Here is a 115,343-nt window from a genome sequence, read left to right as displayed (position 1 = left end):
CTGCAATACCGAAGCCAGCATATGGCTGGTAGAGCCCTTACCATTAGTACCTGCAACATGAATGGTTTGATACGCCGTATGGGGATGACCCAGGTGCTCATCAAGGAGAATGGTGTTTACAAGATCTTTTCTAAAGGCGGAAGCTCCCTGACGTTGATACATAGGAAGACGATTAAACATCCACTGTACCGTTTGCTCGTAGGTCATTACTCTGAAAGGCTAAACTTATAAATTATTTTACCGATTTGTCGTGAAGGAGCATCGGTATCGCTGTTGAATTTTGTTGCCAAAGCGGCAGCTTTTGCAGGATCAAGCAGGCATCGGCTGTTGTTTGTGGTACCTCGCACGCCGGGCACGGCTTTAATCACATTTCCGTTACGGTCAACCTCTATGCTTACCACCACAATACCGGCCTCATTACATTCCTGCACGCGCTTGGGCTTGCTTAAGGCTTTACGCCCGCCCAGCTGGTAATTGCCATCGCCATCTAAACCTTTACCGGTGCCGTAATAGCTTGAAGCGTTGGGATCGCCATTTGGATCGCCCTTATCTCCCGCCTGATTGGTATTTCCTTCACCACCCGAAGCAGTACCCGAACTTTTGGGTCCGTTGAGGATGCTTGACAGGGCATCGGTAGTTGATTTATCGGGTTTGGGGTCCGGCTTTTTAGCCTCAACCGGTTTGGTTGTGGTTTGTTTAGGCTGCTCTGCAACCTGCTTTTTAATGTCTTTTTTGGGTTCGTTTTTAATAACCGGTGCTTCTTCAGCATCCTGAGTTACTACTTCTTCTTTGATTTCGGAAGATTTCTGAACCTGAGGTTCTGGAGTTGTATTTCGGGGAGCAGATTGTATGGCTGCTTTAGGCTGAATGTTACCGGAGCCTACATCTGAGGTTCCAAAGTTTATGGCGATACCACTTTCCGGAGGGGGATCGAGATATTTTAGGCCTGCAAAAAACAGCACAACGAGTAAAAGCGCATAAATCACCGTAGTTAGGGTGAATGATTTTCGCTTATGTTTGGTATCTAAAAAACTCAAGGCCTGTAGTATTTAGTTATCTGACTGTTACAAAATCCGGTCCATTCTTGAAATGCGTTAAGGATTGAAGCGGCATCCTCCTAATTGCCATCAGGATATTCTGCTCCTGATGGCAATTAGGAGATACAGCTGAAAGCCTGACGGCGATAGCCGGAACGCCCAACACTTAATTAGGCCTCACCGCTAAAACGATCTTATACCGGTTGCGGTTTGCGATATCCATCACGGCAACGGCTTCTTCAATAGGAACTCCTTCTTCAGCCCGAAGAATGATTACCGGCTCCTCTACGCCCTGGAGTTCGCTTTGAATAAAGGCTTCCAGGTTATTTTCGGTCACACGCTCTTTATTGACGTAAAAGTCTAAATCTTTGGTAATGCTCACCGAAAGATTTTGCTGATTGCTGGTCTTTCCTTTTGCTTTTGGCAAAATAAGATCAAGCGCATCGGGCGTAATGGCCGGAGAGGTAAGCAGAAAGAACACCAGTAACAGAAACACGATGTCTGTCATAGAGCTCATACTAAACTCGGGGCTTACTTTATTTCTTCCGCGTAGGTTCATCTTAGGCGGGTTCGTTTAAAAGGTCTAAAAAGTCAACTGCGGTTGCCTCCATCTGGTGCACCACTTTATCGGTGCGCACTACGAGGTGGTTGTAACCGATATAGGCCACAATACCCACGATCAAACCGGCAACGGTAGTAGTCATCGCAGTATAGATACCTTCTGCAAGGTTACCCATCTCTGCCTGACCGCTGCTGGTAGCCAGTTGATGAAAGGCTAAAACCATCCCGATTACCGTACCCAGGAAACCAATCATAGGCCCTGCACCGGCAATAGTTGCCAGAACACTTACATTTTTCTCCAGACGGTACACTTCTAAACGGCCCGAATTTTCTATAGCAGTGTTGATGTCTTCAAGCGGACTACCAATACGGCTGATGCCTTTTGCGGTTAATCGCGATACGGGACTGTTTTGCTGCGCGCACAAAATTTTTGCGGCTTCAATATTACCGTTTGCCACGTGATCTTTAATCTGGTTCATAAAGTTGCTGTCAATACCGCTCGCGGCTTTGATTGCAAACAAACGCTCAAAATAGATGTAAATGGCCACAAACAGAAGTACAAAAAGCACGATAATGATAATCTGCCCGGAAATACCACCGCTCATCAATAAATCAAACAACGAAAGGGTTTTTTCTACTGGTTCTTCTTCCGCGGCTAACGAAGGCAAATTTTCTGCACCTTCCTGCAACAAGGTTGTCAACATAGTGTTCTTAGATTAGATATGAGGTTAACGCATAAAGCAGCATAAAAGTATATGCTGCCTGTTTGATTTGGTTTGTTAAATTATAAGACCATATAGACCCCAAGCAATCCTACACCACCCAATACGATGGTATAAGGTAATGCCATTTTTACCATTTTACCATAGGATAAATTGATAAGCGGGGCCAGTGAAGAAGTTAGCAAAAATAAGAATGCTGCCTGCCCGTTAGGCGTCGCAACACTAGGCAGGTTTGTACCGGTGTTGATCGCTACCGCAAGATGATTAAACTGCTCGCGGGTAATATTACCGGCATCGTAAGCCACCTGTACCTCGTTAATGTATACAGTTGCCACAAATACGTTATCACTAATCATCGAGAGAACGCCATTAGCCAAATAGAACATTGAAGGCTGTGTCTCTACCGGAAGAGTTAATACATAATCGATAATAGGTGTAAATAAATGCTGATCGTGAATCATCGCAACGATCACAAAGAAGACCACCAAAAGACCGGTAAACGGAAGCGCTTCTTCAAAGGCTTTACCCAGGCTGTGCTCATCGGTAATACCCATAAATGCAGTTTGAACTACAATCAGGAAGAGACCAATAAATCCTACCGGAGCCAGGTGAAGTGCCAAGCTTAAAATAAGCAGAATAGCAGAAATACCCTGAACCCAAAGTCCGTAAGTTTCTTTTTTAGTACGTTTTTCATCCACTTCTTTGGTGTAATTCTCGATAATACCTCTGGCTACATCGGGAAGCTTAGCTCCAAAGCCGAAGATTTTGGTTTTCTCAAGAATAAAAGTGGTTAACAGACCGGAAATCAAAACCGGAATAGTAATTGGCGCCATACGCTGGAAAAATTGTATAAAATCCCAGCCCATTTTTTCACCAATCAACAGGTTTTGAGGCTCTCCTACCAGAGTACAAACCCCGCCAAGAGCGGTACCCACCACACCGTGCATAATCAAACTACGCAAAAAGCTTCTAAACTGCTCTAAAGTTTTACCGCCCAGGGCCTCGCGATCTGGCACCTCATCCTTATCATAGTCGGCGTTTTCCATCGAAAGTATCTTATGGTAAACACCATAAAATCCTACGGCTACGCTTATTAATACCGCTGTTACGGTAAGCGCATCCAGGAAAGCCGAAAGTACAGCTGCCAGAAACACAAAGAGCATCGAGAGCGCTACTTTAGATTTTATCTTGGTAAATACTTTAGAGAAGATATACATCAGCATAGGCTTCATAAAGTAAATACCGGCAACCATAAATACCAGAAGCAATACTACTTCCAGGTTTTGGGCTACCTCTCCATAGGCTGCTTCAGGACTGGTTAATCCTAAAATCAAAGCTTCCAGAGCCAGTATACCACCTGATTGCAGGGGATAACACTTAAGCGCCATGGCCAGTGTGAAAATAAATTCCCCTATAAATAACCACGCGGTTATCGTAGGACCTAAAATATAATAGGAAAAGATATTGAATACCAGAAAAGCGATCATCGCTAACTTAAACCACCTGGGGCTGCTGCCTAAAAAGTATTTTAACATGTGTCTTAGTTGTTGTTGGTTAATGTTCTCTTTATAATCACACCAGTTGTTGCAGGGCCAGTTCAAAAGCCGTACGGCTTATGTTCTTACTGCTGCTGTTGTGATTGTATGTTTTTTCTATTGCATTTTTAATTGTAAGCGAGGTATCGTTAAAGATAGCCTCATCAGTCATTTGAACGCGTCGCTCCATAAAATAAGCAAAAACACGTGCCATCCCGCAATTGGATATAAAATCAGGAATTACAGATACCCGCTCATCGGTATGTTCCATAATGGGACCGAAGAAAATTTCCTTATCTGCAAAAGGCACATTTGCGCCACAGGAAATCACTTCCAATCCGTTAGCGATCATTGAGTCTATTTGCTCCTGAGTCACCAGACGTGATGCCGCACAAGGTAAAAATAATTCTGTTTTTAGTTCCCAGATGCGCGAATTGGCTTCTTCAAAAGAAATCAAATTTGCTGCCGCGAGCTTATTGCCCTGCTTTGCCAAAAATAAACTCTTGATCTCTTCAAAGCTAAAACCGGCTTCATTAATGAGCCCTCCGGCTGCATCGATAATACCTACGATTTTGGCACCCTGCCGCGATAAATAATAAGCCGCTGCAGAACCTACATTACCGAAGCCCTGGATTACGGCACGTTTACCGGTAAGATCACCGCCATAAATATCATAAAAATGATGTGCGGCCTCTGCCACTCCGTAACCGGTTATCATATCGGCAACGGTGTACTTTCGGGTAACATCAGGGGAATATGCCGGGTTTTCAAGCACTTTAATAACACCCTGTCGCAACTGACCAATCCGGTTGATCTTATCTGCTTCGGTGGGTTTAAAATGCCCGTTAAAGACGCCTTCCTGAGGATGCCATACCCCGCTTTCTTCGGTGATTGGGATTACTTCGTGTATTTCATCTACATTAAGATCACCTCCGGTGCCGTAGTAACTTTTCAGCAAGGGCGATACCGCTGCATACCAGCGCTCGAGCACCCCTTTTTTACGGGGGTCTGCCGGGTCAAAATTAATACCGCTCTTGGCGCCGCCAATAGCAGGCCCCGAAACGGTGAACTTCACCTCCATCGTCTTGGCAAGAGATAACACTTCATTACGGTCAAGACCTTTACGCATTCGGGTACCCCCTCCTGCTGCTCCACCGCGAAGTGAATTGATCACCGTCCAGCCTTCTGCTTCAGTCTCGGGATCATTCCAGTGAAATACAATTTCGGGTTCCTTGTTTTCGTAACGTTGTAGTAAATCTTTCATTAAATAATTTAGAGGGTTCACAAATATAACGACTTCGCTTGTTTTCCCTATGTTTTTGATATTAATTTAAGGGGAATATACCAGTCCTGCACAATGATCCTGCGGGGCTCCTGTTACACAGCCAAGTACGTTTGGAGTGTTTCGCAGGCGCAAAACCCCCATAAATGCAAAAATGAGCGCTTCTTTAAATTCGATGGTCTGCGCATCAGGAATTATCAAGGCCAGATTAGAAAGCGCTGCTATACGCTCAATAAGAAAACTGTTATAAGCTCCTCCACCGGTTATCAGGATAGTTTTGCGCGCAGCACCCGCCACGCTAAATCTTAGATTCTGTGCAATTTGTGCAGCCATATGCTCGGTATAGGTGGCGATGCAATCCGGTACAGAAAGCTGCGAATCTTTAAGAATTGGGAATATCGTTTCGGTCACCCACTCCAGGCCGAGGGATTTTGGAGCCGGTTTTTGGTAATACGCCAGGGTATTAAGCTGTTCTAAAGTTGGGGAATGCACACTGCCAGACCTCGCAATCGCCCCGTCCCTGTCAAAATCCAATCCCAGTTTACGGGCGTAGGTATTGAGAACGATATTAGTAGGACAGATATCATAAGCCACACGGCGCCCTGCTTCCTCAAAGGAAACGTTGGCAAAACCTCCTATATTAAGACAGGCTGCATAGTCCGCAAAAAGCAGGCGATCTCCTATAGGCACCAATGGCGCACCCTGACCTCCCAAAGCCACATCCTGCACCCTAAAATCACAAATCACCAGTTTACCGGTATAATCTGCCAGCTCGGGCAGATTTCCTATTTGATAGGTAAGACCCGCTTCGGGACGGTGCAAAATGGTATGCCCGTGCGAGGCAATTGCATCAAAATGCCTGATGGGATGCTTTTTTACAAACGCATTAATTAGCGAACTCAAGTAACGCGTATAGTCTTCATCGAGCAGCTGCAGCGCATCGGCAGAAAGGGAAACAGCATGCTCCAATCGCCCTACCCAGTCTTTAGTGTACGGAATGGTCTCACTTTGCAAAACTTCATAGCGCCAATTTTCAGACTTCTGAAAGCGTACATAGGCCAAATCAACGCCATCAAGCGAAGTACCACTCATCACGCCCAGAAGCACATAAGATGTTGCATGCATAGTTTTTGAAATTAAATAAATTCTTAGTATTTTTCGCTTATGTTATCAATAATTTAATTTAATAGTATAATATCTACTATTTTTGAATTTTTGTTAAAATATTTAGAGTGGTCGCATTTTTATTATGCAAGCATAGTAAATTTTCAGACATTTGAAAAAACCTTACGCAAAGGTTTGAGTTGGATCTTTTATGTCGGCTCTAAAATCTTTTAAGGGTCTTTGCGTGCCGCCGAAGTTATTAAGAAAAGAATAGAATTTTAATTTAATACCAAATATTGACCATGAATTTCAGTTTGAGTGAAGAACACGAAATGATACGTGATGCTGCCCGTGAATTTGCGCAAAGCGAATTGCTTCCGGGAGTTATTGAGCGGGATGAGAAACAACAGTTCCCTAAAGAACTCATTAAAAAAATGGGCGAAATGGGATTTTTGGGTATGATGGCTCCTACTGAATTTGGCGGAGGTGGCATGGACACCATTTCTTATGTTTTGGTGATGGAAGAATTATCGAAAATTGATGCTTCGGCCTCTGTGATCGTATCGGTAAATAACAGCCTGGTCAATTATGGTCTGGCAGAATACGGAAGCCAGGAACAAAAAGAAAAATACCTGTCTAAACTAACCACCGGCGAGAAACTGGGTGCATTTTGTCTTAGTGAACCCGAAGCCGGAAGCGACGCCACCTCACAGCGTACCACAGCGATTGACAAAGGCGATCATTATATCCTTAACGGAACAAAAAACTGGATTACAAACGGCGGATCTGCAGATTATTATCTGGTCATTGCTCAAACCGACAAAGAGAAAAAACACCGGGGTATCAATGCATTTATCGTTGAGAAAGACTGGGAAGGTTTTGAGATTGGGCCCAAAGAGCAAAAACTGGGTATTCGCGGCAGTGACACCCATTCTCTTATATTTAATGATGTAAAGGTTCCTAAAGAAAACCGTATTGGTGAAGATGGTTTTGGATTTAAGTTTGCGATGAAAACGCTAAGCGGCGGTCGCATTGGTATCGCAGCTCAGGCTTTGGGTATCGCTTCAGGAGCTTATGAACTTGCTCTTGATTATTCCAAACAGCGCAAGGCTTTTGGTACCGAGATTTGCAACCACCAGGCCATCGCCTTTAAACTGGCCGATATGTACACCGAAATTGAAGCCGCACGTCATTTGGTTATGAAAGCCGCCTGGCTAAAAGACCAGAAGCAAAATTATGACCTGGCCAGCTCGATGGCTAAACTATATGCTTCCAAGGTAGCTATGGACACCACTATTGAAGCCGTACAGGTTCACGGTGGTAATGGTTTTGTAAAGGAATACCACGTAGAACGCCTGATGCGCGATGCTAAAATCACCCAGATCTATGAAGGAACTTCTGAGATTCAAAAAATTGTGATCTCCAGATCGATTATAGATAACTAGAATAAAACTCTGGTTAAATAAAAAAGCTGTCCATCAAGACAGCTTTTTTAATTTTTGTGGAGATCCTGATTTTGCTAAAAATTATAGCCTAATCTGAAAAAGATTTCTGGAAAAAAATAAACCGAATTTCCATATGTTTCTTCCAAATCTGCCGCAAAGCCCGCACCCAATCCCAGTTCAAAACTAAAATGGTCCCAATATACGCGACGCATACCTCCATTGAACGTCATTCCCAATGTGCTATTGATGCGTACATCATCGTTAGAAATCAAAAACAAATCGGGCACAAAAAAGGACCTCAGGCTTAGAAAGTCTGCCGAATTATTTGCTGTGTTTTTTCCTTTTCGAGACCGGCGATCCAGATTGCGGTACCATCTGGGTTCTACATGCAGAATGGGAGCGAGAATATAATTAAATTTATTATTGCTTCCGTAAAAAGCCGCATCAAAACCCAATTCGGTCCTTAAGGCAATGGTTCGGGTTAATTTTGATTCATTATGTGCCCAAAAGCCTAGAAGCCCCGTTTGCACTCCCCAAATGGAAGTTTCAACTGATACGCTGTCTTTGGTTTGGGCACCGGCATTTGTAACGTTTAAAAGGAGCACTACTAGTACTAAAAATGTTCTGAACATGATCGTTTTTTGAATGATTGAGCTACAATACTAGAACATTAAATCCTAAAATACGCTTGAGCCATAAAAAAACCCGGTCTGTTTTAGACCGGGCTTTAAATAGTTTTGTTACAGGAGTTTTATTTTGCGAAATACACGTAAATCGCAACAACTATAACACAAATAAGACCTCCTACGGGTTTTACATATTTATAAGGCTCAATAGAAACTTTCTTGGTGTATTCAAGTTCAAATGGAGTTGCTCTGGGGTATAACTTACCAATAATGAGCATAATGATGATGTTAGTAACAAATAAGATTGCCATAACGTGCAGATAGTGCGGGTACGCATCTACACTGATCATTCGTAAAGTTTCTGCGTCTGTTATTCCACTTGTTTCTGCTGCTTCCACAGCATTCCCGCGAATCATAGGATCAAGCCAAAACTGGCTGATGATGTATAACAGTGAACCACTGAAAATACCGATTTTTGCTGCAATAGCAGGTACGCGTTTCGTAGCGTAACCAATTACAATTACAGTAAAAATAGGAATGCTATAAATCCCGTTTATCTCTTGCAGGTACTGAAACAAACTGCCGGCATTTGAGATCAACGGCGCGATAAACATCGCTGCCAGAGCCAGACAAACCCCAAAGATTTTACCGTATTTAACCACGGTTGACTCAGAAGCGTCCTTATTAATGTGTTGTTTGTAAATATCAATACCAAATAAGGTAACCGAACTGTTCAATACACTATTAAATGAACTCAGGATTGCACCAAATAAAACGGCTGCAAAAAACCCTACTAAAGGTTTTGGCAATACCGCACGCACCAGTTCAGGGTAAGCCAGGTCGCTACTGTCAAGACCTCCTTCAAAGTAATAGAAAGCGATCATTCCCGGAAGCACCAAAATTATTGGACCTAAAATCTTTAAAAATGCGGCCAGCAACAGTCCTTTTTGTCCTTCCGCGAGACTTTTAGCCCCTAAAGCCCGCTGAATAATTTGCTGATTGGTACCCCAGTAAAATAACTGCACCAGCATCATTCCCGTAAAAATGGTCGAGAATGGCACTTCCTGCCCCGGCTCTCCCGTAGAGTCAAAACGCTCCGGATTAGAATCAATAAGTACATTAAGACCGTCTATAATTCCACCATCACCAATAGCCATAAGACCAAAAACAGGGATCAACAAACCTCCAATGATTAGCCCCACTGCATTTATACTGTCTGAAACAGCAACCGCCTTTAGGCCACCAAATACAGCGTATATCGAACCGATGATTCCTATACCCCAGATACAAATCACCAGGGCCGTCATATCAGATACTCCAAGCCTTTCGGGGATATTAAACATCCCGCTTACCGCTACAGAACCAGAGTACAAAATCACCGGAAGCAAGACAACAACATAACCCGTTAAAAAGAACGCAGAAGTTATCGTTTTAGTTGAAGTATCAAAACGCTCGGCGAGAAACTGCGGCACCGTGGTAAGCCCCCCTTTTAGATAACGAGGCAATAGGAAAATGGCAGTTACCACGATTGCGAGAGCCGCCAGAGTTTCCCAGGCCATAACCGAAAGTCCGTCTTTGTAAGCGCTTCCGTTAAGACCTACAATTTGCTCGGTCGAGAGGTTAGTAAGTAACAGGGATCCGGCAATTACGCCGGCAGTAAGACTTCGTCCTCCCAAAAAATAGCCGTCAGAGGTCGATTCATCAGAATTTCGTACGGCCCACCATGAGATGACGGCTACAAGAATTGTAAATGCTAAAAAGGAAATTATTGCCATAAGCTAAGGAGTTAAGGTTTTTCGCGAGAGCTGATTTAACAAATTTTTAAACGCCACTAAAGTAATACAATAAACATTTTAAGACGAAGTATTGAGGTTTAAAATCTGTCAGAAAGCCACAAATGAGTATCATTTTTTGATAAATCGTTTAAAATCATAAGACTTTTTTATCGCTATTACGTTATAGTATCATCTACACTATGTTAGCCCGAAACATACTTTTTTTAAATGTAAAAAATACGTTTAATGAAACTTTTAGTATATTTGTTCTCAAAATTGAAGTATTAATTAGCACGGAAAGGTTTTGCAAAACAACAACATCATCTCACACTCGCCAGAGCAACTTGCCCAAATTGGGAACTTTAAGGCCGAAGTAACCCTTAACTCGCCCGGAAGGGTAAATCTTATAGGGGAACATACCGATTACAACAATGGCTTTGTAATGCCTACAGCTATTGACAAATCGATTATTTTTTACCTCAAGAAAAACAAGTCTCAAACGCAATGCAGCGTTACCAGCCTCAACTTTCAAAGCACCTACGAATTTGATTTGAGCAAGCCCGATGAGACGGGTGAAGAATGGACGCGTTATATTACCGGCGTGACTGAAGAAATCAAAAAAAGAGGGCGCAGCCTTTCTGGTTTTGACTGTCTGATGTTTAGCAATTTGCCCATGGGCGCAGGCATCAGTTCGTCTGCAGCGCTGGAGTGCGGCCTGGCAGCCGGACTCAACGAACTTTTTGATTTAAAGCTTACCCCGCTTGAAATAGTGGAGCTTTCTCAAAAAGCCGAACACAATTATGTAGGCACTATGTGCGGGATTATGGACCAGTTTGCTTCGGTGATGAGCAAAGAAAACCACGTGATCCAACTCGATTGCGAGAGTCTGGACTACAAGCTGGTTCCTTTCAATATTGAGCCTTATGCGCTACTGCTGCTAAACACCAATGTATCACACAGCCTTTCTACCAGTGAATACAATGTACGTCGCAGCGAATGTGAGCAGGGCGTAAAACTGCTTCAAAACTGGTATCCTGAAGTTAAAGCCTTGCGGGATGTAAAACCGGAACAACTCGAAGCGCATAAAAACGATTTTGACCCGGTGATTTACAATCGCTGTTCGTATGTAATTGAAGAAAATCAACGCGTAAATGAAGCCGCAAAGGCCTTAGAACGCAATGACCTGGAGACTTTTGGAAAGCTTATGTACGGCTCGCACGAAGGACTTCAACATAAATATGAAGTAAGTTGTAAAGAACTTGATTTTCTTACCGATTTTTCACGAAATTATGATGCGATTTTAGGCTGCCGGATGATGGGTGGAGGTTTTGGAGGCTGTACCATAAACCTGATTCATCAGGATTTTGTAGAAGCCTATATTGCTTTGGCCAAAAAAGCATACTATGAAGCGTTTAATATCAATCTAACTGCCTTCAAAGCTATGCCGGCAGATGGCGGAAAAGTAATCTGATCCCCTTTCACTTAATGTAACTTTTGAAACAAAAAACGGAATACCATGCTTGACTTTAATGATAATTCACACAGAAGGCACAACATTCTCACAGGAGATTGGGTACTTGTTTCTCCGCACCGTACCAAGCGTCCCTGGCAGGGAAAGGAAGAAGAGGTAATTATTGAAGAACGCCCTTCTTACGACCCTTCCTGTTACTTATGCCCCGGAAACGAGCGTGCAGGCGGACATAAAAATGAAGAATATAAAGAACCATGGTCTTTCACAAACGATTTTGCCGCACTTAAAAGGGATGTTCCCGAAGAAAAATTTAAGTCGGGATTACTGAAAGCGGAGGCTGAAAGCGGAACCTGTAAGGTCGTCTGCTTTTCTCCCGATCATTCCCTCACGCTTCCGGTGATGGACGTTGCCGAAATTGACAAGGTTATTGCCCTATGGCAGCGTGAGTTTAGAGAACTCGGTGCCAAGAAAGATATCAATCACGTTCAGATTTTTGAAAATAAAGGTGCTATTATGGGCTGCAGCAACCCGCACCCGCACGGCCAAATCTGGGCGCAGCGCACCATCCCCCTTGAGGTCACCAAAAAATGCAAACAGTTAACCGAATACTGGAATAACAATAAGGTGAGTCTGCTTAGCGATTATCTCAAGCAGGAACTTCAGGCCAAAGAGCGTATTATTGTTGAAACTGAGTATTTTGTAGCTCTGGTGCCCTACTGGGCAGTATGGCCTTATGAAGTGATGATTATTCCCCGCAATCAACACCGCACTATTTTAAGCCTCACTGAAGAAGAGCGAAAAGATTATGCAAAAATCATCAAGGCAGTGACTATCAAATATGATAACCTGTTTAAGATTTCATTTCCCTACAGCTCCGGTATACACCAGGCGCCTACAGACGGGAGAGATTGGGACAGCTGGCATTTTCATATGTTGTTCTACCCGCCGTTGCTACGATCTGCAACGGTTAAAAAGTTTATGGTAGGCTATGAAATGTTTGCAACTCCGCAGCGCGATATCACTGCAGAGATGGCTGCCGAAACTTTACGTAACTTACCGGACGTACATTATAGCAAAACCTAAATATGGCACACAAAACCACCTTAAAAGCAATTGCAGAACATCTTAATCTTTCGATCTCCACGGTCTCTAAAGCTTTAGCAGACAGTCCTGAGATTAGTGATGCCACAAAGCTGGTGGTTAAAACCGCTGCACGACAACTCAAATACAGGCCAAACGCAATGGCCCGGGGCCTCAAAAGCAGCCGCACCAAAACCATTGGAGTTGTGATTCCCAACATCATGCATAACTTTTTTGCTAAAGTGATTATGGGAATGGAAGATGAAGCCACTAAAAACGGGTATTCGCTGGTAACCTGTATTTCAAACGAATCGCTTCAGAAAGAAAAGCAGAGCATCCATATGCTTAGTGATGTTTCGGTAGATGCGATTATCATAAGCCTCAGTTCAGAGACTCAGCAAACTGAAGAATTAGAACACCTTAATGACATTCTTTACTTTGACATTCCGCTGGTGCAGTTTGATCGTGTAAATGAGAAGCTGCTTTCGCACAGCGTGGTGATCAACGACTTTAAAGGTGCTTACGACTCTACTATGCATTTGCACAAAACGGGATGCAGGCATATCGCACTGCTGTCTATCCTAACCAACACTTCTGTGGGTAAAAAACGGGCTGAAGGCTATGAAGCTGCTGTACGTGAACTGGGCTACGAACCTAAAGTAATAAATACCAAACTCGAAAATCTGGAGGCTGACCTCAGCGCTTTTTTAAAGGATAACGCTCTGGACGGAATTGTCACCACAGACGAATCGAGCGCTATTTACGCGATGAATGCCCTGCGCATAAATAACCGTATTGTACCGGATGATGTAGGCGTAATCGGCTTTACCGACGGTGCTTTAGCCCGCAATTATTTCCCCCCACTTACTACAATAAAACAACAGGCTGAAATAATTGGTAAGCGCACCATACAAATCGCGATAGAAAGTCTTGAAGCTAAAACCAAAAAAGACCCTATTCAAGAAACTATTGAGACCGAACTGGTTATACGCAAAAGCACACGTACGATCTAAAATGAAAAGCTGTGCGCGTTATTGAATACCGCGCACCTTTTTTTCCCATTTCCAGGCAGAATCTAACGCATCTGCTAGGCTAAGTTCTGATTTCCAGCCAAGCTCGTTGTTGGCTTTTTCGGTATCGGCATAGGCTGCAACCACATCTCCTTCGCGGCGGTCTACAATTTTATATGGGAGTTTTACCCCGGAAACTTTTTCAAAAGTCTCGATTACTTCTAAAACCGTACTTCCGGTACCGGTACCTAAGTTAAATACCTCGTAGTTGGATTTATTTTTCCCTTCAATCAAGCGGGTTAAAGCCATCACGTGAGCCTGAGCAAGGTCAACCACGTGTATATAATCACGCACGCAGGTGCCATCGCGGGTAGGGTAATCATTACCAAAGACTGAAAGTTCTTGACGCAAGCCGGCTGCTGTCTGGGTGATAAAAGGCACCAGGTTTTGTGGTACTCCCAGAGGCAACTCGCCTATTTCAACACTCTCGTGTGCCCCGATAGGATTAAAGTAACGCAGGGCAATCGCTTTAAAGTTTTGGTATTTATGAGCCGTATCCCTTATGATCTCCTCGCCTATTTGCTTGGTGTTTCCGTAAGGAGATTCGGCCGGTTTTACCGGGGCACTTTCGGTTATGGGCAATTCATCAGCCTGCCCGTAAACGGTACAGGACGAACTAAAGATAAAGCTGGCTTCGTTTTTCTCTACGAGTTCCTGTAACAGGTAGACCAGAGAATTCAGGTTGTTTTCGTAATACAATAAAGGCTTGTGAACGCTTTCGCCCACGGCTTTTGAGGCTGCAAAATGAATTACGCCTTCAACATCTGCGTGCTTCTTAAAGAAGGCAGACACAGCATTACGGTCGCGAAGGTCTAGTTTTTCATACTCGGGTCGGGTCGAAGTAATAGCTTCAATACCATCTAAAACAGATTCTGAAGCATTAGAAAGATCATCAATAATGACCACTTCATAGCCTGCGTTTTGTAATTCAACCACGGTATGAGAACCTATAAAACCAAGTCCTCCGGTAACCAATATTTTCATGTATTCGTTTTTATATTTTTAGTCTTATCGCATTAAAGTAATAAAGTCCTAAAATTCTAAATAATTATTTTCAACAGAAAGCTTTTCTAACGCTGCATCGATATCAAAACCTTTTAAAGATTCGATAATCATATCTGGGCCATACGCATAGGCGGCAAGATCTTTCTGTTTAGATACTCCCGAAAGGGTTAAAATGGTTTTATAACCCATTTGAATGGAGCCCAGAATATCGGTATCCATCGTATCTCCTATCACTATGGTCTGATCTGTGGTCAATCCTAATTTTTTGCGTGCGGCACGCATCATCACCGGACTTGGTTTTCCAACAGAAAAAGCTTTACGGCCACTGGCCTCTTCAATCATTTTTACAATGGCTTTAATACCCAGATTGGCCCAGCCCTTTTTCATAGGCGAAGGGTCAAGGTTGGTTGCGATAAGTTTTGCACCACCTAAAATCATATCTACGGCATTATTTGCCATCTCAAGCGTAAAGTTTCGGCCTTCGCCTACCACTACATAATCAGGATCCTGAGTCACGAGACTATAGCCATGCTGATGCAGGCTGCTCAACAGACCTCCCTCTCCCAAAACATAAGCAGTACCGTTAGGCTTGGTAAAACCTAAAAACCACGCGGTAGCCATGGCACTGGTGTACACATTGTCTTCGGTGATTTTTATCCCCATAGGCTTAAGCTTATTCACAACATCAATAGGACTGCGCTGACTGTTGTTAGTCATAAACAAAAAGGGAATACCGCGGTCCTGTAATGTCTTGATAAATGTATCTGCACCCGGAATTAAATCGTTACCGCTGTAGATAACTCCGTCCATGTCAATTAAAAAGCCTTTGTCCATAATGGTTTTGTTTTAAGCGTAAAATTAACGTTTAAATTCTAAAATTGCTCCTGTAGCCTGTACTTTTTAGGCAGGAAACTCCTGATCGTAAAAATGGGTTGCGTCGTAGATGAGTTCATCTAATTTCTCGTTTTCTTCCTGCACGCGCCGCTCATCCCAATCTAAATAATTTACAAAATCTTCAATAGCCAGATCCCGATATGCATTTACCGTTTTGATATCAAAATACAGACGACCGGTACGACGTACAAAGAAATCGGCCAGGCTGTTTGTCATCTCAAAGTTTACCGAATACCAAAGTTCGGCACGAACCAGACGCTCATTAACATCCTGATTTCTAAAATAATTGATTTTATTTTTTATAATGTCGGCCTGCTTACCATAAGTTGAAGTGAGATACCAGGCCTTATACTCGGGTTTATCAATTTTCAGATAATCAAGAGCGGCTTCCAGTTCTTTACGGTAGGTCTCTACTTCTTTGGTATTGCGCATAGCATGCGAGGTAAGTGCAATATGCTCAGTACGCGATTCTTCAAACTGCTCGGCATAGTCACCTTTTAGACGCTTCAGCACCGCTTCATTTACCCGTTGCGCCATTTTGCGATAACCGGTAAGTTTTCCGCCGGCGATAGAAATCAAACCACTTTCACTCTCAAAAATTTCATCTTTTCGCGAAAGCTCAGAAGGGTCTTTTTCATCCTCGTGAATTAAAGGCCGAAGTCCTGCCCAACTCGATTCAATATCTTCTTCGGTCAGGTGGATATCAGGGAAAGTTGCATTTACTGCATAGAGTAAATAATGAATATCGTCTTTAGTCGCCACTACCCGATCGAGATCACCGGAATAATTAGTGTCTGTGGTGCCCACGTAGGTCACTCTCCCGCGGGGGATGGCAAAAATCATTCGGCCATCGGGTACATCGAAATACAGGGATTGATGCACCGGTAATTTTTTGCGCTCAAAAACCAGGTGCACCCCTTTAGTAAGGTGCAGGTGCTTGTTATTCATCGACTCGTCTTTCGCCCGAAGCTTATCAACCCAGGGACCCGCAGCCGAAACAAAGGTGCGCGACTCGATCTCAAAAAGGCTTCCGGAATTGTGATCCCGGCATTTTACGGCTGTGATTCGGCCTTTATAATCGTAAACGAAATCGCTCATCTCACAATAGTTGAGGCAAATGGCCCCAAAACCGGCGGCTTTCTTCAACAATTCAATTGTAAGCCGGGCGTCATCGGTTCTGTATTCCGCATAAAACCCGCCACCCAAAACTTTGGTTTCGTCCAGAATAGGTTCGCGCTTTAAGGTTTCTTCCTTAGAAAGCATTTGGCGTTTGTCATCACCTTCTACATTGGCCAAAAGATCGTAAACCTTTAAGCCTACTGAAGTTAAAAATTTACCGTACTGCCCGCCTTCGATTAAAGGCAAGAGCATTTTTTCGGGCACTACAAGGTGTGGTGCCAGTTTGTGCACAATCGCGCGCTCGGTCCCGGTCTCTTTAACCAGACCTATTTCCATCTGTTTGAGATAGCGCAGACCGCCGTGAACCAGCTTGGTGCTTTTATTGCTCGTGCCGCTGGCGAAATCATTTTTCTCCACCAGACACACACTCATCCCGCGGGTAATTGCGTCGAGGGCGATACCCGCTCCGGTAACTCCGCCACCAATGACCACGAGATCAAATTTTTTCTTTTTAGCTTTCTTGATATAGCGCTTACGGTCAACAATACTGAAACGCAACGGCTTCTTCTCTTTCACCAGACTTTCGGCATACCCCGAACGGGTGCGTAAAACGGCAAGTTCCCAGCCTTCTTTTTTATGATTGCGCTCTCGGGTGCCCATTTCGGGTTTAAAGATGTGATCAATTTTTCTGAGCGAAGCGATGTCATTTTGGGACCAGACTCCGGCTTTTATACCTGCGAGCAGTGCTGCGCCCAGCGCAGTCACTTCGAGCATTTGAGGCCGGTCAACCTCAGCATCCAGAATATCTGCCTGAAACTGCATCAGGTAATCGTTAGCGCAGGCACCACCATCTACTTTGAGGCTTTTGATCTGATTGCCGCTGTCTTCAGTCATGGCCGTAATCAAATCATCTACCTGATACGCCAAAGCTTCAATCGTAGCCTTAACGAGTTCTTTTCTGCCGGTACTAAAAGTTAATCCCTGAATGCTTCCTTTGGCGTTTCCATCCCAATACGGCGCGCCCAGACCGTTAAAAGCAGGCACCATATACAAATCATTTAACGGCGGAATACTTTTACAGATGTTACTGGTTTCGTTAGCATCATCAATGAGCTTTAGCGAATCGCGAAGCCATTGTACCGAAGCTCCGCCTACAAAAACACTACCCTCAAGGGCGTACTTTGGCTTTTTATTTTCAAGGGTACAGCATAGGGTAGTGATGAGTCCGTTTTTAGAAAACGAGGGCTTTTTCCCGGTATTGAGCAGCATAAAGCAACCCGTACCGTAGGTGTTTTTGGCCATCCCAGACTTGTAACCACCCTGACCAAACAAGGCCGCCTGCTGATCGCCTGCAACCCCGTAAATCGGATAGGTATGACCCTTGTGCGTGACGTTTCCAAAATCGGAAGACGACGCCTGAACCCTGGGCAACATCGATTTCGGGATTTCCAAAATCTCGAGCAATTCGTCATCCCATTTCAGCTTTTTGATGTTGTACAACATCGTGCGGCTCGCGTTAGTATGATCGGTAAGATGCTGACCGGTAAATTTGTAAATGAGCCAGGTGTCTATGGTACCAAAGAGCAAATCGCCGTTTTCGGCCTTTTCGCGGGCGCCATCCACATTATCGAGAATCCATTTTATTTTGGTGGCCGAAAAATAACTGTCGATGACCAGTCCCGTATTTTTTGAAATATAGCGCTCCAGGTCACGCTCGCGCAAACCCTGACAGATGGGTTCGGTGCGCTTGTCTAGCCATACAATGGCGTTATAAACCGGCTCGCCGGTATGTTTATCCCAAACAACAGTGGTTTCGCGCTGATTGGTGATTCCTATAGCTTTAATCGCATTGGGATCTATCCCGGCTTCGGCAATCACCTGCTCAAAAGCGGCCTTTTGATCGGTATAAATTTCCATGGGATCGTGCTCCACCCAACCCGATTGCGGATAGTGCTGGGTGAGTTCTTTTTGGGAAACCTGTACAATAGCGCCCTGCTCGTCAAAAAGTATGGCGCGGGTACTGGTCGTTCCCTGATCAAATGCGATTATATAGGATTTACTCATAACTAAAGGTATAACGTACATCGTGCTCGTACCGCTGCGCAGGTTTTAAAACCGTGCTCGGGAAATGCTCGTGATTGGGCGTGTCGGGAAAATGCTGCGGCTCCAGACACAGACCGGGACAATTTCCTGCGATTTTACCGTGTTTGCCTTCAAAATCAACAATACCGTTTGCGCTGTAAAACTGAATTCCCGGCTGGGTGCAATACAACTCCATCTTCAATTTTCCATCCTGTGAAATCAATTGCGCGGCGGGTGCATCGCCTCTGTTTTCGTTCAAAACGAAATTGTGATCAAAACCACCGTCAATCGCGGCGATAGGGGCTTTCAAACCAACCGGCTTTTGTAAATCAAACGGACTTTCAGCAACCGGCTTTAGTTCGCCAGACGGCACATTTTGCGGAGTCTTGGGCAGATAAGCAGACGCGTTGATCTGCAATTGGTGATTGATAATTCCATTCCCTGAAGCGGCATCCATATTAAAATACTCGTGGCGAGTGAGGTTTACGATGGTTTCCTTATCGGTAGTCGCTTCATAGCGCATCGCCAGCGTATTGTCTTCTTCCAGTTTGACGTAGAATTTGGTTTCCAGATTTCCGGGAAAGCCCTCATCTCCATCGGGGCTGGTATAGGTGAAAAGTACGGCGTCACCGAGATCGGTAACAGACCAGACTTTTTTACCAAAAGATTCAAAACCGCCGTGAAGTTGATTTTTACCTTCATTTGCCGAAAGTTGTACTTTTTTACCGTCCAGGACGACTTCGGCATTGGCAATACGGTTGGCATTTCGGCCTACTAACTGGCCCATAAAATAATTATCCTCTTCATACGACCCAAGGTCTTCATAGCCCAGCACCACATCGGTTTGGGTGGAGCCTGTAGGAACTATAAGGCGCTGCAAAATGGCTCCGTAGGTTAAAAAATGGGCTTCCATGCCCGATTTATTTTTAAGTTTCACGCTATAAACGGCCTGGCCGTCCCGCGTTTTTGAGAAAGGTTGGATCGTGATCAAAAGAATTCTGTTTAAAACCCTAAATATAGAAAATACATTTGCGAAACGCTTTCATCTCAATCATCAACTTTTAAACGGATGCGCTTTTCAAGCCTTTTGTAACAGCTCTTCAGTTTAAAAACCACTAATAGCTCCTTTGCGTATCTATAAAAAAGCCCCTTCTAATTTAATTAACATGAAAGTCAAACCAACCGCCTTAACTTGGCAGCATCAAATACTGAAACGACCTGCTTCTATGCATTTAAAATGGATGATTGTCCTGCTTTTTCTTTCCTTTTCGGGCTTTGCCCAAAAAAAATCAATCGGCAAACTGCTTAGAACCTACAACAGTGGCAGTGTACCTTATATTTCTGTCGAAGAATTGAAAATGAAACAAGATGAGTATCTCATTCTTGATTCGCGCAAAGCGGAAGAATTTGAGGTGAGCCATCTCCCCAATGCCATACGCGTGGACGATCGGCTCGACGAGACTACGCTGGAGCGCATTCGCAAATCGAATAAGAAAATTGTGGTCTATTGCAGCGTGGGGGTACGCAGTGAAGATTTTGGCGAAAAATTGCAGAAGAAAACCACAAAACCCATTCTAAATCTGTACGGCGGCATTTTTGCCTGGAAAGACGCCGGGTTTCCTATTTTTAACGATGAGGGTAAACCCACAGAGCGCGTGCATACTTTTTCAAAAAATTGGCAAGATTATTTAAGCACAGGCATTGCGGTTTATTAATTTTGATAGCCATTCTTAAAACCAAACTATGGGTCTGTTAAGCAAAAAAGACACCGGGGCCGAGGCCGATTTTGAAACCGAATTTCACTTTCCCACATCAGATAAAACCCTGCTGATTTTCACCCGCAATCCCGAACTGGGCAAGGTGAAAACCCGCCTGGCGGGTGGCGTAGGTGATGAAGCAGCCCTTGAGATTTATAAATTTCTGTTGAAACACACCGTGAGCATCACGCAAAACCTGCGGATAGACAAACAGGTTTTTTATTCCGAAAAAATACGGTCTGAAGATCTTTGGGATACCGAAAAATACATCAAAAAACTGCAGCACGGCGAAGACCTGGGCGCCCGTATGCAACAGGGCTTTTCGCGTGCATTTAGCGATGGCTATCGCAAGGCGATCATTATAGGCAGCGATATGTACGACCTGTCACAAAGCGATCTTGAAGAAGCCTTCGCTGCTCTGGACCATCACGACTTTGTCGTAGGCCCGGCAGAAGATGGCGGATATTATTTATTGGGAATGAAATTCCTCAAACCAGAGATTTTTCATCATAAAAACTGGGGAACCGAAACGGTTCTCGAAGACACACTGCAAGATCTAAAAAACGAATCGGTAAAATTGCTTGAGGTCCGTAATGACGTAGATTATTACGAAGACATCAAAGATATTGATGCCTTTAAACCCTTTTTGCCCGATCATTTAAAATAAGATGCCGAAGTTTATCCTATCTTTTTGGCAAAATACCTTTTAAACTAAATTGATGAACTGCACCTTACAATTAGACTACTTCAAAGTGCTACTTGTCGTGCATACATCTCACCAATTAAAAACACTTAAAATCTTAAACAGATGAAACGATTTATTGAAGAGTCTGCGCATTTCCTTAAAGAGCGTGGCTTTGAAGCTCCCGAAATTGGTATTATTCTAGGTACCGGCCTGGGGCAATTTGTAGATAAAGTAGAAATCATCAGCTCGGTGAGCTATAATCATATCCCCAATTTTCCTACAGCTACTGTAGAATTCCATACCGGCAAACTCATCTACGGAAGCCTGGGTGGTAAAAAAGTGGTGGTTATGCAGGGGCGCTTTCATATTTATGAAGGCTATACCCTACAGGATGTGAGCTACCCGGTGCGGGTGATGCGCGAGCTGGGCATTTCAAAATTACTCATCAGCAACGCCGCAGGTGCCATAAACCTCAACTTCAAAAAAGGCGAGATTATGCTTATTGAAGATCATATCAATTTGCAGGGCGGTTCGCCCCTGGCCTTTAAAGGTGTAGGTCTTTTAGGAAGCCGTTTTACCGATATGAGCGCGCCTTATGATGCCGAAATGGGCAAAATTCTAAAGGAAATCGCAAACGAAAACAACATTACCCTGCACGAGGGCGTGTATACCTCAGTAGTAGGACCTCAGCTTGAGACCCGTGCCGAATACCGATACCTGAAAATCATTGGTACAGACACGGTGGGAATGAGTACGGTTCCCGAAGTGATCGTCGCCAACCATCTGGATCTGCCGGTCGCCGCAGTATCGGTGATTACCGATGAATGCGATCCCGAAAATCTGGCTCCGGTAGATATTCAGGATATTATGGATGCTGCCGCCAAAGCAGAACCCGATATGGTGCTTCTGTTCACCAAACTCATCGAGAAACTGTAGATTTTCAGGCTGAAAAATGCTTGTAGAATAGTCTCAAAATGCAGAACCCCGGTTTTATCCCGGGGTTTTTGCCTATTTTTCTTCAGTTTTAAAACCAAAGACCGACAAATACCGTAACTGTAATGTCGGTTTATTTCATTAAACCCAAAAAACACATTGATAAAATGGCCAGTAACAACTATTACGATCCTGCAGACCTTAGAAAATTTGGTAAAATCACCGAATGGAGCGAAGAGCTGGGAACTAAATTCTTTGATTATTACGGAAAAGTATTTGAGGAAGGTGCGCTTACCGCACGTGAGAAAGCCCTGATCGCTCTTGCCGTAGCCCATACCGAGCAATGCCCTTATTGCATTGATGCCTATACCAAAGACACCTTGCAGCGCGGCGTGACCAAAGAACAAATGATGGAAGCCATTCACGTAGGTGCGGCCATCAAAAGCGGAGCTACGCTCGTACATGGTACGATGATGATGAATAAGGTTAATAAACTGGAAATGTAAGTTTTGAACAGTATTTCTATCAACTTAATCCTATATTAGCTACCGCTGAAAAAGAAAAATTAAAACTTCTATGTCTGTTACCAAAACAAAAAAATCTTTACATAAACGTCATGATGATCTGGCCCAGGCCAATAAGCAACTCGAGATTCTCTCGGGAGGTATTTTTGCCGATGGGGAGTTGCCCACCTTTGCCAAAAAAATAAAGGAGACCGGGCAATTTCCGCTCAGACCTAAAAAGCTGGAAATCCTTCAGATCAACGTAGGTTATATGTGCAATCAGGTGTGTGAGCATTGCCACGTAGATGCCGGCCCTGACCGAAAGGAAATTATGACCTGGGAAACGATGGAGCAGTGCCTGGAAGTGATTAAAAACACCGGCGCGCATACCCTCGATCTTACCGGTGGTGCACCCGAGATGAATCCCCATTTCAGACGCTTTGTAGAAGAAGCCAGCAAAGCGGGAATCAAAGATTTTATCGTGCGCAGTAACCTCACAATCATCAGAGCCAATAAAAAATACCACGATTTACCGGAATTTTTCAAAAAACACAACGTGCACGTGGTGAGCTCTATGCCTCACTGGACGCGTGGTAAAACCGATAAACAACGTGGTGAAGGGGTTTTTGACAAGTCGATCAAAGCTTTGCAGGAACTCAACGCAGTTGGTTATGGGATGCCAGACAGCGATTTACGCCTCGACCTTGTGTACAATCCTAATGGAGCCTACCTGCCTTCAGACCAGGCGGGGATGGAAAAAGATTTCAAAAAAGCCCTGATGGAAGATTTTGGCATTCAGTTTCACAACCTGTTTGCAATTACCAATCTGCCCATCGCGCGCTTTCTCGATTACCTCATCGCTTCCGAAAATTATGAAGACTATATGTACCAGCTTGTGGAGGCATATAACCCCGCCGCTGTTGCAAACGTGATGTGTACCAATACCATTTCGATAAGCTGGGACGGATGGCTGTACGATTGTGACTTTAACCAGATGCTCGATCTTAAAGTCAACAGCAAGGTGAAGCACATTTCAGAATACAACGAAGATTTATTAAACGACCGCAACATCATCATCTCGCAACACTGCTACGGCTGTACCGCCGGTGCAGGAAGCAGTTGCCAGGGTACTGTTGCCTAGCTTACGGCTATGAATACCAAAACCGCCATACTTATTTTTGCCCGCTCCGCGCAGGCAGATGCCGGTCACAAAAGACTGTGCAATGGGGTTTCGGTATTTGAAAAACTCAATTTACAGATTGAGAACACTGTAAGGAAAACCGGTCTTCCCTATTTTATTTATACCGAAGATTTGCAACGCGGTGCAGATTTTGCCTCCAGATTTACCAATGCGCTTCAGGATATTTACAAGTTGGGTTTTGATAACGTAATCAGTGTGGGGAACGACAGCCCGCAGCTTACCAAAAATCATCTGCTCACCGCAGCTGAAAAACTCAAAACCTGTCCGCTGGTTCTGGGTCCCTCACACGACGGCGGCTTCTACCTGATGGGCTTGAATAAAACCCATTTTGACGCCCAATCCTTTTTGAATTTACCCTGGCAAACCGCCTCACTGACGCGCAGTATCCTGCGTTTGGTTCAGGCTAAAAAAATACATGCCGAATTGCTTCCGGCGCTTTGTGATCTGGATACTTCGGCAGATATCGCCCTGCTATTGAGCAGTGCCAAAAAGCTTTCGTTTCCGTTACGCAAACTTTTAGCTAAATCTGCTTTTCAGAACATTCATACCTTCAGCTTTAAGTCCCTTACCGCCTGGCTTTTTTCCCATCCGGTTTACTTCAATAAAGGTTCGCCCCTTAGTATCGCTTAAAACGCTATTTCAAGCAGGGCTTCCATACCGAAGCCTCACAAGTACTAATCCTACCTTTATTTAATGAAACACCTTTATTTTGGGCTTATGCTCTTGCTTTGTGCATTTGCAAACGGCCAGACTCTAATTTCGGGTACCGTAACCACTTCTAGCGACGGTTCTACAGTCCCTTTTGTAAACGTCGTCGCCGTAGATGCCGATGCCAACACCATCACGGATAAAAACGGTTATTACAGCTTAAGCGTTTCTGCTAAAGCGACCCAATTGCGATTTTCGGCAATTGGTTTTATCACGCAAACCGTCGCTATAAACGGGCAGCAAACCATCAATATCGTTTTGCAGGAATCTACTACAGATCTTGATGAAGTCGTAATTACGGCCTTGGGACTGGAGCGCGAAACCAAAGAGCTGGGCTATGTGGTTCAAACCATTGAAGCCGAAGAAGTATCAGCCGTAAAAGCGCCCAACTTTCTGGATAATCTTGCCGGGAAATTGGCCGGGGTTACGGTATCGCAGGGTGCAACCGGAGTGGGTTCTTCCTCTAAAATCACCATTCGCGGGGAAGCTTCGTTTTCCAATAACAATCCGCTGTTTATCGTAGACGGAACGCCCATCAACAACAACACGGTTTTCAACAACACCAATGAGGCCGCTGCCGGTTTTCAGGAGGTAGATTTTGGTAACGGTGCGATGGAAGTCAACCCCGATGATATCGCTTCGGTAAGTGTATTGAAAGGTCCCAGTGCGGCTGCCCTCTACGGAACCCGGGCGTCAAATGGTGTGATCATAATCGAAACCAAAAACGGAAGCAACAGCAAAGGTTTAGGAATCAGCGTTAATACCTCAGTGTTTGTGGATACGCCTTTTAAACTGCCTGAATTTCAAAATCAATACGGGCAGGGCAACTCGGGACAGTTTGAGTTTGTTGACGGTTTGGGTGGCGGTGTTAACGACCTCATCACCTATTCCTGGGGTCCGCGTTTAGATCAGGGCACCCTCATTGCTCAATTTGATTCTCCGGTTACCTTACCTGACGGAAGGGTGGTACGCGGTGGCGATACAGCGCTTTATGACGGACTTCCCATTACGCCTACTCCGTTTAATTCGCACCCGGACAATCTGAAAGACTTTTACCAAACCGGAGTCACCACCATCAACAACGTTGCTATTGGCAGCGGTTTTGAAAAAGGCAATTACCGCCTTTCCTTTACCGATTTGCGCAGTGAAGCCATCATTCCCGGAGTGAATCTCGACCGCCAGACGGTGGCCGCCAAACTCAATTTTAAGCCTACCGATAAGACCCGTTTCAATGCGACGGTCAATTATGTGAATTCGGGCAGTGACAACCGCCCTTCTAACGGGTATGGAAGCGAAAACGTCAATTATTCGCTGGTTGCCTGGGGTCCACGCTCGCTCGATATGAACAGCCTGCGCCGCTACTGGCAACCGGGACTTGAGGGTGTGCAACAGTTTTCATTTAACTACACCTATTTTGACAATCCGTTTTTCATTATGTATGAAAACCGAAACTCCTTCAATCGGGATCGCGTTTTTGGAAACCTGTCGCTTAAACACCAGTTTACCGAAAATCTAAGCCTCGCCGTACGCAGCGGGATGGATTACTCTTCCGAAACCCGTCAACTGCGTCGTGCCTTCAGCTCGAACCGTTTTAAAAACGGGGGTTATGCCGAGCACGATGTGTTGTACAGAGAGGTAAATACCGACTTCCTGCTGAATTACAACAAAATTTTTGGTGAGGTATCTGTTGACGTTTCGCTGGGTGGAAACCGACTCGATCAAAAAGCCTCAACCAAACAAAGTCAGACCGTAAACCTCGCACAACCCGGCATTTTTAACCTCAACAACGCGGCTTCACCCATCGATGTGTTTCAGTTTGAATCGCGCAAGCGCATCAATTCGTTTTACGGCATAGCCAAACTGGGCTACCGCGATTTTCTATTTCTCGACATCACCGGGCGCAACGACTGGTCAAGCGCGCTTGCCACGCCGTTTTCGGTAGATGGGACTTCGTTTTTCTATCCTTCGGCTTCTGCGAGTTTTATACTCTCTGAAGTCGCAAAGCTTCCGGAAACCTTCTCGTATGTGCAACTGCGTGCCAGCGTGGCTCAGGTGGGTAACGATACCCAGCCGTATCAAACCAGCGGCGCTTTCATTTCGCAGACCCCATACAACGGGCAGCCTACATTCAGCAATCAAAATTTTATCCCGAACGCAAACCTCAAACCGGAGCAAACCACTTCGTTCGAGGTAGGCGCTGATATTCGGTTTTTAAAAGACCGCATCAGGCTTGACGCGACCTATTACAACAACCTGACTCAAGATCAGATCATCTCGCTGCCTATCGCGATTTCTTCGGGATACAACCAGCAGGTAGTGAACGGTGGCGAGGTACGCACCCGTGGGGTCGAACTCATTCTTAACGCCACGCCGGTATTGAACTCAAACTTAAAATGGAACACCACTTTTAACTTCAGCACTTCCCGTTCTGAGGTTGAAAGCCTGCCGCAGGCAGACGGGCGTTTGACTTTGGCTTACAGCCGAATCTACGACAGCGCCAATCAAACCGTGTGGTTTCAGGTGGAAGAGGGCGGAAGAATAGGCGATATCTACGGTACCGGTTACCGGAAAACCGAAGACGGGCAGTTTATTCTCACACCTTCCGGAAGCTATATCGCAAACAACACCCTAAAAAAACTGGGCAATTACAACCCCGATTTTATGCTGGGCTGGAACAACGATTTCACTTACAAAAACTGGAACCTGAGTTTCCTGTTTGACTGGCGTCAGGGAGGCGAACTCGTCTCGCGAACACGTGCTTTGGGGACTGTGGGCGGTCAGCTTGCCGAGACGGCAAACCGTCCCGAAGAAGGAATTGTACCGCAAGGCGTTGTGAATACCGGCACCGCAGAAAATCCGCAGTACGTGCCCAACACCACCGCCGTTTCGGCAGAAACCTATTACCGCCAGTTTTACGACCGCAACCACGAGGAAAACAACATTTATGACGCGTCTTTCCTGAAGTTGCGCCAATTTTCAGTAGGCTACACTTTTGATCTGAAAGACGGTTTTCTGGGTCTTGCTAACGGAATGAACATCAACCTGGCACTGGTAGGCCGCAATCTGTTTGCGATTTCGGAGATTCCGCATTTTGACCCGGAACAACTTGCGGTACAGGGCAACACCTTTGTAAGCGGAGTTGAAGATATGAGTTATGCCACCAGCCGCAGCATCGGCTTAAATGCGGGCTTTAATTTTTAAGGCCTGAAGGCTCAAAAACATTTAGAAGATGAAAAAACTATACAGCATATTGATTCTGGGTCTGACGCTTATTACAGCCTGCACCACAGATTTTGAAGACCTCAACACCAATCCCAACGCGCCGGTAAACGTGCAGCCGGGCTTGCTCCTGCGGCACGTGATTTATGATTTTGGCGAACAAATGAGCTACGAGGGTTTTGCCGCCGGCGATTTACTGTCTCAGCATCGCACCGCGCTCGATTTTAACCTGTTTGACCGTCACGCACTGAAGTCGCCTCAACTAGGCGGCAATCCCTGGCCGGTTTTTTACACCAATTTGCGGGATAATGAGATTTTACTCAAGCAGGCTCAAAATGTGGAAACCTTCAGGGTTTATGAAGGTCCGGCCCTGATTTTAAAAGCCTACATGGCTCAGGGGCTTACCGATTTATTTGGCGACGTACCTTATTTTGAAGCCTTCAACGGTATTGACGGGACGGTTACTGCTGCCTACGACGCACAGGAAGACATCTATCTCGCCGAAGGCGGAATTTTGGACAATCTCGACAAAGGTATTGCTGCTCTTGAAGCCTATCAGGGAGCGGTTGCTTTAGAAGGCGACCTGTTGTTTTCGGGCAATCTGGAAAACTGGGTACAATTTGCAAATTCCCTAAAACTGAAAGCCCTGATGCGTATTTCCGGGCGTGAAGATGTGGCGGCTCAAATCGCGGCCATTTACACTGAAAGAAACTTTATCGCCAGCAATGCAGACAATGCTACGTTTGACTTTACGGCAATTGCCCCAAACAGCTTCCGCTTTGCGCAATTACGGGCAGGAGATTTCAACAACTTTGTGCTTTCAGAAACTATGGAAGACATTTTAAAAGAATTGAATGACGATCGTATCGCGGTATTCTTCCGTCCGTTTGCAAATTCGACTTCCGGAGATTTCAATGGTTTGATCAATGGCATCAATGCCTCCCAAACTTCCATTGAACCGGCAAACTTTTCGCTTGCGGGAACCCTTTTCAGAGAACATACAGCAGACCTCAACGCCAATTTTATGACGGCCTGGGAAACGCATTTTATTTTGGCCGAAGCAGCTGCAAAAGGCTATATTAACGCCGATGGAGCAAACCTGTATAACACCGGCGTGACGCAGGCTTTTGAATACTGGCTTACCGACTTGCCTGCAAATTACCTTGCGGGACCGGCGGCATACAACGCTCCAGGAACAACCCCGGTGCAGCAAATCATCACCCAAAAGTGGATCGCCAATATCATAAACGGCTACGAAGGTTGGGTTGAATGGCGCCGCACGGGCTTCCCGGCTTTTAAACCGGTTGCTGCCAGTCTTAACGATGGCAAAATCCCGGTGCGTATGCCCTACCCGGCCGAAGAAGAAGCATTGAACGCAGACCATTACCGGCAGGCGGCGCAGGCCACAAATGGTAATAGTCTGGACACCCCCGTATGGTGGGATAACTAAAAAACTAAGAATTTGAGTACACTAATGTGGCAATGGGTTTTGATTATCGGGTCAAGTTTGATCCTGTTTTTACTGTCCCCGCTTGCCAAATCGACTGATGATTTTTTCAAGGCGACCCATCGCAATAAAGCGCCTAATGTGTTTATGCTTACCGGGAGCCTTGTCATTTCGTGGATTTTTGCCAAGAGTATCACCAATGCCGCAAACCTGGGCCTTGAGTTCGGGATCGTTGGCGGAGTCGCATACGCGGGCTACTACCTCTCCTTTGCTGTTGCCGGGATACTCATCTACTTTATGCGTAAAAAAGGAGGCTTTACGAGTCTGCATCAGTTTTTAACCACCCGGTTTGGGAAAAACGCGATGCGCGTCTTTTCGATCCTCATCTCCATACGCCTGTTTAACGAGGTATGGAGCAACACTATGGTTATAGGCAGTTACTTTGGCGCGGTGGATACCGAAGCCTATTACGCCGCCATTATCGTTTTTAGTTTACTCACGCTGGCATACTCGCTAAAAGGCGGACTCAGCAGTTCGATTTTTACCGATGTGATCCAGATGGGGCTTTTCACCATTTTATTATTTGTGGTGTTATCAAACATCTACTCGGTTCCCGGTTTTACCGTGAGCCAAACCGCCAGCAGCGGAATCTGGAGTTTTGAAACGGGATTAAACCTGCTTTTTGCGGCCCTGATTCAGTCGTTTAGTTATCCCTTTCACGATCCTGTATTGACCGACCGTGCTTTTTTGAGTTCGCCGCGGGTAACCCTTAAAAGTTTTCTCTGGGCCAGCGTTTTGGGCGGTGCCTGCATCATCCTTTTCAGCATCGTGGGCGTGTACGCTCAGGCCATGGGAATGCAGGGCCAGGCAGCAGTTGAAGTAGGCAAAGCCTTTGGCACCGTTATTTTACTCATCATCAATTTTATCATGATCACTTCGGCAGCTTCTACGCTAGACTCTACCTTTTCGTCCTTCTCAAAACTGGTTGCGGTTGATTTGAATTGGGGCGAAAGCATCACGCTGGGGCGTATCGCTATGGGCGTTCTGGTCATTTTGGGAACTATTCCCATCTTTTTAGATGCCAAAATCCTGTCGGCTACCACCATCTCGGGGACTATGGTTATTGGTCTTACACCCGTATTTTTATTTTGGAAACTGCCCGCGCCTAAAATCAGTTTTTACCTGAGTGTGGGTTGCGGACTCCTGTTTGGTTTTCTCCTGCTGTTTGACCTCATCCCAAAAAACTGGATTCTTACCCAGGGGAATTATGCCGATTTGCTTTGGGTAAATATCTGGGGAATCGCCTCATGTTTAATCGTATATCTGATACCTTCATGGATAAAGCTGTGGTAAATCTGGGTTCGCTAAGCGGAAAAGTGCTGCTTTTTGGAGGTGTTTACAGCAATTTACAGGCGCTGGAAAAGCTGAAGAGCATTGCCGAAAAACAAGGCATTCCTCCCGAAAACTGCATCTGTACCGGAGACATTGTGGGCTATTGCGGCCAGCCGGAAGAAGTGGTGCAACTCTTTAAAATCTGGGGTGCCCGAAGCATTCTGGGGAATGTGGAAATTCAGCTGCGGGACGGGGCTGAAGATTGCGGTTGTGATTTTAGAAAGGGTTCGCGTTGCGACGGGTTTAGCCAGATGTGGTTTCCGTATGCACAGAGTAAACTCAGCAAATCTTCGCTTGATTTTATTTCGGAATTGCCTGATCACCTCACATTCCGCTTTGCGGAAAAAGAAGTTTTTGTGGTGCACGGCGATTACTTCAATGTTTCGGAATTTATCTATAAGTCAACTCCCTGGGAGAAAAAACAGGAAAATTTTGATGCCCTTCAAACCGATGTGATCATCGCAGGGCATTGCGGCTTGCCGTTTAATCAGGAGCACAATGATAAGCTGTGGATCAATCCGGGTGTGATTGGGATGCCGGCCAATGACGGGCAGCCGCACGTATGGTACGCCCTTTTAGAAGAACAAAACGGAAGCTTCGGCTTTACCCATCACACGATGCAGTACAATCATAAACTCGCCAATGCACACATGCAAAACGAGTTTCTGCCGCAGGAATACGCCCGAACCCTGATTACCGGAATTTGGGATAACACCGAGATCCTTCCGCCCTATGAAAGCGGGTTACAGGGTTTTGGCATTCAACTTTAAAAAAATACAAATCAAAAAAAAGAACTATGAGCTACTTAGAAACGACCAAGAATGTGTACCGTGACGCGGCATTAACGCCCGATGTAGGACTTTGCTGCACCACCAATCCCATATGGGAATTACCGGGTCTGAAAATCCCGAAAATTATGCAGGAAATGAATTACGGCTGCGGCAGCACGGTAAACGCGCGCGATCTGACTAACAATCCGCGGGTGCTGTATGTAGGCGTGGGCGGCGGCATGGAGCTGCTGCAATTTGCCTATTTCTCACGCCAGAAAAGCGGTGTGGTGGGCGTTGATGTGGTTGACGAAATGCTCGAAGCTTCGCGTAAAAATTTCCTGGAGGCCGAAGCGCAAAATCCCTGGTTTAAAAGTGAGTTTGTAGACCTTAAGAAGGGAGATGCCCTAAACCTGCCGGTGGAGGATAACAGTATCGACGTGGCGGCTCAAAACTGTCTGTTCAATATTTTTAAAGCCGAAGATTTAAAAAAGGCAATCGCCGAAATGTATCGGGTGCTGAAACCTCACGGAAGACTGGTGATGAGCGATCCTACCTGCGAGCAGGAAATGAACGAAACGCTGCGCAATGACGAGCGTTTGCGCGCGCTCTGCCTCAGTGGAAGCCTTCCGATTAGCGCGTATGTAAAAGCCCTTACCGATGCCGGTTTTGGAACTATCGAAATTCGTGCCCGCAAGCCCTATCGCATTCTAGACCCGAAAAACTATCCTACAGACCAACTCATCTATATCGAATCTATTGAGGTAGCCGCCATCAAAGATCCTATGCCCGAAGACGGCCCGTGTATTTTTACCGGAAAAGCCGCGATTTATTACGGTTCTGAAAATCATTTTGATGACAAAAAAGGCCATATATTACTGAAAAATCAGCCGCTGGCCGTTTGCGATAAAACCGCAGGAGCCTTAAAGGCTTTAGGTCGTGACGATATTTTTATCAGCGAAAGCACTTTTCACTATGATGGTGGTGGATGTTGCTAACCGCCGGCCGGCTAGCAGCCAGTGGCAACAAAAAAACTTTATAAACTAACTCGCTATAATTATTGTTAATTTGGTAAAGTAGAAAAATTGATGTCAGCAAAATGAACTCCGATTATAAATTTCAAAAATTGGATTTTCTCCCTCCATATGGGCCAATGTATATACCTGTTACAAGAGATGGGGAAGGCTATTATAGAGAGGGATTTGTAGTGAAATTTTATAGGAATAATGGTCAAAGTTGGGTTGCTAATTTTGAACCCGGTCATTCTAAGCTGAGTAAGGTTTACGATTTACCAGAAACAAACTTTGTTGTAATTATCGCTGGTGGGATTGGATATTTAATGCACATTGATCACGAAAAACCCAATGCCATTTTCGGAGATAGTATTGATGATGCATTTCAAGCACCAGACCATTCTGTAATTTGTATAGATCAAATAGGTGTAACAATTATTGATAAAAATGCTGAAATATGGACCAGTGAACGCATTTTCTGGGATGGCTATAAGGATTTAAAAGTTCAAAATGACATCATTTCCGGCTTATCTTATGACCCTACAAATGAACTAACCGAATGGACGGCGTTTTCCTTTAATATCACAACCCGAGAAATCACCGGAGGGAGTTTTAAAAATATGGTATTGAACAATCCCAATTTAGAAATGAAAAATAAAGATGAAGTCCCGGCTAAGAAGAAGCCTAAATGGAAATTCTGGAAATAAAAAAGCCCCGCACTGCGGGGCTTTTTTATTTAGGCTTAACACTTAACTGAGCCGCGTATTGAATTTAATTGCCTGTGGCGCTGCCACTATTTCCCGTTATATCCAAAGCGACGCAGCTCGCGCTCGCTGCTTCTCCAGTTTTTGTTGACCTTTACGTAAAGTTCCAGATGCACCTGCTTGCCGAAGAATATTTCGAGATCCTTTCGGGCTTCGATGCCTACACGTTTTAGAGCTGCACCTTTATGGCCGATGATGATGCCCTTCTGGCTGTCGCGCTCTACCATAATGATGCTGCGCATTCGGATGATGTTGTCCTCTTCAAAAAATTCTTCGGTATCGATCTCTACCGAATACGGAATCTCCTTTTTGTAATGCATCAAAATCTTTTCGCGAATGATTTCATTTACAAAAAAACGTTCGGGCTTATCGGTAAGGGCATCTTTAGGGTAAAAAGGTGGCGACACCGGTAAAGCCTCGAGAATGCGGTTAAATACTTCGGTTACCCCAAAATTTTCCAGTGCCGAAATCGCAAAAATCTCTGCATTAGGCACCTGCTCCTGCCAGTGCGTACGGCTGGCTTCGAGCAATTCTTCATTACCCTGATCGATCTTGTTGATCAACAGCAACACCGGAATATCGGTATTGCGTATTTTCTTAAAAAACTCCTCGTCTTTGAGTTCCTTTTCGCCCAACTCAACCATATACAGCAAGACATCAGCATCTTCAAAGGCGGACTTTACAAAGTCCATCATCGAGGCCTGCAACTCGTACGCAGGCTTGATGATACCGGGCGTATCGCTTAAAATCACCTGAAAATCATCGCCGTTTACGATACCCAAAATACGGTGTCTGGTGGTTTGCGCTTTTGAGGTAATGATAGAAAGCCGCTCACCTACCAGCGCATTCATCAGGGTTGATTTCCCCACGTTTGGGTTACCAATAATGTTGACAAAACCGGCTTTATGCGGTTTGTTTTCGGCAGATTCGGGCTGTAACGGATTGTTATGTTGAGATTCCAAGCAACTTAAGTTTTAATATAGGCTGCAAAGATACGGTTAAAAATTAGCGTTTGGGATTTCCATCTTCGCGGAATTAAGACCCCTCCGTTTTCAGCAAAGCTGAAAACACCTCCCCTTTTTAAGGGGAGGAACTATTTCCTAAGCGCTTCGCACTATTCAAAAATAAGTCGTCCGGTATAGGTCTCTTCAACCTCAACGACTGGCGGGCGGTTGCCGGAGATCAGGTCGCCGGTGCTGAGCACCCTGCCACGTAAAGCCTGAATGGGATTTACAATCACTTTGTTGGTCCCGCGGTGGAATACTTCCAGGTTTTGCACTTCAAAATCGGCGCCTTCAAAGCGGATATCGCCTTCCAGAAATTCGAGATTGGCGTTTTCGGCTTTGCCGGAAAGAAAAAAATTAGAGAGTCCGTTTGCTGTGATGTTTAGCGTGTTTACATCAAGCTCCAATCTGAAATCCCCATCTTTATGATAGAGATCTTCTTCCTCCAGATCTTCGCTGGTGAGTGTGAGCGCATTGAAGGTAAGAACACCATCACTTTGCACCTCATAACCCGAAGCATTGCGGATTTCGGTAAGATTAGGAGTAGTCACCACAACCTTGCTGATGTTGTAATCGCGCACCAGGTTACAGCCGTTGTCGTTAAACAAAGTCAGCACTCCATCAGAAACACTGATTTCGATATCGTTTACCAGGTTTTCACCGGTCTCCAAAACTACTTTTTGCTCGGCGCCCTGTTTGACGATGAGTTGCAGGCGCTCTTCGACTACAATTTTGGTAAAATTCTCAAGGGTGTATTCGATAGCAACCCGCTCTCCGGGAGCCTGAAAGCAGTTTAAGCCCTTGTCTGAATCGCAGGAAAGCAACAGGAGAAAAGCAACTAACAAGAAATGATTTTTCAAAGCCAATTTTAATAAAGGCTAAAAGTAAGCAACTGCTGCAAGTATTGTTATTGTTATTGCTATTATTATTTGAGAGATTTAAAAACATCTCGACTGCGCTCGATGTGGCAGTGTTTATTATTCCTCCTCGCCGTCTGCCATAAAAATCTCGCGATTGAGTTTGTCGCGACGTTCGCGGGCGAGGCGCAATACCGGGTCGTATTTGGCATACTCGCTATCGCTATATTTCTTTATAAAATCTTCGTAGAGTTTTAAAACCGCACGCCGGTCTTCGTAATAGTTATCTGCTACGATGACTTTGGTGTATTCGGCATTTTTATTTTTGGGGTTTTCTTCTAAAGAAAGGTTTACGTACTTCATTGCATTTTTCCAGTCTTTTTTCATCTCATAGGTACGGGAAAGGGTATAGTACTCATCATCTAATGGCTGGTCTTTAAAGAAAACAGCAAGTAGACCGTGCGACTCTGCAGCTTCCAAATCTTCAACGTGATTGTATAGCTTGGCGAGGGTCGCGTGGAGGTACTCATCTTCAGGTGAAAAATCTAAAGCTTCCAGATATTGTTCGATTGATTTCTCATACATCCGGTCTTTGTAATACGAATTCCCCAGTTTCTCGTGAATGAATTGCGTGCTTTGACCCAGTTCGATTAATCGTTCAAACCAGGTAATCGCTTCTTCATTCCAGCCTTTGTAATAATAACTCTGTGCCAGTGCACCGATGATTTCCACATTGGTGGGATAACTTTCCAGAGCTTTAAAGGCTAATTTTTCAACCATAGGATACTCCTTTAGTCTTAAATGAAATACCGCAAGTTCGCCCAAGGCTTTTTGATGGGTACTGTCTAATGCAACGGCTTTCCTATAATCTAAAACGTGAGGAAAAATGTTTTTTGCTGAAGTAGTTGTAGAATCTGTGGCATCAATTTTTATATTACGGGGTATATTTTCTTTTGCTCTTCCGCGCTGGTAATAGAAATCGGGATTGGTTTGATAGACGTTGATCAATTCGGTAAAAACCGAATCGGCTTCTTTGAATTTGCGTTTGGTGATGAGCAGTTTACCGTATTCATTCATCGCGATGACTTCATTTGTACCGGTCGCAGCCTGCGCATAGTAATTGAGAGCATCATCAAGCGTTCCTTTGGCCTGATGCGCGCGCGCGAGTTTAAGGTAGACCGAAGTGTCTTTTTTATCCAGGCTTTCATATTCGGCTATGGCCTCGCTGTAGTTACCTACGGCATACAGACTGTCTGCAACGGCCGAGGCCGAAACAGATTGTGCTTCGGCCCGGCTGGCTAGTATTAAAAAAATAAATAGATAAAGTTTATGCATCTTTAGTTTGTCTGAAAAACAATAGGCAGTGAGTACAATACATTTACCGCCTCTCCATTTTGTTTGCCCGGAGTCATATCGGGTAATTGACTTACCACACGTATAGCCTCCTCTTCTAATTTAGGATGAGGACCCCGAGAATCGACATCGGTAATTCGACCATTTTTATCAATTTTAAAACGCACATAGATTCGATTGATGCCCGTAAGGCCTAATTCTTTTCCTAAGGCTATATTGAAGTTTTCATTTACTAATGACGACACCTTTTCAGACATACATTTTTTGCGCTGGTCGTTATCTAAACCTTCACAACCCGGAAAGGTTGGCACCTCTTCTATTACGGCAAAAGGCACGTCTTCATATTTCTTTTGACTTTCGGTCTCCACGACTTCTATAATTTCAACTTCTTCACCTACAGGAGCCTCATTAAGTGGAATCGCCTCATCAAGCCCTTCTACGACCTCAATGACTTCCACTTTTTGTTTATACTGCGCTTCGAGTTCCTGTAAAGAATTTAATTCTTCGGGAGTAATGCTCTCTTTTGCATCAAGAGTTGCCCGTAAATCCTGAATCTGCTCCTCCAGGCTTAGGGTGGTCTCATTTTCGGCTAGTCCGCTATCATCGGTACAGCCCACATAGGTGAGAATACCGGCGATAAGTGGGAGCAGGAAGAGATACTTCCATTTTGCATTGCTTTTTGATTGTTTTTGTAACATAACGATTCGTTTTTTGATTAATGAATGATTGAAAAAGGTATTGATGAATGAGATTTGTTGCGTACCAAAAGCGGTATTGAGCAACTGATTGTAATAGGATTTGATTTCGGTTTTGCGCAGTGCGTGAGCATCTGCAATGTACTCGTGTAGCTCGGCTACTTTGTTTTGATAGACATACACCAGCGGATTAAACCAGAATACCACCCGCAGGACTTCAAAGAGCATCAGGTCGAGCCCGTGCCAGTGCTTCAGGTGTACTTCCTCGTGAGCCAAAATATGCCGGCGCGCTTCGGTGTTGATCTTTTCACCCAGAAAGATGGTTCCCAAAAAGGTGAAAGCTGCATCGCTATTTGGAATTTCGATAATGTTCGTTCCGCTTTCCGAAGACTTTTTAAACCGGAAATAGCGCTTGATCTCAAGGTATTTCCGGAATAACATTCCGGTGCTAAAAAACACTCCGGCTGCATAAATAAGCCAGTATATACTCCAGTCTGTTTGTGTTTCAGCAGTAACAGGACTTGCCTGCGGTGCCGCGGCATTTATCACGACTTCGGGCAAAAATGTAATGTTTTCGCGAAGCGGAATTTGATTTTGAAAGATTTCAAACTGCATAAACGGCAAGGCGAAAGCCACCAGCGCACTACCTATTAAATAGGCGCGATTGACGTTGAAAAAGGTCTCTTTGCGTAACCAAAACTGGTACACGGCCAAAAACAACGCCTGAATCACAAAAACTTCGAGTAGATACCGTACCATAATTAATCGTCTTTTTTATTGATTTCCTTTAAAATAGATTCGAGTTCGCCTGCGGTCATCTCTTTTTTCTTGACGAAAAAGGAAACCATACTTTTAAAACTCCCGTTGAAGTAATCATTGACCATTTTTGACATCGAAGCGCTGCTGTAGTCTGACTTGGCCACGAGCGGAAAGTAAATATGCCCCCTGCCCTGTTTCTTGTAGCCCACAAATTCTTTGGTCTCCAAAATGCGCACAATGGTTGATACCGTGTTGTAAGCGGGTTTAGGCTCGGGCATTTGCTCTAAAATGGTTGCCACATTTCCTTCTCCCAAATCCCATAGGATTTGCATGATTTCTTCTTCTGCTTTGGTAAGTTGTTTCATAATTTCTAACTAGTTAGGGATTAGTTTTTTGTTCCTGAACATTTCAAATATAACTAATTTATTAGTTTAACTAACTAATTAGTTTAAAAAAATTGAAAAAAGTTCGTTTAAGACCTCAAAATAGTCCAAAAAAATGAAATTCTCAGGCTTTGATTACAGGCTTTTAGGCGGAGACCGAGATGCTCACCACGTAACCTTCAGAATTGCGTACATTAAAGACGGTTCCATCTTCAAAAAGCAGGTACTGGCCTTTAATACCTTTTAAAACGCCCTGATATTCGGGTGTTTTCTCAAGATTCAGGCTTTTGAGTTTGGTAGGATATTGCAACACGGGAAACTCAATATTGGTCTCTGAGTTGCTGGCAATAAAATATTCGAGTGCTTCCTCGGGGATGTATTGCTTAAGGGCGTCGCGTTTGGCTACCAGATCCTCGTCTTCAATAGCATTGGTAAGCATCTTACGCCAATTGGTTTTATCTGCTATATGGTCTTTTAAGGCAACTTCAGTAATCCCTGCAAGATAGCGGTTGGGCACCTCAACAATTTCTATTGCTTCATGCGCACCCTGATCGATCCAGCGCGTTGGGACCTGGGTTTTTCGGGTTACCCCTACTTTGATATTGCTCGAGTTGGCCAGATACACAATGTGTGGCTGCAGTTGCACTTTTTTCTCATATTCCAGATCGCGGTCTTCCTCATCGAGATGGGCTTTGCTGAGTTCGGGCTTCATTATCCAGTCTGCAGCCTGAGGCACCTTATAGAAATCTTCATAGCAGTAGCCCTGGCGGTAGATTTTCTTATTTTTACCGCAAGCCAGGCACTGGTATTTTAAAAATTCAATACGCAGTTCTTTGTCCAGAAGTTGATTAACGTGAATGAAATCATCCTCAAAAACAAGATAATATTGCACGGGATGATCAAGCTCGGTTTGCATTTTGGTAAGTACGCCCTGGTATTGCATAAAAGTGACTGCTATTGGAAATTTTCAGTTAAAAAAAAGCTAATTTTAGACGCCCTTTTTTAACAATTCAAGAATTTAAAGCTCAAATATACTAACAAAATGCCGATACCCTTAGTCAATTCTATCGCAAGCTGGTTCTTAAAGAAACGGATTCACCAGATGGAATTGTTTCTAAAATATCCACACGACGTGCAGCACGAATTGCTGCACAAGCTCATTCAAAAAGCGAAGGGCACAGAGATCGGAAAAAAGTACGGGTTTAAAGAAATACGTTCCTACCGCGATTTTGCAGACCGGGTACCGGTAACAAACTACGAGCAGGTAAGCGATCTTATAGAACGCGGGCGTCAGGGCGAAAGCAATATCTTCTGGCCATCACCCGTAAAATTGTTTGCTCAAAGTAGCGGTACGACCAATGCAAAAAGCAAATACATCCCGGTAAGTCCCGAAGCTCTTGAAGATTGCCACTATGCAGCCAGTAAAGACCTCCTTTGCGTTTACCTCAACAACAATCCGGACTCGCAGTTGTTTACCGGAAAAAGTCTTCGCTTAGGTGGCAGCAAGCGCCTTTATGAAAGCAATGGCACCTCGTACGGCGACCTTTCTGCGATTCTGATAGACAATATGCCGTTCTGGGCCGAATTTAGCAGCACTCCCGGCAATGAAGTCTCCCTGATGAGTGATTGGGAAATCAAGATGAAAGCCATTGTGCAGGAAACCATTCAGGAAAAGGTCACCAGCCTTGCCGGCGTACCCTCGTGGATGTTGGTTTTGCTAAACAATATTTTAGAAACCACCGGCAAGCAACAACTCTTTGAGATCTGGCCCAACCTGGAAGTTTACTTTCACGGCGGAGTAAGTTTTGAACCGTATCGCGAGCAGTATCAAAAAATCCTGCCCAGACACCATTTTAAATATTACGAGATCTATAATGCTTCTGAAGGTTTCTTTGCTATTCAGGACCGCAATGGCTCAAGCGACCTGCTTCTGATGCTTGATTATGGTATCTTCTACGAGTTTATACCTATGGACGCCTACGGGCAGCCTGAACAAAAAATCATTTCCCTTTCTGAAGTTGAAGTCGGCAAAAATTACGCTATCGTCATCACTACAAATTCCGGTTTGTGGCGTTATAAAGTAGGTGACACCGTTCGCTTTACTTCGGTAAACCCCTATCGCATTCGTGTAAGTGGTCGCACCAAGCACCACATCAATGCTTTTGGCGAAGAACTGATTATCGAAAATGCCGAGCAGGCCCTTAAAAAAGCCACCGCGCTTACCCATTCTGAAATTGTAGATTATACAGCCGGCCCCATTTTTATGGAAGGCAGAGAGAAGGGCGCCCACGAGTGGTTTATAGAATTTAAAGTGTTACCCCACAATAAAACCGAGTTTGAGAACGTATTTGACAAAGCGCTGCAGGAAATCAACAGCGATTATGAAGCAAAGCGAAAGAATAACATGACCCTGAATCCCCCAAAAATTCATTTCGCCCGTACCAACCTGTTTTACGACTGGTTAAAATCTAAAAATAAACTGGGTGGCCAGCACAAAGTTCCCCGATTGAGCAACAGCCGCGATATGCTGGAAGAATTGTTGATTTTAAACAGCAATCAGCATCAACCCAATCCTAACCCATAAAAACCATTCAACGAATTTTAAAACCCTTAAACTAAAATTTTATTTAATGTCCCCCCTATCCCCTAACTTGGACGTAACAAATCAAAACTCACATTACTTTTACTCAAAGTTACTCGCTTTGACTCTGGCAGTAATCTTCCACTCAGGATTACTGCCAGCACAAAGCAAACTACGTGATCACGATTTAGCGCTAAACAGCGAAACTCCCACAAAATCAAGACCCGAGACTAAGACTTCCGTTTATTTTTATACCGAAGAATTACCTTTTAATACCAGTGCACACGAATATGCAACGGGCTTTTATGATAATAATCTTATCGTGGTTTCTACCCGCAAGGTAAATTCAGCTAAAAGAAGTCTTTTTGATCAGAGTGAATACAAACTTTTAGGATTTACTAAATATCAAAACCTGTGGAAACAGCCGCAACTGCTTCCGGGGATTTTTACAGGAACTGAAGATCACGGCGGCCTTACCTTTACCGAAGATCTCAAACGGGTTTACTACACCAAAGCTTCAACCCAACATCCTAAATCTTTTCAGCTGTATACTGCCGAACGGCACTCTAAGTTCAGTAATTACTGGAGAAATCCGGTTAAGGCTTTGGTGATTGACGAAACCTATTCTGTTGAAAATCCCTGGCTGGCGGCTTCCGGAAAACTGCTTTTTTTTGCAAGCAACAAACCCGGCGGTTATGGAGGTTATGACCTTTATGTAGCTTCGGTAAGGGCTGATGGGAGTCTGGGAAACCCAAAAAACCTGGGGCCCAAGATCAATACTCCCGGAGACGAAAATTTTCCGAGTCTGAGTACAGACGAAACTCAATTTTATTTTGCATCTAACCAATTGGGCGGTTATGGAGGCTTTGATCTCTACCACTGTTTTACGAGTCAGGGCGATTACAGCACTCCGCAAAATCTGGGATCTACGGTAAACACTATCTCAAATGAAGTAGGACTGATTCCGGTTTCCGGAAGCACCGGCTTCTTCAGCTCTGATAAAGATGCCTTACATCAAAATGGCCTCAACGTTTACAGTTACCAGATCGTAGACTAAAACTCCATTTACCATGAGTCTAAACAAAAACACCCGGCAGCGAACTGTCGGGTGTTTTTGGTTTATAAGCTTCTATGATTTATGAAACTGCTTTCAGCTTCTTAATCGTTGACTTTTCGAGCTTAAATTCGGCATACTCCTTATCTACTTTAAATTCTGTAGTGTCAGAGCTGGGCAGTTCAAACATCGCATCGGTGAATATTGCTTCACACAAGGATCGCAAACCTCTCGCACCTAATTTATACTCGATTGCCTTCTGAACGATATAGTCCAGTGCATCCTGAGTGATTTCAAACTCAATATCATCCATATCAAAAAGCTTTTCGTATTGCTTAATGATCGCGTTTTTTGGTTCGGTTAAAATGGCACGCAGGGTTGCTGCATCAAGCGGATCCATATGCGTTAGAACCGGCAAACGACCTATAATTTCAGGGATGAGTCCAAAATCTTTCAGGTCTTTTGGAATGATGTATTTAAGCAGATTATCACGTTCAATAACATCGTCGCTCATACTGGCACTAAAACCTACTGCCTGCATATTGAGACGCTTGCTAATGACACGATCAATACCGTCAAAAGCACCTCCGGCTATAAAAAGAATATGCTCGGTATTGACTTCAATAAATTTCTGATCGGGATGCTTACGCCCACCCTTCGGCGGAACGTTTACCGTGGTACCTTCAAGCAATTTCAAAAGTGCCTGCTGCACCCCTTCACCACTCACATCCCGCGTGATGGATGGATTGTCGCTTTTACGGGCGATTTTATCAATCTCATCAATAAATACAATACCGCGCTCGGCTTTTTCCAGATTGTAATCGGCAGCCTGAAGCAGACGGGTTAATATACTCTCAACATCCTCGCCTACATATCCTGCTTCGGTAAGAACTGTGGCATCTACAATCGCAAGCGGTACATTAAGCATACGTGCGATGGTTTTTGCCATAAGGGTTTTTCCGGTACCGGTTTGCCCCACCATTATGATATTACTCTTCTGGATGTCGATATCATCTTCGGTATCGGGCTGCAACAACCGCTTGTAGTGGTTATAAACCGCAACAGACATCACCTTTTTGGTAAAATCCTGCCCGATGATGTATTCATCTAAAAAGCTCTTGATTTCCTTGGGCTTTTTAAGGGTAAGATCGCTGTTTAAATTGCTTTTATTGATGTCTTTTGCTTCCTCGAGCACAATTCCGTGAGCCTGCTCGATACAGCGGTCACAAATGTGCGCATCAAGACCTGCAATAAGCAAATTGGTCTCGGGCTTTTTGCGGCCACAAAAGGAACATTCTAATTCTTCTTTCGCCATAATTCAATCATTTTGATCTCAGGGAAATCCCTAAAATCCTGTTTACAGATCTAAACCTGCGTGTACTTAGTCTCTTGCGAGTATTTCGTCTATCATACCGTATTCGAGCGCTTTATCTGCTTTCATCCAATAATCACGGTCACTGTCTTCATATACCTTATCATAAGGCTGACCTGAGTGTTTTGAGATGATTTTATACAACTCTTCTTTTAAGGTTATAATCTCGCGGGCTGTGATCTCAATATCACTGGCCTGTCCCTGTGCACCGCCTAAAGGCTGGTGAATCATCACTCGTGAGTGTGTAAGACCGCTACGCTTGCCTTTGGCACCTGCGCACAAAAGCACAGCTCCCATAGAAGCCGCCATACCGGTACAGATAGTCGCCACATCAGGCTTAATAAACTGCATGGTATCGTAAATTCCCAGACCGGCATACACGCTACCACCCGGTGAGTTTATGTAAATCTGAATATCTTTAGAGGCGTCGGTACTTTCTAAGAACAACAACTGAGCCTGTACGATGTTTGCTACCTGATCGTTAATCCCTGTTCCCAGGAAAATAATACGGTCCATCATTAAACGTGAAAACACGTCCATCGCGACAGCATTCATCTGGCGCTCTTCAATAATATTGGGCGTAAGACCCACAGGATGCATACTGCTTACGATCTTGTCGTAATAGGTGCTGCTGATCCCCTGATCTTTAATCGCGTATTTTTTAAATTCTTCTGCGTAATTCATAGTGTTTTTTGAATGTTTCAGGATACCATCCCAAAATTGAAATTTCATTAAAAAAGGTGTAGACACACCTCCTAAATTTTAAGTAAAAAAGGCGTTTCAACCCCAAAGTTAAAACGCCTTAAAGATACTATATAATTTAGAGAATTACTAGTTGTAAACTTCTTTGACAAACTCGTCAAAGGTCACTTCCTTCTCTTTTAATTTTACGTGCTCTTTGAAGAAATCAAGCAATTTTTTGTTCATCAACTGCTCAGAAAGGCGACGTACCTCATCCTGATTGCTCAAAATGCGGGCAGCAATACCCTCAAGCTCCTCATCGGAAGGGTTCATCTGGCCATATTGTGCCATTTGTGCCTTAATCATTTCTTTAGCGTATTCTTTAATTTCTTCGAAAGTAATCTGCAGGTTGTTATCTGCAATGATTTTACCTTCAATAAGCTGGTAACGCAAGCCTTTTTCAGAACGCTCGTACTCTTCTGCAGCCTCTTCAAAAGTCAACTCTTTCTCTCCGCTTTGCTGAATCCATTTCTTTAAAAATTCTGCCGGAAGATCAAAATTGGTGTTTTCGATGAGCTTTTCGGTCACATCATTAAGCAACTGCTGATCGCTCTGTTGTTTGAATTGCGCCTCTCCTTCTTCTTTAATCTTTTCGCGAAGCTCAGTAACAGAAGTCACCACACCTTCACCGTATAATTTATCAAAAAGCTCCTGATCTAAATCTGCAGGCACTCTGTGATTTACTTCGGCGATAGTAAAAGAAACTTCAAGATTTTGCTCCTTAGCCTCGTCTTCAGTAAGACCCAAGTGCGCACGATAATCTCCGGCTTCAGCAAATAAACCTTTGGTAGTAACAGTTATGGTATCACCTACTTTAGCTCCTAAAAATGCCGAAGTATTCGCTTTGCCTTTCAGCTTAGAAACTTCAAAAGTGGTCTTTTTATTAAGCTCTGCTTCTTCGTTTACAAAACTACCGCTTACTTCATCACCGGCTTCAACTTCCTGCTTGCTGGTGATTTTACCGTATTGCTTCTGAATAGTCTTGATTTGATTGTCAAGCATTTTATCATCAACAACTATTTTATAGCTGGTGATTGCCTCTTTAGGCTGTAAATCCACCTCAAACTTAGGAGAGAGACCCAGTTCAAATTCAAAAGTATAATTGTCCTCATCCCAGTTAAGATCTTCCTGGCCTTTGGGTAATGGATTACCCAAAACATCCAGTTTTTCTTCGGTAAGGTATTTTTGAAGGTTGTCCTGAAGCAATTTATTTACCTCATCAACTTTAACCGCTTTGCCGTACTGCTTTTGCACAAGCCCCATAGGCACGTGACCCTTTCTAAAACCAGGGATATTTGCAGATTTACGGTAATCCTTTAGCACTTTTTGCACTTTCTCGCTGTAATCATCTTTAGCAATAGCTACTTTGAGTACTGCATTGAGCTCATCAATATTCTCTCGTGTAATATTCATCTTCTAGTGGAATTTTCCTATAAAATTTGGAGTGCAAAAGTACATCTTTTTTAGACGCCTGCAAAGTTTATAACCACTTAGCATTCAGCCGGGTTCTATTCTTCTTTAATCAAAGCGAAAAGCAAGGATTGAAAGAGCGAAAGCAAGAGGCTAAAAATCAATGCCCACCAAATACCGTCTACGACAAAACCACTAACAAAATATCCTGCCAGCAAAATGATGATCGCATTTATAAAAAGCAGAAAAATACCGAAGGTGAGAATGGTAATGGGTAGCGTTAGAATTATTAATATGGGTTTTACAATAAGCCGAAGCAATGCGATAACTACAGCGACGACAAGAGCCGTTAAAAAGGAGGTTACGCTTACCCCCGGAAGCAGATAGCCCAGTATGATCACCGCGATTGCGGTAAGAAGCAGTTTTACAAGTGTTTTCATAAGATTTGGTTTTACTCGATCACTCGAGATTAGATGCGCCCTGATAATTTATTTAAAAATAAAAAAACGCCGTCAGTAGCTGACGGCGTTGTATCATAAAACCTACTTAAATATTTAATTGGCCTGGCTAGCAGTGATGGTGTTATAATCCCCAATGTTTACTTTAGGAACCGTTGAACCATAGGTAGCATTAATAGCATCGATAGCCAGGTTTGCAAGATACGCATAGCCTCTTGGCGTGGGATGCACTCCATCGAGAGAAAACGCGCCTCCGGTAGCAAAAGTAGAGGTTAAGGTACCGGCATCATAACTGATTCCTCCATTAGCCAACTGTTGTAAAGTCGCCCGTGCATCTACCAGCGCAAGACCTCTAGCCTGAGCAACATTTGAAATAGTCGCGTTGTAGGCCGTTTGCGCATTAGCAATTGCCGTAAGCTCAGCAGTATCTAAGGAATCCTTATCATCAATACCATTAACAGCAGCTAAAACCAGTCCTGCTTCCTGAGGGGTAATTTGCATTTGCTGCTGCAGTTTACCTAAAACCTGAAGTACTTGAGGAGAAAGGGCTACAGAACCATATCCCTGAGTTCTTAAAGCAGCCTGATTTATGGTTAATAACAACAATTCGTTTTGGGTCATCTGACGGAAACCAAGCGGATTGGTCTGCGTTACCGGAACATCAATAATGAAACGATTAGGACCGGCGCTAAATGTAATAGCATACTGCGCTCCCAGTGCCTGAGCCTGCGTTGCGGGAACACCTTGCTGTATCGCTCCCTGAATAAAAATGCCACTCACTGCTCTAAAGAATCCGGTTAGACTGGCTGCCTGTTCTGCTGTAAGCACAAGTGCATTATTGGGCACCGTTGTGAAAAATGGGATTGAAGTAACATCAGGAATGTTAAACAAAACCCCTCCGGTAGCCGAACCATCTAATGCTTCAACTTCCTGACTGTAAACACTCGCAAAAACATTAGGATCTGTAATATCATTTGGGCCGTAGGATGCAGGATTCAAATTTCCTTTTTGATCAACACCTACACCACCACTGGTAGCGTAGCTCAAAATATCGTTGTTACCTATCCATAAGGAGAAAAAGCTAGGACTCTGCGCAACTGCATCAGCAATAACTGTTGCATTAGGGCTGCTCGCAAAACGCACGAAGTATGGGTTAGCTGCCGGTAAGTTTGCTATGTTTCCATAACTCGGAGCTACAAGATGAAAGCTTTTTGCTCCCGGCACTCCCATATTGTTAAATGGCCCTGAAAGTATATTTGTTATATCTGTGGTTGCTGAACCTTCGAGACGAACAGGCCCGGGGTTACCACTACCATCCACTGAAAGAACAAAGCGATTTTGAAAACCCGGCAAAGCTGTACCGCCATTAACCAAACCGCCTAAATTATCATTCATTAAAGGCTGCGTAAACTCACCGCCGCCCACCAGGGCAAACTGCCCCGCAAGAATATTGGGGAAGCTGTTTTGTTGGCCGGTAATGTATAAGGCTCCGTCAGCATATCCTGAAGTAAGGGAGTTACCTACAGCTACATAATTAGAGAAATCTACAGAACCGCTGGTATACACTCCGCCGTCTTCAATGGGATTGTCTAATTCTGCTTCACACGCAGTGAGAAACACGGCAGACAGGGCCACTATTTTTATATAATTTTTCATCTTTAAAATTGTTATAATGTTTTAGTTACCGGAAACCTCCTGACTTAAAAAGAGACTTTACCGGCTGCTTCACCTGTACTGCTTCAGTTACATTTTATAAGTAACACCTATACCCGGAATAAAAGCACTTGATTTATAAGTACCCCCAAAAGATGAGCCGTCATCAACATAATCGTATGACTCGTTGATTTCCTTAAATCTCACATATAGGAAAGAGGCGTCAATTGCAAAACTGTTTGAAATATCAAAAGACAGACCTGCGGTAAAACCATTGGCATCGTTACGAGGGGTTTCGGGGGCGAAATAGCCCGAACGTATAGGTGACTGGTCAAAATAATAACCCGCTCTTAAGGTGAATTTCTCACTTGGCGCATAGGCCATACCAAACTTATAAAGCGACGAGTTGCGATAATTTCTGGGGTTGATAGATTCCCTTCCGTTACCGAATACAATATCCAAATCAGTATAAACATCCCAAAAAGTTCGGGTAAAGTCAAAGTTGAAAACCCATTTATCAAAATCATAAGAAAGACCCACAGTAAGTTCGGCCGGCAAAGGCAGCGAAGCTTCAAAACTGGTATCCCCATTTGAAGGGGTAAGCGGAGAATTAGGGAAATTTGCAAAAGTTGCAGTGCCTTCTGTTGATTCTAAAATAATTTCTGAGCGGTAATGCGCTCCTATTCTGAAATTATCAGAAACATTAAACAAGGCTCCCAGCGACCAACCCCAGTTGGTAACGCCGCTATCGTCTACGGTAATATTAGATCGATTACCTTCAAGATCGGTAAGGGTACGGTTTGCATTACGGTTAAAATTCACATTACCGGTAACGAAAATAGGACCACCACCAATACTCATAACGTCATTAATTTTAAACGAAAGCAAAGGCTGAACAAATATTGCCGAAAGTTCAATGTTATTTACCAGATGCGATCCTGCCCAGTCTGTTGGCCACTCTACGGTACTACCATAAGGGGTATATACCGCAAGACCTGCACTCATCCACTCCGTAAGAGCATAAGAGCCGTAAAGATAGAACGGCGTACCCATGGGGCTGTCTGTCTTTGCAAACTGACCTGTACTTTCATTTTGCCAGGCTACACTGGAGAACACTCCAAAACCACCTGCCGAAACATTGAGCTTATTCTCTAAATAAACCAATCCCGCAGGATTAAAAAATGCAATTTCGGCCGTGTTCACATACGCCACACCTGTGTGCCCCATTGCCAGAGCTCTTTGCCCTTGAAGACCTACCCGGTAGCCTCCCGCAAACGTTGTAGCAGAAGCCAGGAGAAATAAGGACGCTAGTAAAATTTTTCTCATGATACGATTTAAATAATTATGACTAAGAGGGAAAAATATTGAAGAATACACGTCTAAATTGTTATGTACGCATAATAAATTTCTAAAACAATGTTATAAAATTTTCTTGAGTTCTTAGAATAAATAGTCACTTTTTATGAATACTCTAAAACTAATTCGATTTAACAGCTATTTTAAGACATACAACACCACGACTCTCTAAGAATCTTTAGCTTTTTTCCCTTCATTCAAAACAAGAATAACAGGAGCCTAGTTATGCATTTTGAAGAAATTGCAGCACCTCTTTATAAAAATCCTCCGGATTTTCTGCGTGAAGCCAGTGACCGGCATCTTTAATGCCTACAATTTTAGCCTGGGGAAAGTGCGCCTGAATAAGATGTGAATCTTCGGGCTTAATATAATCTGATTTCAGGCCATTTAAAAACAACACCGGACCATCGTTCACAGTCTGAGTGGGCAGAGCCTCCCCTATAGATTCAACCTTGTCAATCAAAACCGGAAGATTTACCCGTAATGCAAGAGTTTTATCTTTCTGCCAGTACAGGTTTTTAAGCAAAAACTGGCGTGTGCCCCAATCCTTAATTCGGGTGCTTAAAAAATCATCTGCTGCACCGCGCGAACTGCGTGCTTCCTTATTTTGCGCAAGCGCCTGTAGCCCTTCGAGAATTTCCTGATGGTGTGGCGCATAATATTTGGGTCCAATGTCGGCTATAATGAGCTTATCAATCAGCTCAGGATATTGCATCGCAAAGAACATTGCGGTCTTGCCGCCCATTGAATGCCCCAGCAAAATAATATCACTCAACTCATGCGCATCGCAATATTCCTTTAAATCTGCAGCAAGCACATCGTAATTAAACACATCGCTGTGAAAGCTACGCCCATGATTGCGCTGGTCAACCAGATGTACCTCATAGCCTGCCTCAGCAAACTGATTGGCCATCGTTTTCCAGTTATCCCCCATACCTAGAAAACCGTGCAGAAAAACAAAAGCTTTTCCTTCACCCGTTATACTGCTGTGTAAACCCATTACGAAAGTGCTTTTAAATACGACTCAATGGTTTTTTCCAATCCCATATAAAGTGCTTCCGCAATTAAAGCGTGGCCTATAGACACTTCGAGCAATCCGGGAATACTGTCTGCGAAAAATTTAACATTCTCCAGCGACAAATCGTGTCCTGCATTCAGACCCAGATTGAGATCCTGAGCCAGGAGCGCTGCTTCCACATAAGGTTTTACCGCATTAGGATGTCCCTCTTTAAAACCCAGCGCAAAAGCTTCGGTATACAACTCGATGCGATCTGCACCGGTTTCTTTAGCTCCTTCCACCATTTCCAAAATGGGATCAACAAATATAGAGGTGCGTATTCCGTTAGCTTTAAATTCTGAAATGACTTCCTGTAAAAACGACCGGTGCGCAACGGTATCCCAACCGGCATTTGACGTGATGGCATCAACGGCGTCAGGAACCAGTGTTACCTGAGCAGGTTTAACCTCAAGCACCAGATTGATGAATTTTTCTACAGGATTCCCTTCGATGTTCAATTCGGTTTTAACCACTTTTTTAAGATCACGGGCATCCTGATAACGAATGTGACGCTCATCGGGCCTCGGGTGAATAGTAATACCCTGTGCCCCAAAAGATTCGACATCTAAAGAAGTTTTAACGAGATCAGGCACATTACCGCCGCGTGCATTGCGCAGCGTTGCGATCTTATTAACATTTACGCTTAATTTAGTCATTTCAATAATTGTAACTTTGTCTGCAAAAATACAAAGTAACAGGGCGTTACCCCTTACTTTTTTGATTAAATTGCTTGAAGTGCAACTATGGAAATTACCGACTACATATTAAAAGATATCGATCCTCTTGAAGAACAGCGCCTCATAGGCGATGCTCAGGAACTTTTCTCACAGACCACTTACTCTCACATCCCCATTATTCGGGAAGGTGTATATGTAGGCTGTCTTAACGAAAACGACGTGCATTGTCTGGAAGCTTCTACCCGGATTGCAGATCACTCCCATATGTATGAAGTCTTTTTTGTGACTACCGAAACCAACTGGCTGAATGTTGTAGAAGTTTTTGCGCAAAACAGCACCAATTTAATGCCTGTGCTCGACGCCGAAAGCGCCACCTATCTGGGTTATTATGAACTGGCCGATGTGATGACCTATTTCAACAACACGCCGTTTCTCAATGAAGCCGGAAGCATTATCGTGATTGAACACGGCATACACGATTACAGTTTCAGTGAAGTGAGCCAGATTGTAGAGTCAAATGACGGAAAAATCCTGGGAGCATTTATTTCCAGAATTGCCAATGATGTCGCTCAGATCTCGATCAAAATTGGTTCTAACACCAGCTTTAATAACATTTTGCAGGCTTTTAGACGCTATGGCTACACCATCGTCTCCCAGCATCAGGAAGATGCCTTTGTTAAAGAACTGAGAGATCGCTCTCAATATCTCGAAAAATACCTGAACATCTAGCAACTATCCTTTATGAAAGTAGGTATCTACGGTCAATTCTATCACGAAGGTTCTGGCAAATATGTGCAGCAGCTTCTGGACCTTCTCGATCAGAAAGGTGTTGAAGTAATCATCGAAGAGCATTTCTTAAAGCTTATTCACGCTAACGAAGACATTGAGAAAACCTACTCACATTTCAGCACATTTGAGGAGCTCGATAATTCTTACGATCTTTTTTTTAGCATTGGCGGGGATGGCACGATCCTGCAGACCATCACCTATGTGCGTGATCTCAATATTCCTATTGTAGGTATTAATACCGGAAGGCTGGGTTTTCTCGCAACGGTAAACAAGGAAAAGCTGGTTTCTTCTGTAGAAGAAATTTTAAAGAAAAATTACAGCATTACCGAACGTTCACTCATATGCATAAAAGCTTCTACTCCTAATGCCACGCTGGAAGAACTCAATTTTGCATTAAATGAAATCACGGTAAGCCGAAAAAATTCGACCTCTATGATTTCGGTAGAAACCTCTCTTAACGGGGAACATCTTACCAATTACTGGGCAGACGGTCTTATCATCTCGACACCCACAGGCTCTACAGGATACAGCCTGAGTTGCGGAGGCCCCGTAATAATGCCAAAGACCTCAAGCTTTATTCTTACTCCCATCGCCCCTCACAACCTCAACGCCAGGCCCATAGTAGTACCGGACTCCACGGTGATTAAATTAAAGGTAAGTGGCCGGGAAGCCGATCATCTGGTTTCTCTGGATTCCCGTATTGCCACGCTACCCGTTGAAACAGAAATGACCCTGACCAAGGCGCCTTTCAGCATTAAATTGGTTTTGCTCGAAGAAGACACCTTCTTAACCACGCTTCGCAAAAAATTACTTTGGGGCGAAGACAAACGCAACTAAACAATAAATCGCGACACTTCCTGTTTATGAGGAAGAAAAGAATCGCACGAGCGCGACACGAAACAATATTGTTATATTTGCAAACTTTTTAAAATCGATGAGGTATTTTACAGTTCTTATTCTTGCCATGCTTTTTGGGGTTGAGGCAAACAGCCAGACCTACGAAATAGGACTCTATGCCGGAGGCAGCAATTTTATAGGAGATGTAGGAAAATCCAATTACATTGACCCAAATGCACTGGTTTTGGGAGGAATTGCCAAATGGAACCGCAGCCCCAGACACGCCTTCAGAGCTACATTACTTTACGCAAATCTTCAGGCCTCAGATCTGGAAAGTGATGATTTGCGAAGACAAAATAGAGGGTATCAATTTAGCGGTTCGCTTATTGAAGGATCCCTAGGAATTGAATACACCTTCTGGGATTTTGACATGCACACCAGTTTTAACAGACCTGCCAGCCCTTATTTATACACGGGCTTTACCGGTTTTTATCACGATTCGTTTGCGCTTGATGCGGTAGAAAATGAACTGGTAAAAACAGACCGGGAGCTCGACCTGGCCATCCCCATGGTTTTAGGCTTTAAAGCTCAGGTAAGCAGCAGTTTTGTTCTGGCTGTTGAAGTAGGCGCACGGTATACCTTTGCAGATAATCTGGACGGAAGTTTTCCGGGAGATGAAGCTTATGACAATGTAAGTTTTGGCAATATCAATAATAAAGACTGGTATATGTTTTCAGGAATGACAATAACTTATACCTTTGGCAGGCAACCATGCTATTGCGGTTTTTAATACAATTTGAATGGAATTTTTAAACCAACTTAACCTTGAGAGACTGCCCCAACACATCGCCGTTATTATGGATGGCAATGGAAGATGGGCAAAAAATCAGGGATTATTACGGGTAAAAGGCCATAAGAAAGGCACTAAAGCCGTACGACAAACCATCGAGGCATGTGCAGAACTGGGAGTACCTTATATAACCCTCTATGCATTTTCTACCGAAAACTGGAACAGACCCAAGTTTGAAGTAGATACGCTGATGAACCTTTTGGTTTCCTCTTTAAAGAAGGAAATTAAAACACTTCAGGATAATGACATCTCACTTTCGGCGATAGGCAGTTTAAACAGCCTGCCCGAAAAAGCCCAGAACGAGCTTAATGAAGTTATCGAAAAAACAAAAACGAATTCCCGTTTAAAGCTTACCCTCGCCCTGAGTTACGGCGCGCGGGAGGAGCTTATAAAAACAGTTCAGGAAATCAGTCAAAAAGTTAAAAAAAACTTAATTTCGCCACATTCAATAAACGAGTCAGTCATTAAGGAGCATTTGTACACACACGATTTGCCTGACGTAGACTTACTTATACGTACCAGCGGTGAGCAGCGTATAAGTAATTTTTTATTGTGGCAAATTGCCTATGCCGAGTTGTATTTTACACCGGTGCTGTGGCCCGATTTTACGAAAGAACATCTGTACGAAGCTATTTATAACTATCAGAAAAGAGAACGACGATTTGGAAAGACGAGTGAGCAAATTAATTAAACAGATGCCTGTTAAACAGCGCCTTTTAATGTCCCTATTAGTAAGCTGTTTTACGTTTACCTCCCTTTTTGCACAGCAGGATTTACCGGTGTCAAACGGTAAACAATACACTATCGGTGAGATATCGGTAGTAGGTGCAAAACAATACAACGAGCAAACCGTAATTGCCTTTACCCGCTTGAGACCCGGGGAGCAGGTTTACCTTCCCGGTGACCGCATCAGCAATGTAATCAAAAAGCTCTGGGATCTTGATCTTTTTAGCGACATCAATCTCTACGCAACCATCAATGGCGATGTGGTAGACCTCAAATTTGAAATTGAGGAAGTACCCGAGCTTAATAAAGTAACCGTAAATGGTATTAAGGAGAAAAAAGCCAAAGACATCATTAAAGACAATGATCTTAAAAAAGGCGCCAAGGTTACCGAAAACCTGATTACCAAGACCAAATTCTATATTGAGAACAAATACAAGAAAGAGGGTTATCTCAACTCTAAGGTAAGCATCATTACCCGGCCTGTTACAGACTCTGTAGGTGGGCAAAAGGTAGACATGCTCGTCAATGTAGAACTCAGCGACCGTGTGAAGATCGAAGACATTGATTTCATTGGCAATGAGCAGTTATCAGACTCCAAGTTGCGCAAGCAAATGAAAAACACCAAGCAGAAAAACCTCATCCGCTTCTGGAAACGCTCTAAATACATCGCAGAGAACTATGCTGAGGATAAAGTTTCGGTAATTGATAAATACAAAGAGAAAGGTTTTAGAGATGCCCGTATCGTTTCAGACACGCTTATTAAAAGCGGTGAGGATCTAATCACCCTAAAACTTACCGTTGAGGAAGGCGACAAGTACTACATAGGTGATATAGATTTCTTAGGAAACACAGTATATTCAGACCGTGAACTCGCCATGCAACTTGGCCTTGAGAAAGGAGATGTTTACAACGGAGTTCTGCTTAAAGAACGAATTTCTAAAGATGGGGATCCTAATGCAGATGACCTGTCTAACCTATATAAAAACAGTGGTTATTTGTTCTCTTCTATCAACCCTGTTGAAACCAATGTAGAAAACGACACCATAGATTTTGAAATACGCATTACTGAAGGTAAACTCGCATATTTCGACCGCATTACCATTACCGGCAACGACAAAACCAAAGACCGCGTAATCTATCGCAATCTGCGTACGCGTCCCGGACAGCGTTACAGTCAGGCAGCCGTATTGCAAACAACCCGTGAATTGGGACAAACCGGTTTCTTTGACCCGGAACAGCTTAATCCGCAGTTTTTGAATGCCAACCCTTATGACGGCACCATTGATATCAACTACGCTCTTGTAGAACAGGGCGCCAGCCAGATCGAACTTCAGGGAGGTTACGGTGGCGGTGGCTTTGTGGGAACTCTGGGACTTTCGTTTAACAACTTTTCCATCCAGAATCTGTTTAATAAGGAAGCCTATAAACCGCTTCCGATGGGAGATGGTCAAAAATTCAGTTTACGTGCACAGGCCAGTACCTTTTATCAAACCTATAGTGCTTCACTTGTTGAGCCCTGGTTAGGAGGTAAAAAGCCGGTGCAATTGCAGTTAAGCTTTTCACACAGTGTACAGTACCGTTTTGATTTTAGCGGTGGTGGCCGTGCAAGACCCGATAGAGATCAGCGTTTCCTAATTACCGGTGGATCTATTGGTCTGGCCAAACGATTGGAAGTACCTGATAACTTCTTTACCATCTCACATGCTATAAGCTTTCAGCACTTTGATTTGAAAAACTACAACGTAGGTCTGTTTACTTTTGGTAACGGTTCTTCTGAAAACCTGGCATATACCATTGGTATTTCGCGTAATGAAACCGACATCAACCCAATTTTTCCAAGATCAGGGTCTAAATTTAATCTAACAGCCAAGCTTGCTCCACCCTATTCACTATGGAATGGGACCGACTATAAACAACTTGCAGAGGATCGTGCTGTAGCTGAAGCTGCAGGAGACAGACAGGCCGTTGCAGAAATAGACCAGGAACGCTTTAACTGGCTTGAGTATTATAAAGTGAAGTTTGAAGGGCAGTGGTTTACGTCTCTGGTAGGTAAACTGGTTTTAAGCAGCAAGGTAGAGTTTGGTTTCCTCGGCGCGTACAACAACGACCGTGGCATCCCGCCATTTGACCGCTTCTTTTTGGGTGGTGACGGCCTTGGTGGTTTTGCACTGGACGGGCGTGAGGTTATTCGTTTAAGAGGTTATCCAAACCAATCTGTACTTCCTCAGGATCGATCTGAAAACCCCGATTTAGATCCTAATGATGGCGCCACCATCTACAACAAATTTGAGTTTGAATTGCGTTACCCTATAACCTTAAAACCTTCCGCATCAATCTATGCACTGATATTTGCAGAAGCAGGTTCTTCGTTTGACAATTTTAGAGATTATAATCCGTTCTTAATGAACCGTTCAGCCGGTGCAGGTATTCGTATATTTATGCCCGCATTTGGTTTGCTGGGTATTGATTTTGGTTATGGGTTTGATCCTATTCCGGGAACCGTTGGAGGTCCTAATGGTTGGGAAACACACTTCATAATCGGTCAGCAATTTTAATTTTGGCACGATATTTTCTAAAGTACCTGTATCTATGAGAGCACACGTTTTAATTTTCAGTCTCGCATTGAGTTTCTTTGCGACCGATTTAAAAGCACAGCGTAGTATTCGAATAGGTTATGTTGACATGAATTACATTTTAGAAAATGTTCCCGAGTATCAGGAAGCACAAACCCAACTTGACAAACGCGTTGCCGAGTGGAAGAGTGAGATCGAGAAACGCAACAATGAAATAGAGCAAATGAAGCAGGCTCTGGAGAACGAGCGGGTACTGCTCACGCAAGAACTCATTAAGGAGCGCGAAGACGAAATTCGCTTTATGCAAAATGAAATTTTAGAATATCAACAAAAGCGTTTTGGCCCGGAAGGTGATTTGATGAAGCAACGCAGCGTTTTAATTGAACCCATACAGGATCAGGTTTTTAATGCGGTTCAGGAAATAGGCGCAGCCAGACAATATGACTTTGTACTTGATAAATCGTCAGATTTGGTTATGTTGTATGCTGATAAGCGCCATGATGTAAGCGATCAGATTCTATTGAGCATCAAACGCTCTTCAAAACGCAATCAAGTTCAATCGCGGTCAGACAAAGACGATCTGGAGCGCACGGAAGCCCTAAGCGTTGAAGAAGTACGTGAACGGGAAGCACGCGAAGCGGCAAATAACGCCAAGCAAACCGAACGCGAACAGCTTATAGAAGCACGTAAAGCAACTCGGGATTCTATACAAAACGCTAAAAGAGAAGAATTTGAACGTCGACGACGTGAAATCATAGAAGAACGTCAACGCAGAAAAGACTCGGTCGAGGCTGCAAGATCCGGAGGCAGTAACTCCAGCAATCCACCGGGATTGCCGGGCGAAACACCACCGGGTACGCTAACGCCGGAACAGCGCAGACAGCAGATTTTAAAGGAGCGTCAGCGCCGAAGAGACAGTATTTTAGAGAGCAGAAAAAAACAAAAGGATTCTATTAACTAAAAATTTACTCCGGTCACGAGTTTAAAAGGGCAATTACTTTTTAAATAATTATAACACTTAATATCAGAACAATGAAACACGTTAAAACCCTAGTTGTAGCCTTAGCCCTAATTTTAGGAACGACAGGATTTATGCAAGCTCAAGATTTAAAAGTTGCCCATATTGCGACTCAGGATTTGCTTACCTCTATGCCTCAATATAAGCAGGCTCAGGCCGACTTAGAAAAACTTCAAAGCTCTTATGATGCAGAGATGAATACTATGGCCGAAGAGCTTAAGAAAACCATGACCCGTTATGGCAATGAAGCTCCTAACCAAACTGACGAAACCAACTTACAGCGTCAGGCTGAAGTGGAACAAACCCGTAACAAGATTATGGAATACCGTCAAAATGCGTTAAGAGATCTTCAAAAGAAAGAAGCTGAAGCTTTACAACCTATTATTGAAAAAGCGCGTACCGCGATTCAAAAAGTAGCACGTGCAAAAGGTTTTAAATACGTCCTGGACAGTACTACAGGAACCGGTTTAATCCTTGCAGACGGTTATGACCTTATGCCGGATGTAAAGAAAGAATTAGGTATCTAAATCTTAAATCCTAAATAAAAATCACTGCCCTTTTGAGCAATCGAAAGGGCAGTTTTTTATTTTTGAAGCTATGAGTAAGCAACCCATCGGTTTTTTTGACAGCGGCGTAGGAGGCACTTCTATTTGGAAAGAGGTCATTAGCCTTCTTCCGCACGAAAACAGCATTTATCTGGCCGATAGCCGTAATGCGCCCTATGGCGAAAAATCAGCCGAAGAGATTCTGGCACTTTCCGTAAAAAATACCGAAAAGCTACTTGAACTCCATTGTAAACTCATCGTGGTTGCCTGCAATACCGCTACAACAAACGCCATTGACTTCCTTAGGAAAACCTATCCCATTCCGTTCATAGGGATTGAGCCCGCAATTAAACCTGCTGCCTTATCTTCCAAAAGCAAAACCATTGGCATTTTGGCCACCAAAGGAACTTTAAGCAGCGCACTTTTTGCCCGTACCTCAAGCCTGTATGCGAGCGATTTAAACGTAATTGAGGTCATAGGCACAGGTCTGGTAGAACGTATTGAAAAAGGGCTCATAAACACAACCGAAACACGCGAATTACTCCAAACCTATCTCGACCCAATGATTGCTGAAAATATGGATTATCTGGTACTGGGCTGTAGCCATTACCCGTATTTGATTCCCATTTTAAAAGAATTGTTGCCGGAAGAAGTGCAAATTATAGATAGTGGCCGGGCGGTTGCCCTTCAAACCCGTAAGATTTTGGAGTCTAATTCCTTATTGAATACTTCTAAAGAAAAAGGAAGCCATAGCCTCTATACCAATGCATCTGTAGAGACCCTTGTGCATCTCACACAGGATGTTGTATCAAAAAAAGAAGTAGGTTATTTGGATTTTTAATTAATCGCCGGACAGTTACATTCATAAGGCTCCCGTCGCTCACCAAAATCGTAGCCAAGGGTGATCTGGTGGAAACCATTACTAAGAACGATGTCATTTCGCTGATACGAGTAGGTATATCCTACCAGGAAGCGATTATAGGTGATCCCGACAAATGGCGTAAGGTATTGTGAGCGCTGGCTTGTCACCGCTCCGTCTTCCGTAAGGTATTGCGCACCATCCAGATTGCGGCGGTACGAAAGACCACCCCATAGTTTGCCCCAGTCAAATTTACGGTACACCTTTCCGTTGACATCGATACTTACTTCCTGAGTCTCATCAGTTGCCTGAAGCATCAAAGATGGCTCATAACTCCACGGACTGTTGAACTTTCCAAAAACATAACCCACAGAAGCTAAATACCGCCGCTGATTGGTTGATTCTAATTCCGGAGTAAAAATTGCACGCTGACGCGGTAAAACATTCTTAACGGTAGCGTGTGCATAAAAATCAAGGAAGTAATAGGACATCCCAATATCTACGTTGAAGTAATTATCGGTCTGGCTTCCGCCGGAAATTATGGGATCAAAATCGGTTAAATCAAAAGCACTTTCATCAAGGGTATTTTGCATTACCCCCACGTTAATGCCAAATGACAACTGATTAAGATCTACGTAATTGCGTGAAAGCAGTAAGTGATATGCAAAAGTTCCGAAAAATCCGCGTTGCGAGAAGTTTCCGTTTTCATCTGAAAATAGAATAGCACCCAGACCTACCTTATCTCCCACACGGCCGTTAACCGAAGCTGTGTACAGATTAGGTGCGTCCTCAACATCAAACCATTGCTGTCTTCCGGTAAGTCGTATCTGATTTGAATTTGCAGCTCCCGCCATCGACGGATGCAGTAAATACAGATTTTCGGTAAGATAATCCCAATAGACCGGGATACCCTCCTGCGCCCGGCTCGACAAGCCCCATAAAAGCAGTAAACTGAAAAGAATTTTTTTATTCAACATGAAGCTTCTAAAAATGCTGTTAGTGCGATTGGTACCCAACGTTGTAAATCTAAATAAATTATGATTGGCAAGCGAGTTAGACCCTGAAAAAAATACACGTCCCGTCTAAAAAAACTAAATTTGCATCAAAATTTTTTACTATGAGCACTTACTCCATTACTATAGAGCCCACATCAAATCCTGCTATTAAAAAATTTCAGGCAAATAAATTTCTCGTAGACCATAACAGCTATGAGTTTCACAATATTGACGAGGCTAAAAACTCACCTTTGGCACAACAACTTTTTTACCTTCCGTTTGTAAAAACAGTTTACATTTCTCAGAATTTTATAGCGGTAGAAAAATTTAACATCGTAGACTGGATAGATGTGCAGGATGAACTTGCCGGACAGCTGGAAAACTTCCTGAATGACAACGGAGTTGTTATCATTGAAGACGCGACTGCCAAGAAAATACCGGTCACTGTATATGCGGAAAGCACCCCAAACCCCGCAGTGCTCAAATTTGTGACCAATAAAAAAATTGTAACCGAAACCCTCGAGTTTAAAAATATTGATGAAGCTAAAAATGCCCCTTTGGCTTTGCAGCTTTTTCACTTCCCTTTTGTGAAAGAAGTATTTATGGATTCTAATTACGTAAGCATCCAAAAATATGAGGTAGCAGACTGGGATTCCGTTTTTCAGGAAGTACGGGAATTTATTAAAAACTGGATTGAAGACGGCAAAGAAATACTTTCTGAAAACTTCAAAAAAACGCCTCAGGCTGTCGAAGCCCAAAAGGAGCAGGATTTTGAAAATATGGACGATACCTCTAAAGAAATCGCCAATATTATTGAAGAGTATGTAAAACCGGCCGTAGCCAGTGACGGCGGCAATATTATGTTTAAGCATTACAATCCGGAAACCAAAAACGTACAGGTTGTTTTGCAGGGAGCCTGCAGTGGATGCCCTTCTTCTACTTTTACACTCAAAAACGGGATTGAAACCATGCTTAAGGAAATGCTGCAGGGCAGAATCAATAGCGTTGAAGCTATAAATGGCTAGCTAGATTAACAAATCATTAAAGCTTAACTGCTCGAATTATCGTAAATTGAGGATTTAACAATTTAAATAACCAAAAAAGATAATTATGGCAGTTTTAAAAGTAATCGAAGTATTAGCCAGCTCTAATAAAAGCTGGGAACAGGCAACCGCTAATGCGGTGAAAGAAGCTTCAAAAACCATTAAGAACATCCGTTCGGTTTATGTAAATGAACAAAGTGCTGTGGTTACCGGAGATACCGTATCAGAATTCAGGGTTAATGTAAAGATTACCTTTGAGGTAAAATAAAAACAGCTCACTAAAAATAAAAACCCGCAGAAAATTCTGCGGGTTTTTTTATTGTCAATTAACACCTATTATTTTCAATAAACTAACGCCCGATCAAGGCATTAGAATTAACTTAATTTAAACAACGGTATTTTTTATTTCTGCAGTGTATCCCAGACCTTTGTAAAAAATTTAAATATGCAATTTGATATCAACCAAGTAGAAGATTATGCCAATAAATTTGGCGAAAAAATTATAGACTTTTTACCCAGTCTTTTAGGTGCTATTTTGACTTTAGTCGTCGGTTTTTGGATCATTCGGGTGATCAACAAACTGGTGAAAAAATTCTTTGACAAAAAAGACTACGACCTCACCCTTGAAAAATTTATAGCAGACCTCATCAACTGGTCTTTAAAAATACTCTTATTCGTTGTGGTTATTACCCAATTAGGAGTAGAGTCATCATCGCTCATTGCCGTTATTGGTGCTGCCGGTCTGGCAATAGGTCTTGCCCTGCAGGGCTCTTTGGCCAACTTTGCCGGTGGAGTGCTTATATTGCTCTTAAGACCGTTTAAAGTAGGAGACTGGATTTCGGCTCAGGGAGTAGACGGTTCGGTTAAGGAAATCTCTATTTTTAACACACGCCTTATCACCTTTGGAAACCAGGAGGCAGTAATTCCTAATGGAAAACTTTCAAACGACAACATTATCAATTACACCTCGCAAGGCGTAAGACATAATGCACAAACCTGGGGGATTTCGTACGACAGCGACATCAAGCTCGCTAAAGAAATTCTTCTTAAACTGGTGAATGAGCAGGAAACCGTATTGCACGACCCACATCCCGAACCTATGATCGTGGTAACCGAACTTGCAGACAGCTCTGTAAATCTGTCCCTGCGTTTCTGGGCTACAAATGATGATTACTGGGCGCTGCACTGGCACATACTGGAAGAAGGTAAACACAGACTTGAGGAGCAAGGCATCGTAATTCCATTTCCGCAACGCGATGTACACGTGTTTAATGAAAGTGGCGCGAGTTTTACTGGCAAATAAATATCACTTCTTTTTTGAAGTAACAAAAAAGTCTTTGAGATAAAAAGGCTCGAAATAAGCGACATCTTCGGTGTCGCTTATTTTATATTTGGCTAAAGCCAAAGGCATCATTTCCCGGGCAGAAGGCAGAGCCTTATCATTAAAACGGGCGTTGGGATGTTTAATCAGGTCTTTCAGCTTTGCTGCACCATTTCCTATAAACAAGACCTTACCGGAATCGAGATAGTTAAGAAAAGAGCTTTCTTCTACAATTTGAGCTTCAATACTTCGTATTTCATCAAAAACCGGGTTAAAAACCGCGCTGTAGACCTCCATACGCCGGGCATCCAGCACAGGAATAATATACTTAAACTCATCACCAGACTGGTTGGCCTGTATCGCAAGCGCTTTAAGTGTATTTGTGGCAATTAAAGGAACATTCAGGGCGTAGCATAAACCCTTTGCAGCACTTACGCCTATTCGCAGACCGGTATAAGATCCAGGCCCTTTGCTTACGGCAACTGCATCGATTTCCGATTTAGGAATATTAGCCTCCTGCAGTACTTCTGCGATGTAGAGATGCAAGCGCTCGGCGTGTGAATAATCGAGGCCCATATCTTCTTTAAAAGCCAAAATCACATCATCTTTTGACAGTGCTACAGAACAATTGGTCGTGGTGGTTTCTATACCTAAAAGGATTGCCATAATCTAGTCTTCTTCTGAAGGCTCAAATTTAGCATCTTTTTTAACCTCCACCAGATCTCCGTCCTTAAGTAATTTGGTCACCGTGTTGTACGGCCCTGTAATTACGGTTTCCCCGGTTTCTAAACCTGAAGTAATCACGATATCGGAATCATCCTGAATACCGGTGGTAATACGCTTAAGTACCGCCTTATCTCCCTGCTTAACAAACACGGCTTCATATTGATTTTCACCAAAGGCAGCACTGGTCTGCGTGGTATCGCTCTTGATTACCACCGCACTAATAGGAACAGCCACGGCATTCTTCACACTTTTGGTAATGATGTCAACCGTTGCGGTCATTCCCGGTCTAAAGGGCGAATAACTTTCAGACTGACCTTCGAGCAGATCCTTATACGATTCTTCAAGAATGCGCACTTTTACTTTAAAATTGGTAACCTGGTCTGCAGTCAGATTACTTTCCGCAGAGTTAGCTATTTCGGTTACTTCACCTTTAAAAATCTTTTTGAGGTACGCATCAACCTCAACGCGGGTAGAATCACCAATATTGATTTTAACAATGTCATTTTCGTTTACATCAACCTCAACCTCCATATTACCCAGGTCTGCAACCCGCATAATTTCGGTACCGGCCATTTGCTGGGTACCTACCACGCGCTCGCCCAGTTCAACATCAAGCCTGGATATGGTTCCGCTTATAGGCGCATATATAGTGGTACGCGATAAGTTATCACGCGACTGGTTCACGTTTGCTGCTGCACTTTGCACGCTGTAATAGGCAGACTTTACATTAGCCTGTGCCACCTCATAATCTGAGACCGACTGATCCCAGGCTGATTTTGAAATCACCCCTTTCTCAAAAAGGGTTTTGTTACGCTCATAATTAGCTTTTGCATTCTTCAGGGTAGCTTCAGCCTGAGCCAGATTTGCCCGTATATTTTGCAACGAAGCCTGTGCCTGCGTTAATGCAGACTGAATCAAATCTGGGTTTATACGCACCAACAAATCACCTTTCTCAACCTGCTGGCCTTCAACCACGGGTAGCTCTATAATCTCGCCGGAAACTTCAGAAGAGATTTTAACCTCTACTTCGGGCTGAATTTTTCCGGTAGCCGCTACAGTTTCGACCACATCTTCAAGCACGATTTCCTGAACTTCAACCGGTTTAAAATTTCCCGATTTGCCGAAAAGCCCTGCTTTTTTAGCACCAATAAGTGCTAAAATCAGAACAACAATAACAGCAAGAATAATGAGTAAGGTCTTTTTTTTCATCGTTTAGTTACTAAAATCAATAGTTTCAGTATTAAAACTTCAATTGATCTACAGGTACACCAAAATAAAGTTCTAAAACTTTTAGTTTAAATATGTAATCGTACTTAGCCCTGTTTAGGTCTATTTGCGCATTGTCATAGCGCTGTTTTGACTGGCTGAAATCAAAGGCATTTATCAAACCTACATCGTAGCGGTCTTTTGCGTAGGAATAGGCCAGTTCTTGAGATTCTACAGCTGATTCAGCAGCCTCAAAGGTTTTTAAAGCACCCTGAGCGTCGAGATAAGCCTGGTACACGTTAGACTCCAGGTCAAGCTGTGCCTGTTCTAAATTGATTGCCGCACGCTCTGCCGCAATCTTATTCCGCTGAACATTGTTGCGCGCCTGAAAACCGTTTAGAATAGGTATGTTAAGGCGTAAGCCATAAGATATACCGTCATTAAGATACAACTGCTCCTGAAAGGTGTTTTGAATATCCTGTTCAGAATACCTTGTGCTATATCCAAAAAAGGCATCTAAAGTGGGCAATTTTGCACCTTTAGCAATCTCGACATCCTTTTCGGCAAGATCAAGATTATTTTCTGCAATGCGCACTTCATAACGTTCCTCTTTTGCAGACTCTGTTATCTTCTCGGGACTTAGTGCTAAAATCTCTTCTCCATAAATATTAAAATCACCCTCTGCGATGTCAAAAGTTTTATAATCTCTGATCAGTAAGGTTTGCGCAAGGCTAATAAGTGAAATCTGCACCGCATTTTCAGCAGCGGTAATATTTTGAATCTCAGTAGCATTTTGTGCCTGCACCTCAAGCAAATCTCCCCGTGGTGAAACCCCACCATCAACTAATTCACGAGTTTGCTCAATCTGACGCCGGGTCACTTCATTTTGGGAACGCAGTACTTTTAGGTTTTCCTTATTCAGTATTACCTGCAAATAGCCATTAGCAACGGTAAGGGCAATATCATCCTGCAGCTTTTCAAGCCCATATTGTGCAGAAAGTGCTGTAAGCTTGGCACGCTGTATCTGTTTAAAGTTACGTAGACCGTCAAACAAGGTATAGCCCGCATTAATACCTCCACTGGCAGATAAAAACTGGGTTGTTGTAGCCAGGTTACTTGTAGGGTCAAAGTTCAAACCGGTATTTTTAGACACTGAGCTGTTGGCGTTGAAACTGGGCAAAAAGTTACCAATCGCGTCTGAACGATCAATCGCAGCACCTTCCAGATCAAGCTCTGCCTGGCGTATTTGAATGTTTTCGTCAAGTGCCCGCTGTATGCATTCCTGCAGGGTCCACTTTTGCTGAGCAAAACCGGATACCCCCGCAAAAACCAAAAGAAAAATGAATAAATAATTCTTCATAATTGAAATTCTGTTTGATAAGTAGTTGTTTGATCAGAAATGTTACATCTGATTTTTAATTTGGTTTAAAAGGATTGAACCGGTACGGTTGCATTCCAGACTTTAATTTCGTCTTCAGGCTTTACTCCTTCAAGGATTTCCACGTAAATACCATCACTCACACCCAGTTTTACATCGCGTCTTTCAAACTGCTGATCGCCCACGGCAACTTCAACAAAGGGTTGCTGGGTTTTTGTATCATATTGAATAAGCGCTTCTTTAACCGCAAGTACATCTGTAGCTTCTTCTAAAATAATAGATGCATTAGCACTAAGACCGGCACGTATAAATGTCGAATCTACTTTTGCCAAAGTTCCTTTGATCTCAAATTGAATGGCACCATTTTCTGCGATTCCCTTTGGTGCGATATAATCAAGTGTGGCATCAAAACTTTTATCTTCAATGGCTCCAACAGTAATCTTAAGCGGAAGCCCTTCGGTAATTTTACCTACCTCACTCTCGTCTACCTTGCCTTCAAAAATCATATCATTTACATTAGCCAGAGCCGCGATTGTAGTACCATCATTAAAGTTATTGGCTTCAATAACCTGATTGCCTTCCTTTACGGGGATTTCCAAAACCATCCCGTCGATGGTCGCCTTGACCTGAGTGGTGGCAGCGTTGCCCAAACCGGCAGTAGTACCCGTACGCACGATATCATAGTTCTGCACCGCAGAGTTGAGGCTCACTTGCTGCTGTCTCCATTCCTGCACAGCCCTGTCGTATTCCCGTTTATTAATGTCAAATTCATTTGCCGAAATTACCCCACGCTCATACAGCGAACTCTGTCTGCTGAATATGCTTTTCTGATTTTCATAAGCCAGCTTGGCAGTCTCCAGTTGATTACGAGCACTTTGAATGTTATTTTTGGCACTGACCAAAGAAGACACATTGGGCACCACATCAATTCTCGCTATCATATCTCCCTGCTTGACGATCTGACCTGCTTCCACATAAATCTCGGCGATAATACCCGAAATATTGGGCTTAATCAAAATCTCTTCATTAGGTACAATACTCCCCGTAGCCACTGTTTTTTTAATTATGGTTTGTCGGGAAGGCTTCTCGGTTTTATACACAACAGGATCTTCCTGGTTTTTCTGGTAGAAATAATACAGAGAGCCTACAAACACGAGGCCTATGACAACCAGAATAATGATAGTAACAGATTTTTTCATAAAATAGAGTCGTTTTTTATTGATGTTTTACTCGTCGCGCAATGCGTCTATGGGTTTAACTTTAATAGCGTTTTGAGCAGGTATAAATCCGGCTAAAAGGCCCGAAGATATAAGAATGAATAAGGCGATTAATATGGTTGATAAATCCACGCTGGGATTTGAAAACATTTCTACCGGACCGTTGGCATCGAGAATTTTGTTTAAAACATAGATCACCAAAGCTCCCAGAGAAATACCGGCCATCCCCGATATCAGGGTTAAAAAAACCGATTCGGTAAGAATCTGACTGCGTATTGACCAGGGACTTGCGCCCAGTGCACGGCGTATACCAATCTCTTTGGTACGCTCTTTTACGACAATCAGCATAATATTGCTGATACCAATTATTCCCGAAAGCAATACTAAAATACCCACAAAATAGGCTACCGCTTTTAGAGCTATAAAAAGACCGTCTACTTTTTGGTATTGCTCGTAAAGATCAAAGTTTCCAATGGCACGATCATCCTCGGGATGAATGCTATGACGGGTTTTTATAATGTCAAACACCTTCGTTTTTAATTGGGTAATCGAATAGCCGTCTTTTGCAGTGATCGCCATCCAGCCCACGTCGTTACCCATATTAAACGCCTGGGAAAAAGCAGTAAAAGGAACATAAATCTGCTTTTGCTCTTCTTCAGAATCTCCATTACTTGCGACAACCGCATAAGTCCCTACAACCATAAAATTCACGCCGTTGATTTTGATGTAAGTCCCTATAAAATCTTCTCCCTTATCGTAAAGGGCATTGCGCACGCCTTCGCCTATTACGGCAACTTTTCGCCTGGCTTCAATATCCCCGTAATTCAGGAAACGCCCGGAAGTGATATACATAGGCTGCTGCTCTATATACTCGGGATAATCTCCATAAACATTAAAAGCACCGGTATTGATTCCGCGTACCACATTATTGGCTCCGCCAAAACCTCCCAGCTGGTTACGCGGCGATACAAAGCGCAGCTCAGGCATACTTTGCTTAATAGCAGCAACATCATCAAGATCATAGCTGAAGCGGCGTCCCTTAGGAAGTCCTTTGTAGGGTTTAGAGATGGTTTGCGTCCACATAAACATACTGTTGGTTGCTATGTTCCCAAAATCTTTTTTCACCCCATTCTCAAGCCCCTTACCCGCAGCAAGAAGGATTACCAGAATGAAAATTCCCCACAAAACCCCAAAAGCAGTAAGGGCCGTTCTAAACCAGTTGCGGCTTAAGGCTTCTATAATCTCATCCCAACTGTCTTTACTAAACATAGGTCAACGGGTTAACTTTTATCATTTATTCTTCGCGCAGGGCAGCAATAGGTTTGATACGGGCGGCTCTCCAGGCAGGTACAAAACCGGCCAGCGCACCGGCCAGCACCAGTATAAAAACGGTCGTTATGGCCACATTAAAGTTTACGGTGGGGTTTCGTATATAATCCATCTGGAGATTGGGGCCAATCAACTCCAGTAGTCCCATACTAAAAAGCAGGCCCGAGAAGCCGGCAATTGCAGTCACAAAGATCGACTCGTGCAAAATCATGCTCACAATAGACCAGGGTTCTGCACCCAGAGCTTTACGTATCCCTATTTCTTTTGTGCGTTCTTTCACAATAATGAGCATAATATTACTTACGCCTACCACACCGGCGATGATGGTAAATATTCCCACAATCCAAAAGAAGAGCTTAATCATACCTATAAGATCGTAAAACCGCTTTGCGTCTTCAAGGGTGTTATTGATATTGATTGCACTGGTATCATCGGGAGCCACGAGATGCCGTTCTTTAAGGAAAGCTTCAATCTCATTGGAGAAATTGATAGACTGGGCCAGTGTTGCTTCAAAATTTGCTTTTGGTTTTAACGTAAAGCCCAGATTACGCACTTTGTCTGCACCACCAAATACGCGCTGCGAGGTAGAAATAGGAACAAAAACCCGGGTCTCTTCGCGCTCACCACCGGGATCACTGTAAACACCCACCACATAAAAATTTATACCATTTACCTGAACCAGTTTGCCGAGAGCATCTGTGTCACCAAACAAATCCTGTTTTACTTTATTGCCGATGACCACAACCTTGGTTTTGTCTTCCTGATCAGAATAATTGATGTAGCGACCACTCACCAGACTTTCGTTTTCCAGAAACTGATAGTCAGGATACACTCCTTCTACCCTATAGCTGCCAGACTCTTTACCGTAGGTTAAAATACCGCTCCAGATGCGGTAAACAGCAGATTTAAATTCAAGGTTGTCCTCGTATTTTTCGATCAGATAGTTGTAATCGGCATTGGTCATCTCTATAAAACGACCGGGATTGAGGCCTTTGTAACCTACAGAAGTTACACCAGTATAGACTGAAATTCGGTTTGTGGCATCGCGCTCAAACTCTTTTGCAATACCATTTTGCATGCCCTGACCCAGCGCGAGAAGAATCACCAAAATAAAAATTCCTGAGGCTACCGATAAGCCTGTGAGAAACGTTCGGAGCTTATTTTTCCGGATGGTTTCAAAAATCTCCTGCCAGCGCTCCAGACTAAACATGAGACGCCGCTCTTACCTGATTGATTTTTGTATCGTCTATAATCAAGCCATCTTTCAGGTTTACGATACGTTTGGTCATGTGGGCTATATCATCTTCGTGAGTAACCACAAGAATGGTTTTTCCCTCGTCATTAATTCCCTGAATGAGCTCCATGACTTCATAACTGGTTTTGGTGTCCAAAGCACCGGTAGGCTCATCGGCAAGGAGTACTTTAGGATCTGAAGCTAAAGCTCTGGCGATTGCCACACGTTGCTTTTGCCCTCCGGAAAGTTCATTGGGCATATGATGTGCCCAGTTTGCCAAACCTACTTTTTCGAGGTAAGCCATCGCTTTATCGGTTCGCTCAGCGCGTTTCATCCCCTGATAGTACAAAGGCATGCCTACATTATCTAAAGCACTTTTATAATTGATAAGATTGAAAGACTGAAAAATAAACCCCAGGAACTTGTTGCGATAGCGTGCAGCAATTTTTTCGTTTAAATTCTTAATGGGAGTGCCGTCAAGGGTATAGGTACCCGAATCGGCCTCATCAAGCATGCCCAAAATATTAAGCAGCGTAGATTTACCGGAACCTGAAGAACCCATAATACTCACCAACTCACCTTCCTCAACACTAAAGTTGATTCCTTTAAGCACGTGCAGGGAGTTCGAACCCATTGTATAGGACTTGTGAAGGTCTTTTATCGCAATCATAATGATGGTCTAGAGTACAGGAGGCCTGAAAATTATAGCGTTAGCCCTTAAATAGACTATCAAAAGCTGTAAATGTTACATTTAAAACAGAATAAATTAACATTTAGGGACTTTCGAAATAAGAAGAGCTCTCCGGGAAGTCTAAACCAGCCGCTTGATCTAAGGAGATTTTCGGCGGCTTCTGTAAATAAACCAAATCAAACCGCCCATAAGCAGGTATGGAATTGCCGCTAAATAAACAATGCCGTTGTTAACCCCTTCGGCCATGCTGTTATCGGTCTCGCTTTCCAGTACTGCACGACACATGGCACACTGTGCCTGCATTGCAAAGCTTACTATTAAAAAGACTAAAGTGAGAACGAAACGCTTCATCATTACAGAATTAAACAGGATAATACGGAAATATCATAAAGTAAACCACCACCCCGGTAACCGCAACGTACAGCCAAAGCGGAAAGGTGATACGGGCGATTTTACGGTGCATCTCAAATTTGCCCAGTGCCGCCCTTACATAAGTAATAAGCACAAAAGGGATCACGCCTATTGAAAGAAGGATGTGAGAAATTAAAATGAAATAATAGACGTATTTAAAAACACCTACAGCCGCATTCTCTGCATCTGAAACCACCCCGTCAAGGTTTGTATCTCCGAATTTTGTAGAATCTGAGGTCGCATGATACACTACATAGAGCACCAAAAAAACAACCGAAAGACCTATACAAACTTTCATAAGTTTCTCGTGTGCCTTGCGATTGCCCTTTTTTACCTGAATAACCGCGGTAATGAGTAAAATAGCGGTAAGCGCATTAATACCGGCATAAATTGGAGGCAAAAAGCCCAGGCGCTCCACATTAGGAATACGCACCATAAATAAAAGCGCCACTGCAATAGGTATTGCTACAGAAAGTACAACAATCCATCTGTTGTACAGCTTTTCTTTTCTTACAAGATCGTTCATCTAGGAATTGTTCTTATTCAGTAATTTTCTTATGTCCTCAATGAGGATGTCTATTTGAGAAGTTTCTTCTCCTTCCACCTCCTCAGCTCCCTGAGGAATAAAACCGCGGTAGTAAATGAGGGGATTTCCAAACTCATCCCTTCTCGATCTAATAAAACCGTTTTGGTCTACCAGAGCAAACAACCCGGAATGCTGAAAGTTTCCATCGATATTGGGATTTTCCTGAGCTAACAGGTTAAAACCTACATTAGCCAGTTCATAAATCTGCTCCCGCTCACCCGTCATCAAATTCCAGTCGGGATCTGTAACCCCATAACGATCTGCATATTCCTTTAACACCTCTGGACTATCATGCTCGGGGTCGATACTGAAACTGGCTATACCAAAATCAGGATTATCCTGAAACGTGTTTTGTATAAGAACCAGGTTCTTGTTCATAGGGATACAAATGGTAGGACAACGGGTAAAGAAAAACTCTACCAAAAAGACTTTTCCTTTATAACTTTCTTCTGTTATGGTGTCGCCATATTGATTGACAAACTCAAAATGCGGTACTTTACGATCTTTACCATTTATGTTGATATAAGCCAGCTTGCCGTCATTTTCTTCGGTATCTATAGTAGCAACATTAAGCCGGTCATTCTTAACTACTTCTCCACGCTTTAAACGGTCTATTATTTTGGGAATTGTAAGTATCCCAAAAATCAGCACGATGACTGCAATACCTATGTAGGTTTTCTTTTTATTCATGGCAATTAGCGTTCGGCATTATTTTTCTTCAGCGCAAGACGGTATTCCGCAAGGATTATCTTAACGTCGTCTTTCATCTTATTAGACAATTCTGCAATATCAGCACTGTCGTAACCGTAAAGAACTCCTTCATCCTCATCATCATCACGACCTCTCAGTTTTCGGTCTTTATCGAGTATAAAAATATACTGCGATCCGCCATCTGCCATAAGATTATAAGGGGTTTTCAAACTGCTGAAGACCGCTTCAATCTGCTCCTGCGGAAGCATTACGAAATGCCAGTTGGAGATATCTGTAAGTCGGCCTAATTCGGTTTTTACCTTGTACAGTGCGGTAGTATCAATTGATTGCGGAACCAAATACACAAATTGAAAATCATCGAATTCCCGGAAAGGCTTAAATATTTTCTGATTGAGATTGAATAAATCGCCCCCGTCGCGTTCAATCGTATTTCCGAGAAAACCCAATACGGTTATTTTATTTTGAAATTGCACCCCGCCGGACGAATCAAGCTCAGTAATCGCTTCCTGAAGTACGGGTAATTTGGCAAAATTATGGATGCCCGAAGCAAAGAACAGATAAGCCACAATGGGCAGTATAAATAAAACACCTAAAACAAAATACTTTTTCATAGCAAACCGTCTAAATTGGGGTCATTTAGGTTTTTATGTACAGCTTTGGGAGACCTTTCCAAAACCGAATGCAAAGGTACATCACAGAATGTTTGCATTAAAACAAGACATAAAAAAAGACGACCCGAAGTCGTCTTTTAAAAATTTTTAAAGGATTAAAAATCCCAGGCCACATAACCTTCTTTGTATACATCGAAGATATAATCCCCTTCCGTAAGTAAAATAAAGATCAGGTAACAAACCAGGAATATCCCGGTCCACACTACAGATCTCCTTAAACCTTTGGTCTCATGCTCCATGTGCATGAATGCCCAGGTGATTAAATAAGCCTTGTATAAGGTTAGTATAATGAATATCCAGTTTAATAAGTGCATTCTTAAGAAATCGGTCTCTATCAAGAAGCCCGGTCTTACAATACCTAAAGCTACTTCGATGATGGTCACTATAGAAAGTATCCCAAAAACCGTCCAGATTCTTTTAGTAGCCGAACCGTGATGTGCTGAATCGTGTGCCATTATATATGTTTTAAAGCTTCCGCTTTGCGGAATAAAATTTTAAAATTAAACCAGGTAAAAGAATGTGAATACAAATACCCAAACCAAATCTACAAAGTGCCAGTACAAACCTACTTTTTCAACCATCTCATAGCTGCCTCTGCGCTCGTAGGTCCCCAAGATCACATTGATAAAAATGATAATATTGATGATTACTCCTGAGAATACGTGGAAACCGTGAAAACCGGTAATAAAGAAAAAGAAATCTGCAAAAAGTGGAGGTCCGTACTCATTGTGCACAAGATTAGCTCCTTCAACCACCTGCTTTCCGTCATTTTCTAATTTGGCTAAAGACTCCTCACGGGAAAGAATGGTTTTCTGACCGTTTTCGGCAATTAACTGCGTTCTAACCAATAAATCGGGATTGGCTTTAAAACCTTCAATTACTTCAGCTAGCTCATATTCAGGAAGACTGCTTTCAGACTGATACCAGAGTGCCTCGCTTTTGGTAAGACGGGTACGGTCTGAAGGAAGATCAACTGCAAAAGACTCAATTGCCACCTGCTCGCCTTCAGCATTTACAAACTGAATGATCTTACCTCCTTTGGTTTCAACTGCTCCATACTCACCAGAGATGAAGTTTGCCCATTCCCAGGCCTGAGAACCCACGAAAACCACACCACCAATGATGGTAAAGAACATGTACCAAATCACTTTGTTTTTCTTCATTTGATGACCGGCGTCTACCGCAAGCACCATAGTTACCGAGGAAAAAATAAGGATAAAGGTCATCAACGCCACATAATACATAGGAGCATCTACTCCGTGTAAAAAAGGAAAGTGAGTAAACACTTCATCGGCGATAGGCCAGGTATTTATAAATTTAAAACGGGAGAATCCGTAAGCTGCGAGAAAACCGGAAAATGTGAGCGCATCCGAAAGGATGAAGAACCACATCATTAATTTACCGTAACTCGCTTTTAGAGGTTGTTCATCCCCGCCTCCCCAGACTTTGCCTTCTGTGCCTGTTTTAACAGCTGTAGCGTTCATATTTTAATATCGGTTAATAAGCGTTGCAAAAATAGGTATTTTAAAAATGCTTTTCAAAGCAATAATCGGTATTTATAACCATTCAAAAAAAAGAAATTTTAAAGCTTTTTTAATAAAAACAGCTTCTTATCTAGTGAATGAGATCTTCTGCAAACATGAAAAACAGCAAAAGATAAACCCATAGGATATCTACAAAATGCCAGAATGTTGCCCCCAGTTCAAGACCAAGCGTCTGTCCCTTAGCATATTTACCTCTCAATTGCTGAACCAGTACAACAAGCAACACCAAAATTCCTGCTACCACGTGAACCACGTGACTTATCACAAAAGCATAAATAAAAGAAGTGGTTACATTGCTTTGACTTCCGGTAAAGAAATATCCCTCCTGTACGATTTCACCAAAGCCTTTAAACTGAAAAATGACAAAAGCCACTCCCAGTACTGCCGTAGCAACAAGAGCCAGGGTGCCAAGCGAATTCTTTTCGCGCGAAATGGCTCTTTTGGCCACCAGCATAGTGAGGCTGCTCAAAACTATGAGCGCCGTACTGATGTAAAACGCCTGAGGGAGCTGAAAGTCGTGAAGCCAGTCTTTGCGCTCGCTGCTTACAATATATGCACTGGTAAGTCCGCCAAACATCATAGAAAGACTTACAATACCAAACCACAGCATCATCTTTTTGGAACGTGCGATTTTAACCTGTTCTGATTGCGATGTATAATCCATTACCTTAGAAATTTATCTGCTACGTAAATAATTTGTATTAAAGTGATATAACTCACGCTGGACAGCATGAGTCGCTTGGCGGTAAGGTTGTTTTTGTAAGAATATAATCGAAGTGCGTAATAAAGCAAGCCCAGACCCAAAATCCCTACTAAAACAGCAGAAACCGGAGTGAGGTAAAGCCTTCCGGTAACTCCAAACACCGGAATGATAGAAACTAAAATAGTCCAGATGGTATAAAGAACTACCTGTATGGCTGTTCCGCGGTCCCTTTCGCCGGTAGGCAACATAAAGAAACCTCCTTTTTTATAGTCTTCATATAAAAACCAGCCAATGGCCCAAAAATGGGGGAACTGCCAGAAAAATTGAAGCATAAATAAGGTTCCGGCTTCTATGCCAAAATCTCCGGTTGCGGCAATCCAACCCATCATAAAAGGAATAGCTCCCGGAAAAGCTCCAACAAAAACCGAAAGTGGCGTTTTGGTTTTAAGCGGAGTATAGACGCACACGTATAAAAAAATTGAAATCGCTCCAAAAACTGCCGTAATGGGGTTGATAATATAAAGCACTACAAGACCCAAAACAGTAAAAATCGTTGCGATAGTAAAAGCAGTACGCACAGACATACGCCCGGCTGCTACAGGACGGTTTTTGGTACGATCCATCAGGGCATCAAGATCTCTTTCGATGATCTGGTTGTAGGCATTTGAAGCCCCTACCATTAGATAACCGCCTACTGCGAGCAATAAAACCGTAAGCCAGTCAATACTATAAGCTCCCAAAAGATAGCCTGCCATGCTCGAAAACACCACGCTGATAGCAAGGCGCATTTTGGTGATTTCTTTAAAATCCTGCCAAATACTCGGGGACAATTTATGGGTTTCAGTAAGGCTCAAAAGCGTGTTTTTCAAGGGCTTTAAAAAGTCGTGCAAAGATACCACACACTCGGCATCTGCACAAGGGATATTGAGTATATTACGACCGGATTTGTTCTCTAATCCTTCTTACCCTTAAGCAAAACCCATTTTATCGAAAATGCACCTCTGCTTCCTGAAAAGTCTGAAATCTTTAAGCAATCACTCAGAAAGCCCAACAGCATCATAAACCTGTACCCGATCCCACAAATGAGAAGCTTCTTCTACAAACTTAAGGTGTACCGGTTCTTTTTGGTACCGATCCTGAATCTCTTTTGACGGAAACGTTAAAATAATAGAGTAGGTCCAGCTGTTATCTACCACCTCCCGGGGCGTATTTGCCGGCGTGCCAATGAATTTGGTCTGGGCGTATTCGCTGGTGTTTAGAAATTGCTTCAATGCCTTTTCAAATTCAGCCCGGTCTTCGGTACTATCGGGATTGTTTAGCCAAAAATAAACCACATGTGCAAAATTGGAATCAAAAGCGATTTCCGGTTTTTCTGTTTTCTCTTCGCATGAACTCAGTACAAGAAGCATAATGAGTACGACACTGTTTTTTAATAATTTCAAAGCCAAAGTTTTTAAGTTAGTAATCAAAATACCAGTTGAACAAATCGGTTCTAAAACCAAAATTCACCCAAACGGTCTGTTCGTTGAGGTTTACCGGATCAAATTGTTCTATGCGATTATCGCGGTATAATACCGAAGCATACACCTTCAGGTTGGTAGAAGGGTTTACGAGATACCCCAATTCTACATTCCCAAGAAAGGTATTGGCCCGGTTGCCCTGGCCTATTTCGATACCCAGTTCTGAGGGAATATTTTCATCATTCCCATAAATACTTCCACCGTAATAAACCTGATTGATATCGCCAATTTCAAAACCGCGTTCCCCGTAAATAAATTTTGCTGCCCCAAACCAACGATCATTGCGATACCGCGCAATAGCTATAAGCTCCCTGAAGTTTGCACCCCACAAGTGCGCCATGGACTGATTGTTATGACCATAATTGAGTTCGATCTCATTATTTGAGTATACATAAGGTCTTACCTGATTAAACTCCACTTGCAATTGTAAATCATCTACATGGAAAGCATCGTAATATTTAAAACCCAGCTGCACGCCCTGCTTATTTTGAAATGACTTATCACTGCTAAAAACTGCTCCGGTAGAAAATTCATCGATGATTACCTGTGCGTAGGCATTAAATCGATCACTGAATTTGTACTTACCACTCAACCCGATCAGGGCATTACCCCCACGCGAACCTGTAGAAAATTCAATTGCCCGGTAAAAAATTACCGGATTCAGATAATTCAGGTCAAACCCTCGATCGTTATCATTAGTCCAGATTACATTTTCAAAAAGCCCAATATTGAGTCTTTTAGTCACATTTAAACTCAAATAATGATTGGCCATATATTTGGTTTTAAATGAACCGTCTGCAACTACTTCAGGGCGCACATCGCGTAACGACATCCAGGTATTGGTGTATTTGAGTTTCCAAAATGTAGTGTTCAGCTTAAAAAAAGGGTACGGACTCGCGTTATCTGAAAGCAACAGGGAGCGATACCCGTCACCAATAAAGTTTTTACCATGACCAAACTGAAAGTTGAAGTATTTATTTGGCGTATAGGAGAGATAACCTTCTGCAACCGGGTAATCAAAATCGCCGGAAGCTGATTCTGCTGCTACCCCCCTGCCCGGGACAATCGCAGGGTTTCCACCATCTGGCCTTATAGAACGTGCAAACCTGTTAAAGTAGCCCGCAAAAGTGCCCTGACTTTCATAAACAACTGTATAAAAGTTTAAATTTTTTCCTAAACCTCCCTGAAAAATAACTGCCCGGGTATTGTTATAGGTATAGCTTTGATCTTCATTATTTGCAGTCTCAAAGCCCAACTGCAAATCTGCAGCAGGATCTAAAGTAAACCAGTAGTCCTCCCCTTGCAGGGTAACCATATGTTCATTCCATAATTTACGCCCAAACCACGACTCTTTTTTTTTATACAAACCTTCGCGAGCCTCTTTAAAGTCGTAATAGGTATTTACATTATCATAGGTAAAAGGCTTGCCTGCCGTGTGCGAGTTTGTACCCACCCTATTGAGCTCCTGATCAAACCTGCTATAGGTTTCGTGAGAAAACGGAATGAATAACTGCGAATTGTATTCCCGGTTTTCAAATGGAAATGTTTTGATAGCATCATATTCACTTTGCTCCTCCAGTTTTTTCACCGGCACTGCTCCTGTTTTAAAATCTTTAATTGCGGAAGAATCTTTAATTGCAGAAGAATCTTTAGAAAACGGAATAGGTATAGGCATATTAAACTGCATATACGTTGGGCGGGCATTATAGGTTGCCGGTTTTATCTGAGGCAATTCACCAAACACCCGGGTGATCTCACTGCGCAATTCCTCATAAATACCGGTAACATGAAGCAATTCAAACGTACCCTCTTCTGTGACTTCAAACAAAACGACCAAATCGCCCTGATACTGTTCATCAAGCACGCGTTGGGGCATCTTGAATTCAGCTTTTATCTTATTGATCAGGGTTTCGTTGAAACAGGTTGAAAGCGCAACAGCCGGAACATTTTCGCACTCTTCAAAAATGGGGTATTGCTCAAAGTTACCCGTGATAAGCTGAGCCTGCAATGCAGAAACTGTAAATAAGGCCAGACCTGCAGCAAAAGTCTTGAATGACATGAACTTATGAGATTTAGGAGGTGGAAAGATACTATTTTTTCAACATCCTCTTTTTACAGATTCAAATACTTTCAGGCACACCCCAATCCAATGCGCGCTTTACCTAAAAAAACAGCCCGCCTGATGGGGCGGGCTGTACTAATCTGAAATGTAATTTTAATCCTGAACCTGAAATTTAAGAGGTTGAAAATAAATGACCCGCACATTGCGATCCCGCTGCTTGCCGGGCTCCATTTGAGGTAATTTTTCCATAACGCGTACAGCCTCTTTCTCAAGAGCAGGGTGCGGAGCTCGTGTTTTTAAGTCTGTTACTTTACCAAATTCATCAATAGTAAACTGAATATCCACCTTATTGACACCTTGTAAACCATAGCGCGCTCCAATACCGGTATCAAAATTACGATTGATGAACTGGTTCATCTTTTCCTGCATACAAGCCTTCAACTCTTTGTTAGAGTTAAGGCCTTCACATCCGGGAAAAACCGGAACACGTTCTACCGCAACAAACGTGGTGGTTTCTACCGGAGGCTCAGGAACCGGTTCAAAACTAGTTATGCTGATCGTTTCATCTGAGGCTGGCGGTGTTGGATCAACAAATTTAAAATCAGGGATCTCTACTTCATTCGGTTTTACTACCGGGGGCAATAACTTTGAAACTTCTGGCACCTCCGGCTTAACCTCTTTTACCTCTTCACGCCTGATCTCCCTATTCCAATCGTCGATAGAGACTGTTGCCACATCAGGCAATGCAGGTGATTCGTAATGAGTGACGGGAGATTTAAGCTCAAGAACGACTATGGCCAGAATAAGAGCCGTGATTAATCCCACCTGAAAATAGACCACCGTGTTTTTTCGTAGATTTACATCATGCTTGCTTGTTGTGCGATCTGCGCTTTGCCGAGCGACAGATTCGCTTTTTTGAGAATTACTCATAAATAAAGTTTTAATGGTTACTAATACTTAAAACTTTAAAAAGAAGCTTGCCATAAAAAAACCCGTCTCGCTTTCGCGGACGGGTTTTGATATTTTTTTCAGATAATGGAATTAATCCTGCACCTGAAATACGATAGGAAGTGAGTAAAGTACCCCTACTGCCTTACCACGCTGCTTACCTGGAGTCATTTGCGGTAACAATTTAATTACGCGCTCTGCTTCAGATTCTAATCGCGGGTGTGGACCACGGGATCCTATATCTACGATATTTCCTTTTTGATCAATTTTAAATCGCACATAGATTCGGTTAATACCTGAAAGACCTAATTCGCTACCCAGTTCAGTATTGAACTTACGGTTTACGAAGTCACTGATCTTCTCAGACATACACTTCTTCTTGGCGTCGTTTCCTTTTTCGTTCTCGCAACCTGGATACACCGGTACGTTTTCGATAACTGCAAAAGGTACATCTTCAATAACTTCTTCTTCTGCGAAAGAAACTTCTTCAACCTCTACAATCTCTTCTTCCTGACTGGTTTCAGTAGACTCGATTACGGTTTCTTCAATTTCTTTATCATCCTCAACAACCTCGATGATTTCCGGTGCTGGTGGTGGCGGTGGAGGTGGCGGTGGAGGTGGTGGAGTGTTTAACTCTGTAATAGGCACATCTTCTTCCAGCTCATCAGTCATTTCAAGCTGTCCGATATCGATGGCCTCTTTCTCATACGTTTTCCACTCGATAGCCAAATAGGTAAGCCCGAGTATCAAAATAAGACCTAACTGAAAGAAGAGTACACTTCTTTTAGACAGATCTGCTTTGGGATTTTTCTTAGGTTCCATGAATCTTGTTGTTAAGGATTGCTAATTTAAATAAAAAAGGCTTCAACTCGAAATTAAAATTTTGATTTCAGCTTTGAAAATTGATTTCTAAAGACCAAAATAACCAGTAATGCGCCGGAAATTCCGGCAAGATTGGCTAAGAAATCATTAAAATCTGCTGATCTCGAACGGGTTAGAGCCGCTTGTAAAGCTTCAATAACTATACCATAAATAATGGCAAAGCTGCAGGATTTTATCAAAGACACTTTAAAATAATCACTATTTGGTCTTAAAAAATAAAAAAATGCAAACCATAGCAAGGTAAAGATGACGTAAGTCACCACGTGCACCATCTTATCGCTATGCTCTGGAGCTTCCTGTATATGAGGCAGAGGTATCAGGCAAATCACTGCTATGAAGAGTGTATAGCCATAAGCCCCATATCGCAGTAATCTAGCCACCTATGAGTTCCTGATAGGCTTCGGCACTCAACAAACTGTCAAGCTCGCTGTCGTCTGTAAATTTCACTTTTATCATCCAGCCTTTTCCATAAGGATCTTCATTTACCATTTCTGGTTCTGACTCCAAAGCCGAATTAAACTCGATGATCTCACCGCTTAGAGGCAAAAACAAATCGGAAACGGTTTTTACGGCTTCTACTGTACCAAAAACTTCTTCGCGATCCAGGGTTTCTCCTTCGGTTTCTACTTCTACATAAACGATATCCCCCAACTCTCCCTGAGCGAAATCGGTAATGCCCACGGTTGCCGTATCTCCTTCAATACGCACCCACTCGTGATCTTTAGTGTACTTTAAATCTGCTGGTAAACTCATATGTGTATTTAATTAATTTCCAAAATTATATTGCAAAGTCAGTCCCGACCGTATTGTTGTTTGCGGGTAGGCAGTTGATATCGCATAGGTTGCAAATGCATGATCGTAATAAAAAATTGCGGTCAGGTTTTTACTCAGCGCATAGTCTGCCGTAAATGTCAATCCGTAAATATCCTGACCTGCTGTAATCTGACTGTTATCTACATCCAGATACCTTACAATCGTTTCATTCTGTCGTAGCGATAGGTCTGCCTTAAAGTTTAAATCACTCTTTAAGATGGTACGTCTACCCCCAATATTGGTCGCAAATCTAATATCTTTTAAACGATATCCCAGCCCTATTATATACTCATTTCCGTGAATTTCGGTTAACAGATTATTATCAAAACTCAACGAAAGCGTTCTGTCTTTACGCAACTCGGCCAGTATTTTAACCGAATTGTTCATTTCAAAATCCAAGCGAATGAGCGGCGAAAACATCTCTGTAAGGTTAATATTGGAATATAACGTCTTACTTATAAAGTCTCCGGCCTGATTAACCTGTGCATCCTGAGGGTCGTTATTTAATCTGCGGTTATAATTGAGGTTTGTTCTAAACTGATTAATGGTATAACCCGCCTGATAGCCGTGATTTACCGAAAAACGCTTGAACCGCTTTTTAAACCAGTCAAACTTCATAAACCCGGTGTACTTTAAATTCCAGTTGGGCAATGGAAAACTTCTAAATGCCCCAAGCGAAACGCTTTCTGCATTTCCGGGAGTATAGGCCGATAAAAAAGCAGGAAGCAAAACCTGTTGACTCGATCTGCTAAAGCCTACCGGATACCCATTCTCATCCCTTGGGTACTGATCATTTCCGTAGAAATCTTCAGCAAGGCGCTCTGCCACTATTAAGCGGTTTTCACGAAAGCGGTTGAAGTTAAGCGATGACTCCAGCGAACTCGTATTAAAAGCGGTACCTATCATCAGGGTTGAAATACTAAAATTACCCAGCGTATTTCCGGTGAGACTTGTGTACGCTCTGGTAAGCGGATCAACCCGATAATTCTCGGTATAGGTTTCCTGATAAATGCGATTCATATTGATGTCAATCGTCAGATCTTCCAGAAAACTGGTTTGGGCCTGCACGTCAAATTTACGCACCTCATTTTCCCCGTATTGTTCGTTATACTCCTGATATAGCGTTAACCAACCCTGGCGGGCAGCATAATCGCGTATTTCGGCCTGACTACCAAATACAAATCCGGTTGTGGGACGTGTTGTACCTAAAAATCCTACACCCGGCAAATAACCCGGTAAATACATACCATTAGTTTGCTCGTAGTTGATTTGTATTTGCTTAATTCCTGTTGCCAGGCCTATAAGCAAATCTTTGGTTTTGCCTCCGCCCGAATTAGCCTGTGATTGATTATTCTGAGCAGACTGGGGATTTCCTAAAGTAGGTACAGCCCGGCTTCTGGCTTCTCTCGAAGTGGGACCTCCGCTTTTTTTACCAATGCCCAGTGTCGTATACAAGCTCTTCATATCTAATGTAGTCTGAAGCGTGTGCGTGTTGGCATTTTGCACCGAATTCCCCAGATCGGGAATACCTTCTAAAGACTGTAACTGGTATGATCCCCGGGTCCACTGAAAGTCTGCATTGTAAGAATAGGTCGATTTTACAAAATCCATAAAGGGCAGTTTACCCACAGGCAAATCGTAGTTAAGCTGCATATTCTGATTGTGCCGATCTGGAGTTCCCACGTCAAAAAACTGAGAGTAAACACCCCCGGCATTAGGATCTATAGTGTTATCTGCATTTAAATAATTACGCACTATGCGGTTCTGAAACTGGTTAAGGTTTACCCGCAGGGATTGGGTAATCGGGAAGTTTACGGTAAAATTTCGGTCAAACTGGTAGTTGCGCTGCACATAGACCGGCGTGGTATTGATAAAGTTTTCGTTAGCCAGCAAATCTCTAAACTGCTGCCGGTTAAATTGCCGGGTAATATTTGAAGTGAGATTAACACTTGCCGGAAGGTAATTGAAATTGAAATCCTTCAGAAGTTTCCAATACTTGCTCGTAAAGAGCGAATCATTCTTTTTAAAAGGTTCTATAGGTTTTTGCTTAAAGGCAAAACCATAGGTAGCTCCCAGACGTACATTTTTATTCACAGCCTGCTCGATCTCAAAATCTTTATGATTTTCCTGATTGTGGCTGTATGCAAAAGTGAGGTTCTCTACATCCCAGGGCATTGGCTTTTTATCCCCGGTACGTTCTTTACGCACCCCTATAAAATTGATACTTTCACGGGTGGTGCGCTCGATAGCGACATTCTCTATACTGTCCCGGGCAGCTGCACTGGACGCATTGGCAAGACTCTGCTCCAGTTTTAAATCGGTATAAAGCGGGTCATACTGCGGGGTAATGGTCTGGTTTCCTTTAGCGTAATTAAAAGGAATCTTCACTCCCCATTTCTTTGGCAAAAGCTGGCCCAACTCTACATTGCTCACCACATCATAAGACTTAACATCTTCACGGGCGCGCTGATTGGGCCCTGCATCGATACTACCAAAGCCTATGGTTGATTGACGAGCTGTACCGGATACTGTAGCAAAATCTGCAAGATTGGCATCCAGGTTTAAAATACCGGCCCAGCCTCCCTGATTTTGAAGTCCGCTAAGCCGTAGTTCATTAAACCAGGCCTCGGCACAAACGGTACGACCACCTTCATCATTTGCATTTTTAACACCCAGCATCAGCAAGCGCACATCGCCAAAACTGGGGTTTCCTTTTATCCCTACCCGCACCCTTCCGGTCTCGTAAGGCGTTCCCGCAGGGTCGGCAATAGGATTTCCATCCTGATCAAAATAGGTTATGGCATCCTGCAGGGTATTAAAGCTTCCATTAAAAAAGGTGGCTTTTACAGTTTCGAGAACCTCCAGAGGCACTTTTAGACGGTTTGCTTCCGGCCAAATTAAATCGGGACTACTCGTGTTGAATGCGGTTGGGGTAAGTGGCAATTCGATCTGATAGAAATTCTGTGTAAGATCGGTTCCCATTCTAATAAAAGCCACAACCTCATTATCATGAACCGGATTTTCATTCAGCAAAGACTCCAAATGCACAAACATCTCCAGATTTTCGTACTGGCGCATATCGAGTCTGAAATTCTTATAAACCGCACGACTGTCCTGAGTTTCAAGATCGCAAACTTCAATAGACAACGACTGCTCATTCTGCCGAATGTTGTTATTGTTGTTGATAAGCTCCTCGCGGTAAACACCCGGCGGAAGCACATAGGGAATGGGGTTGCGATTGCTGTTTTCCTCAACATTTACCGAAGTGACCTCAAAGCGCGTATTTTCGGTATCGGGATCTGAGTCGTCAGGATCAAGGGTATAAAGATAACGACGGTAATCTCCCCGCACCAGATCCATCGCCCCCATGCGTAGAACAATGGGCTGATTCCATTCACTCATAAACATACGCATAAAGCGAATAGACCTGAAGTCGTTGATCCCGCCCTGTCTTCCGGTAGGTTGGCTTATTGGAATTTTAAACTGATACCAGGTTACAGGCAGGGTATTGCCATTTTGCAGGGTTACTTCAATATCGCGCTGGTCTACGATATACTCGTTTTGCACATTAAGACTTTGGCGGTTGATCTCGAGCTCATACTCGTAATAACTGTCAACCGTATTCATGGTAAAGTCCCGGTTAAAATCTTCTACATCGGGTACGGTGGTAGAACCACGATCCTGCTGACTAACATTTACGGGCGAGTTCCCTTCCTGACCGTTATATCGCTTATAACGATCTAAAACCGAACCCTGTGCCGACACGAAGAACTGATAGTTATCGCCCGAAGGGTCTTCGAGACCTGCAAACTCGGGATAATTAAGCGCTTCCTGCTCATCGCTTAAACCGTCGTAACCCACGTCCTGATTGGTACGTGCAGCCCCTTCGGTATCAAAAGCGTAAATCAGCGCCTGATTGGTAGGTACTTTACCCCAAACGGTGGCCACCGTATTTGAAGCAGAGCCATCCTGAGGTAACCCATTTTCATACTGCTTGCGCCCGTCTTTCAACACATCTTCAGAAATATTACCCAGATTCAGCGTGAGTTTACCTCCGGTATTTGCAGCGTTTTCCGCATAAATAAAGGGATCCATCAACCAGAATTCAATAAACTCAACGTTAGACTGCTCAAAATCTGTTGAAGCAAACTGACGCATAATTCCGCCAAAATTTTGCTCGGGATTTTCTAAAATACCATCCTGCGCATCGGGGCTGAAGTTATAAGCTCCCCGCTCCTGAGGATAATAGGCCATATCGAGTGTAAACAAAGCCTGTGTAGTACCGGCAACAATATCCTGCTGCGGAAATATTTCATCTCTAAAAACCCTGCGCGTTGCATAGGTCGACACATCGGCATCGGTAATACCATCAGGACGCTGATTGGTATAAAAAATAGGATCTATAGAATACCAGGCGAGTTTTGCACGGCGGTAACCGGTGCGTAAATCGCCGTTATCAAACTCCCCTCCAAAACCAATAGGCACCGAAGCCAGATACCATTGCAAGGGCGAACTGATATCAAGCGAGGTCTGCGCTCCTTCAAAGTCATCGATATAAGAAGCTGCCTCCCCGCCAAAATTGGTCACCTTGGGCTGCCCGGGAATGAGGTATGCGATTTCTCCGCGAAGCGAAATATTAGAAGGCACATCGGTATCGATGTTTGGCAACTTATTCACCAGTCGGGTCAGGAAAGGAACCTCTGCCGAAAAATTAGCGTTTAGGCCAAAAATGGTGTTATTGATGGGCTCAAAACTATAGGTTGCCTTTTGGGTAAGGGGTCGCTCGTTGAGATTGATAAGCGTCCCTCCCACGATAAATTTTTCGCTAAACTGATGCTCGATGTTTAAACCCGTAAAGCGTTTGGTTTGCTGGCCAAACAAGGTATTGTTTTCGGTAGAAACCTGAATGGGAACACCCGAAGCTTTTAAGGCCTGATCGAGTATAATTACACGTCCCCGTTGATAATCTACCGAATAATCTAAACCTTCCTGCAGCACACGGCCACCGGCAGTAACGGTAACAGAACCCTGTGGCACGTTAAAACCTCCTATAGGGATGCCCTCTTCCTGTCTGGATTTATAAGTCCCCTGCATCTGAAACAGGTTTTTATCGGCGTTATCCTGAGCAATGGTTTTGGTGGAATTGTACAGCGAGCGGTAAACATACTTGCGCTGGTTTGCATTATACGTATCGGGGTTGCCGTAAGTCTCAGCAGGCTCGCTTCGCAGTTTGTCAAAAAGATATTCTCCAAAAGGCTCTACCGAGGTAAAAATGATACTTCCATTACGGGCATTAACGGTTGTCCCTTCCTGAAAGTCAAAGAATCCATCCCCTCCCTCCTGCGGATCTCCAAACTGAGTCAGGTTATCCAGATTAAACACATTCAGCAGCGGCGTATTGGCTACATCTTCGGGCAATGCCGGACCGCCTTCAGCAGGTGTAATGTAATTGATAGGGGAAGGCGAATTGTACACAATATTCATCCTGAACCCCTCTTTCTCCAACTGCCCTACTCCCAGACCGTAGATGTTTTTCATCATTAAATCCCAGACGGGCTCGTTGACATCGGTGATATTACTTTTGAGCAATTTAACCACCAAAGCCTGCGAAGTACCTCCCTGCCCCGGAGTTATAAAACTATCCAGAATTCCGTCATTATTAATATCCTGCCCATTGGTCTGATCTGCATCTGCCGCGTCTGCAACCTGATCGCCGTCTGTATCCTGGCCATTATTATTTACCCCGTCCCCATCAGGATCTACATCAACGAGATCCGGAACGCCGTCTCCATCGGTATCGGGATAAGCGCCACCGGTAGCATCAACCCCGTCATTGGCAAACTCACCTACCTGATACACTTCCCCGTTTACCGTATATTGAAAAGCCACGGCCAAAACCTCGTCATTATTCAAACGCTGGTTGAGTGAAATATAGCCCAGTTGCGTATTCAGCGTATATTCTGAAAGTGAAAGCTGGCGGGCATTTTCTAACGAAACATAATCAGACCCGTCTGCCACCTGTACATTACCAAAACCCTGATCTACCGTTGCCGAACTGCGTATTGCAGAGGTTAGCACGGTTTGCCCGTTGCCCGTTAGACCAAACGGATTGAAGTCATTACTTGAGTTTCTGGGAAAGGCCCCTGAAGGAAGATTAATAAAACCCGCGGGGATATTCGGCAAGCCTATTTGGTTTGGGTTTGATTCTCCAATATCCTGTATCGCGACGATGTTTCGGGTGTTTTCAAAGCGCTGGGTACGATTGGTCACCCAGACTTCAATACGCGTGATTTGAACATTTGAGTTGATAAAGGGATAATTAGCCAAAGCTTTATCGTAATTATCGCGAAAATACTGGGCTAAGAAATAATGCCGGTTTTCGTCATACTCCAGTGCAAAAATCTGAAAGTCCTGAATGGTACCATCGCCCTGGGCCAACACCTGGTTGGTTTGCGACTGCTGCTCTGAAAATACGCCGGTAATTGTGGTTTTACCAAACTGCAATTGCGTCTTTACCCCAAAAAGACTCTGTGAACCCTGGATAAGCGCAGAATTAAGGGGCATATTTACGTTACCCACTTCTATTTTCTGGATGATATCATCCTCGTTGGGTGTGTACTCGAGTTTGATCTGGTTTTGAAAGCTAAAGGTAGATTCGGTATCATAAACCGCGTTCACCTGAAGACGGGTCCCTACCTTCCCCAGCAAGCTCAGACTTATGCGCTGGTCAAAATCAAAGCTAAAATTGGTACGGTTACGCGGCGAAAAACTGGGATTATCCTGTTTGGTAAACAAGCCTCCTATATCCATTGCCACGCTACCGGTAGGTATAAACTCTATGGTATTGCCTCCAAAAATGCTTTCAAAAAGCCCGGAATTCACATAAAAATTAGGTAGAAGGCTCTTTTGATCTTCCTTTCCCTCTTCGGTACGCCCGTCAACCGCAGCGATTTTCTGCTGAAAATAAGCCTGCATTCGTTCCTTTTGAACGAGCTCCTTAAATTCTTCAGGGGTGAGAATACGGGGATAATTGATGTTATATCCACCCAAACTTTCGGTATAGATATACCGGTCTGTTAGCGGATCGTAGGTGTATTTGGAAACTATGGAATTTGGGTTTTTAAGCGCAAGCCTTCCGTAGGAAAAGCCGGTTTTAACCGAATCCTGCTCTTCTTCTTCCTGAGCAAAAACAGATAAGGGACAGCAAAACACCCCTATAATGACCAGAATTTGAAAAGAATACCCGCGTAGTTTTGTACCCAAAGTCTCTTAAAGTTTTTTAAGTGCCAGTTTTATAATCTGCTCAACGCTTGCCTGTGGCTCATCGCGCACAATAGCATCACACACACGTTCAGCTTGCTTTCGGGCAAAGCCTAAAGTCTCTAGAGCAGATAACGCTTCTTCTTTATTGGTATTGCTTGGCGCAGCTGAAACTTCATCAATATCATATACTTTAAGAATTTTATCCTTAAGATCAAGAATAACACGCTGAGCGGTTTTAGCACCAATACCTTTAACCGCCTGAATAGTCTTAACATCACCCGTTGCAATGGCCTGCTTTACCTGAGAAGGTTCTAAAGAAGACAGCATGGTGCGGGCAATACTGGTACCCACTCCGCTCACAGAAATGAGCAGTTTAAATATCTCCCGTTCCGATTTTTGGGCGAAGCCATATAACGTATGTGCATCTTCCTTGATGTGCAAATACGTGTACAGCATGATATTTTCGTCAGCAGGTAAAAGCGAAAAGGTGTTGAGCGAAATGTTTACGAAATACCCCACGCCATGACATTCTATAACGACATCGGTGTGATTTTTCTCAATAAGTTTACCCCTTAAAAATGTGATCATTAGTGAAAAAATGATTTGGGATTTAAATGTACTAAAATAATTCAGCACGGGCATAGGCTTAAGACGCTGCCCGAAACCCTGGCTTATCGTCCTTTTAACTCTTCCTGAAGTTTTTTGCCTTTTTGTTGCGCATCGATAACTGCGACGGCAGACATATTTACGATTTCATCAACCGAAGCTCCCAACTGCAACACGTGTACCGGCTTATTCATCCCCATCATTATGGGCCCGATGTTATCTGCCTTATTGAGTTCTTTAATCATTTTATAGGTGATGTTTGCCGAGTCGATATTAGAAAACACAAACGTATTTACCTTTTTACCCGCAAGCTTGGAGAACGGAAATTTACTCTTCAGCATTTCTGAATTTAAGGCAAAATCGGCCTGCACTTCCCCGTCTACCGAAAGATCCGGGTAATATTTATGCAAATAGGCTACAGCCTCACGCACCCGGTCTGCCTGTTCATTTTTAGAAGACCCAAAATTGGAATAGGAAATCATCGCTATCACCGGTTCCATCCCGAAAAGACGTACGGTACGTGCGGTCATCAAAGCGATTTTAGCTAATTCTTTCGCCGTAGGCTCAATATTTATAGAGGTATCTGCCAAAAACAAGGGCCCTCTGCTGGTATTCATGAGGTTGGCGGCCGCTACTTTTTGCACGTTGGGTGCTGCGCCAATTACCTCAAGTACCGGTTTTACAGCTGAAGGATAACTGCTGCTGTAGCCCGTAATCATCGCATCTGCATCGCCATGCTTCACCATCATCGCCGCATAGTAATTGCGTTGTCTCAATAATTTCTGAGCATCATAAAGGGTAACCCCCTTGCGCTTCCGTTCTTTCCAGAACATATGAGCATATTGATCAAGCTTTGGCTTTTCTTCTTTGGTTTTGGGATCTATAATTTCAATATCTGCATCAAAGTCAAGCTCTTCCATTAACTCAACGATGGTCTCCCGATTTCCTAAAAGCACTGGGGTACCTATACCCTCATCGTAGATGATTTGAGCTGCCTTGAGCACATCAAGCTGATCTGCCTCGGCGTAGACCACGCGTTTAGGTTCGGTCTTGGCCCTGTTAAGAATGAGTCTGACAATTTTATTATCTGAGCCCATACGATCCAGAAGTTCGTCTTCGTACTTAACCCAGTCTGTAATAGGATGGCGGGCTACGCCACTATCCATAGCAGCCTTTGCCACTGCGGGTGGTACCTTGGTAATCAAACGCGGATCAAAAGGCTTGGGAATTATGTATTCTCTGCTGAAGTTAAGGCGCGTCTCCCCATAAGCGATATTCACCTGCTCAGGCACCGATTCTTTAGCGAGTTCAGCCAAGGCTTTCACAGCGGCCATCTTCATATCTTCATTAATCTTGGTAGCACGCACGTCAAGAGCTCCTCTAAAAATAAAAGGGAAACCCAAAACATTGTTCACCTGATTGGGATGATCTGAACGACCGGTAGCCATGATGATGTCTTCCCGGGTATCCATCGCGAGATTGTAATCAATCTCAGGATTGGGGTTTGCCATAGCAAAGACGATGGGATTAGGAGCCATAGTCTTAAGCATTTCGGGCGAAACGATATCGGCAATAGAAAGGCCTATGAACACATCGGCATCTACCATTGCTTCTTCAAGCGTATCTATTTTTCGGTCTGAAGCAAACTCCGCTTTTTCTTCTGAAAGACTATCGCGGTCACTGCGAATAACCCCTTTACTATCTAGCATTACAATATTTTCGCCTCTGGCGCCAAAAGCTTTATACAGTCGCGTACATGAAACCGCGGCTGCACCGGCACCACTCACCACTATGCGAATGTCTTCCATCTTTTTACCGGCGAGTTCGGTTGCATTTAATAAGGCAGCAGCAGAGATGATGGCGGTACCATGCTGATCGTCGTGCATTACCGGAATATCAAGCTCAGCTTTTAAACGGCGTTCAATCTCAAACGCTTCGGGAGCTTTAATATCTTCGAGATTGATTCCTCCAAAAGTGGGTGCAATATTTTTTACGGTAGCGATAAACTCATCAACATTCTTGGTATCAACCTCAATATCAAAAACATCAATCCCTGCAAAAATTTTAAAGAGCAAACCTTTACCTTCCATAACCGGTTTGGAAGCTTCAGGACCTATGTCACCCAGACCCAGAACTGCCGTACCGTTAGAAATCACAGCTACCAGATTTCCTTTAGCGGTGTATTTGTAAGCGTTCTCCTTATCCTTTTCGATCTCCAGACAAGGTTCTGCAACCCCCGGAGAATAGGCAAGCGAAAGATCGCGCTGAGATGAATATTTTTTAGTAGGCACCACGGCGATTTTACCGGGTGTTGGTTTTGCGTGATAGATTAGGGCCTCTCGGCGTTTGCTTTCTTTACTCATAATATTCGCGTTAGCTCTGCTACAAAAATAGGGCTATTATTAGTTCAGGCTAGTAAATTCTTAGCTTTATCCCTGCTAATTTTACCCGGGACACTGCCAAAAATAAAAAGCAAAAGCTAAATCTCCTCAATACGGGCATATTTAGCTTTTGACTTCATTTATAAAACAAACGTATACTGCGTTTATTCTGGTATGTAAATTTTATCTGAAGAATAGCTCTTTTTAAGACGAAGAGCCAATAATGCGGCGATAATAAAGAATACGCCGCCAAATAAAATCGCATTCACTGCATTGTCGTTGAGCAGATTTTTAATAATAGGACCAAAAGTTACCGTTTGTATAAGCATAGGAATCACAATCATCATATTAACGATGCCCATATATACCCCACGTTTTTCTTCAGGAATAACTTTTGAAACCATAGAATAGGGAATACCCATCATAGCTGCCCAACCGATACCGAAAAGGATCATCGGGACCAGTAATGCGTATTCATTTTTGATATACGGCATGCTCAGCATGGCTACCCCGGTAAGCACTAAACTAATCACATACACATTGCGCGAACCATACTTTTTGGCGAATGGCACCAGAGCCAGAGCCACAATCATCGTCACAAAGTTATAGGTACCGTTCATCAATCCCGTTTGCGCCAATGCCTGTTCAGACACCTGCTGAAAATTTTGAGCAAATGCGGTATCCCCGGTCCCGATCACACCACCGCTTCTGCAGGCTTCCATAATGCCCTCAAAACGCGTATTGTCTTCCTGCGATAAACCGTACATACTGCTGCGCAACATCGGCGTGATAAACTGCCAATAAACAAACAGGGCATACCATTGAAAAAAGTAAACCGCGGCCAACTTCTTAAGCATTGTTGGCATCTTACCAATGGCACCGGCAATTTCGATAATGGGTTCAAACAAACGCGAAGCAAAGGTTGACTCTGCCTTTTCCCGTTTTAATTCGGCCAAATCTTCATCAGTAGGGGGAATTTCGGGGGTTTTCCAAACCGACCAAAGCACAGTAGCAATAGAGCTAAAGGCTCCCAGAAAGAAGGAATAATACACCCAGGTGGGAATACTTGAGATCGTCTCGGTAGCGCTCGAACAAAGAGCAGCACCTTCTTCGGCGGGTGCCCCAAACCAGTCCTGAAATAAGAAAAGGGAGAAATTTGCAATCGTAATCCCGGCTCCCACAAACAAGCTTTGCATCTGGTAGCCAAAAGTAATCTGATCATCATTGAGCTTATCCCCTACAAACGCGCGGTAAGGCTCCATCGCCGTATTGTTACCCACGTCAAGAATCCACAATAAACCTACGGCAAACCAAAGCTCAGAACTATAGGGAAAAGCCAGCAAACACAAACTTCCCAGAATCGCACCGATTAAAAAGAAGGGCTTGCGTCGACCTCCCCATTTGGGCAACCAGGTTTTATCTGATATAGCACCAATTATAGGCTGAATAATTAATCCCGTTACGGGCCCTGCAAGATTTAACAAGGGTAATTCGGCGTGATCTGCCCCTAGAAAAGAGAAAATAGGATTTATAGCGGTTTGCTGTAAACCAAAACTAAATTGAATTCCGAAGAATCCTACATTCATATTCCATATCTGCCAGAAGGAAAGGTTAGGCTTGCGAATGGCACTTATAATCTTATTCATACTATTTGATAGCGTATTGTTTCGGTTTGACTAAATCTTGCAAATCAAAAAATTAAAACGTTGTAGATGATTGAATCTTGAAAAACGTTTGACAATATACACGAATAGCTTAAAATATTAACAGCATATTTAGAAATTAACGGTAAGAATTGAGTCGTTATTTTTGAGAAAGCGCAGCAATGTTGCGCATCAGACCCTCGTACCTGGTGCGCTTTACCGGTGATTTCCTGAAAACAGATGAAAAAACTTCCTGCGTGAGTTCTTTCCATTCTGACTTTGAATAGTTAAGAATCTCAGGCCGGGGTTCAAAAAGAGGCTCGTTATGGGGTTTGGAGAAGCGATTCCAGGGGCATACATCCTGGCAGATATCACAGCCAAACATCCAGTCTTCCATCTTATCCTGCGCATAGGCGGGGATTTCGTTTTTTAGTTCGATGGTAAAATAACTGATGCATTTGCTGCCATCTACCACATACGGATCAACAATGGCCTGAGTGGGGCAGGCATCAATACAGGCCGTACAGGAACCGCAATGGTCAGTTACCGGCGTATCGTAATCCAAATCCAGATCAATAATCAATTCGGCTATAAAATAAAAAGAACCTGCCTGCTTCGTAAGGAGATTGCTGTTTTTACCAATCCAACCCAAACCGCTTCGGGCCGCCCAGGCTTTATCAAGAACAGGTGCCGAATCGACAAAGGCCCGCCCTTCTACCTTACCTATTTTTTCCTGAATATTGAAAAGCAATTCTTTCAGCCTGTCTTTAATCACAAAATGGTAATCAGTACCGTAAGCGTATTTTGAAATCTTAAAGCTATCCTTCCGCTGCTGCGCTTCAGGAAAGTAATTAAACAATAGAGAAACCACGCTTTTCGCACCGGGCACCAGCAGAGTTGGATCCAGACGTTTATCAAAATGGTTTTCCATATATCCCATTTCGCCGTGCCGGTTTTTAGAAAGCCAGTCTTCGAGTCGCGGGGCCTCGTCTTCTAGAAAGCCTGCCCTGGACACTCCACACGACATAAAGCCCAGACGTTTTGCTTCGGCTTTTATAAACTGTGTGTTTGTAGTTTTAGTGTTCACGTTAACGGTTTCTGAAGGTAAGCGAAGCGTTTTGAGGCTTAAGGGTTATGAGTGGTTTAATTTCTATAGGCCTTCCGTCTGAAATGATCTCATACCGCTTCACCAGAGCTGCAACTGCCAAAATCATTTCGTACATCGCAAAATTATTGCCAATACACATACGCGGACCGGCTCCAAAAGGAAGAAAATAGGGTGAATATTTAAGCAGGCGCTCGTCTTCAAACCGCAAGGGATTGAATTTTTCAGGTTCCTCCCAAAAATCCGGATGCCTGTGTATCTCATAAATGGAAAAAAGCAGACTGGTGCCGGCCTTTATCCTGTAATTATCAAACGAATCTTCCTGCAGCGCGATTCGGTCTATAAAATAAGCCGGCGGATATAACCGCATAGATTCGTTTATAACCAGATTGGTGTACGTGAGGCTTCTTAACTGAAGGCCCAAATCTTCGTGCTCACAGGCTTTGGCTTCCTCGTAAACGCGCTGTTGCACTTCGGGATGCAGCCCGAGCAGCTGCGTTATAAACGTCAGTGCATTTGAAGTAGTCTCATGCCCGGCAACAAACAGAATAAATATCTCATCTACGAGCTGATCTTTACTCATTGCAGTATCGTCCTCATAACGGGCATCGAGTAACATATCGAGCAGATCGTCCTGCCGCACTCCTAAAGCCTGGCGCTCTTCGACCAACTGCTCCAGCAATTTACGGGCCTCACGGGTTTTTTGAATATTATCCTGCAGTTTACCGGAGATTTTAAACCACCAACCTAAATAGGGCTGACGCAACTCTTTCACCAGCATAGCCTGAGCTTCTTCGGTTATTTGCTGCAGCCTGTTAATGACTTTCTGATCTGCGGCTCCGCTAAACAAAGCCTGTACCACCGTCTGAAAAGCCAGATCATTGTAAACCGGAAAGACATCAAAAGGCTGATCGGTTTTTATTTTATCGAGTTCGGTTTCAATAACCTCCTGCATTTTAGCGATGAGTTGTGCCAAATGCTTTTTATGAAAAGCGGGTTGAATAAGCTTTCGCTGAGTTGCCCAATGCTGACCTTCTGCCGTGAGTAAGCCCTTGCCTACGTATTTTGCAAGATCCTGCGTTTGTATGGGTGACTTGGTGTAGTTTTTCTGATTTTTTTGAAGCACGTATTGGGCAAATGCGGCATTACGCGAAAAAACCACACTCTTACCGAAACCTAATTTCAGCCAAAACGTATCTCCTTTTTCCCTGAAGTTTTTTTTATGAAAAGGCAAGGGGTTCTTCAGTATCTTAAAGGCCGACCTTAAGAACTTATGCACGGGCACTATCGGAAAATCTGCCATAGAAATGGATTAACTAAAAAATTTAGAAAAGACCTCCCTGAACCGGACCCTTAACTCGTTTTAAATGCCTGTAAGCAGCTTCGGTAACCTCCCGACCTCTTGGGGTACGAATAATAAAACCCTGCTGTATTAAAAAAGGTTCATATACCTCTTCGATGGTCTCTGCACTTTCTGAAACGGCAGTTGCCAAAGTTGTAATTCCTACAGGGCCACCCTTAAATTTATCAATAATAGTCGCCAGTATTTTATTATCCATCTCATCAAGACCGTGTGCATCTACATTGAGGGCTTTAAGACCAAAACGCGCAATGGCAATATCAATGCTCCCGTTACCCTTTATTTGGGCGAAATCACGCACCCTGCGCAGCAGCGCATTGGCAATACGCGGAGTCCCCCGGCTTCTGCCTGCAATCTCGATCGCAGCTTCTAAACTTATGGGTACTTTAAGAATCTCTGCACTACGTTGCACAATGGTCGTCAGCAATTCGGTATTGTAATACTCCAGACGGGAAGATATTCCAAAACGTGCACGCATAGGTGCGGTGAGCAGACCTGAACGGGTGGTAGCGCCAATAAGGGTAAACGGATTGAGATTAATTTGAACGGTACGCGCATTGGGGCCGCTTTCGATCATGATATCAATCTTATAATCCTCCATGGCCGAATAGAGATATTCCTCCACAACTGGACTTAGTCTATGAATTTCATCAATAAATAACACATCCCGCTCTTCCAGATTAGTCAACAATCCAGCCAAATCTCCCGGCTTGTCTAAAACAGGACCACTGGTGACCTTTATGTTTACCTGGAGTTCATTTGCCAGAATGTTGGCAAGAGTTGTCTTTCCCAATCCCGGAGGACCGTGAAAAAGGGTATGGTCTAAGGCCTCTCCTCTGCGGTTTGCAGCCTGAACAAAAATCTCCAGATTCTCAAGTACCTGTTCCTGTCCGGCAAAATCACTGAAGCTTAGCGGCCTCAGAGCACGCTCTACGTCAAACTCTTCGGGTGTAAAGGCTTCCCCGCTTGCATCTAAATTTTCATTCATAACGTAAATATAAGAAATAGCAGATGCTAATAATAGCAGCCGGCAGATGCAGACTAAAATTTAGCATTCGCATCAAAGCCTGCTAAAACTAAAAAACCCGCTTGATGCGGGTTTTTTATTATTCTAAGATTTTTTAGTGATTCATTTCTTCCTCTCCCGGTTGTAACGGGATGTTTTGAGGGATATAATCCTGACCCGGAATTACATAATCCGTTTCATCTTCATTCAACTTACTGTAGTCATAAGACCAGCGGTAAACGTGAGGAATCTCACCTTCCCAGTTTCCGTGGATGTGCTTAAGCTCGGTTGTCCATTCTAAAGTATTAGACTTCCAGGGGTTCTTAGGACCTCTTTTTCCGTAGAAAATAGAAGAAATAAAGTTATATAAGAATACCAACTGAACTGCGGCAGTAATGATAGCCGCGACAGTAATCATCGTATTTACATCAGCTAAATCATCAAAATACGGGAATGCCGTGTTTGAATAATATCTACGTGGCAAACCGGCCATACCTATAAAGTGCATAGGGAAGAATACCGCATACGAACCTATAGCGGTAACCCAGAAGTGTACATAACCCAAATTCTTGTTAAGCATACGCCCTTCAAACATTTTAGGAAACCAGTGATAAACCCCGGCAAAAAGGCCGTACAATGCCGAGATACCCATTACCAGGTGGAAGTGAGCCACAACGAAATAGGTGTCGTGTACGTTAATATCCAGCGTGCTATCACCCAAAATAATACCGGTAAGACCACCTGTTATAAAGGTAGAAACTAGACCGATGGAGAAAAGCATTGCAGGGTTAAACTGCAGATTACCTTTCCATAGGGTAGTAATATAGTTAAAGGCTTTTACCGCTGAAGGTATAGCGATCAGCAGTGTGGTAAATGTAAATACCGATCCAAGGAATGGGTTCATACCCGACACAAACATGTGGTGACCCCAAACGATGGTCGAAAGGAATGCGATTGCCAGGATAGAAGCGATCATAGCACGGTAACCGAAAATCGGCTTTCTCGCATTGGTCGCAATAACCTCAGAAGAAATACCCAATGCCGGAAGCAATACGATATATACCTCCGGGTGACCCAGGAACCAGAATAAGTGCTCAAAAAGTACCGGAGAACCTCCCTGGTTGTGTAATACCTCTCCACCAATATAAATATCAGAAAGGAAGAATGAGGTACCAAAACTTCTATCCATAATAAGCAATAAAGCCGCAGATAAAAGAACAGGAAAAGAAACCACACCAATAATAGCAGTCACAAAGAATGCCCAGATGGTGAGCGGAAGTCTGGTCATAGACATCCCTTTAGTTCTCATATTGATCACTGTAACAATATAGTTTAGTGAACCTAATAGAGATGAAGCGATAAAGATTGCCATAGACACCAACCAAAGCGTCATACCCGCACCGGATGCAGATATCGAATTTGGCAATGCACTAAGCGGAGGATAAATCGTCCAACCTGCTGCTGCCGGCCCCGCCTCTACAAAAAGAGATGAAACCATAATTACTGACGACAGGAAAAACAACCAGTATGACACCATGTTTAAGAAACCTGAGGCCATATCGCGTGCACCAATCTGAAGTGGAATTAACAGGTTACTAAACGTACCGCTTAATCCAGCAGTCAATACAAAGAACACCATAATGGTACCATGTATCGTTACCAGTGACAAATAGATACTTGGATCCATAACCCCTTCCGGAGCCCATTTACCCAGAAATATCTCAAATATGGTAAAACTTTGTTCAGGCCAGGCGAGCTGAATTCGAAACAAGATAGACATGGCGATACCAATAACACCCATAAGCAAACCTGTAATCAGGTACTGCTTTGAGATCATCTTGTGATCTGTACTAAAAATATATTTGCTTATAAACGTCTGGTGATGATCATGATGCCCGTGATCGTCGTGGGCATGATGGTCTAAAGCTGTAGCATCTACTGACATAATTTATTTTCTTTTAAATCTCAATTTTTTTTTACTCGGTCATACTTTGTGCAAAGGTCTTCTGACCTTTAATCCACTCATCATATTCTTCCTGAGTTTCCACAATAATTTTCATCTGCATATTATAATGACTCGATCCGCAAATTTTATTACATAGCAAATAATAATCAAATTCGTCGTAAGAATCAAGTGCAGGTTCGCCTTTGGCCACTAGTACCTTGCTTTTTTCATTGCGTATTTGTTGAATGGTACGCATTTTTTCCTGCATATAATCTGTTTCTCTGATCTCTTCTGTCGTAACAGTTGGGGTAAATGAGAACTGGGTAATCATACCCGGAACCACGTTCATTTGAGCTCTAAAATGAGGCATATAGGCAGAATGCAGCACGTCCTGAGAACGCAGCTTGAAAACAACCTGTCTTCCAACAGGCAAATGCAATTCTGTAGTCACCACATCATCACTACCGTCTGTATCACTAGGGTCAATACCTAACTGATTTATTCCTTCGATAAAGCGCACGTTGGCATCTCCTAAAATATTATCATCTCCGGCATAACGGGCTTTCCAGTTAAAACGCTGTGCATACAGCTCAACTACCAGAGCATCTTCATCTTCCTCAAAGTTCATAATATCAGACCAGGTGAAAAGGCCATAGATAATAAGACCAGCCAATACGATAACAGGAATGATCGTCCAGATAAACTCAAGCTTATCGTTATCTGCATAGAATAATGCACGCTTACCTTTTTCTCCTTTGTATTTATAAGAAAAGAAGTGAAGTAAAAACTGCGTGATCACCTGAACAACCATGATCAAAGCAATAGAAATAAACATCAGGTTATCATACTTACTCCCGTGTGCAGATGAAGCTTCAGGCAAATAAAATTTAGAATAATGCCAGAAACAATAGAACATCAGGAAGTATAGGAAAACCATAAACATCACCATTAATTTGGCGTTGATACGGTTATCTTTCCCATTAGCTACTTCTCCGTTATCCCCTTGTGAGTTCCCTTTAGAGAGTGCATATATTTTACTCATTTGCCAGATTGCCACGGCAAAGAGTGCGATTACAATAAGTACTAAAAAAACGGTCATTGGTGTGTTTTTTCTGTTTCGTTGCTATTAATAGTGAAAATGTTCGCTTTCTACCAGGAACGGGTTATTCTTAGGTCGTAATGACACCTTAGACAGCCCCATTCCAACGGTGAATATAAAAAGACCCAGAAAGAAAAGCAGTGCTGCCAGCTCGGTGATTCCAAAAGAACCATAAGGCCCTACTGTAGACGGCATTACCAGTAAGAATATATCTATATAGTGTCCTACCAGGATAATGATACCTGCGATAACTACAAACCAGGATACACGTTTAAAGTCACTATTCATCAATATTAAAATTGGGAATACAAAGTTAAGTATAAGCATACCAAAGAATATTGGATTATACTCCTGAATTCTTAGAATGAAATAAGTAACCTCTTCCGGAATATTTGCATACCAGATCAGCATAAACTGACCAAACCAAAGGTAGGTCCAGAAAACACTGAAACCAAACATAAACTTAGCAAGATCGTGCAGGTGACTGTCGTTAACAAACTCAAGTTGACCAATCGCTTTTAATGAAACAGTTACGATAGCGATAACGGTTACTGCAGATACAATGATGCTTGCAAAGATATACCACGCAAAAAGAGTACTGTACCAGTGTGGCGTCATAGACATGAACCAGTCCCAGGCCATTGTAGACTCGGTTACAATAAAGAATGCCAGGAAGTAAATAGAATATTTAAAAATATTCTTATAGGGCTGAAGACCTTCAGCAGTGTCCAGATCTCTGGAGTTCTTCACTGCGAAATAACGGTACAGATTCCATCCTGCAACATAAATGATTCCACGAATTAACCAAAATGGGAAATTAAGGTAACCCGATTTGCCCTGAAGAATTTCATCTTCAGCAACGAGTTCGTGATTCATCCAGGGATAGAAATGCTCACCTGCAAAAATAACGACCAGTAAAACGATAACTGAACCTGGAAGTAAATAGGCGGTTATACCCTCCATAACCCGAAACAGTAATGGAGACCATCCCGCCTGTGCTGCATTTTGAATTGCATAGAAAACCAGGGTTCCCAAAGCAATCATCATAAAAAAGAAAGCTGCAATAAAAGTAGCCGACCAGGGTTTGGTTTGCATTTGGTGCAATACGTGCTCCATGTGCTCGCCATCCTCGTGTGCAGCATGGCCCATATCTTTATCACCGGCCATTGCTCTTTCAGAATAGCCAGGCTCTCCCTTAACTTCGTCAACAAAGTTAGCTTCTTCATGATGTTCAGCTCCTTCTTCGTGGTGGGCTGCGCCATCTTCGTGATGCGCCTCACCTCCACTGTGATGAGCTTCCTGTGCTGCAAGAATTTCGTTAGCTTCTTCAACTGTTCCGGGAACAGATAAGAATCCAAATACTAATCCTATTAAACCCAGTACCATACAAACTATGGCGAAAAGTCTTAATTTACTAGAAAACTTGTACATAATTGAAATATCCTGCCTTTATTATTCTTCAGTTTGTGCTTCTTCAGACATCACCTGTCCTTCTTCAGTCATTTCTTCCTGTTCTACCAGAGTTTCCTCTTCGGCAGCAGTCTCACCTTCAAAGGCACGCTTAGGCTTACCGTCTAATGCATCCTTAAGGTCCATAACGTAGTGATTTATCAACCACAATTCACGCTCGGTAGTCTGTGTCGCATAAGATCCCATAGTATTCAGACCATAATACATCACATGGTACACGCTACCTTCTGTAATGGCTCTACCCTGATCGTTATAAGCAGGTATACCCAGAATTTTTTCGCGCTCGGCAAGTGTACCCTTACCATCACCTTTATCACCGTGGCAAATAGCGCAATAAATGGTATAAAGCCCTTTACCCTCGTTTAAATTATCTTCAGTATACGGAACCGGATTGGTAAGATTTGCCTTAGCTGCTGCATAACCTTCGGTACTGTTTTCATATTCATAAGGCATCCAACCACGAGACACACTTCCTTCCACCGGCTGCATAGCTTCCATTTGATTAGGAAATACGTCATACTTTCCATAAGCCTCATAACTTACTTCCTCATACATGTTTGGCATGTATTCATAGTTTCTGTAGTCTTTGTCCTGACAAGAAACTATCAAAACCAGCATGACTAATGAAGATACTATTTTGATACTATTTTTCATTTGTTAAGCGTGTTCTTCGTTATGAATTAGACTTATTTCTGATGCTCCCGTCTCGTAAAGAAACTTCGACAACGAATCGATATCGTGACCTGCGGCATCTACTTCAAGCAGAAAATGATCATCAGTTGTACGAGGATCCGGGTTTTCGGCTTTTTTAAATGGCCATATTTTGCTTCTTAGATAAAAGGTTATCACCATAAGGTGAGCTGCAAAAAATACGGTCAACTCAAACATAATAGGCACAAAAGCCGGCATATTTTGCAAATAAGAGAAACTGGGTTTACCACCTATGTTTCTTGGCCAGTCTTCAATCATAATAAAATTCATCATTAAAGTAGCCACACTTAAACCTATAAGACCATAGATAAAAGAGCATATTGCAAGGCGCGTATGAGGCAAGCCCATCGCTTTATCGAGACCGTGAACAGGAAATGGTGTGTAAGCCTCGGTGATTCGATACTTTTTTGCACGTATTTCCTTTACTGCTTTCATAAGGACGTCATCATCATTATAAAGCACATGTAGAACGTTTCCTGATGCCATAATTAGTTTTTAAGTTTTTGTGCCTGACCTGCCCAATCATCGCGCTCTGCCCTACCCGGGAATGCATCGATAATTTCATCTAACAAATCGTATTCTTCTTTTGTCATTTTACTAACCTGATCATAGGTATAAATCCCCAGTTGATGCAGTTTTTGCTCCAACACCGGCCCTACTCCACTTATCTTCGTAAGATCATCTGGAGTTTGGGTCGCAGGATCATACGTACCAATACGCGCAAGCATCATATCAATTTCTGCCTTTTTAGCTTCGGTATCTACCAGTACATCTGCATTTACAGTTGACTGATGATGTGTCGCACCTGCATTTGAAGCTACACTTAATGATGCAGGACGCTCCGCATAAGTAGAAGTACGTTTATCTGTTGCAGTACCGGCAAGGTCTTTACCTGACTCCCGGATACGCTTGTAACGTGCACCTGATGATTTAAGAATACTCTTAACTTCAGCCTGTGCAATAACCGGGAATGTACGTGCATACAATAGGAATAATACAAAGAAGAATCCAATTGTACCTACAAATACCCCAATATCTACAAAAGTTGGCGAGAACATAGACCAGCTAGAAGCCAAACGGTCTTTACTCAAACAGATTACAATAATATCAAAACGCTCAAACCACATCCCGATATTGATCACAAGAGCAACGATGAATGTCCAAAGGATATTACGTCTCCACTTCTTAACCCAAAGGGTTAGTGGCACAATCAGGTTACATATAATAAGTGCCCAGAATGCCCACCAGTATGGTCCTGTTGCAGCACCAAAAGACAGATAGGTATAGTTTTCATAAGGAACTCCTGAATACCAACCGATGAAGTATTCGGTAAGGTATGCTACCGTTACGATACCACCGGTAAGCAAAATTACCTTATTCATAAATTCAATATGAACAATGGTGATGTAATTCTCCAGGCTAACAACCTTTCGCATTACCAAAAGCAGCGTCTGCACCATCGCAAAACCGGAGAAAATTGCACCCGCCACAAAATACGGAGGGAAAATAGTACTGTGCCATCCGGGAACTACAGAAGTTGCAAAGTCAAAAGATACAATCGTGTGTACCGAAAGTACCAGTGGAGTTGCAAGACCTGCAAGCACCAGCGAAACTTCTTCAAATCGCTGCCAGTCTTTAGCGCGACCACTCCATCCAAAACTTAGGATACCGTATATTTTTTGCTGAAACGGACTCTTAGTACGGTCTCTGATCATCGCAAAGTCAGGCAGAAGACCCGTCCACCAGAATACTAACGAAACCGATAGGTACGTAGAGATCGCAAACACGTCCCAAAGTAGTGGTGAGTTGAAGTTTACCCAAAGTGAACCAAACTGGTTCGGAATAGGAAGTACCCAATACGCCAACCAAGGACGACCCATGTGAATAATTGGGAACAAACCGGCCTGAACAACAGCAAATATAGTCATCGCCTCCGCAGAGCGGTTGATAGCCATACGCCATTTTTGACGGAATAAAAGTAATACCGCAGAGATAAGAGTACCGGCGTGACCAATACCTACCCACCAAACGAAGTTGGTGATATCCCAGGCCCAACCAATGGTTTTATTGAGACCCCAAACTCCAATACCGGTAGAAACGGTATATACAATACAGCCCAAGCCCCATAGGAATGCAACAAGCGCTATAGAAAATACAATCCACCAAGATTTATTGGCCTTCCCTAAGATAGGAGCACCTACATCCACGCTAATGTCGTGGTAAGATTTCTCTCCAAGAATCAAAGGCTCTCTTATGGGTGCTTCGTAGTGTGACGACATATTAATATATTGATATTTATATTTTAAACTAGATTAGGCTTCAGCAGTATTCTTAACTTTTACGTGGTAGAATACATTAGGCTTAACACCTATATCTTCCAGTAAATAATACTTGCGTTTATCGTTTTTAAGAGCTACAATTTCAGAGTCCGGGATGTTTACATCACCAAACTTAATCGCACCCATATCACAGGCATTGCTACAAGCTGTTGCAAACTCACCGTCTTCAATGACGCGTCCTTCGCGCTTGGCATCAAGAATTGTTTTCTGAGTCATCTGAATACACATAGAACATTTTTCCATAACCCCACGTGAACGCACTGTAACATCAGGATTTAGAACCATACGACCAAGATCGTTGTTCATGTTATAATCAAACTCATCATTCTCACTATACAGGAACCAGTTGAAACGACGCACTTTATAAGGACAGTTGTTTGCACAGTAACGGGTACCCACACAACGGTTATACGTCATCTGGTTTTGACCCTGCCTACCGTGACCAATCGCCGCCACCGGACACACCGTCTCACAGGGAGCGTGGTTACAGTGCTGACACATCACCGGCTGGAATGCAACCTCCGGATTGTCATAAGATTGGATCTCAACAACCGAATAGCTATCCATAGCAGGAAGCTCTTCCAGTGTTTTGGTTTCTTCTGCAAAAGTATCTTCAGAAGAGTAATAACGGTCAATACGCAACCAGTGCATATCTCTAAAGTTTCTAACTTCCTGCTTACCTACAACCGGAACGTTATTTTCGGCGTGACACGCAATCACACAAGCTCCGCAACCGGTACAGGCGTTAAGATCTATAGAAAGATTGAAATGCGGACCAAAGGTATCATCAAACGATTCCCAGATATCGGCATTCTTATCACGAACTGAAATCTCAGAGTGATTGTAATCTACGTGACCTACGTGGTTCCACTCACTGGCATCTTTAGTATTGAAGATCTCAAGCGTGGTTTCTTTAATAATATCATCTGCACGACCAGCCATAGTGTTCTGCATCTGAACACAGGCAAACTCATGCCATCCACCGGTTTTCTTAATTTGAACGGTTTGGGTAGACTTAAAGTCTTTATAAAGCGGATAGGCATTAACACCCACCTGCATCTCTTCCTGAACCGCAGCTTTCTTACCGTATCCCAGAGCAAGACCTACAGATCCCGGAGCCTGACCGGGCTGAATAAATACCGGTACGTTTTCTAAAGTAACATCACCAAGTGTAACTGTAACGTAGCTACCGTTAAGTGCGCCTTTAGAAGTAATTTCATTTTCAATACCTAAACGATCTGCGTCTTTCTTAGACATCGTCAGATAGTTATCCCAGGAAGTTCTGGTGATTGGATCAGGGAATTCCTGCAACCAGGGGTTGTTTGCCTGCTCACCATTACCTAAACCGGTACTGGAATATAACGTAAGCTCAAAACCATTACCTGCAGATTCTCCCTCCTGAACCAAAGCCGCAAGTGCACTTGAAAGCGTAATCGCTCCATTAGAAGTGATACTCTCTTCAGTAACTTCAGCAGTTTCTGCCGCAGGAGTCATAACACCTGAAGCTACACCATCCTGAAGCGCCTGATTAAAACTCTTTTCAGCATTAGTCCAGTTAGTCTTCAGGTAATCATAATAAGACATATCGTTGTTGGTCCACTTCAAAAGTGATTCCTGAAACTGTCTCGTATCAAACAAAGGCTTAATCGTAGGCTGCATCAAGCATACGTAACCTTTTTTCATTTCAACATCACCCCAGGACTCCAAATAATGAGGAGTTGGAGCTAAATAGTTACAAAGCAACCCGGTCTCATCTTCTTTCATATTGAAAGAAACACGCACTTCTACCTTATCAAGACCTGATTTAAATTCGTTTACATTAGGAAGGCTGTATGCCGGATTCACACCTACCACAAACAGTGCACCCACAGCACCCGAATTCATATCGGAAACTAACTGGCTTACTGCCTGTGCATTTCCCTGACGGGTCATTTTTGGAGCAGCCGTATCAATAATAGTACTACCTAAAGCTTCATTTACCGACAAAGCAACCATCTGAGCATTGGCATCATCAACACCGGTGATAAACACACCTTTGCTTCCTGCATTGCGAAGTTGTTTTGCAGCACTCTTTACAGCAGCGTCAAGTTCGGGAGAAAGACCTGTATTAGCACTTCCACCGGAAATCAAACTCTGGATAGCCGCAACGATTTTCTTTTGCTCTGATGGAGTAGCCAGCACACGCTTATCAGCATTCCCACCAGACAAAGTCATGTTGGCCTCAAACTGAACGTGGCGGGACATTTTCCCATTCTTGGGAACACGGCTTTTTGCGTAAGTAGGTCCAAACCCACCACCTTGCCAGTCACCCAGCAAATCAGCACCAACCGAAACGATAACTTCTGCTTCAGAAAAATCGTAATCAGGTAATGCACGCATTCCGTATTTACTCTCAAAGGCATCAAGTGCGGCATTTTCTCCTATTGAATCATAAGTCACATGCTTCACATTAGGATAGGCAGCCGAAAAATCAGCTATCAATTTTGTTGTTGACGGACTGGCAAAAGTCTGGGTAAGCAATACAATGCTTTTACCTCCCAAGCCATTAAGCTTCTGACCGAGTTTTTGATCAAACTCCGACCAGCTCACCGAACTGCCATCAATCTTTGGCCCTTGCAAACGCTTGGTGTCGTACATAGAAAGTACTGAAGCATGAACACGAGCATTATTACCTCCTAAAACAGAGGCCATCTTGTTATTTTCAATTTTGATAGGTCTACCCTCTCTGGTTTTAACCAGCACGCTCGCAAAATCAAAACCATCTGCCATCACAGTGGCATAATAATCTGCCTTACCAACGGTAATGCGTTCTGGAGCTACCACATAAGGAATGGACTTCACCACAGGCCCCTCACAGGCCGCAAGCGAAGCTGCGGCAGTAGAAAAACCAACGTATTTTAAGAAATCACGACGCGTAGTTGAGGAAGAATCCAAAGTATCTTTGTTTCCCAGAAATTCATCAGTAGGAATCTCATGCGGAAACTCATTATGCTTAAGCGCCTCAACAATAGAGCTGTTTTCATTTAGCTCTTCAACACTTTTCCAGTATTTCTTGTTTGATGACATAAAATCTATTGTTATTTATTTTGGAACGCGAGTCAGACTACACGTATTCTTTATCTATTAATAGTGGCATTTACCACACTCCAGACCACCCATTTGAGCAGCTGTCAACTCTTCTACACCGTACTTCTTAGAAAGCTCTTCGTGAATCTTTTCGTAGTATGGGTTACCATCCATCTTAACGTTAGTCTCACGGTGACAGTTAATACACCAGCCCATGGTAAGCGGAGCATACTGATACATAATCTCCATCTCCTCAACAGGACCGTGACAGGTTTGACACTGAATATCAGCTACACTTACGTGCTGCGAGTGATTGAAGTATGCAAAGTCAGGAAGATTGTGAATGCGCACCCATTCTACAGCCTGAGTCTCCCCGGTATAAGATTGCGTGGTTTGATCCCAACCTACTGCTTTATATAACTTCTGGATCTCCTTATCGTAAAATTCTTTAGAATAATCTTCAGTAACTGAGCTATACTCACTGGTGGCATCAGCAACTTCAGAAATACTCTTGTGACAGTTCATACACACATTCAAAGAAGGAATTCCTGAGTGCTTGCTCGTACGTGCAGAAGAGTGACAGTATTTACATTCGATCTGGTTCTCACCGGCATGAATTCGGTGTGAATAGTGTATAGGCTGAATAGGCTCGTAACCCTGATCAACCCCTATCTGCATCATCCAGCCGTAAGCGAAATATGCACCACCTAAAAGCAATACGATTACAGAAACCAATACTAAAAACTGATTTTCAACAAAGGCTTTCCAGATTGGCTTGCGTGATTCTTTAACCGGAAGTTCAACACCCTGCGCAACAGCAAACTTTCGCAATGTATTATTCACAAGAAACAATACAGCAACCAGCATCACCAACACAATCGCAAGAATACCCAGAATTACCGTGCTTGAAACACCACCCCCGGAACCACCTCCGCCTCCAGCTTGTTCAGCAGGAGCTACAGGTTCTGGCTTGGGAGTATTGGTATAGGCAAGAATATCATCTATGTCCGCATTACTAAGTTGCGGAAAGGCGTTCATAGCGGTTTGATTGTACTCATTGTAAATAGCAATTGCTTCAGCATCACCTGAGTCACGCAATTCCTTATTATTTTTTATCCAACGATACAACCATTCGCGGTCACGACGCTCAGTCACATTATACAATGCAGGACCCGTAGCCCTGTCGTACAATTTGTGACAAGCCGCACAATTTGCATTAAACAATGCCTTACCGGCCGCAGCATCACCTCCCTGAGCCGCAGGTGAGGTTTCAGATTCTGCCGCTCCGGCTGTATCAGCAGTTGCAGTCGTATCCTCCTGAGCAAACAGAAAAGATGAGAATGAAAGCAATAAAGCCAGAGTGATTAAAGAAAATCGAGAAGCTGAATTAAGGTTTTTACCCTGTTTCATAGTATGATAGAATTGTCATCTTAGCGCGGCATCTATCTAAGTGTTTAATGCTTTTAAAAACTAAAAACAATGCCGACAAATTTGATCGCAAAAGTAAGACTTAGAAGTGGAATTTTGAAGTGTTAGCAAAGCGTTAAGAACTAATTTATATCTGTTCTAAATAATAAATCTATACGCATTTGAGTTATTACTTTTACTTTTACAAAAACAATTTTAGCAATGAAAAATACTTTACTGAAGCTCACTTTTTTAGGTTTTTTTGGAATGCTCATTCAAGCGACTTCCTTTGCGCAAAGCGGAAGTGTCTCTATAAATCAGGATAATAGAATCAGCGAATTGCTCAGCATCAAATCAAAAATGGCCAGCAATAATGAGCTTAACAATCGCTATAAAATTCAGCTTTTTTACGGTTCAATTACCGAAGCCAACAGCATACAATCGCGTTATCGCTCTAAATACGGTAACTGGGAGCCGAGTATCGTTTACGAAAGCCCCAATTATAAGGTATGGATAGGCAATTTCAGAAACCGACTTGAGGCTGACCGTGCCCTATTACAAATTCAAAAAACCTTTCCAAATGCTTTTGTTATGAAACCTGAGAGGTAATAACATCATGACATTCTCAAAGAAAGGCGCTCTTAGGATCGCCTTTTTTTATGCAATACCTTGAGATATCACAGGATCATCTGATGATAGAACCGTCGATCTTCCACCCCTGAAAAAAGCCATTTAAGACTCCCGGAAGACTCTTGTCAAAACCCAAATGAACCCACACTGAAGCCACAGTGAACCCACACTGCACCCACACTTTACAACAGTTTTTGTAGGCCAAGAAGGCAGCACGATGGCTACACTGTAAATACATATCGCCGGGCATCCTTCAGCCTATACCTAACCAAAACGGATTGAATCTTCCTCAAGCCATTGGATTCTGGAAAAACCAACGAATAGACTATTCTCCGAGCCACAAAAAAAAGAGGCTGCCTGGGGCAACCTCTTTTTAAAACTTAAAATGTTATTTCTTATTTCAGCTTCTTCTTAACAGCTACTTCCTGGTAAGCTTCAACAATATCTCCTTCGCGGATGTCATTGTAATTCTTGATCTGCATACCACAGTCGTAACCTTTACTTACTTCTTTGACATCATCTTTAAAGCGCTTCAATGAAGCCAACTCTCCGGTATAAACCACCACTCCGTCGCGTATTAAACGCACGCCCGAGTTGCGGTATATTTTACCGGAAGTAACCATACATCCGGCAATGGTACCGATTTTAGAGATTTTAAAGGTCTCCCGTATTTCAGCAGTACCTGTTATTTCCTCTTTCATCACCGGCGACAACATACCTTCCATGGCATCCTTAAGATCATTAATCGCATCGTAAATAATAGAATAGGTACGGATGTCGATTTCTTCCTTATCCGCTACCTGTCTGGCATTACCGGCAGGTCTCACATTAAAGCCTATAATGATCGCATCTGAAGCCGATGCCAGCAACACGTCACTTTCAGTAATTGCACCTACTCCTTTATGAATGATGTTTACAACAATCTCTTCAGTAGAGAGCTTACCAAAACTATCTGTTAAGGCTTCAACCGAACCATCCACGTCACCTTTAAGAATAATATTAAGCTCCTTAAAGTCTCCAAGAGCGATACGTCTACCTATTTCATCAAGCGTAATATGTTTCTGAGTACGTACCGATTGTTCCCGCTGCAGCTGCGTACGTTTGTTTGCGATGTCTTTAGCTTCACGCTCATCTTCCATCACATTAAACTTATCACCTGCCTGTGGCGCGCCATCCAATCCCAGGATTGAAACCGGAGTTGCAGGACCGGCCTCTTTAACCTCCTTACCGCGCTCATCGTGCATAGCCTTAATCTTACCACTATTGGTACCGGCTAGTACATAATCACCTATTTTTAAAGTACCTGATTGAACGAGAACAGTAGAAACATAACCACGTCCGCGATCTAAAAAGGCCTCTACAACGGTACCGTTTGCACGTCTATCCGGGTTTGCCTTAAGTTCTAATATTTCAGCTTCAAGCAATACTTTTTCCAGCAGCTCTTCTACACCCTGCCCGGTTTTGGCAGAAATATCGTGCGATTGTATCTTACCTCCCCAGTCTTCAACAAGCAGATTCATACCAGCCAGTTGCTCTTTGATTTTTTCAGGATTGGCCGTGGGCTTATCTACCTTGTTAATCGCAAATATTATAGGAACTCCTGCCGCCTGAGCGTGCGAAATCGCCTCTTTGGTCTGCGGCATCACATCGTCGTCTGCCGCAACCACGATAATTGCAATATCAGTAACCTGAGCACCCCGTGCACGCATCGCCGTAAAGGCTTCGTGACCCGGAGTATCCAAAAATGCTATTTTCTGACCATTCTTAAGGGTTACACCATAAGCACCAATGTGCTGGGTAATACCCCCGCTTTCGCCGGCAATTACATTCTCTTCACGAATATAATCGAGCAAAGATGTTTTACCGTGATCAACGTGACCCATAACGGTTACGATAGGAGCACGCGGCTTAAGATCTTCGGGAGCATCAACTTGCACAGCTATAGACTCTTCAATGTCTGCATTCACAAACTCAACCTCATAACCAAATTCATCGGCTACAATAGAAAGAGTTTCTGCGTCCAGACGCTGATTCATCGTTACCATCATACCTAAAGACATACAGGCAGAAATGATTTGAGTAACCGAAACATCCATCATCGTAGCGACTTCGCTAACGGTAACAAACTCCGTCACTTTCAATACTTTGTTTTCTGCTTCCTGCTGCGCCATCTCATCCTCGTTCTTTTGACGATGCTGATCACGCTTATCTCTACGGTATTTCGCTCCTTTTCCTTTATTGGATTTACCCTGAAGTTTTTCAAGGGTTTCCCGTATTTGTTTTTGCACTTCTTCTTCTGTAGGCTCTTCCTTAACAACCTGAGCGCCTCTTCGGCTTCCGCCACGCTGATTGTTGTTACTACGACCGCGGTTGTTGCCCGCTGCTGCATTAGGATTTGCCCCCGGAGTTTTGCTGATACGCTTGCGTTTACGCTTGCGATCATCATTACTGGTAGTAGGTTTCTTTTTCTTTTCCGGTTTTTTAAACTGCGAAAGATCTATTTTCTCACCGGTGAAATTAGGTCCCTCTAACTTCTTATAGTCGGTTTTGACCACATCATCCCCGAGTTTTGGAGCCTCTTTCTTGGTTTTCTCTTCAACAGGCTTAGGTGGCGCCAGTGCAGGTTTTTCGACCTTAACCGGTTCTTTCTTCTCTTCAACAGGCTTAGCGGGCTCTTCTTTCTTAGCCACGGGCTCTTCAACCTTAGGCTTAACCTCGGGTTTAACCTCTTCAACCGGTTTTTCTTCGATCTTCTCTTCCTTTGGAGCCTCTTTCTCTTTAGGCTTACCGGCACGATCCAGATCGATCTTACCTACCTGTTTAGGACCCTGAAGGTTAGTTTTAGCGCGAATCACTTCTTTCTCGGGTGCGCGATCCTGTCGCTTCTCCTCGATTTCCTCTTCGCGAGCCTGTCTTATAGCTTCCTTCTCCTTTTGTTTCTCCTGAGCAGCTTCTTTTGATGCTACTTTTTTATTAGCATCAGTCTGAAACTGATCTGATAATACCTCGTATACTTCGGCAGAGATTTTAGTAGTAGGGCGCGCCTCAACATCGTAACCTTTTTCCTTTAGGAAATCAACGGCACGGTCGAGTGAAATATTAAGTTCACGCAATACCTTGTTTAATCTCATGTTCTTTACTTCTGCCATAAATTGCTTTAATTCGCTATAAAATTAACCTAAAAAAACCTGTATTCTCCTATTATTATTCAAACTCTTCTCGAAGAATACGCATCACATCAAGTACGGTTTCTTCTTCCAGGTCTGTTCTTCTAACCAGATCTTCTACGTCTTGTTCTAAAATACTTTTTGCGGTGTCTAAACCTATTTTTGAAAATTCGGCAATCACCCAATCCTCGATTTCATCAGAGAATTCGGTAAGCTCAACATCTTCCTCAACACCTTCTCTAAACACATCGATCTCGTAACCCGTTAACTGCCCGGCAAGTCTGATGTTATGACCGCCACGACCTATAGCCTTAGACACCTCTTCGGGCTTAAGCATAACTTCAGCGGTTTTATTCTCGTCATCTATCTTGATTGACGTGATTTTTGCAGGACTTAGTGCTCGGGTGATGTACAATTGCAGGTTATTGGTATAATTGATCACATCGATATTCTCATTACCCAACTCACGTACGATACCGTGAATACGAGAACCTTTCATCCCCACACAGGCACCCACCGGATCTATACGGTCATCGTAAGAATCTACAGCCACTTTGGCTTTCTCTCCCGGAATTCGCACGACTTTTTTAACCGTGATAAGACCATCAAAAACTTCGGGAATTTCAGATTCAAATAATTTTTCAAGGAAAAGCGGTGAGGTACGCGACATAATTATTGCCGGTTTATTTCCTTTAAGCTCTACGCTTTCAATAATACCCCTTACGTTTTCGCCCTTGCGGAAAAAATCTGAAGGGATTTGCTTGTCTTTAGGCATGATAATCTCGTTGCCCTCATCATCAAGCAGGATAATTGCACGATGTCGTATATGGTGCACCTCTGCATTATACAACTCTCCTTCAAGCTCTTTAAACTGCTTGTAAATATTAGTATTATCGTGCTCGTGTATTTTACTGATCAGGTTTTGACGCAAAGCCAGAATGGAGCGTCTTCCCAAATCGATAAGCTTCACCTCTTCAGAAACATCTTCTCCAACCTCAAAGTCAGGCTCGATTCTGCGGGCTTCACTAAGACTAATTTCAGAATTCTCATCTTCTACCTCGCCATCAGCGACCACCACACGATTACGCCATATTTCTAAATCACCTTTATCCGGGTTGATGATGATATCAAAATTATCATCGCTACCGAAACGTTTTTTTAAGGTACTTCTAAAAACTTCTTCGAGTATTGCCATAAGCATTACTCTATCTATGAGTTTATCGTCTTTAAACTCTGAAAATGATTCGATTAACGCAATATTTTCCATTCTATATTCTTAAAATTTGATCTTAACTTTTGCCTGATTTATCGCGTCATAGGCGATTTCCTCATTTTTCTCTACCGTCGTTTTTCCTTTACCTACCTCTTTAGGCACCCGTTCTTTCCAGGAGAGCAGAATACCCGCATCGGTAACAGCATCAAGAGTACCGGTTAATTTTGAACCGTCTTTAAGCTTGACTTCAAGATCACGACCTATATTTTTCTTATACTGGCGCATATTTACCAAAGGTTCGGTAGCACCTGCAGAGGCAACCTCCAGAGAAAAATCTTCAGACTCCCTGTCTAAATTGTGCTCAACCTTGCGACTCACGTTTACGCAATCCTGCACGGTAACACCTTCATCACCGTCAATTATAACGCTGATTTCATTAGCGCCTTTTACACTAAAATCTATTAAAAACAGTGAGGTATACTCTTCGAATGCTTCGTCAAGAAGCTCTTTAACACGTTCCTTCAACATTGGCCCTATAAAAAGAGGGGACTTTTAAGTGTCCCCTCAGATTAGTTTCTTAATTCAACAGTGCAAATATAATAATATTTATCAACATATAAAATAGAAGCTCCTCACTATTAAATGCTTAACTTTAATACAGCCACGCAACTTCACTATGCCATTTTAAACCAGTCTGTTATGATCACAAAAATCCTCGTACCTACCGACTTTTCAGATCAGGCAAAATATGCTTTTGAAGTAGCCTGCCAGATCGCAAAACGCCATATGGCTGCCATACACCTCATCCATTTGGTCGAATTGCCCTATTCTATTTTTGACAGCCGCAAGAATCCCGATTTGCCGGAAGCACTCTATTTTCTCAAACTGGCCCAGCAAAATTTCACGCAGTTTAGAGCAGCCTGCGGCGCACTTAGCGAAGGCCTTCAGGTCAGCGAAAGCGTAAAGTTTAACAGCGTCCAGGAAGGTATTGAAGAATACATCAGGGAACACCAGATAGATGTTGTCGTGATGGGCTCGCATGGTTCGAGCGGTCTCGAAGAACTCTTCATTGGTTCTAATACCGAAAAAATTGTACGCAATGTGGAAGTGCCGGTTTTTGTAATCAAAAAACAACATCTAAACTTTCAGGTCGAACGCTTTGTTTTTGCCACAGATCTGGAAAACGACACGAAGCAGGCCATGCTTCAGGCAGTTGCTTTTTCCAGATTTTTTGATGCCCGTTTAAAATTTGTTTTTATCAATACTCCCGAACATTTTAAGACTACCGAAGAATTGCAAAAACGGCACACCCATCTTAAATCTAAGCTCAACCTGCCTCTTGATAATCTGGAAATCTACAACGACTTAAACGTGGAGCGCGGCATTCTTAACTATGCCAAGCAAGAAAAAGCAGATCTCATTGGGATTGGCACTCATGGGCGTAAAGGACTGGCCCATTTTTTAAACGGATCATTAAGTGAAGACCTGGTTAATCACGCCAAAAGGCCGGTACTTACCTTCAAAATCTAATTCGTTAATAAATATCTAAATAACATATTATTATCAAAAATGATTTGAAATTTTAAATAGTTTTCAAACTCAATACCGAAAGCTATGAACACAGAAGATCAAACTACTTTAGAACCTCTTTACGAACTGCTCAAACACGATGCAGTGCTCAGTGAATCTGAAGCCGGAAGCTCTATTCAACGGGCTATATTGAAAAAGTTTTTTAAAGCTTCCCGCGTTACTATTAAAAAAATAGATGCCGGTTATAAAATAAAGATTTGGCCTATGCTGTCTATCAAAAAAACGGCTTCCTTTATTTTTAAAATCCCGCAAGCTCAAATGCCGCAATTTCTGCAAAGCTGTATTAAAAACGACACTAAGGGAAGAGCATTTTACACCGGTATGATGCAGTATTTTGTATTGAACAGGACTTCTTCAGCCGAATAGTCGCGAATGATTTAAAATTTTCGAGAGGTGCGTTTTTGTCCTTAATTAAAAAAGGGATCATTCTCAAAAGTTGTGTGTGAATTGAATGAATAGTTTGATTTTTGTTTTCTAAACAGGAGGCATTGGACGCATATATAGATTTACTTAAGATTTTATTACCAGAATTATTGATTACCCATTT

At 43.2% G+C, this 115,343-nt stretch carries 99 protein-coding genes (1 of these 99 running past the window's edge); 32 read left to right on the top strand and 67 right to left on the bottom strand.

Going from position 1 to position 115,343, the window contains the following annotated elements; translation table 11 throughout:
• The 7 genes from LLW17_RS12295 to LLW17_RS12265 all read right to left on the bottom strand — a co-directional run.
• Positions 1–207, bottom strand: partial view of a bifunctional folylpolyglutamate synthase/dihydrofolate synthase gene (locus LLW17_RS12295; RefSeq protein ID WP_228230587.1) — the beginning only. It extends 1,017 nt beyond the left edge of the window; only the first 207 of its 1,224 coding nucleotides appear in the window; it begins with the start codon at positions 205–207; its stop codon lies off the left edge, out of view.
• Positions 207–1,037, bottom strand: coding sequence for an energy transducer TonB (locus LLW17_RS12290; protein ID WP_228230586.1), 831 nt, complete (start codon positions 1,035–1,037; stop codon positions 207–209). Before LLW17_RS12290 ends, LLW17_RS12295 begins: the two co-directional genes overlap by 1 nt.
• Positions 1,038–1,203: 166 nt before the next feature.
• Positions 1,204–1,596 (bottom strand): ExbD/TolR family protein, encoded by a 393-nt coding sequence (locus tag LLW17_RS12285; protein ID WP_099644758.1) that lies wholly within the window; start codon positions 1,594–1,596, stop codon positions 1,204–1,206.
• A 1-nt stretch (position 1,597) separates the two neighbouring features.
• On the bottom strand, positions 1,598–2,302 hold the full coding sequence (locus LLW17_RS12280) for a MotA/TolQ/ExbB proton channel family protein (protein ID WP_228230585.1): 705 nt from the start codon (positions 2,300–2,302) through the stop codon (positions 1,598–1,600).
• Positions 2,303–2,382: 80 nt separating this feature from the next.
• Complete coding sequence (gene nhaB, locus LLW17_RS12275) at positions 2,383–3,855, bottom strand: sodium/proton antiporter NhaB (RefSeq protein WP_228230584.1); 1,473 nt, start codon at positions 3,853–3,855, stop codon at positions 2,383–2,385.
• A gap of 37 nt (positions 3,856–3,892) precedes the next feature.
• A complete protein-coding gene (locus tag LLW17_RS12270; protein ID WP_228230583.1) occupies positions 3,893–5,119 on the bottom strand; it encodes a Glu/Leu/Phe/Val dehydrogenase dimerization domain-containing protein in 1,227 nt (408 codons plus the stop codon).
• A gap of 66 nt (positions 5,120–5,185) precedes the next feature.
• On the bottom strand, positions 5,186–6,262 hold the full coding sequence (locus tag LLW17_RS12265; protein WP_228230582.1) for an anhydro-N-acetylmuramic acid kinase: 1,077 nt from the start codon (positions 6,260–6,262) through the stop codon (positions 5,186–5,188).
• Between the two features lie 281 nt (positions 6,263–6,543).
• Here LLW17_RS12265 and LLW17_RS12260 point away from each other — a divergent pair, with 281 nt between their 5' ends.
• Positions 6,544–7,686, top strand: coding sequence for an acyl-CoA dehydrogenase (locus tag LLW17_RS12260; RefSeq protein WP_228230581.1), 1,143 nt, complete (start codon positions 6,544–6,546; stop codon positions 7,684–7,686).
• Positions 7,687–7,760: 74 nt separating this feature from the next.
• Here the strand turns inward: LLW17_RS12260 and LLW17_RS12255 are convergent, their stop codons facing one another.
• Together LLW17_RS12255 and LLW17_RS12250 are read right to left on the bottom strand one after the other, a co-directional pair.
• Positions 7,761–8,318, bottom strand: a complete 558-nt coding sequence (locus tag LLW17_RS12255; RefSeq protein ID WP_228230580.1) for a hypothetical protein — start codon at positions 8,316–8,318, stop codon at positions 7,761–7,763.
• A 119-nt stretch (positions 8,319–8,437) separates the two neighbouring features.
• The gene (locus LLW17_RS12250; protein WP_228230579.1) at positions 8,438–10,087 is read right to left on the bottom strand and encodes a solute:sodium symporter family transporter; all 1,650 of its coding nucleotides are present in this window, start codon (positions 10,085–10,087) and stop codon (positions 8,438–8,440) included.
• Positions 10,088–10,391: 304 nt separating this feature from the next.
• Here LLW17_RS12250 and galK point away from each other — a divergent pair, with 304 nt between their 5' ends.
• The 3 genes from galK to LLW17_RS12235 are packed head-to-tail and all read left to right on the top strand — an operon-like array spanning position 10,392 to position 13,651.
• Positions 10,392–11,558 carry a galactokinase gene (gene galK, locus LLW17_RS12245; RefSeq protein WP_228230578.1) on the top strand — a complete coding sequence of 389 codons (1,167 nt, stop codon included), beginning with the start codon at positions 10,392–10,394 and terminating at the stop codon, positions 11,556–11,558.
• A 45-nt stretch (positions 11,559–11,603) separates the two neighbouring features.
• Positions 11,604–12,641, top strand: a complete 1,038-nt coding sequence (locus LLW17_RS12240; RefSeq protein ID WP_228230577.1) for a UDP-glucose--hexose-1-phosphate uridylyltransferase — start codon at positions 11,604–11,606, stop codon at positions 12,639–12,641.
• A 2-nt stretch (positions 12,642–12,643) separates the two neighbouring features.
• Entirely contained in the window at positions 12,644–13,651 is a 1,008-nt protein-coding gene (locus LLW17_RS12235) for a LacI family DNA-binding transcriptional regulator (RefSeq protein WP_228230576.1), read from the top strand.
• An 18-nt stretch (positions 13,652–13,669) separates the two neighbouring features.
• Here the strand turns inward: LLW17_RS12235 and galE are convergent, their stop codons facing one another.
• The 4 genes from galE to LLW17_RS12215 form a co-directional block, all read right to left on the bottom strand.
• Positions 13,670–14,692, bottom strand: a complete 1,023-nt coding sequence (gene galE / locus LLW17_RS12230; protein WP_228230575.1) for a UDP-glucose 4-epimerase GalE — start codon at positions 14,690–14,692, stop codon at positions 13,670–13,672.
• 48 nt (positions 14,693–14,740) lie between these two features.
• Positions 14,741–15,547, bottom strand: coding sequence for an HAD-IIA family hydrolase (locus LLW17_RS12225; protein ID WP_228230574.1), 807 nt, complete (start codon positions 15,545–15,547; stop codon positions 14,741–14,743).
• A gap of 66 nt (positions 15,548–15,613) precedes the next feature.
• Positions 15,614–18,790 carry a glycerol kinase GlpK gene (gene glpK, locus LLW17_RS12220; protein ID WP_228230573.1) on the bottom strand — a complete coding sequence of 1,059 codons (3,177 nt, stop codon included), beginning with the start codon at positions 18,788–18,790 and terminating at the stop codon, positions 15,614–15,616.
• On the bottom strand, positions 18,783–19,799 hold the full coding sequence (locus tag LLW17_RS12215) for an aldose epimerase family protein (RefSeq protein ID WP_228230572.1): 1,017 nt from the start codon (positions 19,797–19,799) through the stop codon (positions 18,783–18,785). Before LLW17_RS12215 ends, glpK begins: the two co-directional genes overlap by 8 nt.
• Positions 19,800–19,974: 175 nt before the next feature.
• Here LLW17_RS12215 and LLW17_RS12210 point away from each other — a divergent pair, with 175 nt between their 5' ends.
• From LLW17_RS12210 to LLW17_RS12155, 12 genes are all read left to right on the top strand, one after another.
• Positions 19,975–20,523, top strand: a complete 549-nt coding sequence (locus LLW17_RS12210) for a rhodanese-like domain-containing protein (protein ID WP_228230571.1) — start codon at positions 19,975–19,977, stop codon at positions 20,521–20,523.
• Positions 20,524–20,551: 28 nt separating this feature from the next.
• The gene (locus LLW17_RS12205; protein ID WP_228230570.1) at positions 20,552–21,232 is read left to right on the top strand and encodes a TIGR04282 family arsenosugar biosynthesis glycosyltransferase; all 681 of its coding nucleotides are present in this window, start codon (positions 20,552–20,554) and stop codon (positions 21,230–21,232) included.
• A 141-nt stretch (positions 21,233–21,373) separates the two neighbouring features.
• Positions 21,374–22,186, top strand: a complete 813-nt coding sequence (locus LLW17_RS12200; protein ID WP_228230569.1) for a purine-nucleoside phosphorylase — start codon at positions 21,374–21,376, stop codon at positions 22,184–22,186.
• Positions 22,187–22,350: 164 nt separating this feature from the next.
• Positions 22,351–22,689, top strand: a complete 339-nt coding sequence (locus tag LLW17_RS12195) for an arsenosugar biosynthesis-associated peroxidase-like protein (protein ID WP_099644740.1) — start codon at positions 22,351–22,353, stop codon at positions 22,687–22,689.
• A gap of 70 nt (positions 22,690–22,759) precedes the next feature.
• Positions 22,760–23,827: an arsenosugar biosynthesis radical SAM (seleno)protein ArsS gene (gene arsS, locus LLW17_RS12190; RefSeq protein ID WP_228230568.1), complete on the top strand. Its 1,068-nt coding sequence runs from the start codon at positions 22,760–22,762 to the stop codon at positions 23,825–23,827.
• A 9-nt stretch (positions 23,828–23,836) separates the two neighbouring features.
• Complete coding sequence (locus LLW17_RS12185) at positions 23,837–24,517, top strand: TIGR04282 family arsenosugar biosynthesis glycosyltransferase (RefSeq protein ID WP_228230567.1); 681 nt, start codon at positions 23,837–23,839, stop codon at positions 24,515–24,517.
• Positions 24,518–24,580: 63 nt separating this feature from the next.
• A complete protein-coding gene (locus tag LLW17_RS12180) occupies positions 24,581–27,796 on the top strand; it encodes a SusC/RagA family TonB-linked outer membrane protein (protein WP_228230566.1) in 3,216 nt (1,071 codons plus the stop codon).
• Positions 27,797–27,824: 28 nt separating this feature from the next.
• Complete coding sequence (locus LLW17_RS12175; RefSeq protein WP_228230565.1) at positions 27,825–29,264, top strand: SusD/RagB family nutrient-binding outer membrane lipoprotein; 1,440 nt, start codon at positions 27,825–27,827, stop codon at positions 29,262–29,264.
• 12 nt (positions 29,265–29,276) lie between these two features.
• Complete coding sequence (locus LLW17_RS12170; RefSeq protein WP_228230564.1) at positions 29,277–30,614, top strand: sodium:solute symporter family transporter; 1,338 nt, start codon at positions 29,277–29,279, stop codon at positions 30,612–30,614.
• Entirely contained in the window at positions 30,596–31,423 is an 828-nt protein-coding gene (locus tag LLW17_RS12165; RefSeq protein ID WP_228230563.1) for a metallophosphoesterase family protein, read from the top strand. Before LLW17_RS12170 ends, LLW17_RS12165 begins: the two co-directional genes overlap by 19 nt.
• A gap of 26 nt (positions 31,424–31,449) precedes the next feature.
• Positions 31,450–32,418, top strand: coding sequence for an arsenosugar biosynthesis arsenite methyltransferase ArsM (arsM, locus tag LLW17_RS12160; protein ID WP_228230562.1), 969 nt, complete (start codon positions 31,450–31,452; stop codon positions 32,416–32,418).
• A gap of 101 nt (positions 32,419–32,519) precedes the next feature.
• The gene (locus LLW17_RS12155; protein WP_228230561.1) at positions 32,520–33,140 is read left to right on the top strand and encodes a hypothetical protein; all 621 of its coding nucleotides are present in this window, start codon (positions 32,520–32,522) and stop codon (positions 33,138–33,140) included.
• An 86-nt stretch (positions 33,141–33,226) separates the two neighbouring features.
• Here the strand turns inward: LLW17_RS12155 and era are convergent, their stop codons facing one another.
• The 6 genes from era to LLW17_RS12125 form a co-directional block, all read right to left on the bottom strand.
• Complete coding sequence (gene era, locus LLW17_RS12150; RefSeq protein WP_228230560.1) at positions 33,227–34,159, bottom strand: GTPase Era; 933 nt, start codon at positions 34,157–34,159, stop codon at positions 33,227–33,229.
• 152 nt (positions 34,160–34,311) lie between these two features.
• Positions 34,312–35,046 (bottom strand): head GIN domain-containing protein, encoded by a 735-nt coding sequence (locus LLW17_RS12145; RefSeq protein WP_228230559.1) that lies wholly within the window; start codon positions 35,044–35,046, stop codon positions 34,312–34,314.
• Positions 35,047–35,178: 132 nt separating this feature from the next.
• On the bottom strand, positions 35,179–36,393 hold the full coding sequence (locus tag LLW17_RS12140; RefSeq protein ID WP_228230558.1) for a tetratricopeptide repeat protein: 1,215 nt from the start codon (positions 36,391–36,393) through the stop codon (positions 35,179–35,181).
• Between the two features lie 2 nt (positions 36,394–36,395).
• Positions 36,396–37,865 carry a M56 family metallopeptidase gene (locus tag LLW17_RS12135; protein WP_228230557.1) on the bottom strand — a complete coding sequence of 490 codons (1,470 nt, stop codon included), beginning with the start codon at positions 37,863–37,865 and terminating at the stop codon, positions 36,396–36,398.
• Between the two features lie 2 nt (positions 37,866–37,867).
• Positions 37,868–38,230, bottom strand: a complete 363-nt coding sequence (locus tag LLW17_RS12130; protein WP_228230556.1) for a BlaI/MecI/CopY family transcriptional regulator — start codon at positions 38,228–38,230, stop codon at positions 37,868–37,870.
• Between the two features lie 163 nt (positions 38,231–38,393).
• Positions 38,394–39,191 carry a DUF2797 domain-containing protein gene (locus tag LLW17_RS12125; RefSeq protein ID WP_228230555.1) on the bottom strand — a complete coding sequence of 266 codons (798 nt, stop codon included), beginning with the start codon at positions 39,189–39,191 and terminating at the stop codon, positions 38,394–38,396.
• A 99-nt stretch (positions 39,192–39,290) separates the two neighbouring features.
• Between LLW17_RS12125 and LLW17_RS12120 the strand changes: the two genes are divergently transcribed.
• Together LLW17_RS12120 and LLW17_RS12115 are read left to right on the top strand one after the other, a co-directional pair.
• Positions 39,291–40,832, top strand: coding sequence for a GH3 auxin-responsive promoter family protein (locus tag LLW17_RS12120; protein WP_228230554.1), 1,542 nt, complete (start codon positions 39,291–39,293; stop codon positions 40,830–40,832).
• 118 nt (positions 40,833–40,950) lie between these two features.
• Positions 40,951–41,886 carry a TolB-like translocation protein gene (locus LLW17_RS12115; protein WP_228230553.1) on the top strand — a complete coding sequence of 312 codons (936 nt, stop codon included), beginning with the start codon at positions 40,951–40,953 and terminating at the stop codon, positions 41,884–41,886.
• Positions 41,887–41,965: 79 nt separating this feature from the next.
• Here LLW17_RS12115 and clpX read toward each other — a convergent pair whose 3' ends face one another.
• The 8 genes from clpX to LLW17_RS12075 all read right to left on the bottom strand — a co-directional run bounded on the left by clpX (position 41,966) and on the right by LLW17_RS12075 (position 50,586).
• Positions 41,966–43,198 carry an ATP-dependent Clp protease ATP-binding subunit ClpX gene (clpX, locus tag LLW17_RS12110; RefSeq protein WP_228230552.1) on the bottom strand — a complete coding sequence of 411 codons (1,233 nt, stop codon included), beginning with the start codon at positions 43,196–43,198 and terminating at the stop codon, positions 41,966–41,968.
• A 66-nt stretch (positions 43,199–43,264) separates the two neighbouring features.
• Positions 43,265–43,939 carry an ATP-dependent Clp endopeptidase proteolytic subunit ClpP gene (gene clpP / locus LLW17_RS12105; RefSeq protein WP_228230589.1) on the bottom strand — a complete coding sequence of 225 codons (675 nt, stop codon included), beginning with the start codon at positions 43,937–43,939 and terminating at the stop codon, positions 43,265–43,267.
• A gap of 147 nt (positions 43,940–44,086) precedes the next feature.
• Entirely contained in the window at positions 44,087–45,409 is a 1,323-nt protein-coding gene (gene tig, locus LLW17_RS12100; protein WP_228230551.1) for a trigger factor, read from the bottom strand.
• A gap of 95 nt (positions 45,410–45,504) precedes the next feature.
• Positions 45,505–45,846 (bottom strand): phage holin family protein, encoded by a 342-nt coding sequence (locus LLW17_RS12095; RefSeq protein WP_228230550.1) that lies wholly within the window; start codon positions 45,844–45,846, stop codon positions 45,505–45,507.
• A gap of 114 nt (positions 45,847–45,960) precedes the next feature.
• Positions 45,961–47,520 carry an SGNH/GDSL hydrolase family protein gene (locus LLW17_RS12090; protein WP_228230549.1) on the bottom strand — a complete coding sequence of 520 codons (1,560 nt, stop codon included), beginning with the start codon at positions 47,518–47,520 and terminating at the stop codon, positions 45,961–45,963.
• A gap of 87 nt (positions 47,521–47,607) precedes the next feature.
• Complete coding sequence (locus tag LLW17_RS12085) at positions 47,608–48,843, bottom strand: OmpP1/FadL family transporter (protein ID WP_228230548.1); 1,236 nt, start codon at positions 48,841–48,843, stop codon at positions 47,608–47,610.
• A 253-nt stretch (positions 48,844–49,096) separates the two neighbouring features.
• On the bottom strand, positions 49,097–49,873 hold the full coding sequence (locus LLW17_RS12080; protein WP_228230547.1) for an alpha/beta fold hydrolase: 777 nt from the start codon (positions 49,871–49,873) through the stop codon (positions 49,097–49,099).
• Positions 49,873–50,586: a pyridoxine 5'-phosphate synthase gene (locus LLW17_RS12075; RefSeq protein ID WP_228230546.1), complete on the bottom strand. Its 714-nt coding sequence runs from the start codon at positions 50,584–50,586 to the stop codon at positions 49,873–49,875. Before LLW17_RS12075 ends, LLW17_RS12080 begins: the two co-directional genes overlap by 1 nt.
• An 87-nt stretch (positions 50,587–50,673) precedes the next feature.
• On the opposite strand from LLW17_RS12075, the gene LLW17_RS12070 reads away from it, so the two are divergent.
• The 8 genes from LLW17_RS12070 (at position 50,674) to murI (ending at position 58,786) form a co-directional block, all read left to right on the top strand.
• Entirely contained in the window at positions 50,674–51,336 is a 663-nt protein-coding gene (locus tag LLW17_RS12070) for a CBS domain-containing protein (protein WP_228230545.1), read from the top strand.
• 12 nt (positions 51,337–51,348) lie between these two features.
• Positions 51,349–52,233 (top strand): NAD kinase, encoded by an 885-nt coding sequence (locus LLW17_RS12065; protein ID WP_228230544.1) that lies wholly within the window; start codon positions 51,349–51,351, stop codon positions 52,231–52,233.
• A 97-nt stretch (positions 52,234–52,330) separates the two neighbouring features.
• The gene (gene porG, locus LLW17_RS12060) at positions 52,331–53,023 is read left to right on the top strand and encodes a type IX secretion system protein PorG (protein WP_228230543.1); all 693 of its coding nucleotides are present in this window, start codon (positions 52,331–52,333) and stop codon (positions 53,021–53,023) included.
• 10 nt (positions 53,024–53,033) lie between these two features.
• Complete coding sequence (gene uppS / locus LLW17_RS12055; protein WP_228230542.1) at positions 53,034–53,774, top strand: undecaprenyl pyrophosphate synthase; 741 nt, start codon at positions 53,034–53,036, stop codon at positions 53,772–53,774.
• A gap of 28 nt (positions 53,775–53,802) precedes the next feature.
• A complete protein-coding gene (gene bamA / locus LLW17_RS12050; RefSeq protein WP_228230541.1) occupies positions 53,803–56,364 on the top strand; it encodes an outer membrane protein assembly factor BamA in 2,562 nt (853 codons plus the stop codon).
• A 34-nt stretch (positions 56,365–56,398) separates the two neighbouring features.
• On the top strand, positions 56,399–57,343 hold the full coding sequence (locus tag LLW17_RS12045; RefSeq protein WP_228230540.1) for an OmpH/Skp family outer membrane protein: 945 nt from the start codon (positions 56,399–56,401) through the stop codon (positions 57,341–57,343).
• Positions 57,344–57,414: 71 nt separating this feature from the next.
• Positions 57,415–57,927 (top strand): OmpH/Skp family outer membrane protein, encoded by a 513-nt coding sequence (locus tag LLW17_RS12040; RefSeq protein ID WP_228230539.1) that lies wholly within the window; start codon positions 57,415–57,417, stop codon positions 57,925–57,927.
• A gap of 70 nt (positions 57,928–57,997) precedes the next feature.
• Positions 57,998–58,786 (top strand): glutamate racemase, encoded by a 789-nt coding sequence (gene murI / locus LLW17_RS12035; RefSeq protein WP_228230538.1) that lies wholly within the window; start codon positions 57,998–58,000, stop codon positions 58,784–58,786.
• On the opposite strand, the gene LLW17_RS12030 is transcribed toward murI, so the two are convergent.
• Positions 58,783–59,781 carry a PorP/SprF family type IX secretion system membrane protein gene (locus LLW17_RS12030; protein WP_228230537.1) on the bottom strand — a complete coding sequence of 333 codons (999 nt, stop codon included), beginning with the start codon at positions 59,779–59,781 and terminating at the stop codon, positions 58,783–58,785. The two genes, murI and LLW17_RS12030, sit on opposite strands and share 4 nt — an antisense overlap.
• A 140-nt stretch (positions 59,782–59,921) precedes the next feature.
• On the opposite strand from LLW17_RS12030, the gene LLW17_RS12025 reads away from it, so the two are divergent.
• From LLW17_RS12025 to LLW17_RS12015, 3 genes are all read left to right on the top strand, one after another.
• Positions 59,922–60,824, top strand: coding sequence for a NifU family protein (locus LLW17_RS12025; RefSeq protein WP_228230536.1), 903 nt, complete (start codon positions 59,922–59,924; stop codon positions 60,822–60,824).
• Positions 60,825–60,909: 85 nt separating this feature from the next.
• Positions 60,910–61,110, top strand: coding sequence for a dodecin family protein (locus LLW17_RS12020; RefSeq protein ID WP_009781592.1), 201 nt, complete (start codon positions 60,910–60,912; stop codon positions 61,108–61,110).
• Positions 61,111–61,287: 177 nt separating this feature from the next.
• Positions 61,288–62,145, top strand: a complete 858-nt coding sequence (locus tag LLW17_RS12015) for a mechanosensitive ion channel family protein (protein WP_228230535.1) — start codon at positions 61,288–61,290, stop codon at positions 62,143–62,145.
• A gap of 3 nt (positions 62,146–62,148) precedes the next feature.
• Here LLW17_RS12015 and tsaB read toward each other — a convergent pair whose 3' ends face one another.
• From tsaB to LLW17_RS11835, 36 genes are all read right to left on the bottom strand, one after another.
• Positions 62,149–62,829: a tRNA (adenosine(37)-N6)-threonylcarbamoyltransferase complex dimerization subunit type 1 TsaB gene (gene tsaB, locus LLW17_RS12010; protein WP_228230534.1), complete on the bottom strand. Its 681-nt coding sequence runs from the start codon at positions 62,827–62,829 to the stop codon at positions 62,149–62,151.
• 3 nt (positions 62,830–62,832) lie between these two features.
• Entirely contained in the window at positions 62,833–64,098 is a 1,266-nt protein-coding gene (locus LLW17_RS12005) for an efflux RND transporter periplasmic adaptor subunit (RefSeq protein WP_228230533.1), read from the bottom strand.
• Between the two features lie 31 nt (positions 64,099–64,129).
• Entirely contained in the window at positions 64,130–65,455 is a 1,326-nt protein-coding gene (locus LLW17_RS12000; RefSeq protein WP_228230532.1) for a TolC family protein, read from the bottom strand.
• Positions 65,456–65,520: 65 nt separating this feature from the next.
• Positions 65,521–66,672, bottom strand: a complete 1,152-nt coding sequence (locus LLW17_RS11995; RefSeq protein WP_228230531.1) for an efflux RND transporter periplasmic adaptor subunit — start codon at positions 66,670–66,672, stop codon at positions 65,521–65,523.
• Positions 66,673–66,699: 27 nt separating this feature from the next.
• Complete coding sequence (locus tag LLW17_RS11990; protein WP_228230530.1) at positions 66,700–67,959, bottom strand: ABC transporter permease; 1,260 nt, start codon at positions 67,957–67,959, stop codon at positions 66,700–66,702.
• 25 nt (positions 67,960–67,984) lie between these two features.
• The gene (locus LLW17_RS11985; protein WP_228230529.1) at positions 67,985–69,229 is read right to left on the bottom strand and encodes an ABC transporter permease; all 1,245 of its coding nucleotides are present in this window, start codon (positions 69,227–69,229) and stop codon (positions 67,985–67,987) included.
• Positions 69,222–69,923, bottom strand: coding sequence for an ABC transporter ATP-binding protein (locus LLW17_RS11980; RefSeq protein WP_228230528.1), 702 nt, complete (start codon positions 69,921–69,923; stop codon positions 69,222–69,224). Before LLW17_RS11980 ends, LLW17_RS11985 begins: the two co-directional genes overlap by 8 nt.
• A 159-nt stretch (positions 69,924–70,082) precedes the next feature.
• Positions 70,083–70,298, bottom strand: coding sequence for a hypothetical protein (locus LLW17_RS11975; RefSeq protein WP_228230527.1), 216 nt, complete (start codon positions 70,296–70,298; stop codon positions 70,083–70,085).
• Between the two features lie 7 nt (positions 70,299–70,305).
• Positions 70,306–70,881 carry a DUF420 domain-containing protein gene (locus tag LLW17_RS11970; RefSeq protein WP_228230526.1) on the bottom strand — a complete coding sequence of 192 codons (576 nt, stop codon included), beginning with the start codon at positions 70,879–70,881 and terminating at the stop codon, positions 70,306–70,308.
• Complete coding sequence (locus LLW17_RS11965) at positions 70,882–71,631, bottom strand: SCO family protein (protein ID WP_228230522.1); 750 nt, start codon at positions 71,629–71,631, stop codon at positions 70,882–70,884.
• Positions 71,632–71,636: 5 nt separating this feature from the next.
• Positions 71,637–72,263, bottom strand: coding sequence for a hypothetical protein (locus LLW17_RS11960; protein WP_228230520.1), 627 nt, complete (start codon positions 72,261–72,263; stop codon positions 71,637–71,639).
• 155 nt (positions 72,264–72,418) lie between these two features.
• Positions 72,419–72,778 carry a cytochrome C oxidase subunit IV family protein gene (locus LLW17_RS11955; protein ID WP_228230516.1) on the bottom strand — a complete coding sequence of 120 codons (360 nt, stop codon included), beginning with the start codon at positions 72,776–72,778 and terminating at the stop codon, positions 72,419–72,421.
• Between the two features lie 45 nt (positions 72,779–72,823).
• A complete protein-coding gene (locus tag LLW17_RS11950) occupies positions 72,824–73,807 on the bottom strand; it encodes a cytochrome c oxidase subunit 3 (RefSeq protein ID WP_228230515.1) in 984 nt (327 codons plus the stop codon).
• Between the two features lie 130 nt (positions 73,808–73,937).
• Complete coding sequence (locus tag LLW17_RS11945; RefSeq protein ID WP_228230514.1) at positions 73,938–74,531, bottom strand: cytochrome c oxidase subunit 3; 594 nt, start codon at positions 74,529–74,531, stop codon at positions 73,938–73,940.
• Complete coding sequence (gene cyoE / locus LLW17_RS11940; RefSeq protein ID WP_228230513.1) at positions 74,531–75,424, bottom strand: heme o synthase; 894 nt, start codon at positions 75,422–75,424, stop codon at positions 74,531–74,533. Before cyoE ends, LLW17_RS11945 begins: the two co-directional genes overlap by 1 nt.
• 180 nt (positions 75,425–75,604) lie before the next feature.
• The gene (locus tag LLW17_RS11935; RefSeq protein ID WP_228230512.1) at positions 75,605–76,012 is read right to left on the bottom strand and encodes a Dabb family protein; all 408 of its coding nucleotides are present in this window, start codon (positions 76,010–76,012) and stop codon (positions 75,605–75,607) included.
• 16 nt (positions 76,013–76,028) lie between these two features.
• A complete protein-coding gene (locus LLW17_RS11930) occupies positions 76,029–78,149 on the bottom strand; it encodes a gliding motility protein RemB (RefSeq protein WP_228230511.1) in 2,121 nt (706 codons plus the stop codon).
• A gap of 156 nt (positions 78,150–78,305) precedes the next feature.
• The gene (locus LLW17_RS11925; protein WP_228230509.1) at positions 78,306–79,082 is read right to left on the bottom strand and encodes an energy transducer TonB; all 777 of its coding nucleotides are present in this window, start codon (positions 79,080–79,082) and stop codon (positions 78,306–78,308) included.
• Positions 79,083–79,193: 111 nt separating this feature from the next.
• Positions 79,194–79,922, bottom strand: coding sequence for an energy transducer TonB (locus tag LLW17_RS11920; protein WP_228230507.1), 729 nt, complete (start codon positions 79,920–79,922; stop codon positions 79,194–79,196).
• Between the two features lie 53 nt (positions 79,923–79,975).
• On the bottom strand, positions 79,976–80,362 hold the full coding sequence (locus tag LLW17_RS11915; protein ID WP_228230506.1) for a VanZ family protein: 387 nt from the start codon (positions 80,360–80,362) through the stop codon (positions 79,976–79,978).
• A complete protein-coding gene (gene gcvH, locus LLW17_RS11910) occupies positions 80,355–80,735 on the bottom strand; it encodes a glycine cleavage system protein GcvH (protein ID WP_228230505.1) in 381 nt (126 codons plus the stop codon). Before gcvH ends, LLW17_RS11915 begins: the two co-directional genes overlap by 8 nt.
• 12 nt (positions 80,736–80,747) lie before the next feature.
• Positions 80,748–88,025, bottom strand: a complete 7,278-nt coding sequence (sov, locus tag LLW17_RS11905) for a T9SS outer membrane translocon Sov/SprA (protein ID WP_228230588.1) — start codon at positions 88,023–88,025, stop codon at positions 80,748–80,750.
• 39 nt (positions 88,026–88,064) lie between these two features.
• The gene (gene ruvA, locus LLW17_RS11900; protein WP_228230503.1) at positions 88,065–88,646 is read right to left on the bottom strand and encodes a Holliday junction branch migration protein RuvA; all 582 of its coding nucleotides are present in this window, start codon (positions 88,644–88,646) and stop codon (positions 88,065–88,067) included.
• Positions 88,647–88,729: 83 nt separating this feature from the next.
• On the bottom strand, positions 88,730–91,027 hold the full coding sequence (locus LLW17_RS11895; protein ID WP_228230502.1) for an NADP-dependent malic enzyme: 2,298 nt from the start codon (positions 91,025–91,027) through the stop codon (positions 88,730–88,732).
• Between the two features lie 182 nt (positions 91,028–91,209).
• Positions 91,210–92,691, bottom strand: a complete 1,482-nt coding sequence (locus tag LLW17_RS11890; protein WP_228230501.1) for an MFS transporter — start codon at positions 92,689–92,691, stop codon at positions 91,210–91,212.
• A 157-nt stretch (positions 92,692–92,848) separates the two neighbouring features.
• Positions 92,849–93,775: a tRNA epoxyqueuosine(34) reductase QueG gene (queG, locus tag LLW17_RS11885; RefSeq protein ID WP_228230500.1), complete on the bottom strand. Its 927-nt coding sequence runs from the start codon at positions 93,773–93,775 to the stop codon at positions 92,849–92,851.
• 1 nt (position 93,776) lies between these two features.
• Positions 93,777–95,096: a cytochrome P450 gene (locus tag LLW17_RS11880; protein WP_228230497.1), complete on the bottom strand. Its 1,320-nt coding sequence runs from the start codon at positions 95,094–95,096 to the stop codon at positions 93,777–93,779.
• A gap of 22 nt (positions 95,097–95,118) precedes the next feature.
• Positions 95,119–96,141: a Holliday junction branch migration DNA helicase RuvB gene (gene ruvB / locus LLW17_RS11875; protein WP_228230495.1), complete on the bottom strand. Its 1,023-nt coding sequence runs from the start codon at positions 96,139–96,141 to the stop codon at positions 95,119–95,121.
• Between the two features lie 133 nt (positions 96,142–96,274).
• Positions 96,275–98,104: a cytochrome c oxidase subunit I gene (locus tag LLW17_RS11870; protein ID WP_228230494.1), complete on the bottom strand. Its 1,830-nt coding sequence runs from the start codon at positions 98,102–98,104 to the stop codon at positions 96,275–96,277.
• A 31-nt stretch (positions 98,105–98,135) separates the two neighbouring features.
• A complete protein-coding gene (locus tag LLW17_RS11865; RefSeq protein ID WP_228230493.1) occupies positions 98,136–99,203 on the bottom strand; it encodes a cytochrome c oxidase subunit II in 1,068 nt (355 codons plus the stop codon).
• Between the two features lie 27 nt (positions 99,204–99,230).
• On the bottom strand, positions 99,231–100,634 hold the full coding sequence (locus tag LLW17_RS11860) for a quinol:cytochrome C oxidoreductase (protein WP_228230491.1): 1,404 nt from the start codon (positions 100,632–100,634) through the stop codon (positions 99,231–99,233).
• Positions 100,635–100,655: 21 nt separating this feature from the next.
• Entirely contained in the window at positions 100,656–101,327 is a 672-nt protein-coding gene (locus LLW17_RS11855) for a c-type cytochrome (RefSeq protein WP_228230490.1), read from the bottom strand.
• A gap of 3 nt (positions 101,328–101,330) precedes the next feature.
• Positions 101,331–101,870, bottom strand: a complete 540-nt coding sequence (locus tag LLW17_RS11850; RefSeq protein ID WP_228230488.1) for a DUF3341 domain-containing protein — start codon at positions 101,868–101,870, stop codon at positions 101,331–101,333.
• A gap of 2 nt (positions 101,871–101,872) precedes the next feature.
• Positions 101,873–103,663, bottom strand: a complete 1,791-nt coding sequence (locus tag LLW17_RS11845) for a helix-hairpin-helix domain-containing protein (protein ID WP_228230487.1) — start codon at positions 103,661–103,663, stop codon at positions 101,873–101,875.
• Between the two features lie 33 nt (positions 103,664–103,696).
• Positions 103,697–106,789 carry a TAT-variant-translocated molybdopterin oxidoreductase gene (locus LLW17_RS11840; protein WP_228230486.1) on the bottom strand — a complete coding sequence of 1,031 codons (3,093 nt, stop codon included), beginning with the start codon at positions 106,787–106,789 and terminating at the stop codon, positions 103,697–103,699.
• A gap of 57 nt (positions 106,790–106,846) precedes the next feature.
• A complete protein-coding gene (locus LLW17_RS11835) occupies positions 106,847–108,199 on the bottom strand; it encodes a c-type cytochrome (protein WP_228230485.1) in 1,353 nt (450 codons plus the stop codon).
• 219 nt (positions 108,200–108,418) lie between these two features.
• On the opposite strand from LLW17_RS11835, the gene LLW17_RS11830 reads away from it, so the two are divergent.
• Positions 108,419–108,805, top strand: a complete 387-nt coding sequence (locus LLW17_RS11830) for an SPOR domain-containing protein (RefSeq protein WP_228230483.1) — start codon at positions 108,419–108,421, stop codon at positions 108,803–108,805.
• A 416-nt stretch (positions 108,806–109,221) separates the two neighbouring features.
• Here LLW17_RS11830 and infB read toward each other — a convergent pair whose 3' ends face one another.
• From infB to rimP, 3 genes are read right to left on the bottom strand one after another with little or no spacing between them, the layout of a single operon-like run.
• Positions 109,222–111,975, bottom strand: coding sequence for a translation initiation factor IF-2 (infB, locus tag LLW17_RS11825; protein ID WP_228230481.1), 2,754 nt, complete (start codon positions 111,973–111,975; stop codon positions 109,222–109,224).
• Between the two features lie 55 nt (positions 111,976–112,030).
• A complete protein-coding gene (gene nusA, locus LLW17_RS11820; RefSeq protein ID WP_228230480.1) occupies positions 112,031–113,260 on the bottom strand; it encodes a transcription termination factor NusA in 1,230 nt (409 codons plus the stop codon).
• A gap of 9 nt (positions 113,261–113,269) precedes the next feature.
• Complete coding sequence (gene rimP / locus LLW17_RS11815) at positions 113,270–113,734, bottom strand: ribosome assembly cofactor RimP (RefSeq protein ID WP_228230478.1); 465 nt, start codon at positions 113,732–113,734, stop codon at positions 113,270–113,272.
• A gap of 171 nt (positions 113,735–113,905) precedes the next feature.
• On the opposite strand from rimP, the gene LLW17_RS11810 reads away from it, so the two are divergent.
• Positions 113,906–114,736, top strand: coding sequence for a universal stress protein (locus LLW17_RS11810; RefSeq protein ID WP_228230476.1), 831 nt, complete (start codon positions 113,906–113,908; stop codon positions 114,734–114,736).
• A gap of 84 nt (positions 114,737–114,820) precedes the next feature.
• Positions 114,821–115,162 (top strand): hypothetical protein, encoded by a 342-nt coding sequence (locus LLW17_RS11805; protein ID WP_228230474.1) that lies wholly within the window; start codon positions 114,821–114,823, stop codon positions 115,160–115,162.
• The last annotated feature ends 181 nt before the right edge of the window (positions 115,163–115,343 follow it).

Origin of the sequence: Leeuwenhoekiella parthenopeia, from assembly GCF_020782115.1 — a bacterium.
In the GTDB taxonomy this organism is placed as follows: domain Bacteria; phylum Bacteroidota; class Bacteroidia; order Flavobacteriales; family Flavobacteriaceae; genus Leeuwenhoekiella; species Leeuwenhoekiella parthenopeia.
Note: the sequence above shows the minus strand (reverse complement) of the source record. Positions and strands in the feature narration are given on the sequence as shown.

Coding starts and splice junctions, on each gene's coding strand:
- LLW17_RS12285 (WP_099644758.1), bottom strand. CDS start 1,596: ATGAACCTACGCGGAAGAAATAAAGTAAGCCCCGAGTTTAGTATGAGC.
- LLW17_RS12280 (WP_228230585.1), bottom strand. CDS start 2,302: ATGTTGACAACCTTGTTGCAGGAAGGTGCAGAAAATTTGCCTTCGTTA.
- nhaB (WP_228230584.1), bottom strand. CDS start 3,855: ATGTTAAAATACTTTTTAGGCAGCAGCCCCAGGTGGTTTAAGTTAGCG.
- LLW17_RS12270 (WP_228230583.1), bottom strand. CDS start 5,119: ATGAAAGATTTACTACAACGTTACGAAAACAAGGAACCCGAAATTGTA.
- LLW17_RS12265 (WP_228230582.1), bottom strand. CDS start 6,262: ATGCATGCAACATCTTATGTGCTTCTGGGCGTGATGAGTGGTACTTCG.
- LLW17_RS12260 (WP_228230581.1), top strand. CDS start 6,544: ATGAATTTCAGTTTGAGTGAAGAACACGAAATGATACGTGATGCTGCC.
- LLW17_RS12255 (WP_228230580.1), bottom strand. CDS start 8,318: ATGTTCAGAACATTTTTAGTACTAGTAGTGCTCCTTTTAAACGTTACA.
- LLW17_RS12250 (WP_228230579.1), bottom strand. CDS start 10,087: ATGGCAATAATTTCCTTTTTAGCATTTACAATTCTTGTAGCCGTCATC.
- LLW17_RS12240 (WP_228230577.1), top strand. CDS start 11,604: ATGCTTGACTTTAATGATAATTCACACAGAAGGCACAACATTCTCACA.
- LLW17_RS12235 (WP_228230576.1), top strand. CDS start 12,644: ATGGCACACAAAACCACCTTAAAAGCAATTGCAGAACATCTTAATCTT.
- galE (WP_228230575.1), bottom strand. CDS start 14,692: ATGAAAATATTGGTTACCGGAGGACTTGGTTTTATAGGTTCTCATACC.
- LLW17_RS12225 (WP_228230574.1), bottom strand. CDS start 15,547: ATGGACAAAGGCTTTTTAATTGACATGGACGGAGTTATCTACAGCGGT.
- glpK (WP_228230573.1), bottom strand. CDS start 18,790: ATGAGTAAATCCTATATAATCGCATTTGATCAGGGAACGACCAGTACC.
- LLW17_RS12210 (WP_228230571.1), top strand. CDS start 19,975: ATGAAAGTCAAACCAACCGCCTTAACTTGGCAGCATCAAATACTGAAA.
- LLW17_RS12205 (WP_228230570.1), top strand. CDS start 20,552: ATGGGTCTGTTAAGCAAAAAAGACACCGGGGCCGAGGCCGATTTTGAA.
- LLW17_RS12200 (WP_228230569.1), top strand. CDS start 21,374: ATGAAACGATTTATTGAAGAGTCTGCGCATTTCCTTAAAGAGCGTGGC.
- LLW17_RS12195 (WP_099644740.1), top strand. CDS start 22,351: ATGGCCAGTAACAACTATTACGATCCTGCAGACCTTAGAAAATTTGGT.
- arsS (WP_228230568.1), top strand. CDS start 22,760: ATGTCTGTTACCAAAACAAAAAAATCTTTACATAAACGTCATGATGAT.
- LLW17_RS12185 (WP_228230567.1), top strand. CDS start 23,837: ATGAATACCAAAACCGCCATACTTATTTTTGCCCGCTCCGCGCAGGCA.
- LLW17_RS12180 (WP_228230566.1), top strand. CDS start 24,581: ATGAAACACCTTTATTTTGGGCTTATGCTCTTGCTTTGTGCATTTGCA.
- LLW17_RS12175 (WP_228230565.1), top strand. CDS start 27,825: ATGAAAAAACTATACAGCATATTGATTCTGGGTCTGACGCTTATTACA.
- LLW17_RS12165 (WP_228230563.1), top strand. CDS start 30,596: ATGGATAAAGCTGTGGTAAATCTGGGTTCGCTAAGCGGAAAAGTGCTG.
- arsM (WP_228230562.1), top strand. CDS start 31,450: ATGAGCTACTTAGAAACGACCAAGAATGTGTACCGTGACGCGGCATTA.
- LLW17_RS12155 (WP_228230561.1), top strand. CDS start 32,520: ATGAACTCCGATTATAAATTTCAAAAATTGGATTTTCTCCCTCCATAT.
- LLW17_RS12140 (WP_228230558.1), bottom strand. CDS start 36,393: ATGCATAAACTTTATCTATTTATTTTTTTAATACTAGCCAGCCGGGCC.
- LLW17_RS12135 (WP_228230557.1), bottom strand. CDS start 37,865: ATGGTACGGTATCTACTCGAAGTTTTTGTGATTCAGGCGTTGTTTTTG.
- LLW17_RS12130 (WP_228230556.1), bottom strand. CDS start 38,230: ATGAAACAACTTACCAAAGCAGAAGAAGAAATCATGCAAATCCTATGG.
- LLW17_RS12125 (WP_228230555.1), bottom strand. CDS start 39,191: ATGCAATACCAGGGCGTACTTACCAAAATGCAAACCGAGCTTGATCAT.
- LLW17_RS12120 (WP_228230554.1), top strand. CDS start 39,291: ATGCCGATACCCTTAGTCAATTCTATCGCAAGCTGGTTCTTAAAGAAA.
- clpX (WP_228230552.1), bottom strand. CDS start 43,198: ATGGCGAAAGAAGAATTAGAATGTTCCTTTTGTGGCCGCAAAAAGCCC.
- clpP (WP_228230589.1), bottom strand. CDS start 43,939: ATGAATTACGCAGAAGAATTTAAAAAATACGCGATTAAAGATCAGGGG.
- tig (WP_228230551.1), bottom strand. CDS start 45,409: ATGAATATTACACGAGAGAATATTGATGAGCTCAATGCAGTACTCAAA.
- LLW17_RS12095 (WP_228230550.1), bottom strand. CDS start 45,846: ATGAAAACACTTGTAAAACTGCTTCTTACCGCAATCGCGGTGATCATA.
- LLW17_RS12090 (WP_228230549.1), bottom strand. CDS start 47,520: ATGAAAAATTATATAAAAATAGTGGCCCTGTCTGCCGTGTTTCTCACT.
- LLW17_RS12085 (WP_228230548.1), bottom strand. CDS start 48,843: ATGAGAAAAATTTTACTAGCGTCCTTATTTCTCCTGGCTTCTGCTACA.
- LLW17_RS12080 (WP_228230547.1), bottom strand. CDS start 49,873: ATGGGTTTACACAGCAGTATAACGGGTGAAGGAAAAGCTTTTGTTTTT.
- LLW17_RS12075 (WP_228230546.1), bottom strand. CDS start 50,586: ATGACTAAATTAAGCGTAAATGTTAATAAGATCGCAACGCTGCGCAAT.
- LLW17_RS12070 (WP_228230545.1), top strand. CDS start 50,674: ATGGAAATTACCGACTACATATTAAAAGATATCGATCCTCTTGAAGAA.
- LLW17_RS12065 (WP_228230544.1), top strand. CDS start 51,349: ATGAAAGTAGGTATCTACGGTCAATTCTATCACGAAGGTTCTGGCAAA.
- porG (WP_228230543.1), top strand. CDS start 52,331: ATGAGGTATTTTACAGTTCTTATTCTTGCCATGCTTTTTGGGGTTGAG.
- uppS (WP_228230542.1), top strand. CDS start 53,034: ATGGAATTTTTAAACCAACTTAACCTTGAGAGACTGCCCCAACACATC.
- bamA (WP_228230541.1), top strand. CDS start 53,803: ATGTCCCTATTAGTAAGCTGTTTTACGTTTACCTCCCTTTTTGCACAG.
- LLW17_RS12045 (WP_228230540.1), top strand. CDS start 56,399: ATGAGAGCACACGTTTTAATTTTCAGTCTCGCATTGAGTTTCTTTGCG.
- LLW17_RS12040 (WP_228230539.1), top strand. CDS start 57,415: ATGAAACACGTTAAAACCCTAGTTGTAGCCTTAGCCCTAATTTTAGGA.
- murI (WP_228230538.1), top strand. CDS start 57,998: ATGAGTAAGCAACCCATCGGTTTTTTTGACAGCGGCGTAGGAGGCACT.
- LLW17_RS12030 (WP_228230537.1), bottom strand. CDS start 59,781: ATGTTGAATAAAAAAATTCTTTTCAGTTTACTGCTTTTATGGGGCTTG.
- LLW17_RS12025 (WP_228230536.1), top strand. CDS start 59,922: ATGAGCACTTACTCCATTACTATAGAGCCCACATCAAATCCTGCTATT.
- LLW17_RS12020 (WP_009781592.1), top strand. CDS start 60,910: ATGGCAGTTTTAAAAGTAATCGAAGTATTAGCCAGCTCTAATAAAAGC.
- LLW17_RS12015 (WP_228230535.1), top strand. CDS start 61,288: ATGCAATTTGATATCAACCAAGTAGAAGATTATGCCAATAAATTTGGC.
- tsaB (WP_228230534.1), bottom strand. CDS start 62,829: ATGGCAATCCTTTTAGGTATAGAAACCACCACGACCAATTGTTCTGTA.
- LLW17_RS12005 (WP_228230533.1), bottom strand. CDS start 64,098: ATGAAAAAAAAGACCTTACTCATTATTCTTGCTGTTATTGTTGTTCTG.
- LLW17_RS12000 (WP_228230532.1), bottom strand. CDS start 65,455: ATGAAGAATTATTTATTCATTTTTCTTTTGGTTTTTGCGGGGGTATCC.
- LLW17_RS11995 (WP_228230531.1), bottom strand. CDS start 66,672: ATGAAAAAATCTGTTACTATCATTATTCTGGTTGTCATAGGCCTCGTG.
- LLW17_RS11990 (WP_228230530.1), bottom strand. CDS start 67,959: ATGTTTAGTAAAGACAGTTGGGATGAGATTATAGAAGCCTTAAGCCGC.
- LLW17_RS11985 (WP_228230529.1), bottom strand. CDS start 69,229: ATGTTTAGTCTGGAGCGCTGGCAGGAGATTTTTGAAACCATCCGGAAA.
- LLW17_RS11980 (WP_228230528.1), bottom strand. CDS start 69,923: ATGATTGCGATAAAAGACCTTCACAAGTCCTATACAATGGGTTCGAAC.
- LLW17_RS11975 (WP_228230527.1), bottom strand. CDS start 70,298: ATGATGAAGCGTTTCGTTCTCACTTTAGTCTTTTTAATAGTAAGCTTT.
- LLW17_RS11970 (WP_228230526.1), bottom strand. CDS start 70,881: ATGAACGATCTTGTAAGAAAAGAAAAGCTGTACAACAGATGGATTGTT.
- LLW17_RS11965 (WP_228230522.1), bottom strand. CDS start 71,631: ATGAATAAAAAGAAAACCTACATAGGTATTGCAGTCATCGTGCTGATT.
- LLW17_RS11960 (WP_228230520.1), bottom strand. CDS start 72,263: ATGAAAAAGTATTTTGTTTTAGGTGTTTTATTTATACTGCCCATTGTG.
- LLW17_RS11955 (WP_228230516.1), bottom strand. CDS start 72,778: ATGGCACACGATTCAGCACATCACGGTTCGGCTACTAAAAGAATCTGG.
- LLW17_RS11950 (WP_228230515.1), bottom strand. CDS start 73,807: ATGAACGCTACAGCTGTTAAAACAGGCACAGAAGGCAAAGTCTGGGGA.
- LLW17_RS11945 (WP_228230514.1), bottom strand. CDS start 74,531: ATGGATTATACATCGCAATCAGAACAGGTTAAAATCGCACGTTCCAAA.
- LLW17_RS11930 (WP_228230511.1), bottom strand. CDS start 78,149: ATGTCATTCAAGACTTTTGCTGCAGGTCTGGCCTTATTTACAGTTTCT.
- LLW17_RS11925 (WP_228230509.1), bottom strand. CDS start 79,082: ATGAGTAATTCTCAAAAAAGCGAATCTGTCGCTCGGCAAAGCGCAGAT.
- LLW17_RS11920 (WP_228230507.1), bottom strand. CDS start 79,922: ATGGAACCTAAGAAAAATCCCAAAGCAGATCTGTCTAAAAGAAGTGTA.
- gcvH (WP_228230505.1), bottom strand. CDS start 80,735: ATGAGTTTACCAGCAGATTTAAAGTACACTAAAGATCACGAGTGGGTG.
- ruvA (WP_228230503.1), bottom strand. CDS start 88,646: ATGATCACATTTTTAAGGGGTAAACTTATTGAGAAAAATCACACCGAT.
- LLW17_RS11895 (WP_228230502.1), bottom strand. CDS start 91,027: ATGAGTAAAGAAAGCAAACGCCGAGAGGCCCTAATCTATCACGCAAAA.
- LLW17_RS11890 (WP_228230501.1), bottom strand. CDS start 92,691: ATGAATAAGATTATAAGTGCCATTCGCAAGCCTAACCTTTCCTTCTGG.
- LLW17_RS11880 (WP_228230497.1), bottom strand. CDS start 95,096: ATGGCAGATTTTCCGATAGTGCCCGTGCATAAGTTCTTAAGGTCGGCC.
- ruvB (WP_228230495.1), bottom strand. CDS start 96,141: ATGAATGAAAATTTAGATGCAAGCGGGGAAGCCTTTACACCCGAAGAG.
- LLW17_RS11870 (WP_228230494.1), bottom strand. CDS start 98,104: ATGTCAGTAGATGCTACAGCTTTAGACCATCATGCCCACGACGATCAC.
- LLW17_RS11865 (WP_228230493.1), bottom strand. CDS start 99,203: ATGACCGTTTTTTTAGTACTTATTGTAATCGCACTCTTTGCCGTGGCA.
- LLW17_RS11860 (WP_228230491.1), bottom strand. CDS start 100,634: ATGTACAAGTTTTCTAGTAAATTAAGACTTTTCGCCATAGTTTGTATG.
- LLW17_RS11855 (WP_228230490.1), bottom strand. CDS start 101,327: ATGAAAAATAGTATCAAAATAGTATCTTCATTAGTCATGCTGGTTTTG.
- LLW17_RS11850 (WP_228230488.1), bottom strand. CDS start 101,870: ATGGCATCAGGAAACGTTCTACATGTGCTTTATAATGATGATGACGTC.
- LLW17_RS11845 (WP_228230487.1), bottom strand. CDS start 103,663: ATGTCGTCACACTACGAAGCACCCATAAGAGAGCCTTTGATTCTTGGA.
- LLW17_RS11840 (WP_228230486.1), bottom strand. CDS start 106,789: ATGTCATCAAACAAGAAATACTGGAAAAGTGTTGAAGAGCTAAATGAA.
- LLW17_RS11835 (WP_228230485.1), bottom strand. CDS start 108,199: ATGAAACAGGGTAAAAACCTTAATTCAGCTTCTCGATTTTCTTTAATC.
- LLW17_RS11830 (WP_228230483.1), top strand. CDS start 108,419: ATGAAAAATACTTTACTGAAGCTCACTTTTTTAGGTTTTTTTGGAATG.
- infB (WP_228230481.1), bottom strand. CDS start 111,975: ATGGCAGAAGTAAAGAACATGAGATTAAACAAGGTATTGCGTGAACTT.
- nusA (WP_228230480.1), bottom strand. CDS start 113,260: ATGGAAAATATTGCGTTAATCGAATCATTTTCAGAGTTTAAAGACGAT.
- rimP (WP_228230478.1), bottom strand. CDS start 113,734: ATGTTGAAGGAACGTGTTAAAGAGCTTCTTGACGAAGCATTCGAAGAG.
- LLW17_RS11810 (WP_228230476.1), top strand. CDS start 113,906: ATGATCACAAAAATCCTCGTACCTACCGACTTTTCAGATCAGGCAAAA.
- LLW17_RS11805 (WP_228230474.1), top strand. CDS start 114,821: ATGAACACAGAAGATCAAACTACTTTAGAACCTCTTTACGAACTGCTC.